Source organism: Arthrobacter sp. 2762 (assembly GCF_040548745.1).
Taxonomy (GTDB): domain Bacteria; phylum Actinomycetota; class Actinomycetes; order Actinomycetales; family Micrococcaceae; genus Arthrobacter.
Genome location: NZ_JBEPSI010000008.1, coordinates 57,473 through 172,815, shown reverse-complemented (window position 1 = coordinate 172,815; position 115,343 = coordinate 57,473). Strand labels below are relative to the sequence as shown.

Here is a 115,343-nt window from a genome sequence, read left to right as displayed (position 1 = left end):
GGGTCGGGGAGACATGCAGTTCCTGCTCAATGCGGCCCCACATCAGCGGGCTGGCGTGCCGGCACTCGCAGCCGCGGAAGCCGTGAAGGTGGAGGCAGTTGTTGATGCCGGGGAAAAGGATGGCGGCTACATCCTGGACAACGGAGTCATCCGCGCTGTCGTGGACAGTGACGGCTTGTTGACCTCACTCATGGACTATTCCACTGGCCGTGAGGCGATGGTGCCCGGTCAGCCCGGCAACCTGCTTGAGCTGTTCAGGGATACCCCGAATGAATGGGACGCCTGGGACATCGAGGAGTTCTACCGGCGCAACGTCACCAAAGTGACCCAGGCGGAAACCATCGATCTTGAGCGCACGGAGGCAGGCGCCGTCGTGGTGGTCAAGCGTACGGTTGGTGCCTCCACCATCACGCAACGGATAACGCTCGACGCCGGTGCGGAGTCGCTTGGGATCTCCACCACAGTGGACTGGCAAGAACGCGAAAAGATGCTCAAGATCGCTTTCCCACTGGATGTCCGGGCGGACCGTTCGGCCTCCGAGACCCAGTTCGGCCATGTGTTCCGGCCGACCCACACGAACACATCATGGGATGCTGCGAAGTTCGAGATCTGCGCCCATCGCTGGATCCACGTTGCAGAGCCAGGTTATGGCGTGGCCGTCAGCAACTCCTCCAGCTATGGGCACGACGTCACCAGGGCTGTTCGCGGAGACGGGGGGACGACCACCACCGTCCGTGTCTCACTGTTGCGCTCCGCCAGGTACCCGGACCCCGAAGCAGACCGCGGCGAGCACACACTTGAACTGTCCGTCAGGCCTGGAGCCGGGATCGGGGATGCCGTGGAGGAGGGCTACCGCACCAACCTGAAGCCCCGCTATGTCACTGGCAGCAAGCCAGTGGAACCCCTGCTGTCCGTGTCCAACCCTGCCTTGGTAGTGGAGGCGGTGAAGCTGGCTGAGGATGGCTCCGGAGACGTCATTGTGCGTCTTTACGAATCCCTCGGACAACGCTCAGCCGGTGTTGTCAGGGCCAATTTTGAAGCTCATGGCGTCCTGGCCACGGACCTGCTGGAACGCCCGGTAGAAGCTCCTGGAGTGGCTGTGGGGCAGGACGCAGCCGAGCTGGTCCTGCGCCCGTTCCAATTGGTCACGTTGCGGTTCGCCCGATAAAGGCTGGCCAGCGCCAAGAGGTCCCGCGCCAAGAGGTTTAGACGTCGTGTTGCAACCGCTTCACGAACAGCTTGGTCCGTTCCTGCCGGGGTGCACGCAGCACCTCGGCAGCAGGGCCGCGCTCCACGACAACGCCGCCGTCCATGAAGATGACCTCGTCCGCCACATGCTGGGCGAAGGCCAACTCGTGGGTCACGATCACCATGGTCCAGCCTTCCTCGGCGAGTTCCTTGATGACGCCCAGAACGTCACCGACGAGCTCGGGATCCAAGGCCGAGGTGGGCTCGTCGAACAACAGCAGTTGAGGCTGGAGCGCCAGGGCGCGGACGATGCCCACGCGCTGCTGCTGTCCGCCTGAGAGCTCGAACGGATAGGCGTCCCGCTTGTCAGCCAGGCCCACCCGCTCCAGCAAACGTTCGGCTTCGGCAATGGCCTCTGCCTTGGGGCGCTTCTGGACTTGGACGGGGCCTTCGATGATGTTCTTCAGGACGGTCATATGGGGGAACAGGTTGTAGTGCTGGAACACCATGGCACTGCGGTCCCGGAGCGCTGCGATCTCCTTTTTGCCCACTTTGGCGCCGAAGTCGATCGAGAGGCCGTCGGAGCCCTGGCTCCCCGAGCCCGATCCGGAGGCCGAGCCCGAGCCCGGGCCCCGGCCGGTGTCGCCAAAGGTGACGGTACCGGCGTCGGGGATTTCAAGGCCGTTAAGCGAGCGCAAAACAGTGGTCTTGCCCGAGCCTGAGGGACCGATGAGGGCCACCACCTGGCCGCGCCGGATGTCGATATCGATGTCGCGGAGCACCACATTGCTGCCGAAGGCTTTCGCGAGGTTCCGGGCCTTCAGTACTGAGGTGACGCGTGGTTCGCGCTGTTGAGGTGCATCAGTGGGCGACATAGCGGTCCAATCTCCTTTCCACAGCGGACTGCGCAGTGGAAAGGACCAGGCAGATGACCCAGTAGACCAGGGCTGCCTGCAGGTACAGGGCCATGAACTCCTGGCTGAACGCAGCAATTTGCTGGGCATTGCGGAAGAGTTCAGTAACCAGGATGAGTGAAGCGAGCGAGGTGTCCTTAACCAGGGAAATGAAGGTGTTGGACAACGGTGGAACGGACACGCGTGCCGCTTGCGGAAGGATGATGCGCACCAGCGTTTGGGGGTGGGACATCCCGATGGTGTGGCCGGCTTCCCACTGACCCTTGGGCACCGAAAGTATCGCAGCCCGGATGATCTCGGCAGCGTAGCCGCCCACGTTCAAGGAGAAGGCGATGATGGCGCTCGGCCAGGGATCCAGCCGGATGCCAATGCTGGGAAGGCCGAAGAAAATCACGAACAGCTGCACCAGCAGGGGAGTACCGCGGATAACCGAGACGTAGAAGCGACCTATGCCGGACAGCAGCCAATTCGAGCTCAGCCGCAACAGCGCCACCACCAAGGCCAGCACCAGGCCAAAGGCAAAGGAGGCCAGGGTAAGGGGGATGGTGCCCGTTACGGCCCCTGTGATGATCGGCCCGAAGGAACTCCAAATGAGGTCCCAGTTCATTTATTTGGTGACATCCGCACCGAAGTACTTTTCGGAGATCTTTGCCAGGGTTCCATCTGCCCGCAGGTCATCCAGCGCCTTGTCTACAGCCTTGGCCAGCTCTGTTGAACCCTTTCGGAACACCAGGGCACTCTCGGTCTTGTCCGGCGCTTCGGCGGCCACCTTCAAACCGGAATCCGGCGTGGTTTTCGCGTAGTCCAGGTAGGTGAGTTTGTCGTTCACCGTTGCGTCCACGCGTCCCTGCTGTACGAGGGTGGCAGACTGGGCCCAGCCTTCAACTGCCTGAACGTTGGCGCCGGCCTCCACCGCCATTTTGTAGAAGTTGCTGGTCAGCGACTGCGCGGTGGTCTTGCCCTTGAGGTCAGCGAAGCTGTTGATGCTGGAATTGTCCTTCTTGGTCACCACAACGCCGGTAGAGACGGTGTAGGGCTTGGAGAACTCGTACTTGGCTTTGCGTTCGTCATTGATGGAGATCTGGTTGGCGATGGTATCGAACCGCTTGGCGTCCAGGCCCGCAAAGATGCCATCAAATTGCGTCTCTTGGAAGCTCGCCTTCACGCCCAGCTTTTCAGCCACGGCTTTGGCGATCTCAACGTCGTAGCCGGTCAATTCACCAGCGCCCTCGGCGTGGAAGCTGAACGGGCGGTAGGTTCCTTCCGTTGCGATGACGAGTTCGCCCTTGGATTTCACATCGGACAAGGATGTATCGCCACCGGACTGGGCTGGAGTGGAACCGCCACCGCAGGCAGAGAGTGCAAGGGCGGCGGCGGCCAGGGTAGCGGCGAAAAGAGAACGGCGGGAGCGAAGGCTGGTCATGGAGCCATCTTAGTCACGGGCCACTGCGGATTCCCGGCAGGGAAGGCTTGGAGGCCTGTAGGAAGGGTGGTTAAAAAGGCTGAGTGGGGGCGGTCCCCAACAGCCCGCCACCACTCATCCCCCCAATTGTGATCACGTGGGCGCCACATTCACCGGAAACCCGTTCTCTGATTCCGGTGCCAGGCTGCAACCGCGTTCACACATTCATGATTGTGCCACGATCTAATGGTTTTGTGAAAGTCTTTACGCTGTGCGTCTTGCTTTGCGCCTGGCAAATGCCTTGGAAAACCAGATCCCAGCGAGCCCAATGGCGGTGGCCAGCACTGCGGAGTAGTTAATCAGGGAACGCAGCCACAGGTGCACCAGCGGGATCAGTGGGAAGAGTTGGGACACCAACAGCAACGCCAGGCCAATAAACAGGAGGGCCGAGGCAGCACGCAGCAACGCGGGGTAGCGGCCTACGATGGTCCGCCAGATCGCGGGCAGCAGACAGGCTGATACGTATCCAGGATAGAAGCGGCCCAGAGCCGCATAGGCCTCCATGGAAGGTCCCCAGGTCAGCCCCGTCATTCCCGCCGTGGAACCGCGTGTGTCCGTGATGACGAAGAAGAACGTGGTCAATGCCACCGTGATTCCCAGGACTGTCAGCCCCCAAGGGCCGCGAATGGCCCGTTCCGCTGACGTGGAAGCGAAACCCATGGCGATCTTGATGCCCATCAGCAGGAACGTACCGTACAGCAGGAACCGCAGGATCAGGTTGGTGACGTTAACTCCGCCGAGCAGGGCATCGATGGCAAGGTAGGGCCCTTCGATGCTGAGGAGGATATCCAGGGTGATCAGCGCGAAAATATAGAAAACCACCCGGTTCTCACCCCTGAGCAGGCTCGGAATCCGCGCGATGGTAATCGCCAGGCACACCAGCAAGGTTGCCCAAGGCAGGACAGCCGTCATCCGAGGTTCTCCCAAATTCGTTCAGTTCGTTCATGGTCTTGTTCTTGGCGGCGCAAGGTCTTGCCCAGCGCCTGAAGCCTCTCACCGGCGAGGGTCACCAGTTCGCCCAAGGTCATCCGGTCCAAGGCCTCCTGCCGTCCATTGGGGGACCAACCGGCCTCGGCCTCGGTGATCAGCCCTCCAGCAACAAGCCCGCCCGCTGGTCCGACGCCGGCAGCCCGCGATGTTGCGATGGCCAGTTCCGGAGGAAGCCTGTTGGCGGTCAGGTGTGCGGAGAAGTTCTGTGGAGCGATGCCGGTGGCTTCGCTGACCCGGTGCCGCAACTCGCCGTCGTCGATTGCATCCACCCAGTTGCGAACCGCGGTGGGGTGCGGTGTTGGCGACAGTGCTGTGACGGAGACGGACCCCGGTTCACTGCGTTCCACTACCGCGCGCAGCAAATCCATGGTGGCAATCTGGCTCACCAGTTCATCAGGCGTGGGCGGGACGGGATCGCCCCGAAGATCTGCGTAGAGGTCAAACGTGGCCAGGGCTTGCATGGGATTGATGTGATAACCCCGGCTGATGCTGACCAGCGTTGACTCTGCCACTTTGCCGCGGACCAACTGTTGGGCCAGCGTTGTCCGTTTAATCCCGGAAATCCTGCAGACGTCCGCTGTGCTGGCGTTGGGGGCAACGCCGTGAAGCCAGCGTTGGAACGCCTTGGACGGTAAGGGCATGGAGGGCTTTCTGGGGTATTTCAAACGGGCAAGTGCGGCCTGGCCCAAAAAGGAGCCGGAGCGAAGGTACGGATTGATTTTACGCCGACGCCACATTGAATTATGCTTGATGCTTGAACCCGTTGGTCCGTACACCCCCCAAGTCCGGACCAGCGGGTTTTTCCATGCCCATGGGAATCGTGGGCAGTGTGGCCGCGTTTCGTAGGTGACCCGCGCTTGTTTTACCGTGCTGGTGATGTAGACGCGAGCGCCTGATGGCGCTGCGAGAGGAATAGAGAATGACTGCAACACTGGTGGCCAAGGATCTTTCCGGTGGTCATGGCCACCGCACGCTCTTTTCAAAGCTTTCCCTCACCGTTGCGCCCGGTGATGTGGTGGGCGTGGTAGGCGCGAACGGCGCTGGCAAATCCACGCTTCTGCGGATCCTCTCAGGCGTGGACCACCCGCAGGAGGGGACCGTCAACCTGGCTCCGTCGGACGCCTTTGTGGGCTGGCTTCCCCAGGAACACGAGCGCACCGCGGGCGAAACCATCGCAGCGTACATTGCGCGCCGCACTGGCTGTGCACAGGCCACTGCCGAGATGGAGGCCACCGCCGAGGCCCTCGGTTCCGGGGCTCCCGGAACGGATGACGCTTACTCTTTGGCCTTTGACCGCTGGATGGCATCCGGTGCTGCAGACCTGGAGGAGCGGATTCCTGCTGTCCTGGCGGATCTTGGCCTTGAGCTTGGCACCGATGCCCTCATGACAGGTCTCTCCGGCGGTCAGGCCGCCCGGGTTGCTTTGGGAACGCTGCTGCTCAGCCGCTTCGATGTTGTCCTTCTTGATGAACCCACCAATGACCTGGACCTTGATGGCCTGGCCCGGTTGGAGGCTTTCGTCCAGGGCCTGCGCGGAGGAGTGGTTCTGGTTTCCCACGACCGTGAGTTCCTGGCGCGCTGCGTTACCACCGTAGTGGAACTGGACCTCGCCCAGAATTCCGTGGCTGTCTACGACGGCGGCTACGAAGCGTTCCTCGAAGAACGCGCCGTCGCCAAGCGCCACGCCCGCGAACGCTACGAAGAGTTTGCCAACACCAAGGCCGATCTTGTGTCCCGCGCACGGACCCAGCGCGAGTGGAGCTCCCAGGGCGTCCGCAATGCGATGAAGAAGAACCCTGACAACGACAAAATCCGCAGGGCGGCAAGCACGGAGTCTTCCGAAAAGCAGGCACAGAAGGTCCGCCAGATGGAGTCGCGGATCGCCCGCCTCACCGAGGTGGAGGAGCCGCGCAAGGAATGGCAACTGCAGTTCAGCATCGGTCAGGCACCCCGCTCAAGTGCCGTGGTCGCTACCCTTCGTGACGTGGTGGTGCGCCAGGGCGATTTCACGCTGGGACCGGTCAACCTGCAACTCAACGGCGGTGAGCGCATCGGCATCACGGGGCCCAACGGCGCCGGCAAGTCCACTCTCCTGCGCTTGCTGCTGGGCACCCGGAAACCGGACGACGGCGAGGCCTCCATGGGCGCGTCTGTCGCCATCGGCGAAATCGACCAGGCCCGCGGGCTGCTGGACGGCGGACGGCAGCTTGGCGACGCCGTCGAAGCCGTGCTGGTGGACTGGAACAGTGCGGACGTCCGCACGCTCCTGGCCAAGTTCGGCCTCAAAGCGGACCACACCTCGCGGACAGTTGACTCTCTGTCCCCGGGGGAGCGTACGCGCGCTGCGCTGGCCCTCCTGCAGGCCCGGGGCGTGAACCTGTTGGTGCTGGACGAACCCACCAACCACCTTGACCTCCCCGCGATCGAGCAACTTGAAGAAGCGCTGGAAAGCTACGAAGGCGCCCTCCTGCTGGTCACCCATGACCGGCGTTTGCTGGAGAACGTTCGGCTCGATTCGCGATGGCACCTGGAAAACGGCCGTGTCCAGGAGCTTCACCACATCCCCGGCCAGGAGAAGTAACCATGAGCATGGATGGCGTTGCCTGGAGCTCGCTGCACAAGATCACGCGTGCCCAGAGCGGCTCGCAACCCTTCTCGAAGGAAACGCTGAAGCGTGTGCTGGGCTTTGCCGCGCCCCACAAGGGCAAGCTCATAGCCTTCGTTATTGCCTCGATCGCGGGCGCCTTCCTCGCCGTGGCTACGCCGGTGCTTGCGGGGCAAGTGGTTGACGCGATCATTGCCAAGGCAGGTGTGGGCACAGTGATCTGGCTGGCCGTTCTCATCGCGATTGTGGCTGTTGGCGAGGCTGGAATCGGACTGGTGACCCGATGGTTGTCCTCCACCATCGGCGAGGGCGTCATTGTGGACCTCCGCACCCGCGTGTTCGACCATGTGCAGCGTATGCCCATCGCTTTCTTCACCCGGACACGGACCGGCGCCCTGGTCAGCCGCCTGAACAACGACGTCATCGGGGCGCAGTCAGCGTTCGCCGGCACCTTGTCCGGCGTGGTCAGCAACGTCGTGGCGCTCGCCTTGACCCTTGTGGTCATGCTCAACACCTCCTGGCTGGTCACTGTCCTGGCCATGGTGTTGCTGCCGATCTTCCTCATACCTGCCCGGCGAATGGGTTCGAAGCTGGCGGACCTCCGACGCGAGGCAGCCGCACACAACGCTGCCATGGGTACGCAGATGACCGAAAGGTTCTCCGCTCCCGGCGCCACATTGGTAAAACTTTTCGGCAGGCCGGACGAGGAATCCCGGGAGTTTGCTGCCCGGGCCGGCCGCGTGCGCGATATCGGCATCCGCACCGCCATGCTGCAGTTCACCTTCGTCACGGCGCTGACTTTGGTCTCGGCCCTGGCCCTGGCCCTCGTTTACGGATTGGGCGGCTGGCTTGCCCTTGGTGGCCAACTGGCGCCAGGCGACGTAGTGGTCCTTGCCCTCCTCCTGACCCGTCTCTACGCTCCGCTTACCGCGCTCTCCAACGCGCGCGTGGAAATCATGAGCGCACTTGTCAGCTTCGAGCGGGTTTTCGAGATCCTGGACCTGCAGCCCCTCATCACGGAAAAGCCGGACGCGATGGCCCTGCCGTCCGGACCCGTCGCCGTGGAATTCCACGACGTCCGCTTTTCGTACCCGTCGGCGGACAAAGTGTCCCTTGCCTCCTTGGAAGACGTGTCCACCCTGGACACGCGTGGCGGCGAGGAAGTGCTGCATGGTGTCAGCTTCCGCGTTGAGCCGGGCCAGACGGTGGCCTTGGTGGGCTCCTCCGGCGCAGGAAAGTCCACGGTGGCCCAGCTGTTGTCGCGCCTGTACGACGTCGACTCCGGAGCGGTGCGCCTTGGTGGGCGCGGACCTGGCACCGGCGTGGACGTTCGGGACCTCCGTTTTGACTCCCTGCGCGACACACTGGGCATGGTGACCCAGGATGGCCATCTGTTCCACGAAACCATTGCATCCAACCTGCGCCTTGCCCGGCCGGATGCCACGGAAGAGGACATGTGGGAGGTGCTCCGGCGGGCACGCCTGGAACCCATGATCCGGTCTCTTCCGGATGGCCTGGAAACAGTCGTTGGCGAGCGCGGGTACCGGCTCTCCGGTGGCGAGCGGCAAAGGCTTACCATCGCCCGTTTGCTCATTAAGCAGCCGCGCGTGGTGATTCTTGATGAGGCTACCGCCGCGCTGGACTCCACCAACGAAGCCGCCGTCCAGGCGGCCTTGGGGGAAGCGCTCGAGGGGCGTACCGCCGTCGTGATTGCCCACAGGTTGTCCACGATCCGTGCTGCGGACGTGATCCTGGTGGTAGAGGACGGCAGGATCGTGGAGCGCGGCACTCACACCGAGCTGCTTGTTGCCGACGGCCGCTACGCGGAGTTGTACCGGACCCAGTTCGCGGAGGCCACGGCCGTGGCCGAGGAAGCTGTTCCGGAGCTGTAGCGCTTCAGGTGAGTAGCGGGATGACGTGATCCGTCAGCAGCGGGGCGAGGTCCTCGGGCAGGGGTGCTGTGAGGTCCAGCCACCGGATCTCGGCGATCTCGGCCGAAGGGTGCGCTTCCCAGGTTCCAGGAGCCGTGAAGACTGTGGCCTCGATGTTGGTTGCGGCCTCGTTGGCAGCCACTGCGAGCCAGGCGCCCAAGGGTTCGAGGCCATCGGGGGCTACCTCGATGCCTACTTCCTCGAACAATTCCCTGGCGGCAGCTTCTGCCGCGGTTTCACCGGCCTCGGGTTTGCCGCCTGGATGCATGAATTTGTCCGTGCCCCGTTTGCGGACGGTCAGCAGCTGGCCCTCCTTGTTGTAAACGCACACGGCGCTCACCACGATCACATCAGTAACGCTCACGCTTGCCTCTCGACGTTCATACGGACCAGATGCGATTCCAACAGCAGATCCTTGGCCGGACCGTGGACGTCCCACGTGAAACTGAACGCATCCGGGCCTTCCCAGGTGTAGTTCACGTAATAGTCGTCGGGATCGCACCAGTGTTTATCCTGGTTGGCCTGCTCCGCAAAGCTCATCACATGGAATGGCCGGCCATCGGGGAAGAAAACGTCCATGGAATCCGGTTCAGGGCCTGGCTTGAGGAGATATTCGCGGAACGCCGGGCCTGTGTGGGTGGGCCAGCGCATGGTTCCGTCTTCGCGGTAGTGAAGGCCATCGCCGTCGGGCTCTTCCGTGTAACGCACGACACCGGTGAAGGTTCCGCGGGTGCCGGAGGCCCGGTCCAGGAGAGTCCGCTCCACATTCCACGTGCCGGCCAAATAGGCACGCAAGTCCTGGATGGGCTGCTGGTGGTTCAAGTGCCCTCGATTGGAATCGAACCAACGACACCGGCTTTAGGAGAGCCGTGCTCTATCCACTGAGCTACGAGGGCCTGCGTGTCCATGGCCCGGAGTACCGTTACGGAGCTCCATGGCCGGACACGACTACAAGCATACAAGCTGCCGGGCCAGTGCCCGAACACGGCTAGGCTGGCGGTCATGAGAGGGCATGCGACAGCACGGGAAACCACCGGCACGTTCCTTCCGGACGTTCGCGCTGCGCGGGCAAACATAGGCGGCTGGGCCCAGTTGAGCGTGGTCCAGTATTTCGTCGCAGAGTCTGCTGTCATCGAGGCTTGGGCCGGTCCGCAACCCTACAGCAGGGCCACCGGGTTCATCAGCGACCTCGGCGCAGTATCGTGCGGCGTCTACGAGGACCGGGCTGTGTGCTCGCCTTTACATGTGCTGATGAACGCCTCTTTTGTTGTCCAGGGCCTGGCATTGATCCTTGGCGCGGTGTTCCTGACCGCAGGGCTTTTGTGCGTGGCAGCGCGTCCGGGTGTGCATGCCCAGCGCTTCCACACCGCCACAGCCGATGAAGAGCCCCGGACCCGGGTGTTGGCCAAGCCATGGATCATTGCTGTGGCCATCCGAATACTCACGGGTGTTTCCGGCACCGGGACCGTAATCGTTGGACTCGTGCCCGAGGATGTCGGCTCCCCATGGCATTTTGCCGGAGCCCTGATGTTCTTCATCGGCGGTGGCTTCGCATTGCTGCTGTTGGGCATCCTCTGGTTCCGGCAGACCCCGATGAGCTGGTTCATCGCCGCCTGCGGGTCCCTCTGTATCGGCGCACTCATCGTTGGCGGGATCACGGGAATGGAGGTGCCCCAGCCCGGAACACTTGAGCGGCTCATGGGCTACCCCGTCACCATTGGCTTGGCAGCTGCCGGCCTGGTCATCGCCCAGCGCGTGCACACGGTACGTAGAGCCGCGAAGGCCCTGCGTTAATTCAGGCATTGGGACGGCAGGAGCGGGACGGGTGCGCCCGCGGGACTCCGGGACTATTCTGGCGCTATGACGACGGCGGGTGGTCCGCTCGGCGGGGACCGGGGACTTCTGCCTGACCTCGCTGGCAGGCGCGAGCTGATTGGGGGTTGGGCCGCGATCACCCTCATCCACTATTTCGTGGTGGAAGCCATTGCGATGGCTGTGTGGCAAGGCAATCCAGGTTATGACCGGCGTGCGCACGTGATCAGTGATCTGGGCGCTGCCCACTGTGGTCCCTTCAACGGTTACGAGGTGTGCTCGCCGCTTAATTGGCTGATGAATGCCTCGTTCGTGCTCCAAGGGGTTGCCATGGTGCTCGGGGCAGTGCTCCTGAGCTCGGCTGTCCTCTCTGTGGCGGCTGAACCGGGTGCCCGGGCTATCCGGCCAAGAATGGCAACAAGCGTCACGTCACCCGACGCCTTTCCTTGGATTGCAGCCGGGGCAGTCAGGGTGCTGATCCTCGTGGCGGGCATCGGCCAGGCAATGGTTGGCCTGATCCCGGAAGACACTGACCTTGCGCTGCATCTGACCGGCGCGGGACTGTACTTCATCGCCGGACCGCTGTCCCTGGTGATACTGGGCCTGGTATGGCGGGGGCACACGCAGATGTGGGGGATGGTGCTCTTGTTCGGGGTTGTTTCACTGGGAGCAACCATCTACGTCCTTGCGGTGCAGTTGCGGGTCGAGGAGCCGGGTGCCATCGAGCGCACAATGGCGTATCCGATCATCCTGGGGTTGTCCTTGGTAGGCCTGGTAGTGGCTCACCGCGTCACAAGGGAACGGAAAGCTGTCAGGGCTGTTTCGCGTTCTTCCGTCCAAGGAACACCGCCGCCAGGCCGCACAGCAGGCTGATAAGGAACAGTACCCACGACGCAATAGTGACGGCGGAAGCCAGGGCAACCGAACCGGCGTCGGGCGTTTCCGTAGCCAGCATCGAATCAATGGCGACGTTGGACCACAAGTGAGCCACAGCAAAAAGCAGGGGAGCGGCCCACATTGCCCAGCGCCACGACTTGCGCGCAACGTTGGTGCCGATCAGCAGGAGCCAACTGAAGCCGAAGATCAGCGGAAAGAGCGTGCCGGCAGTCTTATGGACGTAGTTCAACTGGCCCCGGGCGGGCTCGTCCATCGCGGCGCGAAGCTGGGCGACGTAGTCCTGGGAGAACCCACCGATCAGCGAATCCGGCATGGCCAGGCCGCCTGAAAGCTGCGTCATCTGGTTCAGCGTCAGCAAGTGCAGGTACCAGAACAGGAACAGGCTCGCCACAACGCCTGCGATGACAATCAGCTTGGAGTTGCTCTGCGCCTTCTCAGGGGTCCTCCGTGTGGTGGGATTGATCACGGGTGGGAGGCTGTGATCGGGGACCACCGCCTTGGCTCCGTGCTTCTTGATGCGCTGCGCTGGTGTCTTGGCCATGTCATTCATTATCCCGCCACATAAGCTGGGACCATGACCACCGGCAGGCACACCGCAACTGAACTCGATCCATCGCTTGATGACTACCAATTGGCCAGCGCACTGGTCCGCGAGGCAGGTCAACTGGCCCTGCTCATGCGGATGGGCGGACTGCAGGGCACACGCAAGACGTCAGTGTCGGACGTCGTCACGGCAGCCGATCATGCGGCCGAGGCTTATGTCCTGGAACAGTTGCAACGCTGCCGCCCGGAGGATGGCATCCTGGGCGAAGAAGGCACCTCTGTTGCCGGTAGCAGTGGTCGGACCTGGGTGATCGATCCTGTGGATGGAACATACAACTTTCTGCACGGATCCACGTACTGGTGCTCGGCCATTGCCCTCAAACGCGACGATTCAGATCCCTCAGATCACCGAGTCAATCCGGTTGCGGATCCGGACGTGTTGCTGGGGGCCATCTACCAGCCCGAACTGGACAAGCTCTGGCTAGGCGGCGACGAGCATCCGGCCAGCCTGAACGGCGAACGTATTTCAGGTTCCGGAGACCTCCCCGTTGGCCAAATCTGCGCAGCAACCTACATCCACCCCACCTGGCTGGCGGACCCCCGCACTGCAATGCCCTGGCATGCGGCTGCTGTCTCCGCCGCATCGCTGCGCATGTTCGGTTCAGGCTCGTGCGACCTCGGCCGCGTAGCTGATGGCGAGCTCGGCTGCTGGTTCCAGCACAGCTGCCCTGAGTGGGACTGGCTCCCTGGCAAGGCGATCGTCCGCGCTGCAGGTGGGGACACCGCCGTCGTGCAGGTCAACGGCCTTAACTGGTTTATTGCAGGAGGCCCGACGGCGGTCCGCGAGCTGAGCGGGGCCCTCACCTCTGTTCCCCAGTTTGCGTAGTTTTTGATCGCCTGGGCGGTGCTCTCTTTGGGGTGGCCCTTGAGTGTCAGAGGCACCGCCTAGACTGGTAGTCACCATGGATATGTTGTTCGACCCCTACGCAGACGGCCCCTTCAACGCAGGCTCCAAAGCCGCAACCAAGGCTGCCCCGGAGCTTTCGCACGCGGGCGGCGGCGCTTCCCGCGCCCGGTTCGGTGAGGGCAGTGGTGGGTCCAGGAGCGAAACAAACGACACTCCTGCTTCCGGTGGTTGGGGCAACCAAGGGGCTGGAAGGCTTCCGTCTGCCGACGCCCTCCTCCAGGGCTTGAATCCGCAGCAGGAAGAAGCCGTGAAGCACGCCGGCAGCCCGTTGCTGATCGTTGCGGGTGCAGGCTCAGGCAAGACCCGTGTGTTGAGTAACCGGATCGCCTACCTCATTGCCACCAAGCGTGCCCATCACGGCGAAATCCTGGCCATCACGTTTACCAACAAGGCCGCCGCCGAGATGCGCGAACGTATCGAGGCCCTGGTAGGTGGCCGGGCCAAGAGCATGTGGATCTCCACGTTCCACTCGTCCTGTGTGCGCATCCTGCGACGCGAGGCTGCCAACGTCGGCTTGAACTCGAACTTCTCCATCTACGACTCCGCGGATTCCCTGCGCCTGATCACGCTTGTGTCCAAGAACCTGGATCTGGATCCCAAGAAGTTCCCGCCAAAGGCCATCCAGCACAAGATTTCCGCACTCAAGAACGAGCTGATCGACGCCGACTCCTACGTCTCCTCGGCAAACCACAACGACCCCTTCGAGCAAGCCGTGGCAGAGGTCTTCAAGGGCTACACGCAGCGCCTTCGCCAAGCCAATGCCATGGACTTCGATGACCTCATCGCGGAGACCGTCTACATGTTCCGCGCGTTCCCCGCGCTCGCGGAGTCCTACCGCCGTCGCTTCCGGCACGTGCTGGTGGACGAGTACCAGGACACCAACCATGCCCAGTACGCGCTGGTCAGGGAAATCGTTGGCGTGGGCACTGATACTGACGTCGAGCCCAGCGAACTCACGGTGGTTGGAGATTCCGATCAGTCCATCTACGCCTTCCGGGGTGCGGACATCCGCAACATCGTGGAGTTTGAAGCCGATTACCCCAACGCGCGCACCATCAAGCTTGAGCAGAACTACCGCTCAACGCAGAACATCCTCACCGCCGCCAATTCCGTGATTTCACGGAATCCGAACCGCCAGGAAAAGCGGTTGTGGACGGCAGAGGGAGATGGCGAGAAGATCGTCGGCTACGTCGGGGAGAACGAGCACGACGAAGCCCAGTTCATCGCCAAGGAAATCGACCGGCTTCAGGACGAGGAAGGGCTGCGTCCTGGTGACGTCGCCATTTTCTACCGCACCAACGCCCAGTCGCGGTCCATTGAAGACGTGCTGGTCCGGGTGGGCCTGCCGTACAAAGTTGTGGGCGGCACGAGGTTCTACGAACGCAAGGAAATCAAAGATGCCCTGGCGTACTTGCGCGTTCTGGTAAACCCTGACGACGACGTCAACCTCCGCCGTGTCCTGAACGAACCCAAACGGGGGATTGGCGACCGCGCCGAGGGTGCCGTCGCTGCCTTGGCTGAACGCGAACGGACGTCCTTTATGGCCGCCGCCCGCCGTGCTGACCAGGCGCCCGGCATGGCAACGCGTTCTGTGAACGCCGTCCTGGGCTTTGTGAAGCTACTGGATGACCTTGCTGAGGTGGCTTCCGGATCCGGTGCTGGCGCTGCCCTGGAGGCCGTGCTCGAGCAGACCGGATATCTTGCCGGTCTGCGCGCCAGCAACGATCCGCAGGACGAGTCCCGCGTGGAGAACCTCGCCGAATTGGTGGCCGTAGTCCGCGAGTATGAACGCGACAACCCGGACGGTTCGCTGGGCGAGTTCCTGGAGCAGGTTTCCCTGGTGGCTGACGCTGACCAAATTCCTGATGCTCCCGGCGGGGACATTGACGCCGCGGTGGCCGAAGCCAAGCGCATGGGCGTTGTCACGCTCATGACGTTGCACACTGCCAAGGGCCTGGAGTTCCCGGTGGTCTTTTTGACCGGCATGGAACACGGTATCTTCCCGCATCAGCGCTCCGCCACGGATCCCAAGGAACTGGCCGAAGAACGCCGCCTGGCCTACGTGGGCCTTACCCGTGCACGCAAACGGCTCTACGTCACGCGCTCCGAGGTCCGCAGCATGTGGGGCCAAAGCCAGTACAACCCCGCCAGCCAGTTCCTGGAGGAAATCCCCTCCGAGCTGGTGGACTGGAAACGTGAGGGCATGAGCCGGCAAGCCGCAGGAGGTGGTTGGGGAAGCGCTCCCATCGGCTCCAACCGTTACGGCGGCTCTTTCTGGGGCGCAGGCACGTCACGCGGCGTTGCCGCCAGCCCAACCGCCGGTTTCGACGCCGACGTCCCGGCCGCCGTCGCACGCAACAGGGTGCAGCCGCAAAAGGAAGTCATTTCCGTGGTGGTGGGGGACAAGGTCAACCACACAAGCTTCGGCAACGGCGTTGTGCTCGGAGTGGAAGGCTCTGGTGACAAGACCGTCGCCAAGGTGAAGTTCGACGTCGGTGAGAAGCGCCTGCTGTTGCGGTACGCGCCCCTGACCAAACTGGATGCCTGACGCCTCACGGCATAATTGGTGGCATGCGACGGACTGTATTGGGGATTCTTGCCGCCTTGCTCATGGTGTTGGCCACGGGCTGCTCCTTCGCCACCAAGGACCCTGATTACGTTCCGCCGGCGCCGTTGCCTCCGCTGGAACAGCTCAAACAGGTCCCGGTCACCGAGCAGACCACCCTGGCTGCAGGCGAGGGCGTCACCGCATTTGTGACGCCGGACCGCAACATCGTGTGTGCCATGACCTCGTCCAGAGGCGGCCACCTCAACGTGCCGTACGAGGCGAACTCGTATTCTGACGCGGCCAACAACAAGTTTGCCGTGGTGCCCGTGGTGCACTGCGAATTGGCGAAGTATGCCAAACCTGACCTAACCGACGTCGCGGACGACTGCGCCGGAACGGGCTTGGGTTATCTCGGCGGGACAGTGCTTCTTTCGCCGGACAAGGCCGTCTACGGCTCGTGTCGTTCCGGCGTAACACAAATGGAGTCAGAGTTTGGGCCCAAAGGGAGCCGGAGCGGACCGATCTCCAAGCTTCGCGAGCTGGCCGAGGGGCAGAACATCGAGCGCAACGGCCTTCGGTGCTCGGCCTATAACAACGGCGTTGCCTGCGGAAATGTCTCCGGTGGCGTGGCGTTCTTTGTCAGCAGGGAGGGCTACCAGCTGATTTCCGACGGCGGCAAAACGGTCACGGGGAACCTGGAACCGGCGTCGTGATCGCCGTCGAACAGACGATGAACGGCCAAAAAACCGCGTCATTCTGCGGGTTTTCTACAGCCGATAGAAGTGTAAGGTTACTCACTTAACAGGTAGTGTGTAGCTGGCGGGACTCCTCAAAGGGCTAAAGTTCCGAGAGGACCTTACGCAATGTGACCGGCTTCAATCCTGGTTGTTACCGCGTACTTTCCGCAGCTGGCTATCGCGGTCATCGCGGTTCCCGGCTGAACAGAAAACTACTTCGACGTAGAAGGACACTAAACCGTGGACCTGTTTGAATATCAGGCGCGCGATATGTTCGAAGCGCACGGTGTACCCGTGCTCGCCGGCATCGTGGCGCACACTCCTGAAGAAGCAAAGGCAGCTGCCGAGAAGATCGGCGGCGTTACTGTCGTAAAGGCACAGGTTAAGGTTGGTGGCCGCGGCAAGGCTGGCGGCGTCAAGGTTGCCAAGACTGCCGAAGAGGCGCTTGAGCACTCCACCAACATCCTGGGCATGGATATCAAGGGCCACACCGTTAACAAGGTGATGATCGCCCAGGGTGCGGACATCGCCGAGGAATTCTACTTCTCGGTCCTCCTGGACCGCGCCAACCGCAACTACCTGGCCATGTGCTCGGTTGAAGGCGGAATGGAAATTGAGCAGCTGGCTGTTGAGCGTCCCGAGGCCCTGGCCAAGATCGCCATCGACCCCGCTGTGGGCATTGACCAGGCCAAGGCTGACGAGATCGTCGCAGCCGCAGGCTTCGCTGAAGAACTGCGCGGCAAAGTGGCCGACGTCATTCTGAAGCTCTGGGACGTTTTCAAGAAGGAAGACGCAACCCTGGTTGAGGTCAACCCTCTGGTCCGCACCGGCGCAGGCGACATCATTGCCCTCGACGGCAAGGTCACCCTCGACGAAAACGCCGACTTCCGCCACGTGCACCACGCACTGCTCGAGGACAAGGAGTCAGCTGACCCGCTCGAGGCCAAGGCAAAGGCGCAGGACCTCAACTACGTCAAGCTGGACGGCGAAGTAGGCATCATCGGCAACGGCGCCGGTCTTGTGATGTCCACCCTGGATGTCGTCGCCTACGCTGGTGAAAACCACGGCAACGTCAAGCCCGCCAACTTCCTGGACATCGGTGGTGGAGCTTCCGCCGAGGTTATGGCCAACGGCCTCGACGTCATCCTGGGCGACTCCCAGGTCAAGAGCGTTTTCGTCAACGTCTTCGGTGGCATCACCGCTTGTGACGCTGTGGCAAAGGGCATCGTGGGTGCACTTGCTGAGCTGGGATCCGCGGCGAACAAGCCGCTGGTCGTTCGCCTCGATGGCAACAACGTCGAGGAAGGCCGCCGCATCCTGACCGAGGCCAACCACCCGCTGGTTACCCTGGCCGCCACCATGGACGAGGGCGCCGACAAGGCCGCCGAGCTCGCCAACGCAGCTAAGTAAAGGGACGCGACAATGTCTATCTACCTCAACAAAGACTCCAAGGTCATCGTTCAGGGCATCACCGGCGGCGAAGGCACCAAGCACACCGCACTGATGCTCAAGGCCGGCACCAACATTGTTGGTGGCGTCAACGCCCGCAAGGCCGGCACCACGGTCCTGCACGGCGACAAGGAAATCACCGTCTTCGGCACCGTCAAGGAAGCCATCGCTGAAACCGGCGCCGACGTCTCCATCGTCTTCGTTCCGCCGGCATTCACCAAGGACGCCGTGGTTGAAGCCATCGAAGCCGGCATCGGCCTCGTTGTAGTCATCACTGAAGGCGTTCCGGTTCAGGACTCGGCCGAATTCTGGGCACTCGCCCAGTCCAAGGTTGACGCCGACGGCAACCAGATCACCCGCATCATCGGGCCGAACTGCCCCGGCATCATCACTCCGGGCGAAGCCCTGGTTGGCATCACCCCGGCAAACATCACGGGCAAGGGCCCCATCGGCCTCGTGTCCAAGTCCGGTACCTTGACCTACCAGATGATGTACGAACTCCGCGACCTCGGCTTCTCCACCGCCATCGGTATTGGTGGCGACCCCATCATCGGCACCACGCACATCGACGCCCTGGCTGCGTTCGAAGCTGACCCGGAGACCAAGGCAATCGTCATGATCGGCGAAATCGGTGGTGACGCTGAAGAGCGCGCTGCTGACTTCATCAAGGCCAACGTCACCAAGCCGGTTGTTGGCTACGTTGCAGGCTTCACCGCTCCTGAAGGCAAGACCATGGGCCACGCCGGCGCCATCGTGTCCGGCTCCGCAGGTACCGCGCAGGCCAAGAAGGAAGCTCTCGAAGCTGCAGGCGTGAAGGTCGGCAAGACGCCGTCCGAAACCGCTAAGCTGCTGCGCGAGGTTTACGCAACGCTCTAGTACCAAAGCAACGCGGGGTCACTTATGGCCCATTCCTGAACGTGGAATGGGCTCAAAGTGACCCCGCGTTGCTCTTTAAAGCACGACGGCGGTCCCGCACCTTTCCCACGGAAGGTGCGGGGCCGCCGTAGTGCTTTAACGCGCGTCGTGGGGCCTGTTGTGCGTGGCGCTTCGTGGATTTGGGGCGTAGAACTGGCCCCACAACGGGGAGCCCCTGTATCTTCATGCCCTTGTTTGTTAGTATGTCAGGACAAACTACTTCGAAGGAGCACGCACAATGCCACTGGTAAGAATCGACGTCAATCAGGGCCGGTCGGCGGAGGAATTGGCCGCCATCAGCCGGGCCATCCACGATGCAATCGTCTCTGAGTATGAAATCCCTGAGCGTGACTACTTCCACATCCTCACTGAACATCCGGAGGCGCAAATAGTGGCCCAGGATGCCGGGTTGGGCTTTGAGCGCAGCCTTGACGTGATCATGATCCAGATCTTCACGCAGGGCGGACGAACCCAGATGGCCAAGAGCTCGCTCTTTGAGGCCATCGCCGGAGGGCTCGCCGAGCTTGGCGTCAAGGGCGAGGATGTCTTCATCGGCTACATGGAGAACTCGCCCGGCGACTGGTCTTTCGGCTTCGGGCGGAGTCAATATGTCACCGGAGAATTGGCCGTCCCGCGCAAGTAGATGCAGTCCGTGTCATGTTGTAAATATGTCAGTACAAACCTTTGACAGGACATGAAATCTGGGGCAAAGTAGTCATGTGGCCCCGCTCACTGAGGGGTGGCAAGGCATTGGGGCCCAGCGCTCAAAGGTTCAGAGTTCACAAGAGAAAGGTCAACGATCATCGTGACCCACGAACTGCTTACGATCGGGCGCATCAGCGTTGATATCTACCCGAACGATATTGGGGTGGACCTGGAGGATGTGACGTCCTTCGGCAAGTATTTGGGAGGCTCGCCCTCCAACGTGGCCGTCGCTGCTGCACGCCACGGCCGCCGCGCCGGTGTCATTACCCGCACGGGCGATGATGCGTTCGGAAATTACCTGCACCGGGAACTGCGCAAGTTCAAGGTTGATGATTCGTTCGTCTCCCCGGTGAAGGAGTACCCGACGGCGGTGACTTTCTGCGCGATCAAGCCGCCCGAGGATTTCCCGCTCTACTTCTACGGACGCTTCCCCACGGCCCCGGACCTGCAGATCAAGGCCGAAGAGTTGGATCTGGACGCTATCCGGGACGCGGGCATTTTCTGGTCCACGGTGACCGGCCTCTGCCAGGAACCCAGCCGCGGCGCGCACATCGCCGCCCACGAAGCCCGGCCCCGGACTGGTCTGAAGGAAGGCCAGTTCACCATCCTGGACCTGGACTACCGGCCGATGTTCTGGGATTCGGAAGAGGAAGCCCGCGCGGAGGTTGCCAGGATCCTCCCGCACGTTACGGTCGCGATCGGCAACGATAAGGAATGTGCCGTTGCGGTAGGGGAGGGGACGCCGGATGAACAGGCGGACCGCCTGCTGGCAGCCGGCGTCGAGATCGCTGTTGTGAAGCTTGGCCCGGAAGGCGTGATGGCCAAGACCCGCACTGAGCGTGTTGTCTCGGCCCCTGTGCCGGTGGAAACCGTCAACGGCCTGGGCGCGGGTGATTCCTTCGGCGGGGCTTTCTGCCATGGGCTGCTGTCCGGTTGGCAGTTGTCCGAGGTCCTGGATTACGCCAACGCTTCCGGCGCGATTGTCGCCTCGCGGCTTTCTTGCGCGGATGCGATGCCGACGCCGGATGAGGTCACCTCGTTGCTCGCGGAACGCGGCCGGCGGATCCCGGGAGCTTCCCCTGTTGCGGCCCCTGCGCCGGCAGCACCCACGTTCGCAGAAGGAGCAGTCCGTTGAGCCTGAACGATGACCCCCGCCGGTATGAGCACTTGAGCCGTATCCGGCTGGAGGACCCGGAAGCCGTCGCGCGCGCGGCTGCCACCCGGCGTCGCCACCCGGGCTTGAAGCACGGTGTCCAGAATTTCATCGTTGCGGCGGACCATCCGGCCCGTGGCGCGTTGTCGGTCGGTCCGGAGCCGATGGCGATGGCCGATCGCCGGGATCTGCTGGACCGGTTGCAGATCGCCCTCGCGAACCCGGCCGTGGATGGCATCCTCGCCTCACCTGACATCATGGATGACCTGCTGCTGCTGGGTGCTTTGGACGGCAAACTGATCTTCGGCTCGATGAACCGCGGTGGCCTGGCTGGTCTGGTCAACGAGTTCGATGACCGGTTCACCGGCCACACAGCTGCCGCATTGCAGGCACTGGGCGCAGACGGCGGGAAGATGCTTACGCGGATCTGCCTGGGCGACCCGGACACCGTCGCCACGCTTGAAGCGACCGCCAAAGCCATCGATTCGTTGGCCGAACGCAAGCTCATCGCCATGGTGGAGCCGTTCCTGTCTGTGCGTGACGCACATGGCAAGGTCCGCAACGATCTTCGCGCGGACGCCGTGATCAAGTCCGTGGGCATCGCCGAGGGCCTGGGTTCCACCAGCGCCTACACGTGGATGAAACTGCCGGTGGTGGCCGACATGGAGCGCGTCATGGCCTCCACCACGCTTCCCACGGTGCTGTTGGGTGGTGATCCTGACGGCTCCCAGGACGAGGTCTTCGCCAGTTGGCAGGCCGCCCTCGCGCTGCCGGGCGTCCGCGGCCTCACGGTGGGCCGGACGCTTCTCTACCCGCACGACGGCGATGTGGCAGGTGCCGTAGCGACGGCCGCCTCGCTGCTGAACAGCGCCGGGCCTGCGACTGACCCGGCGACCGGGCCTGCGGCCGCTGCTGCGGGGGAGCCCACCTCGTCTGACCGTATTCCAGTGAAAGTATCGGAGTAGCCCCGCCATGCGGACCTCAACAGGAACAGCAACCCGTCGGATGACCGTGGCCCAGGCCGTGGTCGAGTTCCTTTCCAAGCAGTACACGGTGGATTCCATCGGTGGCCAGGAGTATCGTGAGCGCCTGATCCCGGGCATGTTCGGTATCTTCGGGCACGGCAACGTTGCCGGTGTTGGTCAGGCTTTGAAGCAGTATCAGGCAGCGGACCCGTCCATCATGCCGTACTACCAGGGCCGCAATGAGCAGGCCCAGGCGCACCAGGCTGTTGGCTACGCAAGGCACACACGCCGGCGCCAGACGTTCGCGATCAGCACGTCGATTGGTCCGGGTTCCTCGAACCTGCTGACCGGCGCAGCTTTGGCCACGACGAACCGGTTGCCGGTGTTGTTGCTTCCGAGCGACACGTTCGCCACCCGTGCGGCTGACCCTGTGCTGCAGCAGTTGGAGCTGCCGTATGCGTACGACATCACGGTCAATGATGCGTTCCGTCCGTTGTCGAAGTTCTTTGACCGGGTGTCCCGCCCGGAGCAGTTGTTCTCGGCCTTCCACCACGGCCTGCGTGTCCTGACGGACCCGGCCGAGACCGGCGCGGTGACCATTTCCCTGCCGCAGGACGTCCAGGCCGAGGCCCTGGACGTCCCGGAAGAATTCCTGGCCGAGCGTGACTGGCGGATCCGCCGTCCCGAGGCCGAGGACGAGGACATCCGCCGCGCCGTGGAAGCCATCCGGGCCGCGAAGCGCCCCCTGATCATCGCCGGCGGCGGCGTGCTCTACGCCTACGCCAACGAGGAACTCGCCAAGTTCGCTGAGCTGACCGGCATCCCCGTGGGGAACACGCAGGCCGGCGTCGGTGTCCTGCCGTGGGACCACAAGTATTCCCTGGGTGCCATCGGTTCAACAGGCACGACGGCGGCCAACGCCATCGCAGCCGACGCGGACCTGGTCATCGGGATCGGCACGCGCTACGAAGACTTCACCACCGCGTCCCGCACCGCGTTCCAGAACCCGGACGTGAAGTTCGTGAACATCAACGTCGCCCCGATCGATGCCTACAAGCACGCCACCACCCTCCCGATCGTCGCTGACGCCCGCAAGGCCCTGGTGAAACTGAACCAGGCTCTGGGCGGCTACCGTGTGGGTGCTGACCTTGAAGAGAAGGTCGCGGTGGAGAAGAAACGCTGGAACGCGATCGTGGACGAAGCGTTCGATACCCGGTTCACGCCGTTGCCCGCGCAGAACGAGATCATCGGTGCCACGAACAAGGCCATGGATGACCAGGACGTTGTCATCTGCGCCGCGGGTTCCCTGCCCGGGGACCTGCACAAAATGTGGCGGGTCCGTGACCCGTTCGGCTACCACGTGGAATACGCGTACTCCTGCATGGGCTACGAAATCCCGGGCGGGTTGGGCGTGAAGCGCGCAGCACTGGCCGAAGCAGCTGCTGGCGGTCCCAACCGGGATGTCGTGGTGATGGTGGGGGACGGTTCCTACCTGATGATGCACACCGAACTGGTCACCGCCGTCGCCGAACGCATCAAGCTGATCGTGGTCCTGATCCAGAACCATGGCTACGCTTCCATCGGCTCGCTGTCCGAGTCGCTCGGTTCCCAGCGATTCGGGACGCAATACCGCGTCCTGGACAAGGAAAAGCACAGTTTCGACGCCGGTGAGCACCTGCCGATCGATCTTGCCACCAATGCCGAGTCTCTCGGCGCGAAGGTCATCCGGATCGAACCGGGCGAGAACGTCATCGAGGCCCTCGGCGCCGCAATCAAGGAAGCCAAGGCAGCTCCGGAAACCGGCCCGATCGTCATCCACGTCGAGTCCGATCCTCTGCTGGACGCCCCCAGCTCGGAGTCCTGGTGGGACGTTCCCGTCTCCCAGGTCTCGGACCTCGAATCCACCCAGCAGGCCTACACCAGCTACACGCAGCAGAAGAACCGCCAGCGCAAGCTGCTCGGCTGATTCCCAACACACAGCCCCCCAGCTCTTAAAACCACAGACCAAAGGAAGTCCGCATGTCGACGACGACCACACTGACCACCATTAACCACTTCATCAGCGGCGCCGAAACCGCAGGCGTTGGCGACCGCACCCAGCCCGTCTACAACCCGGCCACCGGCCAGGTCAGCGCCGAGTTGCGCTTGGCGAACGAGGCTGACCTGAACACTGCGGTGGCTGCTGCGAAGAAAGCTGCCCAGTCCTGGGGTGATGTTTCGCTGGCGAAGCGCACGGGCGTGTTGTTCAAGTTCCGTGAGCTCGTCGCAGCGCATGTGGATGAGCTGGCCGGGTTGATCACGGCCGAGCACGGTAAGGTCCTCTCCGACGCGAAGGGTGAGATCGGCCGTGGGCTGGAGGTCATCGAGTTCGCGTGCGGCATCCCGCAGCTGCTCAAGGGTGATTACTCGGATCAGGTTTCCACCGGCATTGATGTGTTCTCCTTCCGCGAGCCCCTGGGCGTCGTCGCGGGCATCACGCCGTTCAACTTCCCGGTGATGGTGCCGTTGTGGATGGCGCCGATGGCGATCGCGACGGGTAACGCGTTCATCCTCAAGCCCTCCGAGCGTGACCCGTCCGCCCCGATGCTCCTGGCGAAGCTGTGGAAGCAGGCCGGGTTGCCTGATGGGGTGTTCCAGGTCCTGCACGGCGGCAAGGAAACTGTCGACGGGCTCCTGACCCACCCGGACGTGGACGGCATCAGCTTTGTTGGGTCGACCCCGATCGCGCAGTACGTGCATGAGACCGCCACGAAGCACGGCAAGCGGGTTCAGGCCCTGGGTGGGGCGAAGAACCACGCGATCGTGATGCCCGACGCGGACCTGGACAACGCCGCGGACCACCTCGCCGCTGCTGCTTTTGGTTCCGCGGGGGAGCGGTGCATGGCGATCTCCGTCGCCGTCGCCGTCGGGGACGCGGCGGATTTGATCGTGAAGAAAGTCCAGGAACGTGCCCTCGCGGTGAAGGTCGCCAACGGCACCCAACCGGATGCGGACATGGGCCCGGTCATCACCCCGGCCTCCAAGGACCGCATCGTCAGGATCGTCACCGAAGCCGAAACCGCCGGCGCGGCCATGGTGGTGGACGGCCGGGACCTGGTGGTCCCCGGCCACGAAGAAGGCTTCTGGGTAGGGCCCACCGTGATCGATCACGTCAGCACCGAAATGACCGCCTACACCGAGGAAATCTTCGGCCCCGTCCTGGTGGTGGTCCGCGTCGCCGACCTCGACGAAGGCATCGCGCTGATCAACGCCAACCCCTACGGCAATGGCACCGCGATCTTCACCTCCTCCGGTGCCGCGGCCCGGACGTTCCAACGCTCCGTGACCGTGGGCATGGTCGGCATCAACGTGCCCCTGCCCGTCCCCGTGGCCTACCACTCCTTCGGAGGCTGGAAGAACTCCCTCTTCGGCGACAAACACATCTACGGCCCCGAAGGCGTCTCCTTCTACACCCGCGGCAAAGTCATCACCTCCCGCTGGCCCGAACCCACCCACGCCTCCGGCGCCTCCTACAACTTCCCCTCCAACTAACCCATCCCCACCGCCACCCTCGCCTCGCAAGCTCGGCCAGGGAACCCTGGCGGCGTGGGCCCTGATAAAGAAAGACACCGCTGTCATGACTGACGTTGAGAACAAGCTCATCATCGGCACCGCCCCGGACTCCTGGGGCGTGTGGTTTGCCGATGACCCCCAGCAGACTCCGTGGGAACGGTTCCTGGATGAGGTTGCTGAATCCGGCTACAAATGGATTGAGCTGGGTCCCTATGGCTACCTGCCGAACGACCCCACCCGCCTGGCAGAAGAGCTCAAGCAGCGCGACCTCAAGGTCACTGCCGGAACGGTGTTCACCGCCTTCCACCGTGGTGCCAAGCAGTACGACGAAGCGTGGGAGCCGGCACGCAAGGTGGCCGAACTGACTGCGGCCATGGGTGGCGAACACATTGTGGTTATCCCCGCGATGTGGCGGGACGACGTCACGGGCGAGGCCGTAGAGAACGGCGAACTGACCGACGAGCAGTGGGCTGATCTCTTCGCAGGCCACAACCGGATGGGCAAGGTCCTGTTGGAGGACTTTGGCCTGCACCAGCAGTTCCACTCCCACGCCGACTCGCACGTTGGCGCTCAGCAGGACATCGAAACCCTTTTGGCGGCAACGGATCCGCAGTACCTGAACCTTTGCCTGGACACGGGCCACGCGGAATACTGTGGGGCTTCCAGCCTGGAGCTCATCAAGAATTACCCGGACCGGATCGGCTACCTGCACCTCAAGCAGATCAACCCGGAGGTCCTGGCGGAGGTCAACGAGAGGAACATGACCTGGGCTGCTGCCAACCTGGCCGGCGTCATGACCGAGCCGCCCAACGGCCTCCCGGACCTGCGCGCCGTTATTGAAGCTGTGGAAGGCCTCAACCGGCCGATCTTCGGCATCGTGGAGCAGGACATGTACCCGGTAGCGTTCGATGTGCCGATGCCCATCGCCAAGCGAACACGCAACTACTTGCTTTCCTGCGGCTCCCGCACGCGGGTCCAGTAACAAGAACGAACCTCACGAAGGATAGAAAAGTGACAAAGATTCTCCGCGTTGCCGTCATCGGCGCAGGCCGCATGGGTGCGGACCACATCAAGCGCCTCAGCACCCGCATCCACGGCGCTGAAGTAGCCGCCGTCGTCGATGTTGACCTTGCCCGCGCGCAGGCTGCCGTTGAAGGAATCGAGGGCGCCGTGGCGCTGTCCAGTGCCGATGAGGCGCTGAACAATGGTGACGTCAACGCCGTCCTGATCGCGACGCCGGGCTTCCTGCACGAGGAAATCCTGTACAAGGCGTTGGAGAAGGACTTCCCGATTCTCTGCGAGAAGCCGCTGACACCGGATGCAGAAAGCGCGTGGAAGGTTGTCCAGGCTGAACTGGCATTGGGCCACAAGCGCATCCAGGTGGGTTTCATGCGCCGCTTTGATGCCGAGTATTCGGCGCTGGGTTCGATCATCCGCAACAGTGAATTGGGGGAGCTGTTGATGTTGCACCACCAGCACCGCAACCCAAGCACGCCTGAAGGCTTCACCAACGAGATGCTGATCAACGACTCCGTGGTTCACGAGTTCGACGCCATCCGTTACTTCACCGGCGAGGAAATCACGTCAGTGCAGGTCCGCTTGGGGAAGCCTACGCGCAACGCCCCGAATGGCCAGCACGACCCCCAGCACGTGCTTCTTGAAACTGAATCCGGTGTGTTGGCCGACGTCGAGATTTACGTCAACGCCAAGTTCGGCTACCAGGTCGCCACTCAGGCGTCCTTCGAGGATGGCATTGTGAGCATCGGCGGGGACACTGGCCCTTACATCCAGTCCGCTGGCAAGTGGGGTGGCAGTGTCACTCCGGGCTTCGAGGAGCGCTTTGGAGCAGCGTACGACGTCGAGGTGCAGGCTTGGGTTGACGCCGCCCTTCGCGGCGAAATCGGCGGTCCCACCGCCTGGGACGGTTATGCCACCGCTGCCTGCTGCGAGGCCGGCGTCGAGGCACAGAAGTCGGGCGAAAAGGTCAAGGTCCAGTTGAACACCAAGCCGGATCTCTACAAGTAGGGACACTGATATGAAGATTGCCCTTGACCCCACTCCGTTCCACCACAGCCATACGCTGCTCGAGTTCCCGCGTGTGGCAGCAGATCTCGGCTATAAGTACTTGCAGATGACCCCTCATGCGGACCTCATCCCGTTCTTCAACCACCCCAAGGCGGATGACGAGCTTGTGGGCAAGCTGAAGGCAGCGTGCAAGGATGCCGGCGTCGAAATCGCCTCCGTCCTGCCCGTCCTGCGGTGGTCCGGACCCGATGAGGACGCCAGGGAAGCTGCGGTCCGCTACTGGAAGCGGGCCATCCAGATCGCCGTCGATCTCGGGGTCCAGACCATGAACACGGAGTTCAGTGGCCGACCGGAGAAGGCCGAGGAGTCCGAACGCGCGTTCTACCGCTCCATGGAGGAACTCCTGCCGATCATCGAGCGAGAAGACATGGATGTGCTCATTGATCCCCACCCGGACGACTTCGTGGAAGACGGACTGGCTGCGCTGCGCGTGATCCGGGGCGTGAACTCCCCGAACATCGGCATGGTCTACGTTGCCTCCCACACCTTCCATATGGGCAACAAGCCGTTGGAGATCATGCGTGCGGCCGGCGGCAAGCTCCGCCTGGTGCATGTCTCTGACACGATGAACCACCACGCCTCGCACGGCCTCAGGTACATCACCAACCCGCCGGGCAACGCTGTCCGCGTCCACCAGCACCTCAAGATCGGTGACGGGGATGTGAACTGGGGCGAGTTCTTCGGTGGCTTGAAGGAGATCGGATTCCTGGACAAGGAGAACACCGTCATGGTTTCTTCGGTGTTCGCAGAGGACGAGAATGCCGAGGACGTTTCGAGGTACCAGCTCAAGACGATGAACGACTACATCGCCGGGACAAAATAGGTAGTTTGCTAACAGCCAAGGCCCCCTGGACGTCATCCAGGGGGCCTTGGCTGTGCGCAGGCTCGGGAGGTTAGGCGCCGAACGGGAGCCGGGCGTCGACGTCCTGGCCGTCCCAGGTCTGGCGGATCCAGCCGTGGTGGGGGTCATCGCTGATGAGCCAGTCGCGCACGCGTCCGGGGCCTGCCATGACGTTCAGGTAGTAGAGGTCATAGCCGGGAGCTGCCATGGCCGGCCCGTGCCAGCCGTAGGGGACCAGGACCACGTCACCGGTGCGGACCTCCGCGGAGACATCGATGGGCCGGTCGTCGGAGGCGTAGACGCGGGCGTAGCCGATGGCGTCTGAGTCCGCGGGGGCAGGGGAGTCCGGGGCGACGCGCGTTTCGAAGTAGTAGATCTCCTCCAGGCTGGTCTCGCCTTCCTTCTCCTCATCGTGCTTGTGGGGAGGGTAGGAGGACCAATTGCCGGCAGGAGTGATGACCTCGCAAACAATGAAGCGATCAGCTTCCAGCGCGGCCGGTGTGCCGAAGTTGTGGACCTGCCGGGAGCAGTTGCCCGCCCCACGCAGCTCTACGGGGGTCTCGGCTGCCGTGATCAGGCGGGTGGGGTACGCGGCCCTGGCGGGTGCGGTCGCAACCGCCACCCTGCCGCCGTCGTGCGAGCTGATGGTGACGGCCTTATTGATACCTGTGTACAGGACGTCACTTGGCCCGTGGAAAACCGATTGCCGGCCCGCGAGGCTGTACGCGTCGTCGTCGACCGTGACGGTAAACGAACCACTCAACGGAACCACAATGCGCTCTTCCGCAGCGGCAGGAAGCTCGACGGCGGCACCAGCCTCAAGTGTCGCAACCTTCAGTCCCGTATGGGCCCAGCCGTCGATCGCGAGGGTGGAATCGGAAGTGCCGAGCGAGATGTCCCATTTGCCGTCGGTGGCTGTTCCCAGCGGGTAGACCCAGTTGGCCATAAGTATGTGTCCTTGCGTTAGCGCTGTACGAGTGTCATTTCAAAGCTGTAGGAATCGGCGCGGTAGACGTGGTGGCCCGTTTCAACCATGCGTCCCGTGTCGTCCACCGCAGTGCGCTCCATGGTCACAAGCGCCGAACCCACTTCGGCTTCGAGGAGGGGAGCCTGGTAGTCATTGGCGATCATGGCGCCGATGCGCTGGGATGCCAATCGGAAATTCACGCCGCCGCGGCGAAGGATGGAATAGAGTCCCTCGCTGGAGAGCTGGGCTTCGTCCATGCTGGTGATGTCGTCACGGACCCAGTTCTCCATGAGCGCCAGGGGCTTGCCGCCGACTTTGCGGAGGCGGGTGAAGTGGTAGACCTTTGACCCGGGCGGCAGCTGAAGCGCGGTGAGTGTGGCGGCGTCGGCCTCCACATGGGAGAAGCTGAGCACATCTGTTGTGGGCTTCTTGCCGTTATTGCTGAGGTCATCGAAAAGGCTGGAGAGTTCCAGGGGACGCCGGACCTGGCTTGAAACAACCTGCGTGCCAACGCCGCGTTTACGGACCAGGAGGCCCGAGCGCACCAGTTCGTCCATGGCCTTCCGCATGGTGGGGCGGGACAGATTGAGCTGTGCAGCAAGGTCGATTTCGTTGTCCAACCGGCTGCCAGGTTCCAGGACGCCGCTGTGAATGGCGGCTTCGATTCCCTGGACCACTTGGTGATAGAGCGGCACCGGGGACGAACGGTCGATGCTGAGGCTGAGTTGGTTCGCCACTGGTTTCTCCTAGCCTGCGGAAGCCCGGCCGGGGGAAGCAGTATCCCGGTCGGATGGATGAGTATGTCCGCTCATGTTCTCTTGATAGGACATACTGCCTTTTTCTGATAATAGCAGCCGGGCTGTGCTGGTCAAGGAGGTGACTCCGGGCCACGTTCTGGTGTCATCTACTCGAGGAGCTTACGTTAAAACATCCTAATGTCAGGACAAAGTATTGACAAAGTGTGAGACGAGTCACCATGATCGAGGTAGCAGGCGATCCGGGCACGAGTCCCCGGACGCCCGAAGCTGACATCAAAGGAGATAACGGTGGCAAAATTCTCGTGGCGCAAAGCGGCGGTCGTCGCAGCAGTGGTTCCATTGGTGGCCCTGAGCGCCTGTTCGAGCCAGGGCGGCAAACCGGCAGATTCCGGGGGAGGTGCAAGCGCCGGACAGGTAGCCAGCACGGCACGTATCAAGGTGGCCCTCATTACCCACGCAGCGGCTGGGGACACCTTCTGGGATATTGTCCGCAAGGGTGCAGAGGAAGCATCGAGCAAGGACAACGTAGAACTCCTGTACACCAGCGATCCCGAAGCCGGGCGCCAGGCTCAGCTTGTTCAGCAGGCCATCGACCAGAAGGTGGACGGCATTGCTGTCACACTGGCAACTCCGGACGCCTTGAAGGATGTGCTGAAAAAGGCCACCGATGCGGGTATTCCCGTTGTGAGCCTCAACGCGGGTGAATCCGTTTCCAGCAAGCTGGGCGCTTTCACCCACTTTGGGTCCAATGAGCAGCTTGCAGGCGAGGCGGTGGGCACCCGGCTCGCTGCAGAAGGCTACAAGCACCCGGTTTGCGTCATCCAGCAGCAGGGCCACGTGGGCCTGGAAGCGCGGTGCGCAGGCGTGAAAGCAAAGGTGCCGGCAACGGAAATCCTCTACGTCGATGGCAAGGACATGACCGCAGTCCAGTCAACGGCCACAGCGAAACTCCAGGCGTCCAAAGATGCTGATGTGATCATCGGTCTCGGCGCCCCCATCACCCTCACCCTGCTCAAGTCCGTTACTGACGCCAGCAGTTCGGCCAAGGTGGCCAGCTTCGACCTCAATGCCGATCTCGCCCAGAAGATCGTAGACGGCCAAGTGATCTTCACCGTTGACCAGCAGCCATGGCTTCAGGGCTACATGTCAGTTGATGCCCTGTGGCAGGCAAAGCGCGGCGGCTTCAAGATCGGCGGCGGCCAGCCAGTCCTGACCGGCCCCACCATCGTGGACAAGGCGAACGCCGCCGACGTCCTCAAGTTCGCCCAGCAGGGCGTCCGCTAGATCCCGGCATCAGGCTGCGCGGCAAGCAACCGCCGCGCAGCCTGAACAACAAGGAGTCATTCCCATGGCAAACACAGCAACCCTGCCGCCGGCGACATCGCCTGGCGACGAACGGATCGGACGCCGTAGTCCGGTCCAAAAGTTCCTGGCGAGGCCCGAGGTCGGTGCACTGGTCGGAGCAGTTGTCCTATTCATCTTCTTCGCGTCGGTTTCCCAGACGTTTACGCAGCCGAACGCGCTCGCCACCGTGCTCTACGGTTCCTCAACCATTGGCATCATGGCGGTGGGGGTTTCCCTGCTGATGATCGGCGGTGAGTTCGACCTCTCCACTGGTGTGGCCGTGATCTCCTCCGCCCTGACCGCCTCGCTCTTCAGCTGGAACTTCTCACTGAATGCCTGGGTTGGTGTTACGTTGGCACTGGTTGTCTCGCTGGGCATTGGATTCATCAACGGCTGGATTCTCGTCAAGACCAAACTTCCGAGCTTCATCGTCACCCTGGCGACCTTCCTCATGCTGACGGGCCTCAATCTGGCACTGACCAGACTTATCGGCGGCAGCGTCTCCTCGCCGTCGATCTCCAAGCTGGACGGGTTCGAATCGGCACGAGCGGTCTTCGCCTCCTCCATCAGCATCGGCGGCGTGGAAGTCAAGATCACGGTGTTCTTCTGGATCATCCTTGTGGCAGTAGCATCCTGGATCCTGTTGCGCACCCGCGTTGGCAACTGGATCTTCGCAGTGGGCGGGGACGCCAATGCTGCACGCGCAGTTGGCGTCCCGGTGACCAAAACCAAGATCGGCCTCTTTATGGCTGTTGGTTTCTGCGGCTGGATCCTGGGCATGCACAACCTCTTTGCCTTCGACGCCGTGCAGTCCGGTGAAGGTGTTGGCAATGAGTTCCTCTACATCATTGCTGCCGTCATCGGTGGGTGCCTCCTGACAGGCGGCTACGGCTCGGCCGTGGGCGGCGCTATCGGTGCCTTCATCTTTGGCATGGCCAACAAGGGCATCGTGTACGCACAATGGAATCCAGACTGGTTCAAGTTCTTCCTGGGCTTGATGCTCCTGCTGGCCACCATCGTGAATCTGATCGTCAAGCGCCGGGCAGAGCTCAAGTAAGGGGCCGGAACAATGAACGCACAACAGATCGACCAGCAGACACTGCTGAAAAACGAGAAGGACCCGTTGACGCACACACCCGTGCACCTGCTTTCGCTCGAGGGAGTAGGCAAGCACTACGGCAACATCATCGCCCTGCGCGATGTAACCATGGCGGTGGACAACGGCCGGGTTACCTGCGTCCTGGGCGACAATGGTGCCGGCAAGTCAACGCTGATTAAGATCATCGCCGGCCTGCACCAACACGACGAAGGCACCCTGCAGGTAATGGGCGATGCCCGGAAGTTCAATTCACCAAGGGACGCCCTCGACGCCGGTATCGCCACCGTGTACCAAGACCTGGCCGTGGTTCCACTGATGCCCATCTGGCGTAACTTCTTCCTTGGCTCGGAACTGATCAGCGGATTCGGTCCGTTCAAGAGCATGGACGTCCAGAAAATGAAGGACATCACGCTGAAGGAGCTGGCCGAGATGGGCATCGACCTCCGCGATGTTGACCAGCCCATCGGTCAGCTCTCCGGCGGCGAGCGCCAGTGCGTCGCCATCGCCCGGGCCGTGTACTTCGGCGCGAAGGTGCTGATCCTGGATGAGCCCACAGCCGCACTTGGCGTGAAGCAGTCCGGCGTGGTGCTTCGGTACATCCTGCAGGCCCGCGACCGCGGCCTCGGCGTAATCTTCATTACCCACAACCCGCACCACGCATTCCCCGTGGGTGACCGCTTCCTGCTGCTCAAGCGCGGCAAGTCGATCGGTTATTACGACAAGAAGGACATCACCTTGGACGAGCTGACGGCCCAAATGGCCGGCGGTGCAGAACTCGCGGAGCTGGCGCATGAGCTGGAGCAGCTCGGCGGGCATTCCGATGCGCTCGAAGAGGTCAAGGCTGAGGTGGCGGGTGTGGCTGACGCTGCACCGGAGGGTGCCACGAAGCGGCACTAGGTTTGTTCGGCGGACTTCTGCCCGGAGCGCCTGATGGCTCCGGGCGGAGTCGTGTCCGGCCTCTCTAGTGAACAGCCGACGTCGTGCCGCGGAGTACCAGCCTCGGCTCGATGAGCTTGCGCTCCGGCTCCAACGCCGGATCGTCGATGCGGGCCAGCAGCCTTCGCGCTGCGTCCACCCCCACAACGTCGCTTCGGTTATCAATGGACGTAAGGTCCAGGAAGCGCGACTTCGCTAACGGGGAGTTGTCGTACCCGATCACCGAAATATCGTTGGGCACGGAAAGTCCGCGGGCTTTGATGGCGGCGAAAGCGCCCAGCGCCATGGTGTCGTTGGCGGCAAAGATCGCTGTAGTGCCGGGATGGTGGTCCAGAAGCCAGCAAGCGGCTCCGTACCCGTCTTCTTCAGACGTTCCTTCAGTCTCACCGATGACAACTTCGACGCCGGCAGCCTCCAGGGCGCTTTGGTAACCGGCGCGCCGGTGTGCTGACGCGCCGTCGGACCCGGAAAGGTGGCCGATCCGGCTGTGGCCCAACCCCAGCAGGTGGTCCGCTGCCATGCTGCCCCCGCGGTCGTCGTCGTTGGTTATCAGGTCCGCACCTGTCGGAACGCCCTTCCGCCATCCGGCAACTACAGTGGGGACCCACGTTCCAGCGAGCATCGGTTCGCTGGGCTCGGCGGCCAGGACCAAGGCGTCCACGTGCATGGCCAGCAGGCCGTCCGTGGCTTCCTTGATGCGGTTCGCGCCAGGCCTGGAGTCCGCGAGCATGACGTGGTAGCCAAGATCCGAAAGGACGGATTCCATACCGCGGAGGAGATCGACGAACCAGAGGTTGCGGTAGTCGTCGATGACCAGGCCGATGCTTTTGGTGCGGTTGCTGGCAAGAGTGGTGGCAGCCCGGCTGGGCCGGTAGCCAAGATCGTGGATGGCCTTTTGGACGGCCTCCCGACGCTTTTCACTGATCCTCCCCGGGTCTTTGAGGAACAACGAAACCAACGACGGCGAGACTCCGGCCTGGGTGGCGACGTCGTAGAGGGTGGGGCGTCGGGTCTGTGCGTTTTTCAACGGAATCGGTGTGCCTTTCGTGTCTGTCCTCGAGGATAGCCGGTTAAGGATTGACAGGACATATAGACATAGCTACGCTCAAACCCAGTGCAAAAATTGTAGCGCTACAAAATGCCGTTCATGCCTCATGGCACGGCGAAATTTTCAAAGGAGAAATCAATGGCTGAAAGTCTCGGCGTCGCCGTCATCGGTGCAGGTATGGCCGGCAAGGCCCACGCCGCCGCGTACCGCACGGCATCTGCCCTCTACAGCCCGGTACTGCCACAGCTCCGCCTCGTCTCGATTGGCGACGTGAATGCAGAATTTGGTTCCCTGGCTGCCCGACGCTTCGGTTACGAGCGCAACGATACGTCCTGGCAGGCAATCGCCGAGGCCGATGACATTGACGTGGTGAGCGTGGTCATCGCCAACTCCCTCCACCGCGAAGTTGTGGAAGGCCTGCTCGCCGCCGGCAAGCACGTGCTGTGCGAGAAGCCGCTCAGCGATACGCTGGCCGATGCCCGCGCCATGGCCGACGCCGCCCGGCAAGCAGAGGCGCGTGGAACACTTGCCCGCATTGGCTTCACCTTCCGCCGGACTCCGGGCATCGCCTACATCCGTGACCTGATCCAAAGCGGCGTTCTCGGGAACGTGCTGCATTTCAGCGGCCGGTACTGGACCGACTACGGCTTCAGCCCCTCGGCTCCCATGAGCTGGCGATACAAAGGCGGGCCCGGCTCCGGTGCGCTGGCCGACGTCGGAAGTCACCTGACGTATGTCTCCGAATTCCTGTGCGGCGATATCAAGTCCATCAGCGGTGGCCGGCTCGCCACAGCGATTGCCAAGCGCCCCCTTCCGCTGAGTGCCGTGATGGGTCACGATCACGTGGCCGTCAGCGACACGTTCGAAGCTGTGGAGAATGACGACTACGCAGCCTTCAATGCGGAGTTCACCAACGGTGCCGGAAGCTTCGAGGTCTCCCGTGTTGCAGCCGGCCATGCCAACAGCCTCCAGTTTGAGGTTTTCTGCGAGAACGGCGCCGCCAAGTTCGATCAGCGCCGCCCGTCGGAAATCCAACTGTTCCTCAACGACGGCTCAGGCAACGAGAACGGCTACCGCCAGGTCATCCTCGGCCCGGGACATCCGTACATCGCCGGGGGCCTCGCCATGGACGCCCCGGAAGTTGGCTTTGGCCAGAACGACGCCTTCGGCTATCAGGCCCGCGCGTTCCTCGAAGAAGTTGCCGGGCTCAGCGCAGAAGCATCCCTGCCTCGCTGCGCCACTTTCGATGAAGGCGTCCGCAATATGGAACTCCTCAATGCCGTCACTGAGTCCAGCCTGAACAACGGAAAGAAGATCACCCTATGAAGCTCGGCGTCTACAACGCGATCCTGCACGACCGGCCGCTTCCCGAAGCGCTGAAGGTCATTGCCGATCTTGGTCTCACTGGGATCGAGATCAACACCGGCGGATTCCTGCCCGCCGTGCACGTGCCCACCTTTGACCAGATTCTGGAAAGCGACGCAGCCCGCGACGACTACCTGGCGATCTTCGAGGGCACCGGCGTTTCCATCGCTGGCCTGAACTGCAACGGCAATCCGCTGCATCCGAAGTGGGAAATCGGTGAGAAGCATGCCGAAGACATCCGCCGTTCCATTCGTCTGGCCCATCGACTTGGGCAGAACCGGGTTGTCACCATGTCCGGCCTGCCGGGCGGCGAGCCTGGAGCGACCACCGTCAACTGGGTAGTCAACGCCTGGAACTCTGCGGCCCTGGACGTGTTGGATTACCAGTGGGATGTGGCTGCTGCGTTCTGGAAGGAAACGGACCGCCTTGCTGCTGATCACGGCGTCAAGGTGGCGCTGGAACTGCACCCGCAGAATATCGTGTTCAACACCGCTGATGTCTACAAACTCATCGAGCTCACCGGTGCCACCCATGTTGGTGTCGAACTGGACGCCTCGCACCTGTTCTGGCAGCAGATGGACCCCGTAGCAGTGGTCCGGGAGCTCGGCCCTTTGGTGTTCCAGGCAGCTGCGAAGGACGTCCGCGTGAACAAGGACAACGCTGCGCTGTACGGCGTATTGGACAACAGCTTCCGACGGCTTTCAGCCCAGGAAAACCGCACCAACCTGGGCGGCGACGAGTGGGCGAACGAATGGCCCAAGAACTCGGCCTGGGACTTTGTGGCCTTGGGCCGTGGACACGATACGGCCTTTTGGACCGAGTTCCTTCGGGCCCTCCACGATGTCGATCCCAACATGCTGGTCAACATCGAACACGAGGACGTTTCCCTTGGCCGCATCGAGGGACTTGAAGTTGCGGCCAAGGTCCTTAAGGACGCCGACGCGGCACTGAACGCTTCTGCCGCTAGCGCTATTTGACAGGACAAACTGACAAGGTTTAGTGTCGCCTCAAGAATCCCTCTTAGGAATCAACTTCTGCTGCACTGACGGAGACAGATAATGATGAAGCAAGTGACCCTCGGCCTGGTGGGTGTTGGCCGGATCGGTGTAATGCACGCCAAGAACATCAACGCGCTCAACCAGGTCCTGAACCCCGAAGGTATTCAGGTCCAACTCAAGCTGACCGACGTGGCGGAGGAACACGCCCGTTCCGTGGCCGCCGAATGTGGAGCGGAATTCGTGGGTTCGGTGGCGGAGCTGATCTCCTCGGGTGTGGACGGACTGGTGATCGCCACCGGCACGGGGACACACCCGGACCTCATCCGCGCCGGCGTGGAGGCTGGGATTCCCGTGTTCTGCGAGAAGCCCGTGGCTGTGAATGTTGCCCAGTCACTGCCCGTCCTGGAGTACATCCGGGAGAAGGGCGGAACCGTGCAGATCGGCCACCAACGCCGATTCGATGCCGGCTACCTGGAAGCCAAGCGCGCCTACGAGGCCGGGGAATTGGGCTGGATCCACTCCGTCCGTGCCCTCACATGCGACATGACCCCGCCGCCGGTCCAGTTCCTGGCAACCTCGGGCGGCCTGTTCCGGGACTGCTCCGTGCACGATTTCGACATCCTTCGCTGGCTCACGGGCAAGGAAATCGTGGAGGTGTATGCCAAGGGCTCCAACAATGGCGACCCCGCAATCGGTGAGGTGGGCGACGTCGATACCGCCCTGGCGGTAGTAACTTTCGACGACGGCACGGTAGGCACGGTCTCAGCCAGCCGTTACAACGGGGCCGGGCATGATGTCCGCCTGGAACTCCAGGGCTCGGATGGCTCCGTGGTGGTTGGCATGGATGAACAGATGGCTGTCCGTTCGGCTGAGCCAGGGGTTGCCTTCCCGTCCGGCATCTCCCATAAGACCTTTGCCGAACGCTTTGACCAGGCCTACCGCTCCGAGATGGCTGCGTTTGTGGAATTGGTCCTCGGGGAACGCAAGAATCCGTGTACCCCCGAGGACGCCGTTGCTGCTTCCAAGGTGGCCGACGCCGCCCAGGAATCCCTCGAAACCGGCGTCCCGGTCCGCGTCGCCCCCTGATCTTCTCTCACATCCTGCGGGTCTTTTCCCGCTCCTCTCTCCCTAGCTTCAGGAAAGCCACGACGCCGGCACTTGACTTGGGTGCCGACGTCGGGAGCTACCGCGCGGGGGAGGTGAGAGAAGATCGGCCGGAAGGGGTCCCGAGGTGAGAGAGGATCGGCCGGAAGGGGTCCCGAGGTGAGAGAGGATCGGCCGAAACGGGTCCGGATGTGAGAGAGGATCGGCCGAAAGGGGCTTCGATGTGAGAGAGGATCGGACGTAGCTGACGCGGGCCGGATGAGTCTGGGGGAAAACTCCGACCCGCGCCAGGTCTATGGGGGCTGATCAGGCGATGACCTTCATGGCCTGCCAACCCGAGCCGAGGCTAACGGGCGGAACGTTGCTGAGCGTTCCGCTTCCCGATCCGGGATAGAGCCACAAAGTGTCTCCGATGCGGCCTACGACGTCGTTCTTACCATCGCCGTCAAGGTCCCGTGGCCCGGCCAGCGCAGTGCGGGTTCCCCAGCCCGTCCCGATCTGCGTCCATTGCAGCCAGCCCCCGGAACCATTGCCCGGATATAGCCATAATGCGCCTGTATCAGTGCGCCGCGCCAGTACATCTGCCTTGCCGTCGCTGTTGAAATCACCAGTGCTGAAGATGGCGTTCATGACGCCCCAACCCCAGCCGACGGTGTAGGGAGTCCGCTGCCCTCCAGCACCATTTCCTTCATACAAACGGAGGTCGCCATTGCTGCGACGTGCCATGAAATCGGGAATACCGTCACCGCTGAAATCCCCTGGTGAGAAGATCTGCGTCATGGTGCTCCAACCGATGCTGACCTGCTTCCGTGCGCCAAAGCTGCCAGCACCGTCACCGGGGTAGAACCACAGGACGTCCCCGGATCGTGCCAGGAGGTCCGGCTTTCCGTCGCTGTTGAAGTCGCCCGGGGTGATGGTGTCCGTGTTGGCTGACCAGGCCGGTGCAGGCAAGGCGAGTTGCCTGGGGGAGAGCCCGCCCGCGCCGTTGCCCGGATACAGGTACAGGTTGCCGGCGGTATCAGCCGCGAGGACGTCAGCGCGGCCGTCGCCGTTGAAGTCATGGGCCGACGGCGGTCCGGCTACGGGAACGGTGTACGTCTGGGTACCGACGGACGACGTGTTGCCCGCCGTGTCCACGCCTATGTATTTGAGTGTCAGGGTGGAACTGCCCATCACGATCGGGCTGGAGTACTTGATGTTGGTAGCAGATTCCGTGGCCGTGGGGGTGCTGCCGTCGGTGGTGTAGTAGATGGCCGCCCCAGGCTCGTTGGCGCTCAGTGTGATCGTGGCGCCGCTGGCCAAGGCCCGTCCGGTGGGATTGGCCGTCACCACAGGAGCCGTCGTGTCCGGCGGAATCGTGTACGTCTGTGTTGCGACGTCGGACGTATTTCCAGCCGTGTCCTTCGCGAAGTACTTCAGGGTCATCGGGCCCGGCCCATTGAACGTAATTGGCGCGGTGTAAACCAGTCCCGCCGTGAGAGGATCGGTGCCGTCCGCCGTGTAACGGATTTCCGCCGGCTCGTTGGCGGACAAGGTGATGGTGGTGCCTGCGGCGTAAGCCCCGCCCGCAGGGTTGGCTGTCACCACGGGCTTGGTGATATCCGGGCCCGTGGAGTACGTCTGGGTGGCCACCGCCGAGGAATTGTTGGCGCCGTCAACGGCGAAGTACTTCAGGGTCATCGGGCCATTCAGCGGGATGGGGCTGGCGTACTTGCTGCTCGCCGTCGTGGGGTTGCTGCCGTCCGTGGTGTAGTAAATCGTGGCTGTCTCATTGGCGGTGAGGGTGATGGACTGACCCACAGCGTACGTTCCACCCGGAGGCGTCGCAGTGACCACGGGGGCAACGTTGTCCGTTCCCAGGTAGGCCTCAAACTCGGCCAAACCGGCGTTGGTGGTGGTGGAGCTGACTGAGGTGATGTTCAAACGCACAGAGCTCACGGTCTTTGCCGGGAAGTTGATGGTGAGTCCGGAGCCGTTATTGGGAAGCGCAGGGACTGTCACCGTGCTTCCATCCGAGAACAGGAGGTTTCCTCCGGTAACCTGGTCCGAGAGGAGCGGCCGGTCGAACAAGGTCACCGAGTTGATGGTCCTTGTGGGGGAGAAGCTGTACTGAATCCAGCTGCCTGCCTTTTCGCCCGCCGTTACCCACTCACGCGTTGCGTCCATGGGGGTGCCCCAAGCGTACCCATCCCTGGCTTTCTCCGGGCTCTGGGCTGTTGCTTTCTGGGATGACGCCGTGACGGTGGTCCCGGCCGATTTAGCGGCGTTGCCCACCCACTCAATGGCTGTGATGTATTGCCGTTTCAGCCACTCATCGTAGGGGGAATCGGGGCATCCTTCGCCAGGACTGCTGCAGATATACATGTCGAAATCCGCGAACCGCACGAAGGTGTCCACTTTCGTGGTGAGTTCGGCACCGGTCACATTTTGGGGGTACTCGTCAATCACGTAGGCGTCGTAGGCCAAGGAGGTGTGGGGGCCGGTGTAGCTGCGCGTAGCAAGCTGGGCGAATTTGGCCGTTGCCCAATGGTCGCTGTGGTCGTAGGGGTTGTTGAAGTTGCCGGTCCAATCCTGTGTACGGAACGTGGTCGGTTGGAAGTTGGCCACCAGCCGGTTCAGCGCGGTCTGGAACTGGGACTTGGTAAAAGTGGCTGCGTTGTCCACGGGCCTGATGGAGGAAAGCCGTCCGTCCCAAAGTTTGAGGATGCTCTGGTCGTTGTACGCTGCGCTGCCGTCGCCATTCGGGAAACCATCGGGAAGGCGCATGAACACCACCGAGATGTTGGGTGCGCCATTGAGCGTTTGCATGGTCAGCGGCCGGTTGGGTACGCCTGCGTCCGAGGTGGTCCACGAATCAGACACCCCGGCCATCTTGGAGTAACTGGCCCTGATGCCGGCTTCCAGGCTCTTCCAATACACCGCACCCTCGCCGGCCTCGCCCGCAGTGGTGAACACCGTCTGGACACAGCGTTTGGCCTGGATGTCCCTCATAAAATCCGGGCTGAGGAACAGGAGGTCATCATCCGTGTGCGCCACGATCTGCATGGCCCCGCCGGTTCCTGCGCATGGCGGTACGGCTGCCGCTGCAGGGGCAGCCGAATATACGACGAGTCCCGCGAAGGCCAGGAGTGGACCAAGAAGAAGGCTTAGGAGTCGCCTGCCGAAAAAATGGGCCTGCCGATTCGGATGACGGACGTATTTTGGACGGTCCACAACCATGCTCCTTTGAGCAGATGTTGGGCCCCCCAGCCGGCAAATTTACGACGCCCGCAGGACGTCATTCCAATGGAGTTATGCGCTGGCCGGACTCTCAGTGGAACGGAAAGCGATGCAGTGAGCGCTACTGTACTCCTCCGGGGCGAGCCTGAATAGGGTTCCGGCACACTTCCACGAACGCCTTAAAGGGGGCCAGCCGCTTGTTATCGGGAAGCTGGGACGCTTCGGGATGCCACTGCACCGAGGCCACCCAGCGGGAAGGGTCTTCAAGCGCTTCCACTGTGCCGTCGTCGGCGATGGCCGTGACCACCAGGCCTTCACCCACCCTGGCCACGGCCTGGTGATGCCCCGAAGCGATCTTGATGGAGGTCCCTTCCGGCGCGCCATAGAGGGCTGCGGTCTTCGATCCCGGTGCGAGCACAACGTCATGCCATGCCCACTCGCCGGCCGCGGGATCGTCGGGATTCAATCCGTTGTGGTTGACGGCAGACGGCGCCATGTCCTGGATCAACGTCCCGCCATAGAGCACGTTCAACAACTGATGGCCGCGGCAGATCCCCAGCAGCGGAAGGCCGGCGTCGATCGTGGCCCGTGCGACGTCAATGTCCAGATGGTCCTGTTCCGGGTTGACGTCATACACCGAATCCTCCGGGTCCTGGCCATAAAGACGCGGTTCCAGGTCCCCGCCACCGGGCAGCAGCACGCCGTCGAGCGTTTTCATGACGGAGGCCAGACGCCCGGCGCTGTCGGCCGAAACGGGGGTCAGCAACACCGGCTGTGCACCGGCTTCACGGAGCAAATCCACAATAAAAGTGAACAGTTGGTTGGCTTCGCCCACGCGGGCGTCGGGATTGTCCGAGCTGCTAAGGCGAATCGGAACTCCGATACGCGGCCGGGCGCCAGCGCCGCCCTCATCTGAAGTCTTCATGCTTCATCATGCAACGGAACACCGCCCTGCGCGTAAACGGGACTCAAGCCGTTGAGCACTACTACGCTGATGCCATGAATCCCTCCGGTGCCTTGAACCCAAGTCCACGGACGCTCGACGTCGAAAGCATCGTCCATTTCGACAAACTGGTTACTTCCGGGGCGGGATCCATGCACGGCTGGCACGCGCAATCGCTGGACCTTCGCGGACGCTCGCGGGAACTGAAAATGATGGACCCGCAGGGCGCGATCTTCCTGGGATGCACTTTCGACGACGGCATCGAGGAAAGCCTTCGAAGCCGCGGCGCGCTCATCTTTCCCAAGATGCGCGGCGTGCCGTTCAACCCGTATCGCGGCACCCTCTACACAGCCAGGGAACTCTACGAGGACATTTCCACTACCGAATATGAAGCCACCCTGGATGCCAGGATTTATGAGTGGAGCATCCTGCCGGGAAAGCGGGCAAGCATTGACGCAACACTCGCCGCCGCCCTCCACGACCACGCGATTGGCGACGCCCTGGATGAATTGCTGCAAGATGGTGACCTGGCAGGTACCAAACTCGTGGGCGTCATGGGTGGACACGCCGCGCAACGCGGAACCAAGGAATTCGCGGACGCCGCGCAGCTGGGCCGCTTGCTCGCGCAAGCCGGGTTCACGGTGGCCACCGGCGGTGGCCCCGGCGCCATGGAAGCGGCCAACATGGGCGCCTACCTCAGCGGACTGCCCGACGCCGATTCCACAGCCGCACTCCAAGCGCTCGCGTCAGTACCGGGGTTCAGGCCCTCGGTGACGGCTTGGGCGCGGCAAGCAGCCGCCGTCGTCGAGCGTTACCCGGAAGGCACCGCGACGCTGGGCATACCCACCTGGTTCTACGGCCACGAACCACCCAACCTGTTCTCCACGCACATCGCCAAGTACTTCGCCAACGCGATCCGCGAAGCGATCCTCCTGGAGCTTTGCAACGGCGGGACAGTGTTCCTGCCCGGTTCGGCCGGAACCGTGCAGGAGATCTTCCAGGACGCTTGCGAAAACTATTATGGCGCCCCCGAAACCATCAGTCCCATGGTCCTGGTGGGCCGCGATCATTGGGAACAGACCTATCCGGCGTGGCCGATGCTGCGCAGCCTCGCGGCGGGGAGGCCCATGGCGGACAGGATCTTCCTGGTGGACACTGTGGAGGATGCGCTCGCAGTGGTGGCCGCGGGCTAGAAGTCCTTGCTGCACGGGCCGGAGCCGAGTTGGGCAAGGCCCGTCTTGTCCCCGGTGGCGTACTCGCGAACCCACGAGGCTTGGTCGTACATCAGCTGGCGCGGGTCATCCACATGGTCCAAACCAAGAACGTGTCCGAGTTCGTGCATGATCACGGCCGTGCCCACTTCCTTGCCTTGGGGCGAGTCCATGATCCCGGCGAACTGGGGTGCATCCAACGATACCGAGCCAGTCACATACGCCTTATAGCCGTTGCTCAGGCCGATGGAAGAGCTTCCGCCCAGGCCCACCGTTTGTCCCGTCAGCCGCGGCACCCGCTCCGGCGTGGTCCAGGCAATGAGCACAGGCGCCCAGCGGTCACCGTACGTGGTGGGCTGGTAGCCGGCCCTGTTGGTGCTGGGGATTTCGGATGTCGGACCGTCATAAATGAACTGCAGCCCGGAAGCGAGGCTGGCCTGCCGGACGGCGTCCTCCACCATGGAATACCAGCTTGTTGGGGCCAGATCCGAGTTCACCACGTAGTGGATCGGCCTGCAAGGGGAGTATGCCAGGGGAGTTCCGTCCTCCTTGACAGCCAGGAATTTGTAGGAAGTGCTGGTCCGCTGCAACGGCGCCGGCGTGCCCAGGGGTGCGTCGGCTTCCTCAAAGCCGGGCAGCGGATCCTGACGTTGGCCAAAGGGAACCAGTCCGGGCCGTGGCGCTTGGCTCTGCGTCGTGGAATCGGACCAGAAACTTTGCAGTTCGCCGCTGAAGTAGGCGCCGGCGCAGACCAAACCGATGACGCCGAACAGGAACAGGATGGCAGCGATGCTGCTGTGTTTGATGGGGGGCCTGGGCGGCGGCTTGGCATGCTGCTGATAAGGCGGCGGGGAATAGGGGTCTGGCCACTCTGGCGACCCATAAGGTTCCATCGAACCCCCTCACGGGACGGCCCAATCGGACGGTGGGGCGCCGCCGTCGGCCGCTTCCGTCAGGATAGAACCCATGGGACCGCGAGTCCATGGCGATTCGTGAGAAGCTGCGCTGCTTCAGATGTCCTTGCGGCAAGGAGCCGAGGCCAGGAGGTGAAGGCCGTTCAGGTCGCCGGAAGCCAATCCGTCAGGGGCGCCGATCTCCGGGTACATCAGCTGAACCGGATCATCAACATGATCCAAACCCATGACGTGCCCCAGCTCGTGCTGCATGACCGCCAGCACGTAGTCCGAACCGCCGTCCTCGGCAAGAAGCTCCGCTACTTGCGGGGTGTCGAGCTCCAGGCTGCCCGTGATGTAGCTCTTGGGACCATTGTTGAGTGAGTACATGGTGCTGCCGCCCGTACCGATGACGGTCTCAGCCAGCGCCGGAGCCGTCTCGGGCGTGGTCCATGAAATCAGCAAGGGTGCCCACCGGTCACCGTACTTGGACGGTTGGTACGGTTCGCGTTTAGCGGCAGGCAACTCATCGGTGCTGCCATCGTTGATGAACTGGATTCCGGACGCTGCGGAAATATTGGCGATTGCGGTGGCTAGCAGTGCATCCGTACCCTCCGGTGCGGTGGCGTCATTTACCACGTAGTGCAAGGGTCGGCACGGCGAGTACCCAACCGGAGTGCCGTCGTCGTTGGTTGCCAGGAACTTGTACGAATCGCTGGCGTTGGCTGGGGGCGGCGGCGATGCGAGCGGGGCGTCCGCCTCGTCGATTCCTGGAGGCGGCGCGTCCAGGGCGCGGGCCGGGGTCTGTTGGATCGGCTCGCTTTTGGGAGAATTGGGCAGGGCCACGCCCGGAAACAGCCCGATGATTCGCGGATCGCCGTGGAGCAAACCGCTGACAAGGACAGCCACGACGGCGGCGACACCGGCCATGAGTACGCCGCGAAGAATTCGGAGGGTTGTGCCCGCACGACGGTGTTTTGGCGCGCGCAACGGCGGCTGCTCCGAATCCACGGTTCTCCATTCCCTACGCCCCGGTCACGCGGGGCCGCGCGGAGGACGAACCAACATTACCGCCTAGACGATCATCGTTCCGAACGCGAGGCCAAGCCCATACGTGGCGGCCGCGGCACCCAGGCCGATCGCCAGCTGCCGGAAGCCACGACTCAGCGGTGAGGTCCCGGACAACAGTCCGACGACGGCGCCAGTCGCCAGGAGCGCGATGCCCACCAGAACACCGGCTACCATCAGTGCCGCCGCACCCGTCATGCCGAAAATGAACGGAAGGATGGGCACGATCGCACCCGAGGCGAAGAAGCAGAAGCTGGACATCGCAGCGCCCCAGGCAGACCCCACGGTTTCGTGGTCGTCAGTGGGTTGCTCCTTCTCGGGTTGCAAGGAGAGGCTGGGATCGCAGTCGCAACTGAACAGTCCCATGCGTTCGGCGGCGCGGTGCTCGGCGGCCTCACGGGTCATGCCGCGGGCCAAATACACCAGCACGAGCTCATTGTGTTCGATGTCCAAAGAAGGGGCGGCTGTGAGGGTAGCCTGCGTGGGCAGCGTGGCGTTGAGCAACTCCCGTTGCGAGCGGACCGAAACGTACTCGCCGGCCCCCATGGACAGGGCGCCGGCCAGCAATCCGGCAACACCGCTCATAAGGACCACTGGGCTGGGAACGCCCGTTGCGGCCATACCCATAACCAGTGAAAGGTTGCTCACCAGGCCGTCGTTGGCACCAAAAACGGCGGCGCGGAAGGTACCGGAGAGCCTGTTGCGTCCACGCGTGGCAAGGCCCCGGACAACTTCTTCGTGGATTTGTTCGTCGGCAACCATGGCCGGGGTCGCGGCAGGTTCGGCGCCGTAAGGGGAGCGGCCTTCCGCGCGCTGAGCCAAGGCGAGCACGAACACAGAGCCGAAGTGCCGGGCCAGGAAGCCCAGTAGCTGGCTACGGGTCGAAGCTCCCTTCGGCATGCCAGCGTGCTCTCCGAGGAGCTTGAGCCAGTGTGCCTCGTGCCTTCCCTCTGCCTCGGCCAGGGCGAGCAGGATCTGGCGTTCTTCGCCGTCACGACGCTGGGCGAGTTCCCGGTAGACGGCGGCTTCGGCCCGCTCGTCGGCCAGGTATTGACGCCAGCGCCTGATGTCCGCGGACGTGGGCGGGACTGGTTGGGGCGGTGTTCCGGATCCGGGGGCGGGGTCCGGAGCGGGGCTCGACGAACCGTGGGATTCCTGGTGCTTCTGCACTTTTTCTCCTGTGCTGGGTGGGGTAGTAGCGGCCCCATTGCACGCCCACTGTACCGCTTATTGGCGCGGATTTTTGGCCGGTATTCCTTAGATGGAATGTTCGGCATGCCTTAATTTTGGGCTCGATCCTGCCTTGCTCCGGGCGTGCCTTGACCCTGTTCAAGCACAGTGCTCAGATGGAAGGACAGGGGCGGGGGCCCTCCCCGCACTCGGTCAGCAGGCTGCTTGCCAGCCCACCAGACGGAGGTTGCAGCATGGACACCACCGAACCGCACGCCAACCACCCGGAACGGGAGACCATCGAGTCAGACCCCGCTTACGACTATAGCGATGACCAGGAAGTCGACGAACCCTGGGTGGAGGAAATCGACGTCCCGGACGACGACGAGCGGGTTGTTCCCCTGGATGAAACCGAAGAATTCCGCGGGGAAGAAGACGAAGAATTCTAGGACCGTTTTCTTCTAGGCAGGGCCCTCTTCACCGAATCTGAAATGCCGCTCCAGTCCCGCCGGACGCCCGAGCGCTGCAACAGTCACCGTCAACGTCCTCGACGAATCACACCACCGCGACGGACGCACAGCCTGGGCAAGGGCCTTTGCTATCAGGTGCGCTTCGTGGTGCCGGAACCGGCTCAGGCCACCGTTCACGAACAGGGTCACCGTCCCAAGGACAAGGTCGACGCCGGGAATCACCGGGACGGTGGGCGCTTCGGATTCGGTGGGGGTGCTGAGGGCTTGGTACGGCAAGGACTGCTCCTTTGGGGGAGTGCTCTTGCCCGCTCGGTTGTCTCTGGTCCGGGACGGGCCGCTTCCTCATCCGAACCACCCGTGAACATGGGGTTGGTGTGTGGCCAGTCGGAGCTTGGCGCCACCTCTCTTGAAGCTGGGACCACTGTACTGGAGGAGTGCTGTCCTGGAGAAGTGTGGTCCTCGGATCCCCTGCGTTGTGGGGCCTGGTGTGCGTGCCAAAGGGTGTGGATGGGGCGCAGAGTGGCCCTCGCAACGCCCGAATCTAGACGGAAAGCGCAACGGCGACGCTGCCCCGGGAAGGGGCGGCGCCGCCGTCGAACATTACTTGGGGCTGGGTCTGCTCAGCTAGCTGGCGTGGTGGCTGCTGACAGGGTGGGCCTCCAGGGGCAATTCGTCAGAGACCGCACCGGCCACGCGCTTGTCCCAAGCGGCCCGAACTTCTGGTTCCGTGGGCGGCGTGAGGAGGGAAATCACGACATAGGCCACGAACGACGCTGCCAGGCCGTAGTAGATGGGTTCGTTGGCGTAAACGCCATCGACGCTCGGAATGGCTCCAGTTGCGAACAGGATCAGCAAGGCCAGAGTCAGAATCGAGCCCATTGCCATGGACCAGGCAGCAGCGATACCGGTTCCGCGCTTCCAGACGAGGCCGCCGAGGATCGCGACGAGGAGGCCGCCTACCAGGATGTCGTAGGCAATGGTGAGGGCAACAACCACGTCCTGCGCGGCCATGGAGATCAGCACCGCAACGATGCCCAGGCCAAGAACCCAGTAACGGTTGGCCTTGACGTCGTGCTCGGGGTTTTCGGTGTCGTCAGTGTTGATGGTCTTGCCGAACCAGCTGGCAACGAACGGAACAACATCTGCGCGAGCCACGGTGGCGGCGGCAATCAGGGCACCTGAAGCAGTGGACATCATGGCTGCAACAGCTGCGGCCATGACCAGGCCGCCGATGCCGATGGGCAGGATGTGCGTTGCCACTTCGGCATACACGACGTCCTTGCCGAGGTTGGCGACATCAATGTTGGGGAGCGCCACCCGGGCGGCCAGGCCGATCAAGGCGCCGGCTACACCGTAGAGGATGCAGTAAACGCCGGCCGTCGCGCCGCCCCAGCGTGCAACCTTGGGAGTCTTGGCCGTGAAGACGCGCTGCCAGATGTCCTGGCCGATAAGGAGTCCAAGGGTGTAAACAACGAAGTACGTGATGATCGTCTGGAGACCGATTCCGTCAATCTGGAAGAAGCTCGCATCGACACGCTGACGGATGCCATCCAGTCCTCCGGCCGCATTCATGACGAACGGGAGCATCAGGAAGAAGATGCCTACGGTCTTGATGATGAACTGGACCTGGTCGGCCAACGTGATGGACCACATGCCACCGATTGTCGAGTAAACAAGCACGATCGCACCGCCGACGGCGATCGCCATCCAGCGTTCCCAGTCGAAGAGGACGACGAAGATCGTGGCGTATGCGCCGGTGGATGTGGCACAGAGCATGAGGGTGTAGGCCAGCATGACGATTCCGGAGGTCTGCGTAGCCTTGCTGCCGTAGCGAAGGCTCAGCATTTGGGAGACCGTGTAGATCTTCAGGCGCTGGATGGTCCCGGCGAAGAGCAAGCTCAGGAGGAGGACGCCGGAGCCGATTGCGACTACCAGCCACATCCCCGAGATGCCGAACTTGTAGCCCAAGCCGACGCCGCCGACGGTGGATGCGCCACCGAGGACAACTGCGGCCATGGTGCCTGTGTAAAGGAAGGGTCCCAGGCGGCGGCCGGCCACCAGGAAGTCGCTGTTGTTCTTGGTGCGGGACTTGCCCCACCAACCGAATGCGAGCATGGCAAGCAGGTACACCACCACAATGGCGATGTTTATGAACGATGAGTCCATGAGTGGCTCCTTGGAGCTGGTGCACGGAGGTTGGGGTTTTCGACGATACTCCTGCGAAGCGCCGAAGTCTCCGTGCTGATGATTGGAGATTGGGTTCGTGTTGTGCCTCACAGACAACACTTGTTGCCTATGAGGATATGTTGTGATCGGAGTAACAGTCAAGGGGCTTTGGTCATCGTTGGGCTGTTTGTGGCTCCCACAGCCCGTGATCCCGCTACTATTGCTGCAATGACAGGGCCCAATGACAGGCCTGAAAGGTTCGTGAATGAAGGCTCTCCCCGTTGAACCAAGCAACGTTCCCGTTGCCATTGGTTCCAGAATCCGCGCAGCCCGCCAGGCGCAGCGCCTCACCATCGAGCAAGTGGCGGACGCCACGGGACTGACCAAGGGCTTCCTCAGCCGCGTCGAGAGGGACCTGACCTCGCCGTCGGTCGCTTCCCTCGTCACCCTTTGCCAGGTCTTGTCCGTGTCGGTAGGGGACTTGTTTGCCGCTCCGGAAACGCACCTGACCAGGCGCGACGACGGTCCCCGCATTTCCTTGGGTGGTGAGGGCATTGTGGAGCGTTTGTTGACGGCCCGCTCGGAGCGGCGCCTGCAGATCCTTCAGGCCACCATCGAACCGCGGGGCCGTGGGGAGAACGAGCTCTACGCCGTGGACTGCGACGTTGACGTCCTTCACGTGGTGAAGGGACGCATCAAACTCATCCTGACCAACGAGGAGTACGACCTCGAAGAAGGGGACACGCTCTCCTTCCCGGGCAGGGAGCCCCATACTTGGGTCAATCCCACGGACGAAACCGTCGAGGTCCTCTGGGTTCTGGTGCCCGCAGCGAGCCGCTAGGCCTTCCAAGCCACGGACCCTGACCTCTTTTGAAGGCTGAAGGGCCGTGATGCAACCAAGATTGGTTGTATCACGGCCCTTTCCCTGTCAAAGAAAGTCAGGAAGCAACGCGGCGCGGTCAGCCCACGTGGACCCAAGGGCGCCGGGTGATGTCGGGCTCAGCTTCACGCAGGACCTCGCGGGTCACCGGCGCGATCTCGCCCTCGCCGAAGAACAGGAACTTGCTGAGGTTGGAGATCGGATTGCCCTCGGTCCAGCGGAAGTAGATGTGCGGCATGAAGCCCGTAACGTCGCGGATGTGAAGCAAGACTGCGGCAAGGGTGTTGGGCACGTTGTTGCTGTGGACTTCCAGGATCTTGAAGCCATGCCGTTTTTTGCCCACGACCTGGAGCTCCTGCTCGAAGTCTGAGCTGTCGTCAACAATGATCTCGATGAACACCGCGTCGCAATCCAGCGGCAGGTGGTTGGCCTGCTGCGCGTGTTGGAGCTTCTCCCGGTACCGCCCGGCGCTGAGGTGTTTTGGTTCATGCGCGATGATCCGGACCGGTCCGTCGACGTTGTTCGCAGTGAATTCGAGTGCAGTCTGGTCCATCTTGATATGCGTGGCTCGGAGCTCGAAGGCACGCCGGATCCGGGAGATGAAGCTCACCACCATGATGCCCAGAATGAACAGTGCGGCGATCTTCAAGCCGTCCGGACGCTCGATCGAGTTGACCACGGTGGTGTAGATGAAGACCAGGGAAACCACTCCGAAGCCGATGAACTGTGCCCGCTGCTTCTTTCGCCGGGCCGACAATGTCACGGCGATGGAGGCGGAGGTGATCAAGACGAGTACACCCGTGGCATAGGCGCCACCCTGCGCGTTGACGTCGGCTTGGAAAATAATCGTCACGATGAAGGCGATGACCGTGAAGACCAGGACGAGTGGACGCAGAGCGCGGACCCAGGCTGGAGCCATGCCGTAGCGCGGCAGGTACCTGGGGACCAGGTTCAAGAGGCCGGCCATGGCCGAAGCTCCGGCGAACCACAGGATAGCGATGGTGCTGGCGTCGTACACCGTGCCGAATCCGTCGCCCAGGAACTTGTGGGCGAGGAAAGCCAGGGCGCGCCCATCAGCCTTGCCGCCGGGTTCGAATTCTGCGGCCGGGATCAGCATGACGGTGGTGAAGCTGGACGTGATGAGGAACGAGCTCATGATGATGGCGGCGGTGGTCAGGAGCTTGTGGGCACCTTTGATCCGGCCGGCTGGCTTCGCTTCAGTGTCGGACGGATGTCCCTTGATCTGTGGCATGACTGCGACGCCGGTCTCGAACCCGGAGAGGCCAAGGGCCAACCGTGGGAACACCAGGAGCGCAAGGGCAATCATCAGGATGGGATCGCCGTGGGATGTGTTAAGCGCAGTCCACCAGTCAGAGATGACCCGGGACTCCGTGAAGACATGGCTGATGGAGACGATGACCACCACGAGGTTCAGCGCCAGGAAGGCGGCGACCAGGACGACGGCCACGTTGATGGCTTCCTTGAATCCGCGCAGGAAGACGATGCCCAGTCCTGCAATCAGGGCCAGGGTGATGACAACCTGTTGGCCTTCGAGGAAGTGCGGAGCAAAGGGGTTCTCAATGAGGTGGGCTGTGGCGTCGGCGGCGGAGAGGGTGATGGTGATCATGAAATCCGTGGCCGCAAAGCCGAGGAGTGCCAGGACGAACAACTTGCCTCCCCATCGAGGAAGCAGGCGCTCGAGCATGGCAATGGAACCCTCGCCCCGAGGGCTTTCCCTGGCAACGCGACGGTATACGGGCAGTGCGCCAGCCAAGGTGACGAAGACCAGGAGCAGCGTGGCCAACGGCGACAGTAATCCTGCCGCAAGGGCCGCGATCGCAGGCTGGTAACCCAGGGTTGAGAAGTAGTCCAGGCCCGTCAGGCACATGACCTTCCACCAGGCCTGCGGTTTGTGGGCCTCCGCAGGCTGTCCGTGGGGACCCTGCCGCTTGCCCGAGGTATCCGGCATTCCTTCCAGCAGCCACGATTTGAGGTGGAATGCCTTTTTGTGCCGGTCGGCAGGGTCGGCCGGCGGCCTCGTCAGGGTGGTCACGTTGTCCTTTCGGGCAGCAGGGTGCTGCTCACGCAAGGAGCGTATGGCCGCCTTCTGCGGCCCGACCCCCGTTTTTATGGAATCTTTACGCCTGATGTGACCGGCATCTCATACGGGCTCGTTCCCAAAGAGAACTTGTAAACAGGTGATGCTTATTAGGAAACTTTGAGTGTATGATGGGTGTCACAGTTACTGATTCATCTCGACCTATCCACTAAGGAGTGGCGCATTTTGGAAGAGCTCCGTATTGAGGCCAACGGGAACCTTGGTCCCATCGATTCGTCCCGCATCCCGCGCTACGCCGGTGCTGCCACCTACGCCCGCCTGCCACGCCTGGACCAGGTATCCAAGGCTGACGTCACCGTTGTTGGCGTGCCCTTTGACTCCGGTGTTTCCTACCGACCCGGCGCCCGCTTCGGCGCGAACCATGTGCGTGAGGCCAGCCGCCTGCTGCGCCCGTACAACCCTGCCTGGGATGTCAGCCCCTTCGAGAACATCCAAGTGGCGGATGCCGGCGACATGGCGGTAAACCCGTTCAACATCAACGAGGCCATCGAGACCATCCAGCAGAACGCGCTGGACCTCACGGCCAACGGCAGCAAGCTGGTCACCCTGGGTGGCGACCACACTATCGCCCTTCCCCTCCTGAGGGCAGCAGCAGAACGTGCCGGTGAGCCGGTGGCCATGCTCCACTTCGATGCACACCTGGACACTTGGGACACCTACTTCGGCGCTGAATATACGCACGGTACGCCGTTCCGCCGCGCAGTGGAAGAAGGCATCCTGGACACGGAGGCCATCAGCCACGTGGGTACCCGCGGTCCGCTGTATGGCAAGAAAGACCTCGACGACGACCACCGCTTTGGCTTCGGAATCGTCACCTCCGCTGATGTCTACTACCAAGGCGTCCTGGAGGTGGTTGCCAAGATCCGCGACCGCATCGGTAGCCGTCCGCTGTACATCTCCGTGGACATCGATGTCCTGGATCCGGCGCACGCACCCGGCACCGGTACACCCGAAGCAGGCGGCATCACCAGCCGCGAACTGCTTGAGATCATTCGCGGATTCCGTGGCATGAACCTCGTCGGTGCGGACATTGTGGAAGTTGCCCCGGCTTATGACCACGCGGAAATCACGGGCGTGGCCGGCAGCCACGTTGCTTATGAGCTGGTAACCCTCATGGCAGACAACGCCGTTGAAGGTGACCGTCACGGCGCACCGAACGGCTATGCCCAGCAGGCCCTGGGTGCACGCATCGCAGAACTCGCGCAGGCAACCGGCACCGCAGGAGAGACGCGATGATCGATTTCGATCCAGGCACCGCGGCGCCAACCCGCGGTACTGATCAGCGCAATGGTGGGGACCTCGTCGTCGAGACCCTCGAAGCGCTGGGTGCGAAGACGGTCTTCGGTATCCCGGGACAGCACGCTTTGGGTCTCTTTGACGCCATGGGCCGCGGCAACCTGCACTTCGTGTCTTCGCGTGTGGAGAACAATTCGGCGTTTGCGGCTGATGGCTACTCCCGCGCCACCGGCGAGGTGGGCGTGCTGTTCCTGTCCACCGGTCCGGGGGCGCTGACCTCCCTTGCTGGTTTGCAGGAGGCTTACGCCACCGGTGTTCCTATGGTGGTTATTGCCAGCCAGATTCCGCTCGAGGGCCTGGGCGCCCGCCGCAAGGGCATGCTGCACCAGTTGGACGACCAGAAGGCTTCGGCCGCGAACGTCACCAAGAGCCAGCGCCTGATCCAGCATGCCTCGGGCATCCCGTCGGCCATCCAGGACGCCTGGACCGAGGCGATTTCCTCGCCGCAGGGTCCGGTGTGGATCGAGATTCCGCAGAACGTCCTGCTGGATCCGATCATGGTCCCGCCGGTGGAGGACGCGCTCGCTGAGGCAGCAGATAACCCGCCGCGCGTCGAGCTGATCCGCGAGGCCGTGAAGTGGCTTTCGACGGCGGAACGTCCGGCGATCATTGCAGGCGGCGGTACGCGCCGTGGCCGGGCTGAGAAGTCGCTTCTCTCCATTGCCGAGCAGCTGCGCGCTCCCGTCATTTGCACCCCTGGCGGCAACGGTGCGTTCCCGTGGAAGCATGAGTTGTCGTTGCAGTCGTGGATCGAGGACCGGTACATGACCGATGTCCTGGAAGATGCCGACGTACTCATCGTCATCGGTTCATCCTTGGGTGAAGTGACCTCCAATTACTTCACGTTCGAACCCCGCGGCCGCATCATCCAGATCGACGCCGAACCCCGCGTTCTTGAATCCAACCGGCCAGGTTTGGGCATCCGTGCCGACGCCGGCCAGGCACTCGCAGCCCTGGACGAAGCCCTCGCAGCAGCCGGTGCTGCCGACGCGGTGACGCGTTCCTGGCGCGGCACCAGCCCCGAAGACGTAGTCAAGGAGTCTTTGGCCAAGGTCAAGGCACGCCTGGAATCACAGGACCTGGCCAAGGAACTGAAGTTCATGGCCGACATCCGCGAAGCCGTCCCCGCGGACATGCAAACCTTCTGGGACATGACCATCTCCGCGTACTGGGGCTGGAGCTGCTGGGACGCCCGTGAAGGTCAGTTCCATTCCGCCCAGGGCGCCGGCGGCCTCGGCTACGGCTTCCCCGCAGCCATCGGCGGCGCCGTGGGACTGGAAACCACAGGCAAACCCAGCAGGGTTCTGGCGGTGTCCGGTGACGGTTCCTCGATGTACTCCATCTCCGAACTTGCCACGGCGAAGCAGCACAACATCCCGGTGACCTGGCTGATCGTGGACGACGGCGGCTACGGCATCCTCCGCGAATACATGGTGGGTGCTTTCGGCAAAGCCACGGCCACTGAGCTCGCACGGCCGGACTTCGTGAAGCTGGCCGAGTCCTTCGGTGTTCCCGCGCGCAGGGTTTCCCCGGAGGGAGTGGGGGACGCGCTCAGGGCGTCCTTCGAAGCGGATGGCCCCAACGTCGTCGTGGTTGAGACGTTGCTGAAGATGTTCGGCCCCACCCACCTGGACCACTAAGTACCCATGATCAAGCCCCCGCACGTTTTCCGTGCGGGGGCTTGATGCTTTTAAGGCCCAAGCTCTTCTTTAGTTTCCCAAAGCAATCAATATAAGTTATAGTTGCTTTAGGCAAACAAAAAGGGGTGTTTTTCCATGTCCGTCGGTTCTGCCACAGCAACCGATCTTGTGCATCAAATATTCGACCTCCAGCGCACCCTGCGCTGCGTGGTGACCGCCCACATGGCCCGCGTTCCCGACGTCGGGATGGCGGTCCAAGGTGTCATGCGCTTTATCGGCGAGGGGGAGACCCGGGCAACAGCACTGGCTGCGCGCCTGGGTGTCAGTGCGCCGGTCCTGAGCAGGCATGTCGCCGAACTCGAGGAACTTGGCTTCGTCGCAAGGCGGCCTGATCCGGCGGATGGCAGGGCCCAGCTCCTTGCCCTGACGGAGGATGGCGCAGCGAAACTGCGCGACTTCGAAGAACAACGCAGCGTGAGGCTGCGGGATTATCTGGCGGATTGGAGCGAGGCTGACGCCCTCGAGGCCTCCCAGGTCATCAACAAACTCACCACGTCCCTTAAGGACTCAATCCGGGCAACGGCGGCCGGCTCCACCACGACGACTCACACAGCTTAGGAGCCACGCATGGCCACACCAGTTCAGAACGCCGCCTCGGGGCAGACCGCCGGGCGCAACCCAGCGGGAATTAACTCAGCGGGAATCACCGCAGCCGCCGCACCCATGACCCACCGGCAAATCATGGAAGCCCTCACAGGTCTCCTCGCTGCCTTCTTCACCGCGATCCTCAGCAGCACAATCGTTGCCAATGCGCTGCCAACCATCATGTCCGAACTCAAGGGCACGCAAACCGATTTCGCCTGGGTCATCACGGCCGCTTTGCTGGCGAACGCAGCCACCACGCCCATTTGGGGAAAGCTCGCGGACCTCTTCGACAAGAAGCTCCTGGTCCAGCTGAGCATCATTATTTTCGTGGCGGGCTCCGTTATGGCCGGCTTGTCCGAGACGATTCCGCTGCTGCTTACTGCGCGTGTCATTCAAGGCATCGCCATGGGTGGCCTCACCGCCCTGGCCCAGGCAATCATCGGTTCCATGATTCCGCCGCGGGATCGTGGCAAGTACTCCGGCTACATGGGTGCCGTGATGGCGGTGGGCACCGCCGGCGGCCCGCTGCTGGGTGGCTTCATTGTGGACAGCCCGCTCGGCTGGCGCTGGACGTTCTTCGTCTGCGTGCCACTGGCTGTGGTTGCGCTCATCCTGCTTCAGGTGACCCTGAAGATCCAGCACATCAAGCGTCCCGCCAAGATCGACTGGCTCGGCTCCATCCTCCTGACTTCGGGCGTGAGCTTGCTCCTGATCTGGGTTTCCTTCGCCGGCAACCCGGACTACTACGACTGGTTCTCTTGGCAGTCAGCCCTCATGGTGGGTGGCGGCGTGGCGCTGCTGGCGCTCCTGGTGCTGGTGGAAACCAAAGTTGCCCAGCCGATCATTCCGCTCAAGATCATCTCCGAGCGCACCACGGCACTTGCCATCATCGCGTCGATCGCGGTCGGTATCGCCATGTTCGGTTCGTCCACCTTCCTGGGCCAGTATTTCCAGGTGGCGCGTGGAGCCACGCCCACTGAAGCTGGCCTGCTGACTCTCCCAATGATCGCCGGCAACCTCATTGGTTCTGTGGCGTCGGGCATCCTGATCAGCCGCTTTGGCAAATGGAAGCGGTTCCTGATCGCCGGCTCCGTGCTCCTGATTGGCGGCCTCGCTTTCGCCGGCACCATGGACCACACCACAGAACTCTGGATCGTAGCCATCTACACCGGTGTGTTCGGCCTCGGCTTGGGCATGCTGATGCAGAACCTGGTGCTCGCTGTGCAAAACACGGTCCAGGCCAAGGACATTGGAACGGCCAGTGCCTCCGTAGCCTTCTTCCGCTCTGTCGGTGGCGCAATCGGCGTGTCCGTCCTTGGCGCCATCATGTCCAACCACGTGAAGGACCTGGCAGTTGAAGGCATGGCCGCCGCCGGTATTCCGGTCCAAGGTGGCGGGTCCGGTGCCAGCATGGACCTGGCCGATATGCCGGCGCCCATCGCTGAGATCATGCGCGCTGCCTACGGCGACGCCACCGCCCAGATCTTCCTGATATCCGCGATCATCAGTGTGGTGGCACTCCTGGCCGTGCTGTTCATCAAGGAACGCCCGCTGCGGCGCACTGTTGACGCGGCACCGGAGAAGGAACTCATTGCGACGGCGTCCGGAGATGCTGGCATGTCCCTGGAAACTACTTCCCTGGATACCGCTGACGACCCAGTCAGTCAGGCGGGAGCGCCCGACGACGGCGAAAGCCGCCTTGATGCCGGGCGTCGCCTTCCAGGTCGCCTCCAAGAGAGCGGTCAGGGTCCCCGCACGGACTCCGCATCCGATCTTGACCTCGAATTCGCGCGGATCCTGACCCAGGAACGCCCTCAGGCAACTGCGGACGTCAAGGAATTGCAGGAACAACTGTCCCGCACCCAGTACGTCCTGGCCGAACAGCAACTGCAGCTGAGCCGGGCCAACGTTGAACTGCAGGCCCGCTTGCGTGAGCAGCAGACGGTCGCGGAGCAGCAGGCGCGAACTGCCAGCGAATTGTCCGCCCTCCGCAAGGAGCTCAAGCGCGAACGCAGGCAGCAGGAGCGAATGGCGCTGCTCCTCCTCCAAGGCGTCCAAGCGCGGCAAGCACGGCCGGACCACGGCAAGCACGCAGGCTAGACATCACAGATCCTGCCCTTGTTCGAAACTCCCGGCGTACTACGCCGTGAGCAGCGAACAAGGGCGGGACCGAAAGCGCCGGCTGGGTGACCAGCCGGCGTTTTTGTTGCGTGCAGCGGCTGATCCGGCCTTCAGCGGCTGTGGTGCCTGCGCCGGCGGGAGCACATCCGACACGGGAAATACTCCGCTGGGATGATCTTTTCCCTAGGTTGTTTCGCCGAGGCAACGGATTTCGTAGAGTAGGGAGGCTAATACTGTCAGCCCCTGCTGCAACACTTCTCTTACTTCATTCACGCACTCTTTCTAAGGACCCGTGGGCATGCTTGTCACCCTTATACGGCGCTACTCCAAGCCGTATTTGCCGCAGATAGTGGCCGTCCTCATATTCCAGTTGGCGTCCACTATTGCCACGCTCTACCTCCCAAGCCTCAATGCCAAAATCATTGACGAGGGAGTCTCCCGCGGCGACACCGATTTCATTTGGCGCACGGGCGCGCTGATGCTCGCCGTCGCACTCGGCCAGGTGCTCACCGCTGTTGCAGCCGTCTACTTCGGTGCACGGACGGCAATGGCGATCGGCCGCGACCTCCGGCGCAGCGTCTACCGTCAAGTAAGCAGCTTTTCCGCACAGGACGTGAACCGTTTTGGTGCTCCTACGCTGATCACCCGCGGCACCAATGATGTCCAGCAGGTTCAGATGCTGGTGCTGATGGGCCTGAACTTCATGGTTTCCACACCCATCATGTGCGTGGGTGGCATCATTATGGCCCTCCGCGAGGACCTCAGCCTGTCCTGGTTGGTCTGGGTTTCCGTGCCCATCCTGGTGGCAGTGGTGGGCTACCTCGTGGTCCGGTTGATGCCGCTGTTCCGTTCAATGCAGACCAAGATCGATGCCATCAACGGTGTGCTGCGTGAGCAAATCATTGGTATCCGGGTTGTCCGTGCCTTTGTGCGCGAACCCTACGAAGCCAAGCGTTTCGGTGACGCCAACCAGGACCTCACTGCCGTCTCCGTCAAGATCGGCAATCTCTTTGTCCTGATGTTCCCGGCCATTGGCATGATCCTGCACCTGTCCACTGCGGCGGTGCTGTGGTTCGGCGGTCAGCGTGTGGACTCCGGTGACATGCAGGTGGGTTCCCTGACGGCTTTCCTGCAGTACCTCCTGCAGATCCTGATGGCAGTGATGATGGGAACCTTCATGGCCATGATGATTCCCCGTGCTTCCGTCTGTGCCGACCGCATCGGCGAGGTGCTGGACGTGGAGCCTTCCATCCACAACCCGACTTCCCCCGTGGTTCCGGCCGAAAAGAAGGGCCACGTGGAGTTCCGCGACGTCACCTTCAAGTACCCCGGAGCCGAGGCGCCGGTGCTGAGCAACATTTCCTTCACCGCTGAGCCGGGCAAGACCCTGGCGATCATCGGTTCCACGGGCGCAGGCAAGACCACCTTGGTATCCCTGCTGCCGCGGCTTTACGATGTCGCCTCAGGTGATGTCCTGCTCGACGGCGTCCCCGTCACCGAACTGGACGCGTCGGAGATCACCAGCCGCGTCTCTGCTGTGCCGCAGAAGCCGTATCTTTTCTCGGGGACCATCGAGCACAATCTGCGCTTTGGCAAGCCCGAGGCTACTGACGAGGAACTCTGGGAGGCGCTGGAGACCGCGCAGGCCAAGGGCTTCGTTGAGGAAAAGTCATCCGGCCTGAACCGGCGGATCGCCCAGGGCGGCACCAATGTGTCCGGCGGCCAGCGCCAGCGCCTTTCCATTGCCAGGGCCTTGGTGACCAAGCCGAATGTCTATCTGTTTGACGATTCCTTCTCCGCGTTGGACGTTGCCACCGATGCCAGGCTCCGGAAAGCCTTGAAAGCCAAGACACGCGACGCCACAGTCATTATCGTCGCCCAGCGCGTCTCCACCATCGCCGATGCGGACGAGATCCTGGTCCTGGATAACGGCCGGATCGTGGATCGCGGAACGCACGATGAACTGCTGGAAACCTCGCCTACGTACCAGGAAATCGTTGAATCCCAGCTGAGTGTAGAGGAAGTCGCATGAGCGAGCAGAACCAGCAGAAGAAGCGTGGCTGGGCTGCCAAGGCAGAGGCCGCGAAGAATGCCCAGGCTACAGACGAGGCGGACGTGGCAACCGAGGCAATTGATGACGACGACTTCGTAGAGGAGGAGTACGTCCCTTCGGAAGCCGATGGCGGTATGTTCGGCGATGTTCCCGCCAAGAAAGCCAAGGAGTTCTGGCCATCAGCCAAGCGACTCATGGGCTTGTTGAAGCCTGAGAGTGTCGGCGTCTACATCGTGATCGGCCTTGTGGTGGTCTCGGTGGTCCTGAATGTGATTGCGCCCAAGATTCTGGGCAGCGCGATGGACGTGATCTTCGGCGGCGTCATGGGAAAGCAGCTGCCGCCCGGCGTCTCCCAGGAACAGTTCGTAGAGCTCATGCGCCAGCAAGGCCAAGAGAACTTTGCGGACATGGTCTCCAAGATGCAACTCACCAACGGGATCGATTTCCCCAAGCTGACGTTCCTCATTTCGATCGTGCTCCTGATGTACTTTGTAGCCAACATCTTCCTGTGGGCGCAGGGCTGGCTGCTCAACAGGATCGTTATGCGCGTCATCAAGCAGCTGCGTAATGACGTTCAGGCAAAGCTGAACAGGCTTCCGCTGAATTACTTCGACACCCGCCAGCGTGGCGACATCCTCTCCCGCGTGACAAACGACGTCGACAACGTCCAGCAGGGATTGCAGCAGGCGTTCGCACAGTTGGTCAGCTCGGTGCTCACCGTCTTGGGCATCACGGTGATGATGTTCATCGTGTCCTGGGAACTGGCACTGATCGCACTGATCGCGCTGCCACTCTCGGGTGTCATGGCCGGCGTCATTGGTGCCAGGAGCCAGAAGCTTTTCGCTGCACAGTGGAAGAACACAGGCTCGCTGAATGGCCAGATCGAGGAATCATTCTCCGGGCATGACCTGGTCAAGGTCTTCGGCCGCGACGCTGACATGCTGGTGCGCTTCGATGAACGCAATGAGGCCCTGTACAAGGCGTCCTTCGGTGCCCAGTTTGTTTCCGGCGTAATTTTCCCGGCCATGAACTTCGTGTCCTACCTGTCCTACGTCGGCATTGCGGTGGTTGGTGGCCTGCGGGTTGCCTCCGGCTCCATGAGCCTTGGCGACGCCACAGCCTTCATCCAGTACTCGCGGGAATTCACCCAGCCGCTCGGCCAGATCGCCGGCATGGCCAACATGCTGCAGTCCGGTGTGGCCTCGGCCGAGCGCGTTTTCGAATTCCTCGACGCCGACGAAGAAGTTGAAGAGACCGGTACGCGCCACCTGCCGGCCAAGACCGATGGCCACGTGGAGTTCGAGCATGTCTCGTTCAGCTATGTGGAGGACAAGCCCCTCATCGAGGACCTGTCCTTCAGCGCCGAGCCTGGCCATACCGTGGCTATCGTCGGACCCACGGGGGCCGGAAAGACCACCTTGGTGAACCTGGTAATGCGCTTCTACGAGCTCAATGCCGGGCGCATCACCTTGGACGGCGTGGATATCAAGGATCTCAGCCGCTCCGAGCTGCGGTCCAAGGTGGGCATGGTTTTGCAGGATGCCTGGCTCTTCGGCGGGACCATCTACGACAACATCAAGTACGGCAACCTGGACGCCACCGAGGAACAAATCATGGAAGCGGCCAAGGCCACCTATGTGGACCGCTTCGTCCGGGCACTGCCGGACGGTTATCAGACGATCATCGATGAAGAAGGCAACAACGTCAGCGCCGGTGAGAAGCAGCTCATCACGATTGCCCGTGCTTTCGTCTCCGATCCTTCACTGCTGATCCTTGATGAAGCTACCAGCTCTGTGGATACCCGTACTGAGCTGCTGCTGCAGAAGGCCATGGCCGCCCTCCGCACGGACCGGACCAGCTTCGTCATCGCCCACCGGTTGTCCACCATCCGCGACGCCGATACCATCCTGGTGATGGAGAACGGGCGGATCGTGGAGCAGGGCAACCACAACCAGCTGCTGGTGCTCCAAGGCGCCTACTACCGCCTCTACATGTCCCAGTTTGCCGGTGAGGAAGAGACCGCCGTGGATGACTCGACGGCGGTGCACAGCTGAGCGCGAATTCCCTGGGTACCGGGTTGCACGACCGGGATTCCGTGGAACCCCAGCGCATCGAGGTACTCGTACCTATGCGCTGGGGTGACATGGATGCGTATGGGCATATCAACAATGTGCAGACCGTACGGATGCTGGAAGAAGCCCGAATTGCGGCTTTCGGACCGCCACGGGGTGCTGGCCTTCCGGGCGCAGAACCACCGGCGGCCCTCTTCAATGATGTTGAAGAGGGCGTCATGACGTTGGTTGTAGAGCACAAAGTCCGGTACGTGCGGACTTTGGAATACCGCAACATCCCGGCAGTGGTGGAGATTTGGGTTGGTGCCATCAAGGGGGCCAGCTTTGATCTTCACTACGTCATCAAGGACCCCGTCACAAAGGAAGACTGCGTCAAAGCCAGTACGCATCTGGCCTTCGTGGCAGAAGCTACCGGCAGGGTCCTCAGGCTCACTCCTGACCAGAAGGAAAAGCTGGAGCGTTACCGCGCGTAGAGTTTCACCATGAAACTTGAAATCGCCGTGGTGAGCGCGACGGGTGCCGGTACGGCCGCATCCGAAGGTGCCGATCGGATTGAGCTCTGCAGCAGCCTGGAACTTGGTGGCATCACGCCAAGCCAGGGACTCATGGAAGCCAGCATTGAACACGTTGCCGGGCGCCTTGAGATCCATCCGCTGGTGCGATGCCGCCCCGGCGATTTCCACTACTCCGCCTCGGACGTGGACACCATGGTGCACGAAGTACGTCACTTGCTGGCTCAGGGCGCCCACGGGGTAGTAGTGGGCGCCCTGACCGCAGAGGGCTACATCGATGTTCACGCTGTCCAACGCCTGGTGGATTCTGCCCGGCAGGCCAACCCTGAAGCGCAGTTGACCTTCCATCGCGCGATTGACCAATCACGGGACCCGTTGGCGGCCCTTGATCAACTGCTGGAACTCGGTTTCACCCGGGTACTAACATCCGGCCACGAGGCCACAGCAGGTGCCGGCCTTGCGAACCTTTCCGAGATGGTGGAGCGGGCCGGGGGAGCCCTGGAGATCATGGCCGGAGGCGGGCTGAGCCTTGGCGATATCCCGGCGATGCACGCGGCCGGCCTTTCAGCCGTTCACATGTCCGCCAAGAGAACTGTCTCTACGCTGGGTCGCCGAACCATATCCCTTGGCGCGCAGGACGGTGCCGACCCCACCGCCTATACCGTCACAGACCGGGAAACGGTCCGTATGGCGAGGGCAGAGATCAATGCGCTGGAACTCGGTGCTCCTCCGGCATAGTTTCCACTGCCGGGGTCAGCCTCCCCACATTGCCTGGTTCAGCGGAGTTACCGTCAGGCTTTCCAGTCGCGCGGCTCCTCCCTCGGAGAAGACCGAGATGTGGGTCGCCCCAGCGCTGGGAAAAACTTGGTCCGTGATGGTGGTCAGGCCGTCCTGGGCGAAGAGCTCCACGGATGCACGGTCCACATACAGGCGCAGGCGAAGCCGGCCATTGATCAACTCCACCCGCGGGTCCTCCACTGAACTGAAGGCTGGATGGAATCCCTCATTGCCCGAGTTGGTCCTGTCGACGGCAAGCCGTTTCGTGGACGGAGCGTAGCCAATACGCGTTGCTTCGGTTCCGTTGTCGAGGACTTTCAGGCCAAACGCCGTCGCCGTTCCGGGCGAGAACTCTGCGTCAACCTGGACCACATCACCTGTGATGGGAAGTGTGGTTGTTCCCGGCGTGATGTCCTGGGCGGGCGCAGTGTATGCGGCCGCCGTATTCTTCAACACCTCGGCCTGGGATACCACCTGCTGCCGCAGCCGCGGACCCGCGGACGTCTGGGTCAGGACCACTTCACGCGGCAACGCCATGGTTCCGCGCCACGTGGTGGTGGGAGTGTCCTGGCCGTAGTCCCAGTTGTTCATCCAGCCCAACATGATCCGCTTGCCGCTTGGAGCATTGTTGAAGGACACCGTGGCGTAGTAGTCCCTGCCCCAGTCCAGCCAATCGTGCTGCTCGAGGTGGGAGGCATCCGAGGAAACGAATTCGTCGGCCAGGATGTGTCCCCAGCCGCCGCGGTTGTTATCCACGATCTTGATGGTTGCCTGGCTGCCTTTGTAGGCGCTCACGTCCCAGGCTTTCCACTCCAGATGTTCGGAGTCGTTGCCGGTGGCGGTACGGACTGTTTGACCATTGACCACAAGGTTCACGGTGGTTTCGGCGCTCCTGGGCTTCGCCGGTTCCGAACCCAACACCATGTTGTCCAGTGTCAGGTGGCCCCATGGCCCGGTTGCATTGTCTACAACCCGGATGCGGGCGATCTGGCCGTACCAGGGGGAAACGTCCCAGTTCTGCCAGTTCAGGTCGCCCGAATTTGTGCCCGTTGAGGTGCGCACCGGCACTCCTCCCACCAGCAGTTCAACCTGGAGTTCCCCGTTGGCGCGGCTGCCGCCGCCCAGAAGGAAGCCGATGTTGGTGTTGGTCAGGTAAAACTCGGGGGACGTGATGGTGCCGACGTTGTTGTCCTGGTACGGGCCGCCTTCGAAAGTGTTGATCCGTTTCCCGATGGCGAATTCACCTCCCGACGTCGAGGGGTTAAGTGCCGCTTGGAAGTCGCCGGTGAGCTGCCAGCCGGCTTGCGTGAGCGTCCTGGGGTAGTCGAAGCCGTCGAACAGCAGGTAGCCCGTAGGGGCTTGGTTTCCGGACTGTTTGCCTGTCTCCTGCGGATGCTTTCCGCCACCGGCGAGGAAGTTGAGGTAGTCCTTGTCCAGGGTGAAAGGTGCTGATTCCATGGTGCCCACGGGTGCATCTCCACCATGGAAGCCGTTAACCAGCCCGGCTCCGAGGGCTCCGGTAACCGCCATTTGTCCTGGAAGACTTCCTGAGGCGGGGGCGCTTCCCCAAGGCCCGGAACTGTTTGACGGATCGTTCTGGACGTTCCAGCCGCTGTAGTTCCCACCGTTGAAGCCGGCAAGAACGTTTCCGGGGGGAAGCTGGCTGGCGGAATCGATATTTTCGGCGGTGAAGGAAGTGCCGTTGAAGGTTCCTACGAAGTATTGTCCGCCGCTGCCGCCGGCGACGGCTCCGGGGTTGATGTTCACCGAGAGGACCCACTTGACGTTGTTTGGGTCTCCGTCAACCGCTAGTGGGAACAGATCAGGGCATTCCCACTGCCCTCCGGTCGCATTTGCCGGACCGAAGTCATCCAGGTAGTTCCATTGCTTCAGGTCGTTGCTCTTATAGAAGAGGACGCGGTGTTCGTCGGCTTCAACGGCCGCCATGACCCAGTAGTCCGGACCGGTGGGGGAGTCGTACCAGAAGACTTTGGGGTCTCGGAAGCTGGAGGTGTTCCTGTTCAGGACCGGGTTGTTGCCGTACTTGGTCCAGGTCTGTCCGTCGTCGGTGCTGAACGCCAGTGACTGTGCTTGTTTACCGGCGAGGGCGGGGTGGGCCGCAGTGTAATTGCTGGTGTAGATGGCAACCAACGGCGGATTTTGGGGACTTCCGAGTCCGCTGCTGTTCTGGGTATCCACCACTACGGATCCCGAGAAGATTTCCTCGATCACTTGGCCGGATCCGTTGAAACCCCGTGGAATGGCGAGTGGTCGTTCCTCCCAGTGGATCAGGTCGGTGGAGGAAGCGTGGCCCCAGCTCATGTCTCCCCAACGTGTTCCGTTGGGGTTGTACTGGTAATACATGTGGTACTTCCCGTTGTGGAACACGAGTCCGTTGGGATCGTTCATCCAGTTCGCTTCCGGCGTGTAGTGCAGGTACGGCCGGTATTGCTGGGTGGCCGGATCCGGGTCGGTGGCCTGGGCGGTGGTGGCAACGGAGAATGAGGCAGCGGTGAGTGCCACGGCCGCCCCGATCGATATTAAGGCTTTGGTGCGTCTTGTCATCGTTGACAGACCTTTCGTCAAGGGCTTGCGTTGCAGGATGACGACGGCGGACCCGCCTTGTGGGGCGACGTCCGCCGTCGTCGTTACTTATGCCGTGCGGTTATGGCGTTGCCCTGAACGCGTAGTTGGACGCGTACCTCACAACCTGGTTGCTATCGCCGCTGTCCAGCACCTTGGACCCGGAAGTCGAAGCATCCAGGACGACCGTGTGCACCGCAATGGCCGAGACGGTGTTGTTGGTGGCGATGTAGTTGTTGTTTCCGGAAGCCACCAGGATGATGGTGGGCGTCTGCCCCGACGGCGTGACCGATCCGGAGGCGACGTCGTAGCTGAAGTGGTTTCCAGTAACCGTGTTGTTGCTGCCTGCTATGTGCACCAGGCCGAAGAGATCGTCCAACCCATTGTTGTATGGCTTGAGGGGATCGAACGGTTCCATCTGGCGCAGGAAGTGATTGGCTCCAACGAGGTTTTCCGTGCAGCTTCCTTCGAAATTCACCATGCCGGGGTAGAAGGCATGGAAGCGGTTGGACGTAATGGAGGAGCGTGTGCAGTCCTTGAAGTGCACGCTGCTCTTGCCCCGGGGGAAGACGTTGTTGCCCGTGACCAGCAAGCCCATGTGCCCCTCGGCGAAGATCGAGAATCCCACGAAGCCGGCACCAATGAGGTTGTCGGTGACTTTCGAGGCCTGGCCAGATCCTGTCAGTTCCACGCATGATCCACATTCAGCAAGGAAGTTGCTGCTGACGCTCAGGGCATCTGTGTCCCTTACAACAAGCCCATGCTCGAGGTACACCATTCCCATACGCTCCACCCGGCAGGAATCGTTGGCAGAATCGAAGCGGATGCCTGTTTTGCCGTTGGTGTAGTCGTTCTCGTTGGAGCCGAACGAGACGCCGTCAAGGCAGAAGTTCTCGAACACTACGGCGCTAATCCGTGGATCACCTGTGCGGTAGACCCGGAACGCGTCCGTGTTCCCGTCGGTGTTTTCAACCCTGACGCGGCTGGCGCCCGGGTTGATCTCGTGCCAGCCCGATGTGTTGCCGGCGTTGTAGCGGATGCTCAACGAGGTGAAGCCATGGCCCGATCCACGGATGGTCAGGAAGCTGATGTCCACATTCACCCGGGTCTTGAGGGAATAGTCTCCCGGCGGGATGTAGATAACGGCACCGGGCTTGGACGCCTGGCTGGTCTGCTGGCTCTTGATGTCAGCGATGATGCTGTTGATGATGAGCCCGATGTCGTTGTACGGGGTGGCGGACGGATTCCCTGGAACGCTCCAGGTGGTGACGTCATAGACGGTTGTCAAAGCTGGTTCTCCTCACATCGTTGGGGGACTGAACTGTGCTGCTTCTCTTCAAGTGCGCCCGGAACCGCCGGCGCCGTGCTCTGCCTGCTCGCTCGTGCCTCACTTAGACGCATGCTGCCGCACGCCTCCGGCGGTTCCGGGTGGTTCTACAGACGGGTGCTCTATGGACGGTTGCTTTACAGGACGCCGATCAGGTGGCGGTGCCCCTGCGGGTGAGTACCGGCGTCGGGCGTTGCGGCCACCTGTCCAGGTGCTGCGGCAGCAGCGCCGCCGGCCGCCGCCATGGTGAAGGCGACAGCTGCCGATGCCGTAAGCGCGCGGAGCACACTTCGTCGGCTGATGTCCGGGACGGGTTTCATACGTTCTCCTTTGAATGGGGTCACCAAACGGGGACGCTGGCGAGGGTGGGAAGGGACCTGACTAAGCGTGGAACACGGCGGATGGGATGCGCCGTCCGCCGGAAGAACAGGCGTGGGCCGAAAGAACAGGCGCGAGCCGGAACAGGCACAAAGGGGTGCCAAAACCTGCAACATCAGCCAAAATATGCCAAAACGGTTTATCTGCCTGCGACGATGACTCTAGGGGTGGGCCATCCGGCTCGTCAAGAGCCCGAACGGGCCAAAATGTGACGCTTGACATAGTTGGGAAATCGGGCCTATGGTGTTGCCAAGTCGTTTTGGCAAAACGATTCTCCATCCCCAAAGATTCTTTCAATCCCGTTCCAAGAGAAAGTCGACAGCGATGTCCACTCGAAAGACCATCTCCAGACTCGTCACACTCGGCGGCCTCTGCACTGCCGTCGCACTCGCAGCTACGGGTTGCGGTGCCGGGGGCCCCGCACCAACATCCGGAAGCGCATCCAGCACCGTCAACGTCCTGGTGGAAGCAGGCGGCCACGCCGAGCTCACCGGCGTTGCCGAGCAATGCAAGAAAGACACCGGCCTCAACGTCAACTTCGTCGAACTGCCCTATGACGGCATGTTCAACCGGCTCTCCAGCGAGTTCTCCTCCGGCAACGTTTCCTTCGACGTCGCGGCATTGGACTCAGTGTGGCTCCCCAGCTTCAAGGATGCAGTCCAGCCAATCGATGAACTGTTCACCGATGAAGCCAAGAAAGACATTTTCCCCGCCCTCGTGAAGGAAGCCAACGTTGACGGCCACTTCATCGGCATGCCTGCCTGGACCAACGCAGAGATCATCCTGTACCGCAAGGATCTCTTCGAGGACGCCAAGAACAAGGCAGACTTCAAGGCAAAGTACGGCTATGAACTGGCAGCCCCCACCACGTGGAAGCAGTACCAGGACATTTCCGAATTCTTCACCAAGGACGGCATGTACGGCACGGACGTGAAGGGCGCCGTGGAAACGGAATGGCTTGCCCACGTCCTGCAGGCCGGCTCGCCGATGGTCCTTGATGCGAACAACAACGTGGTCATCGATAACGCTGCCCACAAGGAAGCCCTCGACTTCTACGTCAGCCTCACCAAGTCCGCCCCTCCGGGTGCTGCACAGGTTGACTGGGCAGCGGCACAGAACCTGTTCAACCAGGGCAAGACCGCCATGACCCGCTTCTGGGCCCACGCCTACCGGCAGATCCCCAAGGACTCTCCCGTAGCAGGCAAGGTGGGAGCTGCAGCGATGATTGGCGGAAGTGCCGGCGTCGCGGGTGTTCCGGGCCCGTGGTACCTGTCCGTACCCAAGGCGACCAAGAACGCTGATGCCGCCAAGAAGTTCATCAAGTGCGCGTACGACCACAACAGCATGGGTGTGGAATCCAGCCTCGGACTCGCCTCCCGCATCTCAGCGTTTGAGAAGTACCAGAACCAGCCGGGCTACGAGAGCTTCAAGCCGCTGATCGAAACGCTCAACGGCAAGGCAACCGCAACACGTCCGGCAACAGCCAAGTGGCAGCAGATTGTGGACACCGTGCTGGTTCCGCTCCTGCAGAAGGCTGTGGCTGGCGGCGACTCCGCCACCCTCCTGGCTGACGCCAAGAAGCAGATCCAGGACCTCCTCAAGTAAAGACTCCGCGGCCGGCACCAGCCGACTCAGCCGGTGCCGGCCGTGGCCCCAACAAACAGAAGAGAAAATCGTGCGTATCTCCGATCGCCGCTTCGCCCTATACCTGATGACCCCAGCGGCGTTGTTCCTGGCCGTGTTTGTGGCGTACCCGCTGTTCCGCCTCGTCGCAGACAGCTTCTTCAAGATCTCGCCCATCGCGGGCGGCCCGCGTGACTTCGTCGGATTCCAAAACTATGCGGCAGCGTTCGCCTCCGAGGCCTTTATGGGTGCCGGCTGGCGGACCCTGGCTTACACCGTGGTGGTGGTGACGCTCGAATTCGCTCTCGGCCTGGGGATGGCCCTCCTGTTCACCACGCTCGGACGCAAGTCCCAGATTTGGCGAACGGTCTTCCTGTACCCGCTGATGATTGCGCCGATCGTGGCCGGCCTGCTCTGGAAGTTCCTGATGATCGATAACTTCGGCCTCATCGGGACCCTCCTGCACCAAGCAGGCATCCTCTCCAACCCCAACCAGATCGGGTGGCTCTCGGACCCGAACATCGTGCTGTTCTCGGTAGCCGTCCCTGATATCTGGCTCACGACGTCCTTCATGTGCCTGGTGCTGTTCGCAGGCCTCCAAAACATCCCCGGCGACCTCATCGAGGCAGCCCGCCTGGACGGCGCCAAGGCACCGGCGCTGCTGTTCCAGATCATCCTTCCGCTCCTCCGCCCGGTGATCGCCGTGGCACTGGTGGTCCGCGGAATCGATGCCGCCCGGGCCTTTGACACCATCCTCATCCAAACCAACGGCGGCCCCCAGTCCGCCTCCGAAACCATGAGCCTGCTGATCTACCGGACCATGATCCGCTTCGGCGATCCCGGCCTGGCCAGCGCCATGGGCACTATCTACCTGCTGGCGATGCTCGCCGTCGCATTCTTCGCGGTGGCCACCATCTGGCGGCCAGGAAAGGACAACTGATGAGCCCCGCAGAAACCTCGCACGACGGCGGGACACCGGCTACCGCTTCTGGCATCGGACCGCGCCGTTCAGCAATGGGCGCCGAGGCCATGGTCGTCCGGCTCACTGCAGCCAGGAACACCCAGACGGCGAAGCAAACACAGGGTGACGCGACAGGCAAAACTGTGCTGCCGCCGTCGAAGGTTACTGAGCCAAGCGCCCCGCGCAGGCGCCGTGGTGTAAACCGCGAAGGCCTGGAGGCTGGACGCCGCAGCACCAGGACCATCCTGTGGATCCTGCTGGCCGCAGCCATGGTGCTGTACGGGTTCCCGTTCCTGTACCTGCTGTTTACGTCCTTCAAGACCCCGATCGACACCATCGCCGTTCCACCCACCATCCTCCCCAAGGAATGGACGCTGGAGAATTACGCGAAGGCCCTGGGCCGCAGCGGTGTGTTGGCTTCATTCATCAACAGCATCCAGACCGCGATCATCAGCACCCTGCTGTCCTTGGTGCTGGCTGTCCCGGCGGCTTATGGCATCACGCGCTACAAGACTCCGAGCGGCCGGGTGTTCATCATGGCCGCACTGGTCACCCGCATGGTGCCGCCGGTAGCAATCGGCATTCCGCTGGCATCCATGATGGCTTCGGCTGGTTTGGCGGATACGCCGATCGCATTGTCCATTGCCCACACCACCATCTCCTTGCCGCTCTCCATCTGGCTGATGTCCAGCTTCTTCGAGGCTGTTCCCCGCGACCTGGAAGAGGCAGCAACCGTGGATGGCTGCAGCAGGCTCGGCGCGCTCTGGCGGGTGGTGATCCCGGTGGTATCCGGAGGTATCGCCGTCACCGCGATCTTCGCCTTCCTCGCATCATGGAACGAGTTCCTCTTCGCACTCCTGATGACCGCCATCCGGTCGCAGACCACTCCAGTGGTCATCGCGAACTTCCAGACCCAGTTCGGCCTGGACTGGGGATCCATGACGGCGCTGGCAGCCGTGTACTCGATCCCGGTCATCCTTCTCACCCTTCTCCTGCAGCGCAAGATCGTCGCAGGCATGACGCTCGGCGCCGTCAAGGGCTAAGAAACCGTCACTGGCTGAGAAACCACACCACAAAAGGGCAGAAGCAATGTCAAGCAACAACTACTACGACGTAACGACGTGGCCGGTCGGCAACCCGTCCGAAGACGTCGGTGAAGTCATCAACAGCATCATCGCCGACGTCAAGCACCGGCAGGCAGCCACCGACGTGAACAACGGAGGAAAGCCGGGAGCGGTGATCTACCTGCCACCCGGGGACTACCACCTCCGTACGCAGGTGCTGATCGACATCAGCTTCCTCAGGATCCAGGGCTCGGGGCACGGCTTTACGTCCTCGAGCATCCGGTTCAACGTTCCCGAGGACCAGTGGCCGGATCTGCATGAGCTGTGGCCTGGCGGAAGCCGCATTATTGTCGATCTTCCGCTCGGTGTTGATGGCGAGGGTGTGGACGAAGCCAAGGGAGCTGCGTTCTACATTGAGCGAACCGGGAGCCCCCGGATCAGCTCGGTGGAGTTCTCCAACTTCTGTATCGACGGCTTGCACTTCACACCGGACGGCTCGGGGCTGCCACCAGAGAACACGTATGTGAATGGCAAGACCGGTATCTATGTGGCGAGCGCCAATGACTCATTCCGTGTCACGGGGATGGGGTTCATCTACCTTGAGAACGCCCTTACGATCCATAACGCTGACGCGCTTTCCATTCACGATAACTTCATTGCTGAATGCGGAAGCTGCATTGAGCTGCGCGGCTGGGGACAGGCGTCAAAGATCACCGACAATCTGATCGGAGCAGGTTTCAAGGGCCACTCGATCTATGCCAAGAACCATGGCGGCCTCCTCATAACCGCGAACAACATCTTCCCCAGGGGTGCCAGCAGCATCCATTTGGACGGCGTCACGCGTTCAAGCGTCACCAACAACCGGCTGCATTCGTTCTACCCCGGGATGGTGGTTCTGGCAGCAAACAGTTCCGAGAACCTGGTGGCAACGAACCACTTCCTGCGTGACCATGAGCCCTGGACTCCGTTCCTGGGAGTCGATAACGGGTTGGACGATCTTTACGGGCTTCTCTGCGTGAGCGGGAGCAACAACTCTGTGGTGGGCAACCACTTCTCCGAGGTCATCGACGCACAGAGCATCCGTCCCGCAGGTGCCACGCCGGTCATCATCCGGTTGTTGGAGGGGGCTGGCAATTTCGTGTCCAACAACCACGTGGTGGCGATGGACGTTCACGCCACGTCCAGTGATTCCTGCTTCTCCGCCCAGGTGGACGCGCTGTTGACCACGGGTGCTTCTGACGGGCTCGCCGTTACGGCCGTCCTGGTCGAGTCCGGATCTGCCCGGAATACGATCCTTGACTCCGGAACTGACGCCCAGGTCATTGCAGATACGGCTGTCAACGCAGTGAGGGCCACACCGACAGTGGGTTTCCAGGCGGCACATGCTGATTCGATCGCAGGATCAGCACCAACATCATGAGGACGTGGGGGACCAATGACCAATAGATCAGTGGGTATCAAGGATGTGGCGGCAGAGGCCGGAGTTTCGGTCACCACCGTCTCCCATGTCCTGAACGATGTTGCCTACGCCCGCGTTGGCGCAAGAACGAGGGAGCGGGTCCAGGAGGCCGCGCATCGCCTGGGATACGGTCCGAACCGCCTGGCCCAGGCCCTGCGGACACAGCGGTCAGGGATGATCGGGTTCATCAGCGAGGAAATCGCCACCACACCGCATGCAGGCAGGATCATCCTGGGCTCAGAGGAAACTGCCAAGCGGCGGGGCTACAACATCATGATCATCAACTCCACCAGCACCAGCTCCCAGGAGTCCAAGGAAAGCCAGGTGGCGGACCTGCTGGACCGCCAAGTGGATGGCATCCTGTACGCCACGATGTATCACCGGAAGCTGGCTGTCCCCAAGAACCTGGCGGGACTGCCTGCAGTCCTGGTGGACTCCGAAGACATCAGCCAAACTGTTTCCTCGGTCATCCCCGACGAAGTGGGCGGGGCAAGGTCCGCAGTGCAGACACTGATCGACGCCGGTCACACCCGGATCGGGATGCTCAACAACACCGACGACGTACCTGCAACCCACTCCCGGTTGAGGGCTTTCAAGGAGACGTTGGCAGACGCCGGGCTGCCGTTCCACGAAGAACTGGTCCAGTCCGAGATCTCGGAGATGCCCGGTGGCTATCAGGCGGCGCTGCGCCTGCTGAAATCCGAGAGCCGGCCAACGGCCGTGTTCTGCTACAACGACCGTATGGCCATGGGCGCGTACCGGGCCGCTGCGGAACTTGGCCTGAGGATTCCGGAGGACATCTCCTTCGTCGGTTTTGACAACCAGGAACTCATTGCCGAAAACCTTTACCCGGCGCTGACAACGGTCGCGCTGCCGCACTACGAAATGGGTGCTTGGGCAACGGAAAACCTGATCGATGCCATTGAAGGAAAAACCGACCTGCAGCTGTTCGCCACCCACCCCACCGTTCTTCCCTGCCCCATGGTTCTTCGCGATTCCGTCGCTTCCCTCCCGAAAGACCTCCGATGACTGAAACAACAACGCACCGTGCCGGTCCCGGCGAAGACGCCGCCTCCACGATGCGCCCGATACTTCACTACACGGCCAAGAACACCTGGCTGAACGATCCCAACGGACTCGTTTGGCATCAGGGCGTTTACCACCTCTTCTACCAAAACAACCCGTTCGACAACGTCTGGGGCAACATGTCCTGGGGGCATGCCACCTCAACTGACCTCCTGCACTGGACTGAACACCCGGTTGCCATCGCCTGTGATGAGGAGGAAGACGTGTTTTCGGGGAGCATCGTGGTGGACCACGGCAACACGTCGGGATTCGGCACAGAGGAAGATCCGGCGTTGGTGGCCATCTACACGAGCGCCTTCAAGGAAGGCTCGGCGCATCAGGGGACACAAGCCCAGTCCCTCGCGTTCTCCACAGATGGCGGCATGACGTGGAGCAAATATGCAGGCAACCCGGTGCTTGGCCGCGGCTCGGCCCATTTCCGGGATCCCAAGGTGTTCCGCTACGAGGGATCTGCCGGGTCCTGCTGGGTGATGGTGGCCGTTGAGGCGCAGCATCAGCAGGTTGTCATGTACCGCTCGGCGAACCTCAAGGACTGGGAATATCTGAGTACGTTCGGCCCTTCGAACTCGTCAGAAGGCGAATGGGAATGCCCGGACTTGTTCCCGCTCCCCGTCGACGGGAATCCGGAGAACGTCAAATGGGTCCTGGTGGTTAACGTCAATCCTGGTGCCGTGGCCGGTGGCTCGGGAGGGCAGTACTTCGTGGGCAACTTCGATGGCGTGCAGTTCACTGCCGATCCTGATTCGCTCGTTTCACCGGATGCAGACGGGACCACCGATCTCAGGAAATGCCTGTGGCTGGACTGGGGGCGTGACTACTACGCCGCAGTCTCCTTCAGCAACGTCCCGGAGAACCGCCGCATCATGATCGGCTGGATGAACAACTGGGACTATGCCAACTCCTTGCCCACGGCCCCGTGGCGCTCGGGGATGTCCCTTGCCCGCGAGGCCGAACTCGCAACCGTAGAGGGTTTGCCGCGCTTGGTGCAGCGGCCTGTGCTTCCGCTGGTGCTGCCCCTGGACTCCGGAAAGCCGGCCAGCACTCTCCAGGATGCCGAACTTCAGGACTCCGCGGTGCAACTGCCCGACGCCATGCCCGGATCAGCCCAACTGATCGAGGCAGAGATCCTGCCAGGCTCGGCCCGGACCATTGCGTTCAGGCTTCTATGTGCCCCGGACGGGAGCGCCGCAACGGTTCTCAGCTTTGATGCGGTGACGAGCCAGCTCACCCTGGACCGCCGTAATTCCGGAAACACTGCCTTCCACGAAAAGTTTGCGTCGGCAGAGTCGGCGCCAGTGAAGCTCGACGACGGCGTGCTGAGGCTGCGTATTATCGTGGACCAATCAGTGGAGGTCTTCGCCCAAGACGGCAGGGTTGTCCTCAGCGATCTTGTCTTCCCCTTGCCCGGGAGCCTCGGCACCGGGCTGCGGGTGGAAGGCGGCACGGCCGTTGTTCAGAAACTGGTGGTCAGTTCCTTGTCCTAACCCGGCCAGATTTCAGCGTCTTCGTCGGCTCTGGCGCTGGCTTCCCGGTCCGTGGAGACTGTGGGTGTGGACGTTGATTCCTCGCGAACGGATACTGACATGGCTGCCACTTCACCTTCCAACCTCACTGTCACCACCATTTCCCTGAAAATGGCAGATATTGGCCCACTCAACCCCTTGCCGGTGGTGGCGGCGGAGCTCGATCAGCCTTATACGGTGGGCGAGGGCGTGCCGGAAGAACTCCAGGCGGCGGCACGCTACGGAGTAGTGCCCAACGTGTTCCCGTACCTCATGCAGGATGGCTATAGCCGGGAGGCGGCACCCAAGGAGCTGCCCGCCGTCGTGCTTGAGAACAGCAAACTCAGGGCGACCGTCATACCGTCCCTGGGCGGCCGTATCTGGGAATTGTTCGACAAAGTGACGGGAAAGCAGCTCCTCCACACGCACGACGCGCCCCAGCTTGCCAACATCGCGCTGCGAAAGGCGTGGTTCGCGGGCGGCCTGGAGTGGAACATTGGCACGCGCGGCCACTCACCCACCAGTTGCGATCCACTGCACACCGCGATCGTCCACACTCTGGACGGCAAGCACATCCTTCGTGTGTGGGAGTTCGAGCGGCTCCGGGAAGTGGTGTTCCAAGTGGACATATGGTTGCCTGCCGAATCTGACGTGCTGTTCGCGGCTGTGCGTATCCGCAACCCCAATGACCACGAGGTTCCCATGTACTGGTGGAGCAACGCGGCCATTCCGGAGACGGAACGCACCCGGGTGATCGCCCCGGCCGACGAAGCTTTTGGCAGCGACTACGCCACCGACATCACCCGTGTCCGGCCCACGGACCACAACGGTTACGACGGCACGTGGTTGGTCAACAGCCCGCATGCCGCGGACTTCTTCTTTGATATTGATCCGTCCGAACGTCGCTGGGTTGTGGCTGCGGACGACGACGGCGATGGGCTGGCGATGCTGTCCACCAGCCGGCTGAGGGGCAAGAAGCTTTTCGTCTGGGGACAAGGCCAGGGCGGCAAACGGTGGCAGCAGTGGTTGAGCCCGGGTGCTGGCCCTTACGCCGAGATCCAAGCGGGGTTGGCGAGAACCCAATTTGAGCATTTGGCCATGCCGGCGGGTGCGGAATGGTCCTGGGTGGAAGCGTACGGGAACGGGCATCTGGACCCGGATACCGCCCACGGATCGGACTGGAATGCGGCCGTAGCCCATGCCGGCCAGCGGCTTGAGGAGCTCCTGGCGCACGAGGACCTGGAGGCGATGCTGCCCGCCGCCATCACCGATGCTGACGTCCCGCCCTCCACCATGGTGCTCCACGGCAGTGGCTGGGGAGTGGTGGAGCGGGCGCGGCGCCGAAGGGCAGGCAAGGGCTGGATTGATGAGAGCGGCACACCCTTCGTCGATGAAAGCATCACGGCGGAGCAGGAACCATGGCTGGACCTTCTGAAGGGAAAAGCGTTCGACGGCGCGCCCAGCTTTGTTGCCGGAGCTGACTGGGAGGAGCTGCTGGAGGGACAGGAAAGTCCTGAGGCGCGCTTCCATGTGGCCACGATGAGGCACGCCAGGCAAGATCTGGAGGGAGCCAAGGAGGCCTACCGCGAGGTGCTTGCTGCCGGCGACGTTCGGCCGCGGACTTTGGCGCTCGCACATCGCGGATTGGGATTGGCGTTACTGGCCGGGGGCGCGGATCGCGAGGGCCTGGATGAACTCGGAAGCGGGCTTCAGGCTGACTCCTCCAACGCGGCATTGCTCACCGAGGCTGTGACACTCAGCATCCGCCATGACCAGCCGGCCCAGGCGCTGGAACTCCTGGAGTCCGCACCCAGGGAGTCCGCACCCAGGGAGGGCGCCGCCGTCGGGCGTTTGAGGTTCCTCAAGGCCCTGGCACTGGCCCGGGTGGGGAAGGCGGGCGAGGCTGCAACCATCCTGCGGGAAGGGGTGGAGATACCGGACCTCCGCGAGGGAGAGGATGCCATCGCGGCGCTCTGGGAAGAAGTCTGTCCGGGCGAAGCTGTGCCGTTCAACTACCAATTTGGAATGCATTAGACCGGTTGGAGCAGGTTTTCGAATCTCACGCTTCGGGCAGCAGGACCACTTCGAAGAAGCCGCGCAGGGCTTTTGCTACATCTATGGCGTCCGGGGCCAACAGCCATTGGGTTTGAAGTCCGTCCCACAGGGCCACCAGGGACGTGGCTGCCCACGCTGGATCCACGCCGGGCCGGAGCTTGCCCTCCTGGGCCAAGGCCAAGAAAGAGCGGGTATAGCTTGCACGTATGCGTTCGAAGCGTTCGGTGAAGTAATCACGGCCGGGATGGGCATTCGTGATCGATTCCGCGCACAGCACTGTGTAGAGCTCGATGACGCCGGGAATTTTCTCGTTGTGGAGCGCCGTGCGAATCACGGCTTCCTCCAACGATTCTTCCCCGGCGGGGGGATTCGCGCTTCCGGTCAGCTCGTCGCGCCACTCCAGGACGCCCATCAGGAGATCGCTTTTGGAAGGGAAGTAGTGCAGGAGGCTGGTCTGGCTCATGCCCGCTTGGTTGGCAACGTCCTGCAGGGAGCCGCCCAAATACCCCTTCGCGGCAAACACGGCGTGGGCGGAGTCGAGGATGAGTCGTCGCTTTTCCGTCGCCTTGGCATAGGGTCCCCGCTTGGCGCTTGCCGTGTCCTTTGTGGTCATGGCAAGCCAGTGTACAGCGGGGCGCAACGCAACCTCTGAAATTAGAGTAACTACTCGAAATTTGTGTTAGCGTGGTCACACCCAACCCTGCAGTGGACGCTTGAAGGAGCCACGTGGAATCGACATCTTCGGCCTTGTTTACCGGCACTTCCTACATCACCGATCGTGGCCCCGGCTCGGGCAATCGGCTGCCGGCCCGTTCCTGGCTGCGGAGTGACGCTCCCACGATCCCGCTCAACGGCTTGTGGAGATTCCGTTTGCTGCCCGGTGCTCCCGGAACGCCAGGTGGCAGGGGAGTGCTGCCCGCAGGCGAGCAGATAGATGGAGTCGCCGACGAAGGCCTGGATGATTCCAGCTGGGATGAGATCCCGGTTCCTTCCCACTGGGTCCTGGAAGGTGAGGGCCGCTATGGCCGCCCCATCTACACCAACGTCCAGTTCCCTTTTCCCACCGAGCCACCCCACGTGCCGGACGAGAATCCAACGGGCGACTACCGGAAGACCTTCAACATTCCTACGGACTGGGCCGCGGCGGAGAGGATCGTCCTGCGCTTTGACGGGGTGGAATCCCGCTACAAAGTGTGGATCAACGGAACAGTAATCGGCGTGGGCACGGGAAGCCGGCTGGCACAGGAGTTCGACGTCACCGAGGCAGTCCGTCCCGGGGAAAACGTCCTGGCTGTCCGCGTCCATCAGTGGTCTGCTTCGAGCTACGTCGAGGACCAGGATCAATGGTGGATGCCGGGCATCTTCCGTGACGTCACGCTGCAGGCCCGTCCTCAAGCCGGTATCAACGACGTCTGGTTGCGGACCCCATTTGAGGGCACCAGCGACTCCGGTTCAGGCATCATCGACGCCGAAATTACTGCTGCTCCCGCTGCCTATCCTGTGCGGCTGCGCGTTCCTGAGCTCGATGTTGATGTCACGTGGGAAACTCCGGCGGACGTCGCGCCGGTGGCGATTGCCGCCGTCGAACCCTGGTCCGCGGAAGTCCCGCGGCTGTACGCGGCGACGATCTCAAGCCAAGGCGAAACGGTCTCATTGAAGACTGGCTTCCGCACTGTGGAGATCAAGGGAGACCAATTCCTCGTGAACGGGCGGCGGGTGGTGTTCCACGGCGTCAACCGGCACGAAACGCACCCGGACCGTGGCCGCGTCTTCGACGAAGATTTTGCCCGCGCCGATCTTGCCATGATGAAGCAGTTCAACGTCAATGCCATCCGCACCAGCCACTACCCTCCGCACCCGCGCCTGCTGGATCTCGCCGATGAAATGGGATTTTGGGTAATCCTGGAATGCGATCTTGAAACACATGGCTTTGAGCGGCATCGCTGGACTGGAAATCCCAGTGATGATCCCGCCTGGCGCGAGGCGTTGGTGGACAGGATGGAGCGCACCGTTGAGCGGGACAAGAACCACCCCTCAATCGTCATGTGGTCCCTGGGTAACGAGGCAGGAACCGGCGCCAACCTCGCAGCCATGTCCGCCTGGACCCACGCGCGAGACTCCAGCCGTCCAGTCCACTACGAGGGCGACTACACCGGCGCGTACACCGACGTCTACTCGCGCATGTACTCCTCGATCCCCGAAACCCAGGCCATCGGCCGCAACGATTCCGGCTCGCTCCTGCTGGGCTGCTCCGCCGCGGAATCGGCGCGCCAGCGCAGCAAACCGTTCATCCTGTGCGAGTACGTGCATGCAATGGGCAACGGTCCCGGTGCGATCGACCAATATGAGGACCTGGTGGACCGCTACCCGCGGTTACATGGAGGGTTCGTGTGGGAATGGCGGGACCATGGGATCCGCACTACCACCGCTGATGGTACAGAGTTCTTCGCCTACGGGGGCGACTTCGGTGAGGTTGTCCACGACGGCAATTTCGTCATGGACGGCATGGTTCTTTCGGACTCGACGCCCAGCCCGGGACTGTTCGAGTACAAACAGATCGTGGCGCCCCTCCGTTTGGGCTTCGAAACAACCGTCACCGACGGCGTCACCCGCCCATTGCTCACAGTCGCCAACCTGCGGCACACGTCCGACGCGTCCGACGTCGTCCTACGCTGGCGCACCGAAACGGACGGCGAGCCCACCGCGTCTGGAACGTTCGACGTCGTGACCTCCGCTGGCGGTCAACTTGCCGCCGGTGACTCCACAGTTATAGAGCTGCCGGAGTTGGCGCTGAGGGCTCTCAGTAAGGTGGAGGCCGGCGAACAGTGGCTCACCGTTGAGGTTGCCCTGCGCAAGGACACCGCGTGGGCTCCTGCCGGACATGTCATCTCCACTGCGCAGCTGGATTTCACTGCGCAACTGGATTTCACTGCGTCTGCTGCCAGGCGTCCATCTAAGGCGCCGCGGCCCCTGGCCTCGGCTGACCGCGAGGAGACCTGGGCCCTATCCCTTGGACCTGCCGAGTTCGAGGATGGGCGGCTTGTTGCCCTGGCTGGACTGCCGGTATCCGGCCCGCGCCTGGAACTGTGGAGGGCACCAACGGACAACGACCAAGGCTCGAATTCCGGCAGCTACGACCTCGCAGACCCGTGGCTCAACAATGGCAACGGGGTTCCGGCTCCGTCCAACCAGGGTGTGTGGCTCAAGGCAGGTCTTGATAGGTTGACGGCCCGCGTCGAGAAAGTGGTGCAGGCCGACGGCGTGTTCGTCACCACCCGCTATGCCGCCGCGGACAACGCACATTCTGTTTCCGTGGATGAGCAGTGGCAGTTCTCCGGGGGAGAGCTGTGGTTGCGCCTGGACATTGCACCCAGCTCGGGTTGGGACATTGTGTGGCCTCGCCTGGGAGTGCGGTTTGACCTGCCCGGATCAGTGGACGGGGCCTCCTGGTTCGGAACAGGACCCCGGGAATCGTATCCGGACAGCATGCGCGCTGCCTTGGTGGGGCGCTACTCTGCGGCAATCGACGAGCTCGGCGTGAACTACGCCCGGCCGCAGGAGACAGGGCACAGGAGCGCCGTCCGATCCCTGGAGCTGCGCAACGGCACGGATCCCTGGGTGACGTTCCATGCGCTTCCCGATTCCAGGGATCGACTCCCTGGCTTCACGTTGTCCCGGCATACGGCGCAGCAGGTCTCGGGCGCGGCCCATCCACACGAATTGCCGCAGAGCCGGAACAGCTTCCTCTACCTTGACGCCGCACAGCACGGGCTGGGCTCCCGGGCCTGCGGACCCGACGTTTGGCCGGATTTCGCCCTCAAACCTGAAGCACGCACCATGGTGTTCAGGATCGCGGCCGCCGGCTAGCAGGAAGGCTGCCGGCCAACAGGAATCCAGTCCGGCCTTCCATCTGCGTGCGGGCTAGGCCGGACACGCTCAGGGACACGCTCAGGGCGTCGGAGTGGGCGTGGCTGTGATGGTTGGAGTCGGCGTGGCCGTGATGGTTGGGGTCGGTGTGGGCTCTGTAGTCGGGGTCGCTGGGATGGTCGCGGTGGGAGCGGCCGTGGCCGTTGGAGTGGGCGACGGTGTGGGTTCGGATGTGGGCGTTGGAGTTGCCGTGGGTTCTTCGGTTGGCGTCGGGCTGGCCGTTGGGGTTGGCGTAGCCGTCACAGTTGGTGTGGGCGTAGTTGTTGGAGATGCCGTGGGCGTTGCAGCTGCCGTGGGTTCGGCCGTTGGGGTCGGGCTGGCAGTTGCAGTCGGCGTCGGCGTAGCGGTCACAGTTGGGGTGGGCTCAGCCGTTGCTGTTGGCGTCGGCGAAGCGGTCGGGGTAGCTGCAGGTGCAGGAGTGCTCGGCGCAGCCGGCTCGGGGGCTGATGTCTCCGGCTCGCCAAGCGCGATGCCGAGCGACCACACCGGAACCTCACCAACCGGCGTCGTTCCTGTTGTTGGTGAGAAGCTCGTTAGTCGGAGGAAAGCAACCGACGACTCTTGACCCAGGGGAATCAGGCTCCACGACGATGGATCCACCAGCACGCCATTCACAATTGTTTCAAAGTGAAGGTGGCATCCCGTCGACGAACCAGTGGAGCCGACCAACCCGATGACGTCCCCGGCTTCGACTACCTGCCCTTTGCGCACAGCGCTCGCCTGCAGGTGGTTGTAGGTAGTGATAAGCCCATTGCCGTGATCGATCTCTATACGGTTGCCACCACCCCAGGCATGCCAGCCCACCTCGCGCACGTAGCCGTCGTCGGCAGAATGAACCGGTGTGCCACAGGCCGCAGCGAAGTCCTGCCCGGTATGAAATTCACCAGGGGTACCCGTGATGGGACTGGTGCGTAGCCCAAAGGGTGAACTGGGGCGCAGATTCAGCAGTGGGGACATCAAAGTTCCTGTTCCTGGCCGTACATGACGGGACACAGGGTTCCCAATTGATGGTTGCCACGAACCGCCGCCGGAACAGGTGAATGGACCCTGGGAACTGAGGAAACCCACGATCTCCTGGGCCAGCTCCCGGTACTTGGTGTAGTGGTCTGAATCCTGGTTCCGCTGTACCTGGTGGATGGCCAAGCTGGAAGGCAGAAGCTGCCAGTCCTTGATGCCCTTCAGGGCCAGGAAGAAGCTGGTTGCACTGACGAACGGATCCATGCGATCGGCATAGGAGCCCCATGCCCCGTTGGCGCGCTGCTGGAACAGCCCGCGCGAGTCCGGACCAGCAGCGTCGCCGAAATCCTTGCTTTCAAGGGAAGATTCGCCAAGCGCGGCTTGTACCCCAAGGATTTGGGCATCGAGTGGCAGCCCCAGTTTTTGGCCCGCCACCATGATGGCCGAAGCATTGCGGAGTTGGACATCTGAGGGGACGCCGCTGGTGGACGCCACTCCAAATCCTGAGACTGTTTGTTGGCAGAGCGTCGACGCCAAGGGGTTTGTAGCCGAAGGCTCAACCGTTCCCGAAGGGTTAGGGCGCTGAACCGGAGTGTCATTCGTGGACCGATTGGCTGTTGAGGGCGCATCACCCGATGAATCTGCCCGGATCTGCTGGATGGCTGGGGGCGCCGTGGTGACCGCTCCAGATTGGAAGCAGCCAAGCATGACCGCCGCCGCGATAACCGCTAACGGAATCCGGGCGTGCCCACGGAGCCGAGCTGGACCTTTGTCAGGAGGTTTGTTGTTCACAAAACCCGCTCCTGACATGGATCCGTGCCCGGCGAAAAGCGTTGGAGGTCCACACCATTGTCTGGATCCGATCACTGCATATTACGGGTACTGCATGTCTATGGGAATGACAGGCTCACGTCAAGCCATGTGCGCGCAAACATCGCTACTCAATCAGACTTCTACCTGTCCTCTGCGCGTCCAAATCCAGATGCTTGGCTAAGTCAAACAAGGTAAGTTGGCATGGTGACCCCCTCCGTGAAGCCTGCCCTTGACCGCGCCCCCGGAATCTCCAAGGAGATCGAGGACGCGGCCTGGTATGTGCTGGGCCCGGCGCTCCAAGGGAGACCGTCGGCGCTGGACGGATGCACGCTGACGTGGACGGCAGACGCCGCCGGGGAGCTGCTTGAACGCCTTGAGCGCGGAGTGGCCGACTCCAAGGCGCCGATGATGACCAATCTCCGGCAAAACCTCGAAGGTGCGTCCCGAGAAGCCAAGCTGCTGGCAGTGGAGTTGCTGTTCCTGCAGTCGTTGCCGCTGGCCCATGAGGTCAAGTCCCTCAGGGTGAAGCGCGCTCGGGTTGCCGAGGCTGGCTCATGGGTGGAGCCGCCTATCGAGTTGCCGGAACAGCTCTACGAGGGCATGACTGACCACGGTGTGATCCGCGACCGTACCGCCGAGTTCAACTGGACCATTTGGGACCACCTGAAATGGCTGTGCCGCTTTGTTGCGCACGTTGACAGCCAGAGCACGGAAACCATCAACCAGGCGCTCGCCGATCCTTTGAAGTTCCACGAGCTTGCGGTCGGAACGCCAGAGGACCAGCCAGCCCTGCGCCGCAGTATTGAGTATTTGGTGTGGCCCAGCTACTTCGAGCCTGTGGTGGCTGACGTGGAGCGCCGGGAGATTCGCGACGCTTTCGCCTCACTCGTTGGTGGCGCCGGGGGCGATACCGAGGAGGACGTGACTGCGGACATCCATCGGATCCGGCTGCACCTGGACGAACAGGCCGGCCAGCGCATCGATTGGTACGCCCGGCAGTTGGTCAGCCAGTGGCGCAAGGTGGGGGACCCCGGCCGCCGATCCTGGTTGCTGCGTACCCATCACGACAACGCTGACCTGCTGGCCGCCTGGGTTGCTGAAGAGAAAGCCACCTTGGACGTTGAGCACCTCCGCTCGCTCACTGCCGGAGTCACTGCCGGCGTGGTCCAGCACGCCGTGGATGAGGATTACAAGCACCTGGGCTATGTAGAGCGCGAGGACACCAAGACGGCGGTCTTCGCCTTCCTCACGGTGATGAAACCGGGCGACCTTACCCTCTACCAGCACGCCGGACGCGTTCGCGTGGGAGTCGTTCTTGGCGAGCCCGAACACCACGAGGACAACCGGCGCATCCGCCGCAAGGTCCGCTGGTTCGATGACAGCTACGCCATCACCGAACTTCCGCGCCATGCACAGCGGCAACTATCCACGCCCGGAATCATCGTGGATGTCACCAGGGTCATTCAGGCGTTGCAGGAACTCCTGCCGGTAGAAGCCGAAACCGACGGCGAGGACGAAGCGCCGCCCACCGCCGTCGTCGAGGTTGTCCAGCAGGGTTTCCGGCCGTTAACGGAAGAGTTCGCAGCTTCCCTTCACATGGACCTCGAGCCCCTGAAGGAGATCGCGGAACTGCTCGAAGAGAACCGCCAACTGGTTCTTTACGGTCCGCCCGGCACCGGCAAAACGTACCTGGCCAAGCACCTCGCTGCCGAGCTTGCCGGCGACAGCACCGATGAACGCGTGAAGCTGGTGCAGTTCCATCCGTCGTACGCGTACGAGGATTTCTTTGAGGGTTACCGGCCGGACAAGACCGACGACGGCCAGGTATCCTTCAAGCTCGTGGCCGGGCCGTTGCGTCGGCTCGCGGAGGAAGCTGCCAAGCCGGAGAACGCGCACAAGCCGTATTTCCTGATCATCGATGAGATGAACCGTGCCAACCTGGCCAAGGTCTTCGGCGAACTGTACTTCCTCCTTGAGTACCGTGACGACCGCATTTACCTGCAGTACAGCCCCAACGAGCCCTTCAGCCTGCCGGACAACCTGTACATCATCGGCACCATGAACACCGCTGACCGCTCCATCGCCATGATGGACGCCGCCATCCGTCGTCGTTTCGCCTTCATCGAACTCCATCCCAAGGTGGAACCGGTCAGGGGCTCGCTGCGACGCTTCCTTCAAGCCCGCGGCCTGGACACCCTGAATGCGGATCTCCTGGATGCCCTCAACGACGCCATCGATGACTGGGACCGTGACCTGATGATCGGGCCGTCCTACTTCATGAAGAACGCTGCCCAAAACCCCACAGGTTTGCGCCGCATCTGGAAGTACGAGCTCATGCCGTTGCTGGAGGAGCACTACCACGGGCAGTTGAACCGTGCCCAGTTGGAGGAGCGCTTCGGCCTGGACCAGTTGCTGGGACGACTTGCTGCCCGCTAAGGCCGCCCCGCCACGCCCATGCCGTCCACCCGCAAGTGCCGGTACAGCGCGGACGGCTGCCGGGATCCGGCATATCGTCATGGACGAGCTTTCACGCGGAGTGGTTGACAAGCTTGACCCCCCAACGGCTGCGTTCGTCAACGCCAGTGGGCTGGCGAAGGCGTCACCGATTGGCATGGGCCTCTACAGGATCGAACCGGTCGGCAAAGTCGGCTCCGTAAGGACTTCCACTGTCCAGCTTGAGGTCCGCCCGAAGGACCGGCTTGGCCTGAGTCGCTTGCTCTTCCTCCTCAGCTACGCCGGCGATCAAGGCTTCCGCGATCACTCCGTGGAAGCAACTGAGCACCCGGATCTCTGGAGCGCCCTGGCCGAGTCACTGGCCCAGCTGGCTGACCGCGCGCTCAGCCGTGGCGTCCTTCAGGGCTACCTCACCATCGATGAATCGCTGCGAACTGTCAAAGGCCGCATCCGCATCTCGGACCAGATCTCCCGCAGACCCGGCATGATGGTGCCCTTGGAAGTGTCCTACGACGAATTCACCGAGGATATCGCTGAAAACCGCATCCTCCGCGCCGCCTTGGAACGGATGGGGAAGGTGCCAGGCGTCCGGGCCGACGTCCTGAGCCGCTTGCGCCAGCTTAAGGGAAAGCTCGACGCCGTCACCCGCCTTCAGTCCGGAGCCCCGCTGCCGCCGTGGCGGGCCAACCGCATGAATCTCAGGTACCACGCCGTTCTGCGGCTCTCGGAGGTTATCCTGCGCAATGCCTCCGCCGAGGCTGGAGAAGGGAAGCAGCAGACGGCGTCCTTTGTGGTGGATATGGCACAGGTTTTCGAGGAGTTCGTGGGCACGGCTTTGCGGCATGCGATGAGTGCCTATCCTGGGGAAATGCGCCTGCAATACGGGGCGCTGCTCAATGAGGCTGTCCGGGACACGGATCGCCTGACAGTCCGCCCCGACGCCGTGCACTTCCTCGGTGGGAGGCCGGTGGTGGTGTACGACTCCAAGTACACAGCGGCAGGAGATGCCGGTGCTTCACTGAACGCGGACCATTACCAATTGCTGGCGTACTGCACCGCACTCCGGGTCCCGACGGCATGGCTTGTCTACGCTGGACCGGGGGAGATGAAGCTTCGCAGGATCCTGAACACGGACATCGACATCGTGGAGTATCCGCTGGACCTGTCCCTGCCGCCGTCGGAGATCCTGGCCGCAGTGGCGGACCTTGCGGAACAATCGTGGGGCGAGGTAGTGCGTCAGGCTGTGGCGGGACGAACAGCGTCGGACTAGCCTGATAACTAAATCTTCACGGATGGAGGCATCATGGCTCGCAGGAAATCGTGGCGCGATATGAGCAAGGGCCAGCGGATCATGCTCATCGTCAGCGGAGCCATAAATATGGCCCTGCTGGGTGCAGCGCAACGCAGTATCGGCAAGACCCCCGACTCCAGGATCAGGGGAAAGAAGGCGGTGTGGCGCGCTGTTTCGTTCATCAACTTCTTCGGACCTGTGAGCTACTTCCTCTTTGGCCGCCGTCGTGATGCCGCAGTAGCGGGCACAGCAGTCACGGGCACGGCGGGCACAGCGCGCTAACGCTTAGGCGGGCATCTTCACGAGGAAGGTTGTACCCCGGCCGGGTTCACTTTCCAGCGTGATGGTTCCGCCATGCGCTTCAACGATCGCCTTGCTGATGGGCAGTCCAAGCCCGACGCCGGGAATGGTGCTGTTGCGTACGCCGCCGGCACGGAAGAACTTGGTGAACGCCTCGGACTGCTCTTCCTCGGTCATGCCCATGCCGGTATCGGAGACGCGGCAGAACACAAAGTCCTGTTCCTCCCACGCGGCAACTTCCACGTCCGCGCCTTTGGGGGAGTACTTGATGGCGTTTGATACCAGGTTGTCCAGAACCTGGGCTATACGCGAGGAATCCACGTGGGCCTCCAGGGATTCCGGGACATCCATGGACAACCGGATGCCCGCTTTGGCTGCCCGGGGACCGGCGGAGCTCACGCTTCCCCGCACCAGCTCAGCCACGTCCACGGCGTGTGGCTGAATGACCATTTGGCCCGACCGTACTGCCAACAAGTCGGACACCAGGGTAAGCAACCGTTCGGCGTTCCGGCGAACGATATCGAGTTGCCTGCGGGAGGACGGATCCAGGGAACGGGGATCATCCAGCAGAAGCTCCACGTAACCAAGGATGGACGTCAGCGGCGTTCGGAATTCGTGGGAGACGTTGGCGACGAAGTCGTCCTTGGCGGCCAGGGCATTGACCAGGTCTGTCACGTCGCTGAAGACAACAACCGAGCCGGCGAAGTTCCCGTCGTCCTCAACCATGGGGCGGGCGCTTGTGGTGAACGCACGCTGCTCAGCTCCGGAACCAAGCCACACGAGTTGGTCCGTGAACCTTTCACCCAGGACAGCACGCCGGACAGGACGGCGGTCCGCGGGCAGCGGCGTGGTCCTGTCCTGGTCGAAGACGAGCAGTTCGGATTCGTTCGGATCGTCATTGCCTGGAGGAGTTGCCAGGGAGTGGGTGTGCCGCTGTCGGCGGTTCATGAGGATGTCATGACCTTCGCCATCCACCGCCACCACACCCAGCGGCAAGGCTTCCATGACAGTGTTCAGGAGCCGTTCCTGCTTGGTGCTGACGTCGAGGGCTTTGTTTAGCTCCTCGTCCTTTTGCTCCAATGCGCGCTGCTGGCGCACCATGCTCAGTGTCAGTACGCTCACGGAGACGCCGATGCCAAGGATCAGGATTGGGAAGAGCAAGGGCTTGGTGAGGTCCTGTTCCGTCAACGATCCCTTGACGAACAAGGGAGCCCAAACGATGCAGAGCGGACCCATGAATGACAAGGCAATCGCCAATCTTGGGTACAGGCCGGACGCACACAACCAGATGACGGGCAGGACCACCAGAACACTGAGCCCCGTGAGCGCTTCCTGCCCTCCTTCCCTGCCGAAGGAAATCGAGACCATGTCCAGGATCGGTATCACCAGGAAGCTGGGGAACGGCAGCCGGTGCCACGGCACAATGACGCACACCGCCAGCAGGAATGCCTGGCTCAGGAGGAACAGGAGGAACAGGGGATTTTCAAGCGTGGCCGGGAAAAACAGCCACACCAGAATCGCCGAAATGCACACGCAGACGGACAGCGGCAATTGGCTGAGAACCACCCTCATTCGCAGGGTGTGTTCGTGGAATGAGCGCCGGAAAACCAGGAGTTTTTTCTTCTCGCCAAGATCCCAGGTGGTTGGGCGGGTCACGGCGCAACCACCGGGAATGCAGAAGAAAGTCGGTTCATGAGATCAGCCTAACCATAATGGTTATACTTCGAAGGGTTATCGAAGGGGCTGAGGGGCAGCGATGAGTGAAGTACGTGTGGGGCTGGTCATTGAAGATGACCAGGATATTCGCGAATTGGTGCGTGTGGTCCTTTCCCAAGCGGGATTTGACGTCCATGTTGCATCCACTGGATCCGCGGGCGTTACATCAGCCCGCGAACTGAATCCAGACGTCATAACGCTGGACCTTGGCCTGCCCGACATCGATGGTTTCGAGGTGGCCCGCCAGATCCGGAAATCCTCGGACGCCTACATCATCATGCTCACCGCCCGGGCGGAGGAACTGGACACCCTCATGGGCCTTGAGGCCGGCGGTGACGATTACCTCACCAAGCCGTTCCGGCCGCGGGAACTTCGTGCACGCGTCGAAGCCATGATGCGAAGGCCCCGCGCGTCGTCGGAGTCCAAAGCCGCCGTGGAAGAAACCGACCCGGAAATGACCCACAACGGCCTAGCCGTTTCGGCCGGCTCCCGGACGGCAGTCCTGAACGGCAAGGAGCTAAGGCTGACACGCACCGAATTCGACCTCCTGCTTGCCCTCCTCGAGACCGGCAGGATCGTGCGGACCAAGGCAGATCTGGCGCGGCGCCTTCGCAATGAACCCTACGACGTCGGCAGTTACGTCAGCGACGCGGACGAACGTGCCGTTGAGGTGCATATGGGCAATTTGCGCAAGAAACTTGGGGACAGCATCCAGAACCCGCGTTGGCTCGAGACCGTGCGCGGCGTCGGGTACCGGCTGGCGCCGCTGGCTCAGGCCGACTGACCCTGCGCTGGCCCATCTAAGTAGCACTTGATGCCGTTTTGAGGGGGCACAGTACGGCATCAACTGCGACTCAGTTGGGTCAGCCCACCACGAGTACGGGCTTCGCGATCACCGCAGGATGATCGCGGCCCACGTCCTCGAAGAACTCCGCGTTCGCCCTGACGTAGTGAAAGTGTTCGCCGAGATGACGGTACTGGGGTATGTAGCCTCGTCCAACCCTCCGGCCCCGACTCCCGGCCCCCATAACGCAGGGCCTGCTGGTCTATCTGGCGGAATGCTGACAAGGCCTGAGCGACTGGTGGGGTCATGGGGTCGAATCACGTTAGAGATGGGAGACGAATGGCTTTGGCACGGCCCTCGTCCAGTGGTACTCAGCCGTTGTTCTCGGCGTTGTACAGGATGATGGCCCGTTCGGCGACACGGAATGACTCCAAGGCGGCTGGAGCCCCGCAGTAGACCATTGCCTGAATCAACACTTCTTGTATCTCCTTTTCGGTGACACCGTTGTTGAGTGCTCCACGGACGTGCCCGGCGAGTTCATGGTTTCGGTTCAGAGCAGTCAACATGGCGAGATTCAGCATGCTGCGGGTTCGCAGATCCAGACCCGTTCTGGTCCAGATCCTTCCCCAAGCGAAATCTGTAACGAGTTCCTGAATGGCTCGCGAGAAGTCACTTGCTTCCTCAAGAGACCTTTGGACATGTTCTTTCCCCATCACTTTTTCTCTCATGGCGAGGCCGGATGTGGCAGCGATGTTGTTTGCGTGGAGGTTCGTCAATTTTGTGTCCTTACTCTGTCGTCGTGGTGCAGGCGCCGGCGACTCGTAACTGGTCCTGAAGAGGAACTGCTCCTATGCAGGAGTCGCCCCTGCAAGGGCATTGAAGAGTGGCGCCCAAGCGTCATCCAAGGGCTGGGATATCAACCCGGTTGATCGTGACGCTTCGTTGACTCCCGAGTCTGGCGCCGGAACGCCGCGTCCAAGGGGTGCAGGAGCTGATGCCGGCGCTGTTGTCTGCTGATAACTCTCACGAAACTCTCCGGGTGTCATCGCAAACTCGTGCTTGAATATCCGGCTCAAGTGACTAGCGTCGAAGAATCCCCAGCGGTGGGCAATTGTGGCCACCGGTTGGTCGGATGTGAGCAAGTCGCGCCTGACCGCCGCGAGTCGATGAGCGCGAACAACTGACCGGACGCTGTCACCTGTTGAAGCAAAGGCTCGCTGTACCGTTCGCGGAGAGACATTATGTGCTGTGGCGATGTCCTCTACCCGGAGGGTCCTGCATTGAAGATGCTCGCTAATCCATTGCTCAAGACGCGGCCGAAGCATTGGCAGGAAGTCGCTGCCGCCAACGTTGGCCTTATTACCGAGGACCAGTCCGGCGATGAGCGAAAGCATCGCGTTACGGGCACCCTCGAGTTCCGACTGCGACATTCGGGTGTATTGACGGTCGATCCCGTGCAGTAGGTCTTGGAGGATCTGTGCCAGGGGGCTGTCTGCTGTCCGGAGTACCAAGGAGTCCGGAATACTTGTTTTGGCAAGGAAGGGGATGAGGGCGGACGAAGGTATCCTGACACTCTTCTTGCGCACGAAATGCGGAATGACAAACTTGCCAGGCCCGCGGGTGTCGGACAGAAGCACGGTCCCGGGCTGGAGGACCGCGCTTCCATAGGCCGTGTCTATGACTTGTTTGCCCGCAGAGGCCGTGAAGAGCAGCAATGCCTCCTCGCCTCCACGTCCGTTCTTCGCGCTGCGCACTCCCTCGATCGGCGGAGAATCCCAGTCCGTGATCAGGATGTCCCCAAGGTCGCGTTTCAGGAACTTCCCTGGACGTTCGGTTGCTCCAATCGACTTTAGATCCATCCTTGCGATGCGCTCATTTGCTTCGATTCTCCAATGAGCATCGAACTCCGAGTTGGTACTGAGAGTATTTCGCAGGTTTGACAAAATCGCCCTTTCCACATTTCACTTCGCCCCGGGTTCTTTGTCTGTGACCGCTGGGCGGGACGTTCCAAGGCATGCAGGATAGTCTCGAACCCGAAGGATGAACCTTCAGTCTTCCATCTCGGTTCCGACATCACCATAAGCTGAATGGGTATGTTAGGAAAGAGTTAATACGGCCTTACTTCCGAACGCCTGGAGAAGAACAGTAACTAGTTCACTTCTGTCCCAGTGCCTACGAGGAGTTCGCCGGAATCGCGGAGTGCTATCGCACTCTGGGCAGAGAACTGAAGTGTCCACAGGTTTCCGTGATGCGGATACTTGGCCACCATAACGCGGGTGAGTTCTTCGGCATCCTTGGCATTTTGATAAGCGGCAGCGAAATCCTTAATGTAGGCCCGGGTGGTGGCGATCATGTCAGTGACGGCATGGTCATCACCGTCTGGCCGTCGGTGGCCACTGACGATCATCCGGGGATTGAGGCCCTCCACAAGGTCCACTGTTTCCAGCCAGTCCTCCCATTCTGCAGGCGTGGACAGTCCCAGCATTGGATGGATTTCGTTGTAAATTGAATCGCCTGCCACTACCAGGCCGATGTCGGGCACGTGGACCACGGTGGTTGGATTGATGTCAGCCTGCTTCACCTCAATGATCTCCACCAGTGTCCCGTCGACATGCAGTGTGTGGCCTTCCAGAGGCTCCGGGAGAGGCCCCGGCGTCACGCAGGCATCGCCGAACAACAGATCCCAGTCAACCCGTTGTTGCTCCATTGTTTCTTTGATGGCCTCCACCACGTGGGGAAGCGCCACGGCTCTGGCTTCGGGGAAGCGCTCCAGGAGCGGTCCAAAGCCCAGATAGTGATCGGCATGCGCATGGGTCAGGTAAATCGTGGTGAGTTTCTTTCCAGAGCGCTCGATCAGGTCCCCGAGATCCTGAACGTCCTCTTTGAGGAATAGCGCGTCAACGAGGATTGCCTCCGTAGGGCCGCTGATAAGAGTCGCCGTGGTGGGAGAGAAAGTACCAGTTGGGATGCCGGGAAACTCGCGGGCCGGGATCTCGGGCCAACGGCCAGCGTAGACCGTCGCACGGACCGGCGGGCTTGGCTTCGAGGAACGGGTGTTGCTGCTCATTATGACCTCCAGTGTGGCTGGCGACTCCGAACGAGGCGCCACATTTGCCACGCTACGGATGAACAAAGCGGTCCCTATAGGAAAATCGCGTCCCTCAGTCGCATATGTGCGCCAGGGTCAGGGGCAGGGGCAGTTCGATTCAACGAGGCGCAGTTGTACATCACCTTGACGCGCTGGTCCCAATGCGGCGGTCACGAGCGGCTCTACGGTGATGAAGATCACGATTGCAGGGCTGCTAATCCTGCAAAGCGATCCGTGGTCACCATGCAACACCTACAAAGGAGAAGGAGGAGCCTGGATGCCATTCAACAGGACTGCAACTGACCACCAACTGCCGACGAGTTAGATCAGGAAACACTTGTGAAAAATAGTGAAGCATTCGTAAGAAGAGATATTGAATTCAAGACCGAGGACGGAACCGTTCTTCGTGGCTACCTGCACGCAGAACCGAACGTGGCCGCACCATGCATCGTCATGGCCCATGGATTCGGCGGGATAAAAGAGCACATCGACCACTTTGCGGCGGCCTTCGCGGCATCCGGTTTCACCGTGATTGTCTACGACCACCGAGGCTTTGGCACCTCAGGGGGCAAGCTCCGTCATGAGGTTGACCCCTATGTGCAGATGGCGGACTGGCGAGACGTGATCACACAAGCTACAGAACTTCCCGAAGTTGACGCCGCTGCCGGAGTTGGCCTCTGGGGATCCAGCTTTGCAGGAGGGCTGGCCATGGTGATCGGCGCCAACGACGCCAGGGTCCGATGTGTCGTGGCCCAGATTCCACAGGTGAGTGGGCACTTGAACAGCCGGCAGATGTTCAGCGTTGAGCAGCGAGCCGAACTCGAACGGCGCCTCGCGGCCGATCGCCGCGGCCGCATCGCCGGAGAAGCGCCTGAAATGATTCCGGTCTTCTCGTCGGACCCCAACACGCTCTGTGCCCTTCCTCCGATCGTCGAGCAGGACTTCATCGACTTCGCTCTCCGGGATTCGCCGTCATGGAGCAACGAGGTGACGCTACGATCGGTTGCCCACTTGCTGGAGTTCGAACCAGCCGGATGGATTCCTCACGTGGCACCGAAGCCCTTGCTGATGATCGTCGGCCGGGCTGATACCTGCACCTTCCCGGAAGTCCAGCTGGCAGCATTCGAGTCCGCCCGTCATCCGAAGCAGGTTCTCGTCCATGAAGGCGGCCACTTTGACACCTACACGGACCACTTCGAGCAATCCAGCGAAGCCGCAATTTCCTGGTTCTTGGAGCACCTGCGTGATGGCGAAGAGTTCCCCTCAATGGCTGCTGTTCCAACAGCGGTGGCGCTGGATAGGCATTAATAAATCACTCAGCCACCACGTTAAACCACGCAACTGGACTTGGCCGGAGCGCGCCTGAATCGCGCACTGTCCAACGAGGCGCAGTTGTACATCACCTTGACGCGCTGGTCCCAATCCGGCAGTCACGAGCGGCTATACGGTGATGAAGATCACGATTGCAGCGCTGCTAAGCCTGCGACGGGATCCACGGTCACCCATGCAACACCTACAAAGGAGAAGGAGGAGCCTGGAATGCCATTCTGGGAGATTTACACACCCAAGGACGCTTTTACCGATGAGGATAAGGAGGCGTTGACTCAAGGAATAACGTCGATCTACTACGACTTGGTCGATCTGCCGAAGTTTTACGTCGTCGTCGTCTTTCACGAGATGCCCCGCAACAGCATCTACGTCGGAGGCGAAGCGGCGAACAATTTCATACGTATCCGCCTAGACCACATCGCCCGTAAAACAGTTGACTACATCGAGCACCACGCGAACAAGAAAACGATGGTGAACGGAATCGCCCTCGGAAGCTTGACCTCGGAACAGATCCGGGCAGACTTCCACGAGAGGGTAGAGGAGGTCCTTGTGCCCTTCGTGAAAGAGCGCGGCTACGACTGGGAGATCCACGTCGACGAAACTCCCGAGGACCTTTGGCGTGTTCAGGGCCTGATTCCGCCACCTGGATGGTCCGAGTACGAAGAGCTCTGGCGCAAGGAGAACCGTCCCGTTCCCTATTACTGAGCAACCCGATTTCCAAGCAGGTTCTGGCAGCATCGCTGAGGCTCGGGAATCACTAACAGTTCGGGCAAAATGCTCGGCCGGGTATGTTCCGGTCGAGCATTTTTGCTTCCGGCAGGGAAGGACCAGATAGGTGCGATATTGCGGACGTCGCTCATGGAGCGGTGCTGATCATGCCACGGCTTGCGGCAGGACACCGTAGCAATAGGCAAACCATTGTTACTTATGTCACTCTCTGATAGGTTCAGCTGCTGTGGAAACGATGATGTTTAACCTCGGTAGCAATGTTCAACTCGAGATTCTCGCGTCCGGCCCTCCGGGCGGGATCCGACCCCGTTCTGCTTTTCTCTTTGTGCATGGCCTCGGCCATGACGCCACGTGCTGGCGCAACTGGATGCACGCGGCTTCTGAGGATGGCTATGCGGCGTACGCGGTCTCGCTCAGGGGTCACGGCGGCAGTGGAGGACGCCTGCGTTCCGCGCGGCTGAAGGATTATGTTGAAGACGTCCTTCGCGCGGTCGAGGCTGTCGATGCCGATGAGCTCGTCTTGGTTGGACACTCACTCGGTGGCCTGGTGGTGCAGCGGGTGTTGGCGCTGCAGCCGGCGAAGGTGAGCGCGGGCGTGCTTGTTGGCTCCATTACTTCCGGTCCGGCCTTCGGAATGGTCTTTTCGGTGCTGAGAAGCCATCCGTGGCAGGCGATGCGGTTTCTCGCGGGTCGAAGCCTTCGGCTGCCGCCGGACATGCTGTTCGAGCGGATGGGCACTGAGGAGGCGGCGGAGATCTCCCGATCCCTTTGCGGCGAGTCGCCCTGGGTCCAGTACCAGCTGCTTTTCCACTTGCCGTCGAGGGTGAAGTCCGAATATCCACTCTGTCCGTCTACAGCAAGCATGACCGAATGGTGCCAGCGCGGTCAGCGCGCGCAACCGCACGACGCTACGGCGCCGATGTGCGGGAACTCGCCGGGATGGGACATGACATGATGCTCGACGGCGGCTGGGAGGAGTCCTGGAACGTGATCAGCGACTGGTGGAAGGCGATGCGGGTCGAGGCCATCTCCCGGACGGCAAGGCCAGCGGATTGAGTGCCGAAAAACCATTGCTTGAAAGAGCTGTATAGCCTAAGCTTCTTTCAATCGCAGAGTTCACCTTGTGTCCCCGATCACACTTGAGGATTCGGTTGCCATGAGCAAGGCGCAAGGGAACAACCTAGACGGCAATCGCTCACGGAAGACTGCGTGCCCCGATCCACGAGCACTACGAGCTTCGCATCAGCTCACGCACGCCAACGACGGCGTGCATTCGAAAGGCAAATAACATGGCAATTGCCAACGAGGCGTCAAAGACGACCGGCCTCCGGACCCCGGGATCCTCCCGCTTGACCGTTCAGGAAATACTCAATCAAGCGCCGCTTGGCAACAGGAGGCGCGTGATCATCCTTCTCGGGTTCCTGACCATGACCCTGGAAGGAGTTGAAATCGGCCTGTGGGGATTCATTTACCCACAAGTAGTCACCCAGTGGGGTACCTCGCTGGCAACAGTCACCACCATGGTGACGCTGGGAGTTGTGGGCCTCACCGTCGGTTCAATGGTTGCCGGCCCGCTGTCGGACCAGATCGGCCGAAGGCTCCCGATCATCGTAGGCACAGCAGGATTCGGGCTGGCCACCTTGGGCGGCGCGCTGGCACAAAACGACCTTACGTTGGGAATCTTCCGGGTGGTGGCATGCCTGTTCCTCGGAGCTGTGATGCCCCTGGTCATCACACTCGTTGCCGAGTTCGCGCCTGAAAAGCGTAAGGCCGCCATTGTGGCCATCACGTTCACCGGTTTCCCGTTGGGGACAGTCATCACCGGCTTCCTGGCATCCACCATTCTTCCCACCCTGGGCTGGCAGTGGCTGCTCGGAACCGGAACAGCGCTGGCATTGATTCTCCTGCCCGCACTGGTGTGGGGCCTTCCGGAATCAACGGTGTTCATGATTCGAAGGGGAGGCCGGACAGAAAACGTCACGAAGGTACTGAGTGCCATCATCCCCGGCTTTGACATGAACACAGTGGATCTGACGGGCGCACCGCAGGCTGGCGCCGCCAAGCCGGTTGGAGGTGTCAGGGCGGTACTGTCCAAGAAACTTGTGGTGGTATCGCTGCTCATCTGGCTTTGCTACTTCATCTGCGCCGCAGTGGTTTATATGTTCCTGAACTACCTGCCGCTGATCGTCAAGCAACTCCATATCGACGCCGCGGGCACAGGCAATGTGGTCTCGATGTTCGGCATCGGCGGTGTGATCGGAGCCTTGGCTATCGGGTTTGCCATGGAGAAGCTGGGCAAATATGTATCCCTCGGTGCGGCCTTCACGCTGGCCGCCGCAGCGGCCTGGATCCTTGCATCAGTCAATCTGACCTTGCCCCTGCTGCTGGTTCTGGGCTTCACCATCGGCGTTGTGCTGGTGGGTGCCAACAGCGGTATGAACGCACTGAGCACATCGGTTTTCCCCACTGAAGCCCGCGCAACCGGCGTGTCATGGATGCACAGCTTCGGCAAGGCCGGCTCCATCGTCAGCGGTCTGCTGGGCGGCGTGATGCTGGGTGCAGGATGGGGCGTGGACCAGATCTTCGTCGCCCTGGCCATTCCACTCCTGGCGGGAGCTGCAGCCGTGGGTGCAGTCAGGGCGATGACCACACGCCGTTCACGTTCCGACGCATAAGGCGGCCCTCAACTGCGGACCCTGATCGCCACAGGGTTACCTCGTCACAGGGTCACCGGACGTCAGTGATAAAGAGTCCCAATCCGAGCCACCTTGCTCCTGCTCCGGAGCAAGGTGGCTCCGCTGTGTGTCGAATCAGCCGGAGGGAGGGTTCGGTGACTTCCGGACGGGGTGCTGTCGCACCTCCAGGCCTAGTTCGTGGGCGCCGCCTCCGGCAGGTGGCGACTGGAGAAGCAATTGGCATCCCGCACCGAGATGCTCAGGGCTCCATGATCCCGTTGGGGTCATGCCCCACTGATGAGTGCCCGGAACACGGAAAAGACCTCCGGGTGGAGCTGGACTCTCTACAAGTCCCGCTCCACCCGGAGGTCTTTCCTTGTCACCCCTGCACGCCGCAACCGATTCCCACAACTCAAGCGCCCGACGTCGAACATCCAGTTTGGCGCCCCCGCGCGGACTTGCTGTGGTCACGCCTGCGCGGAAGCGTCAGCGCGGCTTCTGGGCTGGCGAACCGTGAATGAGTGTCCGTATTCCGGTGCCAAGAACAAAAGCCGTGGCAAGGCCCAAGAGGGCCCAGGAGATGAGTTCCGAGCCGGCGACGTCGACGGTCCTGAGCCACCGGATGCCGTAGTTCGCCGACGTTGACACCGGGAAGGTGAAGATCCAGAACGTCAGCGAAAACGGCAGTCTGGCGTACTGGGGAATCAGGGCAACCTGCATCAGAATCATCATGAGGAGGATTCCCGTGAGTCCTGTCTGGATGATTCCGGAACCCGCCGGGCGGATGACTATCCAGGCAACGCAGGCCGTTGCGGGGGCGGCCACATACGCGGCCAAGACGGGCTTCAACTCGTCCGGCATCTTAATCCCCGCCATGAAGCGCACCGTCACCACCGTTCCGATCATCAGCCAGAAAAAAGCGCCGGTTCCCCACGCGGCGATCGCCGCTTGGGGCCAACCCATGGTGGAGAAGCCGATGCTGGCGATGAAGGGACCTGCGGCAACGGGAAGCAGGTAACCCGGGTGGACCCATTCCAGAGTCACTCCTCCGGTCACCCAGTGGGCCAGAAGACTTGCTCCGAGCAGCGTGAGAGCGATGACGAAGCACAGGCACAGCACGGACCAGAAGACCTTGTTGTATTCGATGTAGTGACTGCTCAGGAGGATGCCCACCAGGGGAATGAACGACGCTGACGGGCCGTTTCCGGGGTGCCTTAGTTCTTTGTCGAAGTGTCCCTTGGAAGCGTAGGGGAAACTTTTTGCCAGGTACCGGATAAGCAGGACGGACCAGATACAGGCACTGATCCCGTAAAGGACCTCCGCTGGCCACGCCGGGGCATGAACTGTCAGGCGGGCCGCCTGCCAGGCGCCTCCCAGCCCCGCGATGCCCAGGGGAATGGCGAACAGGTTGAAGGGGTGCGAAGGAGGCTTTGGCGGTGGTTCAGTGACGAGATCGGGCGGCCGCGCTTCCGAAGCCGTCGCAACGCGCCCTATGGTGGGCGCCTCTCTGCTGGTCAACTGAGCAGTTTCATGGCCGCACCCCACAACGCTCCCGGGTTTATGCGGTCAGGATGAAGCGCAAGCATTGCGGAGAAGAACTCCTCCGGCGTTGGTTGCTCAGCCAGGAGCTTTGATGCGTCCAAAAGGTACTTCCGGGTCTCCTCGATCTGACCGGGCAGATCGGGCAATGCGGGATTCTTGTGCCCGGCCACAACGAACTTCGGCTCGAGGCTCTCCGCGATGTCAATCGCCCGCAGCCAGGCTTCGAGACCCCCGTCCTGGGACTCAGTCAGGTAGGGGTGGACCCCGTTATAGACGGCGTCCCCGGCTACCAGCAGCCCGATGGAGGGAACGAAGAGCATGGTGGTGTTGTCGGTGTCGGTATGGCCCACTTCAATGATCTGCAGTTCCTGACCCTCAAGTTCAAACGACCCATTTTCCACTGGCTGGGTCACTGTTGTGGTGGGCGGAATCTGGTCCGGGAAGATCGAGTCCCAGAAGGAGGAACGGAACTCCGGGGAGCCGTGCATGGCCATTTCCTGGAGTGTGCCCGGGGTTGCCAGTACTGTAACCCCCGGAAACCGCTCGACCAGGGGACCTGCGCCGAACCAGTGGTCGCCGTGGCCGTGGGTGATGTAGATGTGGCTAAGTGTCTTCCCCGATGCTTCAATCCAGTCCCCGACCTTCGTTGTCTGGTCAACCGTCATGGGCGGATCAACCAACACCGCGTTCTCCTGTCCGGAGATCAGCGTGGAGGACAGCGGGGACCAGATGCGGGGGTCACCGTTGGGAAGTGTCCCTCGTCCTGTTTGAGGCAGGGTGCCGGAGACAAATACGTCGTAAACCAGATCGGTTGTGGGTGCCATAATATGCGTCACTTTCCCTGAAGATTGTGGTGGTTTAGAGGTGCAGCAAGAACCAGTCGAGGGCAGCAGAGCTTGATTCTTCGAAGTTTTCTACGTACGGCTCGAAGTGGCCCCCCGGAAGCATCACGAGCGATTTAGGCTCCTGGGCCTGCTCGTAGGCCTCGAGGGCCAGGTCCGTGCCGGTCAGTTCATCGTCAGCGGCCACGATGAAGAGCAGCGGCTTCGGGGACACCCTTGAGGCCCAGACTCCCGGTTCGTAGAGGCGCGCTGCCCGCGTGGATTGCAACGTGACGGTGTTGTCCCAGCCGTATTCTTCCGGGCCGGGTTGCGTGTAGAAACGCAGGGCGGAGGGAAGCCGGTACGCGGCAGGCTGGTTCGGATCACTGCTTACCACTGCGATCATCTTTGGCGCCTCGCCGGCGGCCTGGCCTCGTTCGTCGTCGACGAAGGACTGTTCCAGCGCAATCCGGGCGTCACCTACTGCGCGGCGGGAACCGGCCACATGGCCGTTGATGGCGGGCACCTGAGATACAACAGCTTTGAGCCGCTCTTCCGTAGCTCCCAAAACCAGGGCGTGCCCGCCGGAGTAGCTTGACCCCCACAGGCCTATGCGTGAAGGGTCCACTTCAGGCCTTCCTTCGAGGTAGGTCACAGCCCGGCGCCAGTCCTTGATCTGCTGCCAGGGGTTGATGTCATGGCGGAGGTCCCCATCACTCGCGCCGAAATTACGGTGGTCGTGGACCAGCACTACGAATCCGTTGTCGGCAAAGCGGGAGGCGTAAGCGGCGAGGCCGTGAGCGCGGGTTCCCGCATAGCCGTGTGCCATGGTGATGGCCGGATGAGGTCCTGGCCCATCCGGGATGTAGAGCCAAGCGCGGAGCGTGATGCCCCCGTCGGCCATGAATTCAACATCCAGTCGTTCTGCCATGAGTTTCTCTCTTCTTTCAAGCGCCCCTGGACGGGCAGGGTGAAGCCGCGGGAGCAACGCCGCGCGCCGCGGGGAATTTTTGACGTGTGGGTGAAGGGCGTAAAGATGTGAAACAAGCGTACAGCTTTAGGCTCTGTCCTGCAATGAATTTTTGGCGTATGCTCCTTTCACGGCCGCGAGCCGGCTACCCATTCCAGATTTCCTTCCCCGATGCACGACGAAAGGCAGAAGCATGGCAAGCAGCTTCATCTACGACGGGATCCGTACCCCCTTCGGAAAATTCGGTAAGTCATTGGCCGGCGTTCGTCCTGACGATTTGGCCTCCCATGTGGTCCGCGAAGTGGTGGGCAGGCAGCCAGGGCTGGAACCGGACAGGATTGACGAGGTGATCTTGGGCAACGCCAATGGTGCTGGGGAGGATAACCGCAATGTGGCACGCATGGCTGCGCTGCTCGCCGGGCTTCCGACGTCGGTACCTGGCGTCACGGTCAATCGACTGTGCGGCTCTGGACTTGAGGCTGCCATCCAGGCAAGCCGTGCTGTGGAAATCGGGGATGCGGAGCTGATTGTTGCCGGGGGCGTTGAGTCGATGAGCAGGGCGCCCTGGATCCTGGCAAAACCCGAGCGGGCGTATCCGGCCGGCCCTGAAACCCTGCACAGTTCGACGCTGGGCTGGCGTATGGTCAACCCCCGGATGAACGAGGCCTGGACTATCTCCAATGGCGAGACGGCTGAGATCCTGGCTGACAAGTTTGGCATATCAAGGACCGAGCAAGACCAGTTTGCCGTGAGAAGCCACACCTTGGCTGCCAAGGCCTGGTCCGAGGGCATCTACAGCGACGAAGTCGTGCCCCATCCGGATTCGGCGCTCCTCACCGACGAGGGCGTGCGACCCAGCACTTCCGAGGTGGCCCTGGCTGGCCTGGAGCCGGCGTTCCGCGACGGTGGCTCGGTAACGGCGGGTAATTCCTCTCCGCTCAATGATGGGGCGGCGGCCATGCTCATCGGGCGTGAAGGTGCCCTGGAAACGGAACCTCTGGCTCGCATCGTTTCACGCGGGGTGGCTGGCAACGATCCAAATATTTTCGGCATTGCACCCGTAGAGGCTGCCAACCAGGCCTTGGCGCGGGCAGGGAAAACCTGGGCAGACGTGGACGTCGTGGAGCTTAACGAGGCGTTCGCCGCCCAAAGCCTGGCGTGCATGCGACTTTGGCCCGACCTGGACCGGGAGAAAGTGAATATCCATGGTGGAGCGTTGGCGCTGGGCCACCCGCTGGGGGCGTCCGGCTCCCGCATTCTCATACACCTGGCGCGCGAGCTGAAGCGCCGTGGAGGCGGTGTTGGAGTAGCTGCCATTTGCATCGGCGTCGGACAGGGCCTTGCTGTCGTTCTGGAGCGATAGCTGCCGCCCCCCGCCCCTGCACGGTTGCGGCACCCAAGGCGTTTTCAAATTCTGAATCAACACTCTTGTCTGAAATAGGTAAAACGGATACGCTTACTTCAGCTGACTTTCACTAGGCTCCAAAACTTCCCACCACCGCAGGCCGCGCCGATGCAGCCTCAGGTCGCGTTTCTTCCACAGGAACGCCCCCACACTGACAAGGAAAGATACAGGCTCTCCATGATCATCAATAGTGCGGACCTCGACGCCGTCGACTCCTACAAACTCCTCATCGGAAGCATCATTCCTAGGGCCATCGCGTGGGTGAGCACCGTCTCGCCCGATGGGGTGGCCAATCTTGCGCCCATTTCCTTCTTCACGGCGGTAGGGAGAAAGCCGCCCATGGTGTCTATCTCGCTGCAGCCGCGCTCAGACGGGAAGACCCTCAAGGACACGTTCGTCAACATTCGCGAAACGGGAAACTTTGTGGTCAACGTGGCGACGCTTCCACAGGCGCACGCCCTGCACTCCTCGGCCTTCGAATTTCCCTCGGGTATCGACGAGTTTGAGGCCGTGGGTCTTGAAAAAGAGGCTTCACAAGCCGTGTCTGCGCCCAGGATCAAAGACGCCCCCATCGCAATGGAATGCATCGTTAACCGCATCATCCCTGTGGGCGAGATGAACGATCACGTGGTCTGGGGCGAAGTTGTCCGTTTCCACGTCAAAGACGAGCTTTACCTGGAACGAGGCCGGATTGATACGGCAGCAGTTACTGCCGTCGGGCGCTTGGCGGCTGAGTACACACTGGTTGAAAACGTGTTCACCACGCCGCTTGAGGATGAACTCCTGAAGTCCAAGCACAATCAGCGCATGGCACGGCTGGACGGTCAGCCGAATGACTGGTCACCCATCAATACAGCAGCCTGGTCCCCATCCGGCTCGACCCTCACCAAGGAGCAGTAGATGAGCACTGTAATGGAGCAGTTGCAGAAGCAGGACCCCTCGTTGACAACCACTGGCAGCGGCGATGTGGCCGTACTTTTCATCCACGGATTCCTGGATGACCAGAGTGTCTGGGACGACGTCGTCTCCGAACTCGCCACCGCGAACGCCCAGTTTCTGAGGCTGGACCTGGCAGGGATGGGGGACCGGAGCGGGGACGAAGGCCCGTACAGCCTGGAGCGATACGCCGACGACGTCGCTCGCGTCGTGGCGGGTCTGGACAGGCCCGTCGTGGTCGTCGCGCAGAGCATGGCAACGCTCGTAGCCGAACTAGTTGGGGTCCGCCATCCAGACAAAGTGGTGGGTGCTGTATTTGTTACCCCGGTGCCTTTAGCGGGGACACACCTTCCTGAGGAAGCTGTTGGTCCTTTCCGGCATCTGGGTGGAGATGCAGCAGCCCAACGAGGGATCCGGCAGTACCTCGGCGGCGGGTTGAACGAGTTCGGGTTGGACAAGCTCACCTACATAGGGGGCCGCATCCGTCCGGAAGTCGTGACCCACCTCGTGGATTGCTGGAACGAAGGGATTCCGAACGCCCCTGCGGAGAGCGAATTTAGCTCACCAGTGTTAATAATCCGCGGTGAAGCAGACCCGTTCGCGACCGCCGAGCTGATCTCTTCAGCTGTCGCCCCGCGATTCCGGCACGTCAAGGAGGAAGTACTCAGCGGGGCGGGCCACTGGCCTCACGTCGAGCAGCCTCGGAACGTGGCCGGTTTCATCGGCCGATTCCTCAAAGAAGTTTCTGAAGCATCTGCCACTACGTCTGGCGGAGGAGACGCCCAAGGCTGGATCAACGCTTTTGCCAGCAAATCCGCTGACGACTTTGGCGAGGCCTTCCACCGCGACGTTGTGCTTGAGGCTTCCGTTATCCGATCGCCCATCACCGGCCGGGAGAACGTGAAAGCGGTAATGAGCGCAGCCAGCTCCATTTACGAATCCCTGGAGTTCACCCATCAAACGGTCAATGGGCCGCGCACCTACCTTGAGTGGCAGGCCACCGCGTTCAGCGGTCTCAAAATCTACGGTGTCACTATCCTCACCAAGGACGAAGCAGGCCAGATCGTCTCGGCCGCCATCCACCATCGCCCGCTTGACGCAGCGCTCCGGTTTTCGGCTGAACTGGGGAAACGCCTCGGGAAGTCCGTGGGCGATGAATCCCGTTTCTACTCCGCCGACTGATTCCTTCGGATTCAGCTGGTTCGCAACTACTTTTCAGCGAAAGGGCTTATGCCAATGACCCACCTTACGTTCACGGTCCAGGACCAGATTGCCACCATCATCCTGGACAATCCGCCCCAGAACCGTATCGACCTTCAGATGGCCGACGAGCTTTCCGAAGCTATAACCGCGATAGGCAGTAGCGACGCCCGTGTGGTTATTATTCGGGCTGAAGGCGCGGACTTCAGCTTCGGAGGCGACATCATGACGTGGCCGGGCGCGGAAACGCGGGAGTTGCGCGCCTTGTTTGAGCGCTACATGTCAGTCTTCAACCAGTTGGAGTTGCTGCCGATGCCGGTGATTGCCGAAGTCCAGGGCCTTTGCTTTGGAGGAGGGTTTGAACTCGCCCTGCGGGCCGACCTCATTTTCGCAGCAGAATCAGCGGAGTTCGGGCATCCGGAGCAAACTCTTGGCATCGTCACCCTCTTGGGTGGCATCTATCGCGTTGCCGAAAGGGCAGGCAAGACCCGGGCAGCAGAATGGGCGATGACTTCGGAGAAAGTGTCCGCTTCTGAAATGAACCGTGCAGGAGTGGTGAACCGCGTCGTTTCCGATGACAAGCTCCGGGAGGAAGTCTTGGCGTTTGCCCAGCGGATCGCCACTGGAGCTACACAGGCATACGCTGCGCATAAGGCGCTCCTGAGAACCTGGTCGTTGGGCGGCGTGGCTGCGGCAGACCAAGCGATGTTCGATATCGCCATGCCGTTGTTTGAACGCGAAGACACCCAGGCCGGGCTGAAATCGGCCGTGGAGGCACTGGAAGCGGGGCGGCCGCGCCCGGTGTTGGAATTTCAAGGCCGCTAATCGCACTTAACATGGTGGATGGCCAAGGGTGCCCTGGAAGTTGGCGAGAGGGGATGCAGTGAGCGACTGGAACGCGACGCAACGCTATGACATGGAAAGTGCTCCTGGAGGGCTGGGTTTTGTCCATGACCTGCTCAACACGAAATCCGCTGGAAAGCCGCGAAGGACCGATTTGTTGCTTGATCTCGGGCTTGCCCAGGATTGGCTGGATGCTGGTCTGAAACAGTGGGCACTGGCCACCGGGCGGCGTTATGTCGAAGTCAAACTTACGGAACGCGACCTTGAACACCTGCGGTACTTTCGGGATGAACTTGCAGGCACGCTAAACGCCGGAGGCGACCCTGACGCCGTCGTTGGTTCCGACATTGACGCTTTGCCCACAGTCTGGACGACCGCTACCTCCTTGAGGCTCAAGTCCAATGGCGAGATCCAAGCCGAACCGCAGGGAGCCGGAGCCGGGCACATTGAATCCCTGGCTATGACGGAGATCTTCCAGGCCCAACTCGCAGGGACCTGGCACCGGCTCAAACTGTGCCGCAGCGAAAAATGCAGGGTTGCGTTCTTTGATCGCTCGCGCAACAACAGCGGCGTGTGGCATGACGTAAGAATTTGTGGAAACCCGGCGAATCTTCGGGCGCACCGGGCACGAAAACTTGAATCAAAGCTCGTGAATTGACTCCCATTTCTGTTCGTTCATAAACAATGGGAAGAAGGGTCTTTTCGCACACCGGGCTATTAACCCCACTAAGGACCCCAATGCAAGCTTTACCTCCCGACAATTCCGCCCGAATCACCGAGTACGCGCATCCTGACAGGCTGGTCACCGCCGAATGGCTTGTACGGCACATGGCTGATGACAGACTGGTCATCGTGGAGTCTGACGAGGACCCGCTGCTTTATGAAGTGGGCCATATTCCGTCGGCCGTCAAAATTGATTGGCACACAGATCTGAACGATCCTGTTATACGCGACTATTTGACGGGGCGGGAATTCGCCAATCTTATGACGTCCAGAGGTATTTCGAGGGACAGCACCGTTGTCATTTATGGTGACAAGCACAACTGGTGGGCTGCCTATACCCTCTGGGTGTTCCGTCTCTTTGGCCATCCTGACGTCCGCTTGCTCGACGGCGGCCGGGAAACGTGGATCTCCGAAGGGCGTCCCCTCGAGACTTCGCTGCCGCCGGCAAGGAGCGCAACATCCTATCCGGTAGTCACGCGCGATGACTCGTCCATCCGGGCGTTCAAGGATGACGTCCAGGAACACCTCGGCTTATCCCTCATCGACATCCGCAGCCCTGAGGAGTACACCGGTGAGCGGACTTCCATTCCCGATTACCCGCAGGAGGGCGTCCTCCGTGGCGGGCATATCCCTGGGGCACGCAATGTCCCGTGGGCGCGGGCTGTTTCGGATAATGGAACGTTCAGGCCGCGAAGGGAACTGGAGGAGATCTACTTCCAGGAAGTAGGCCTGAAAGTGGACGATGAAGTTATCACCTACTGCCGGATTGGTGAGCGTTCAAGCCATTCCTGGTTTGCCCTGACTTTCCTGCTGGGCATGGACAGGGTGAGGAACTACGACGGTTCCTGGACCGAATGGGGCAATGCAGTCCGGGCTCCCATAGCGGTAGGTAGTTGAAGTCTTTCTTTGGGTGAGTAGTCCGGCCACTGTCTCACCGGAGCCATGGATGGCCATCAGCGAAGCCTGTTGCCCTACTTCCCGGGAGGCCGTGGGGAGTCTCAGGATGATGGTGCGACGTCGATGAGCACCTTCCCGATGGTGCCCTGCTCCACGGCGTCATGTGCCGCGGCGGTATCTTCGAGTGGGAAGCGGGTCAGCGGCAGGCCGTGCTCTTCGCCGACGCGCAACGCACCGGCCTTCAGCGCCTCAGAGACGGCGGCCACGGCGTGCTGTTTCTGCTCGTCCGTCACCGTGTAAGTGAGGATGAACTGGTATCGGACGTTCTTCGTGATGCTTTCACGGAGGGGAACCGTCACTGGTTCCCCGGGATTCGCCGCATAGATGGCTATGGTTCCGCTTGGCTTGAGCACCTGCACGTCGGAATCGATGTTGGCTGGAGCGTTTACGTCAACGATGGTGTCGACCCCGCCGGGGGCGGAGCGACGGACGGCAGCCACGACGTCGTCGGTGCGGTAGTTCACGATGATATGGGCTCCGGCGAGGCGTGCGAGTTCAGCGCCCGATGCGCTGTCAGGGCGGGGATGCCGATGGACGCCCCGGTGTCGAAGGATTCAGCGTCCGGAAGCGCCACTGCTTTGGCCGCTGGTACAACCGCATACTCCTGTGCTGTGCCCTCATGGCTGACCCAGGCGACGTCCCAGAGCCAGACGCGGTCGCCGATGCTGCGTCCTGTCACTCCGCAGCCGATCTTGTCGATCACGCCGGCGCCGTCCTGGTTAGGAACCTTCGGTGCTTCCAGCGGGATGTTTCCTCCTCCGCCTGCCCGGGCCTTCCAGTCGGTGGGGTTCACCCCGGAGACGACCATGCGAACCCGAACGTAACCCGCGCCGGGGTCAGTCAGCGGCTTGTCCTGAAACTTCAGCACTGAGGACGAACCTGTCTCCTCGTACACAATCGCTTTCACGTCTTCTCCAATGAATCGGGTACGCGTGGCAGACTGTACCGAACCAACCCATCGAAGGAACACGGCGGCCAACTTCCCGTGTCAATGGGCTGTCAAAAAGCTCGTCGATTGGCGGTCCGCAATGAAGTGTCCCTCGGGGGAGGCAGTGCTCAGCCTTCAACCCGGACGGACAGAGCGGCATGGTCGACTTCGTCGCCCTCGCCGGTGTGCTCAATAATCAGCGGATGCTGGCCAAGAGTCTATCCGGGCGGGACAAAGGCCGTCATGCTGTCCCAGCGCCCGGTTGGTGGGGGAATATGAGCAGCGTGCTCGTGGCGGTGGCGAGGAGTTCTCCGTCGGCGGTGCTGAGGCGGCCTTCGGTGAAGATTACGCGCGAGCCGGTTTTTACGACTGACCCCTCTGCACGCAGAGTACCCTTCTGAAGCGTGATGGGTCGCAGATACTTCACCGCCAGGTCGATAGAGGTGTAGCCGATCCCTGCGTCCAAGGTAGTGTGTGCCGCGCAGCCGAGCACCGTGTCCAGGAGTGTGCAGGCCAAGCCGCCGTGCACCATTCCGAGGGGGTTGTAGTGGGCTTCTCCCGGCAGGCACTGGAACTCGACGTGTCCGTACCTCGCATCGACGAGATCGAAATTCATGAGGGCAGAGATCGGCGGCGGCGCAATGCTGCCGTCGCGGAGGCCGGAAAAGTAGTCCAGACCCGACAGCCGTGGCAGCTGTTCGAGCGCGACTGCCGGATCAATCCAGGTGAAGGTTTCCGAGCGTTGCGCTGAGGGGTTGGTCGACACCGGGGTTGCCTCCTTAGGGCTCTGTAGGTTTTCAGGGTTTGTGGCGGTCATGCCGGGATGTTGGCTGCCAGTACAGGGTACAGATCCGAGATCGAGCCAGAGAGACCGCGCTTCACTCCGGCGCTGATCTCATCCACGATGACCTCGTAATCACCTTGTTCGAGCCCATCGAACGACTTCCGCGCGACTTCCTCGGGGGAGGTCTTCGGGGCATTCACGTCCTTGGCCATGGCTGTGTCGATGTAGCCGACGTGAACACCCGTGACCTGCGTGCCTTGGGGGGCCAATTCCACGCGGAAGGAGTTGGTCGCCGACCACAGCCCGGCCTTTGATGCACTGTAGGCGCCGGTGAGTGCGATCCAGCTGAGCGCCGAGTGGATGTTGAGGACCGCTGATGTCCCACTGGCGGCGAGCACCGGGGCGAATGCCCTGGTCAAGGCGACCGGTCCGAAGAAGTTGGTCTCCATGACCTCACGGATCTTCTCGTCGGGGAGGGCCAAGAACGTGTCCGATTCGACGCTCATGCCGGCGTTGTTGATCAGAACGGTGACGTCCTGGGCCTGGGTAACGGCGGCCCGGATCGAGTCAGGGTTGGTGACATCGAGCGCGAGGGGGACCACCCGGGAGTCGTTCCACTCTTGCGGGCGGCGGGCCGTCGCGTACACCTTCGAAGCACCCCGGGCCAGAGCCTGTTCCACTAGCTCGCGGCCCAGACCTCCATTTGCACCGGTAACGAGGACGACGGCGCCAGATAGCAGTGGCATGGATTCTCCTGATCTCAGAAGGCGGCGACGCGGTTGTCGTGACCTCAGAGCATCAGAGTAGCGGAGTGAGTTTGATTTTCCAACTGACTTGTATACTGGAGGCAAGCAGCGAAAGCAGGTGAACGATGAACCGGCCGACCGACAAAGCGGCAGATGCGCCCAGGGCGTGTTTCATCGCGGCGGGGCTCGACGTGCTCGGGGAGCGGTGGGCGCTGCTGGCGCTTCGCGAGATGTCCTTGGGCGTTCACCGCTTCGATCAGATCGCGCGTAATACCGGCGCGTCCCGCGACATCCTGACGGGCCGCCTGCGCACACTCGAAAGCCAAGGCGTGATCGAGCGTGTCCAGTACTCCGAGCGCCCCCCACGCTACGAGTACCACCTCACAACTTCCGGGTCCGAAGTCGCGCCCATCCTCATTTCACTCGCAGCGTGGAGCAGTACATGGATGCGCGACGAGACACCCCGCGCCTCCTACCGGCACAGCTGCGGGGCCGACCTGAAACCGGTGGTGTCATGTGGGGAATGCGGTGAAGAGTTCAGCCCAGGAAGTCTGATGCTGGGACCGCTTGTGTCAGCGGCCGGCGCGGATCCGGCGTCTGCCCAGTAGCAACAATAACCGGCAAGTTGACCTCGGATTCCACGAGACATTTCCGTCAGTAGGGCGGGTGCGGAGCTGGGCCAGGTTTCAGTCTTGGCAGTCAGGCCAGATTTCGGATCCGCCATCGTGAATGCGGTCACCGGAGGTCCATGTTTTCGCAACGCTCGATGGGGTACACCACACCGTGGCCGGGCAGCTGATGCCGCTGGACACGCGAACGTCAGTGCCTTCGCAGGAGGGGCGGCAGACGGGTTGGCACGCTGCTATCCGTTTCATTTCAGCCAGCCACCCTGACCGGACGCTAAGGCGGATGCCTTTTTCAAGCGTGCTGTCTGATTCATGGCTCTTCCTGCTCCCGGAGTCTTGCTGATTGCCTGCCGCGTCAGCGGCTCGGGTTCCTTGGATTGCCGCTGGATTAACCATGACTCCTGTGGATCAAGAGCAGCCGTGGTTTTCCATAGCCTTGGCGCAGTTTTTGGGCAGGAATAAGAAACTGTCGGGAGGTGGTCCTGGCCCGGTCCGTCCCCGGCAACGCAGGAACCAGTTGCTCAGTCTCGTCGATCCCTAGACCACACCCAGAGGTTGCCCTAAGGTTGGGGCATCAACGGTCGTTGGCCGGTGGAGCTCCATCGCGGAGGTGCATCATGGGTATTATTGCTTCCGGTTTCCGTGGACGGCGGTCCGAGAATGCTGCGTTACCTCCGGGCCAGCATGAAACACACGACTTTCCCGTCCTGACCGCTGGACCCGCTCCCCTCATTCCCGCCGATCAATGGGAGTTCTTCATTACTGCGGAGAACGGCCAGCGGCTCGCGTGGTCCTGGGATGAGTTCATGGCCTTGCCGCAGGAGGAGATCACCGAAGACATTCACTGCGTGACCAGTTGGTCAAAATTGAAAACAGTGTGGCGTGGAGTTTCGGTGGACACGCTTTTCGAAAACGTGGAGACCACCCGCGACTTCGCCACCGCCCATTCATTCGGCGGTTACACAACCAATGTTCCGCTGTGGGACCTCCTGGGCGGGAAGGCTTGGGTGGCCTGGGAGTTCGATCACGAACCTCTTGAACGGGCGCATGGCGGTCCGGCGCGGCTCTTGGTGCCGCATTTGTATTTCTGGAAAAGCGCCAAGTGGATTCATGGTTTGGAACTGACAGAGGACGACGTTCCTGGTTTCTGGGAATCGAATGGATATCATCTTCACGGCAATCCGTGGCGCGAGGAGCGGTACTCGTGAGGCCTTTGCCGTGAGTTCTGTATGGCGCGTCGCTGAAGTGGTGGGCGGGGAACTGGAAAACGCCACAGCCCGGACCATTAGGCTGCGCGTGGATGGTTTGATGGGATATCTGGCTGGGCAACACATTGATATACGCCTCACCGCAGAGGACGGGTATACAGCCATCCGGTCTTACTCGGTGGCATCCGCAAGTGCGGATGAGCATCTGGAAATCACCGTTGACGAACTGCCCGACGGCGAAGTGTCGCCTTACCTTGTCCGGGACCTGGCCGTGGGGGACCAGCTGGAAATCCGGGGACCGGTGGGCGGCTGGTTTGTCTGGCGGCCAGCCAATTCGAACCCGGTGCAGCTGATCGGAGGAGGGTCAGGTGTGGTGCCGCTGATGTCGATGATCCGCGCCCATCAGGCGTCCAACAGGGCAGCCCCTTTCAGGTTGCTCTATTCCCTTAAGGCTCCGGAAGCTGTGCTTTACCGTGACGAACTGCACCGTTTGGACCGGGAATCAGCCAAGCTGATGGTCGATTACGTCTACACGCGTTCGACGCCGGAGGGCTGGCCGGCAGCGCCAGGTCGCCTTACCTCCGAGAGCCTTTTGGGCAAGATCTTCCCAACAGAGGAGAACCCGGATGTTTTCGTTTGCGGCCAGACGGTGTTTGTGGAGACCGTTTCGGACTGGCTTGTAATGGCCGGCTATCGGCCGGAGTCGATAAAGACCGAGCGGTTTGGCGGGACGGGAGGTATCCGGTGAACAGCACCGACGACTTCGCTGTCCCCGAGTCCGAAGACCAGGACATTGCAGCCGGACCCCATGACCCGATTTCGCATGTAGACGGGAACGCCGCGGCTGGCGCCCTGTCCGAAGTCTTCCGAATCGACATCATCGCGGCGCTGGGACGTTGCAGGCACTGCGGTTCCGTCAGGGCTTTTGGCGAAGCCATGGTCTTCACGGATGCGCCCGGAATTGTGGTCCGGTGCCGCGACTGCCAGGGCGTGCTGCTGCGATTGGTCCAAACACCGACCCAATATTGGCTGGATTTGAGCGGCCTCAGCTACTTGGAGATCGACCGCGAAGAGTAGACGCCAATCTCGCTGGCACCGGGAGCGGCGCCGCCTCACCCGTCGATGGGAACGGGCGCTGCCTACACGCCCGGCCTCGACGTTAGCCGATTAGCCGGCGCCGTTATCGCTTTGATGAGTCCTGGCGACAAAGTGCTCAACCCGGCGGTCCGGCACCAGCCAGATCAGCGCCACGACCGTGAAGATAGCGATCCCGAAAAGGGGCTCGAGCGGGGTGACGGCGATGCCGACAGCATAGATCACGGGGGACGCTTTGCCTTTCCAGTCCCGGCCGAGAGCCCTGGCCAGGGCCCCGTCCCTGCCTTGGGCGGCGATCAGCCGACGTTCCAGGATGTAGTACGCGATCGCTGCACACAGCAGGTTGATTCCGTACAGCAGGACGGGGACCTGCACGAAGCCGGACTCATCCATCCACCGGGTCGTGAAGGGGAAGAGCGACAGCCAGAACAGCAGGTGTAAATTGGCCCAGAGGATACCGCCGTTCACTCGACCGGCCAGGTGGATCATGTGGTGGTGGTTGTTCCAGTAGATCCCGACATACACGAAGCTCAGAAGGTAGCTGAAGAGGGTCGGCAGAACTGCGGACACGCCCTCCCACGTTGGCGCTTCCGGGGTGTGCAGCTCCAGGACCATGATGGTGATGATGATGGCCAGTACGCCGTCACTGAACGCCTCGAGCCGGTTCTTGTTCACCGGCCCCGGTCCCGTCGCACGTGGCACTGCTTTCGGGTCACCCTGTCATCAGCCATAGTCGGCTCCTCTCAAGGCCTGCGCTGTACGGGCGACACTCACCCGGTGGATAGAGTACACCCGTCTCTTCGGCGGGACGCGAACCTACGGACGCACGTGGATGATCGTCTTCCCATTCCGGCGTGCGGCAGGGTTAAGGGCATTGACCGCATCGTCGAATTCGCCGATGTTTCCGATGTTTGTCCGCAGTCGTCCGTCTCGGATTCGCTGAACGATCTCACCCAGCTGCGCACGATCCGACTCGACAACGAAATCCACTGCCAGACCATCCCTGGGGCGGGCTTCAACTGGCCCGGTGATGCTTACCAGCGTTCCGCCGGGCCGGATCAGCGCCGCTGACTGCTTCTGGATGTCGCCCCCGATCACATCGAATACCAGGTCAACTCCGGTGATATCTTGCAAGGTGTCATTGGCGAGATCGACGAACTCGTGCGCTCCGAAGTCAAGTGCCTTCTGCCGATCGGCAGTGCGTCCGGTGCCGATGACGTAGGCGCCTGCTTCACGTGCCAGCTGAGTCACCATCGTTCCGACGGCGCCAGCGGCGCCGTGCGCCAGAAGACTCTGTCCCGGCTGGATGCGGCCATGTATAAACAACCCCTGCCATGCTGTCAGGCCAGAGATGGGCAGACTCGCGCCAACTGTGAAGGCGACGTCGCCCGGCAGCGGCGCAAGGTTACGTGCTTCCATCGCCACATACTCCGCCAAGGTGCCGTCTCGGTGCCAGTCCGCAAGGCCAAATACGCGTTGACCCACAGTTAGCCCTGTCGTGCCATAGCCGAGCGAGGTTACGACGCCGGCCACCTCGTGCCCAATGATGGAGGGTGTCCGATCCCGGCCGGCTCGATCAGTCCAGGTCGACGGCCACTGGACCTCAGTCGGGACGAATCCCGAGGCATGGATCTCAACAATGACATCGTTTATGGATGCCGACGGCTGCGGCCGTTCGGCCATCATCAGCCCGGCCATTCCGGCGGACTGATCTGTCACAACAATTGCTTTCATCAAGAAGCTCCCTCTACTCGATCCTGGCCTGCACGACGGTTTTACTTTTGTAGTTTTAGCCCACCCGCAAAGGCTCCGCGATCACCACAGGATGATCGCGTCTCACGTCCCCGAAGAACCCGCCCTCGAAGAACTCCGCGTTCGCCCCGACGTAGTCTGCCCATTCGTCAGGGACATCGTCCGCGTAGTAGATCGCCTCTACGGGGCACACGGGATCGCATGCCCCGCAGTCAACGCACTCGGACGGGTGGATGTAGAGCGAGCGTTCGCCCTCGTAGATGCAATCCACCGGGCATTCGTCAATGCACGCCTTGTCCTTAACATCCACGCAGGGCTGTGCGATCACGTAGCTCATGGCGCACTAAACACCGGTGTAGACGGTCTTGCCCCAGGTGTAGAAGTCCAGGGCGGACCTGCCTTGCTCGCGGAAGGTGTTGGTGGAGGAATCCTTCACTCCGCCGAAGGGGACGTTCAGGTCCAGCCCGGCAGTGGGCCGGTTGATCTTCACGACGCCTGCCTGTGCCCTGGCAGCGAAGTCCGTGGCGAGGGCAAGCGAGTCCGTGCAGATGCCGGCGGTGAGCCCGTAGCGGGAATCATTGATGGCGGCGAGGCCAGCTTCGTAGTCGGCCACTTCGAGAATCGCCACCACTGGACCGAAGATCTCTTCCGTCACGGCTGCGTCGTCGAAGGGCAATCCGGTGAGAATCGCCGCCGGGAAGAACAGCGCGCCGCTGGGGTCGCCGTCGTACTGTCCGTGCAGAAGTGTGGCACCGCGTTCGACGGCGGTACGCACCGCTGCCTGGTCCTGCTCGAATTGCTGCCTGCTCACCACAGCGCCCATCCGGGCGTCGCCATCAAGTCCGTCGCCGGTGGTGTAGGCGGCGGCCTCCTGAACCAAGGCATCGAGGAAGGCGGCCCGGATGCCGGGCGTCACGTAGACGCGGGACGTCGCTGTGCACGCCTGGCCCGTCAGGCCGAATGCGCCAGCCGCTACTACCTGCGCAGCTTTGCGGGGGTCGGCGTCATCCAGCACCAGCACGCCATTTTTGCCGCCCATTTCGAGCTGGACGCGGGCGCGCCGGGCGTTGAGGATCTCCTGCAAACCAAGGCCAACATTGGTGGAACCCGTGAACGACAAACCGGCGATGCGGTGGTCCCGCGCCAGCGCGTCGCCCACCACGCGGCCCTTGCCGTGCACCACGTTGAACACGCCGGGGGGCAGTCCGGCGTCCTGCAGGGCACGCGCCAAGTGCGTCGTGGACAACGGAGTGAGCTCGGCCGGTTTGATCACCACGGCGTTGCCGCTGATCAGGGCAGGCGCGGTTTTCCATGCAGGAATGGCGATGGGGAAGTTCCACGGGGTAATGAGTCCCACCACGCCCAACGGTTCGCGACGCGTCGTGATGGTGGTATCTGGCAGGCCGCTGGGCAGGACTTCGCCGGTTGCCGCCCAGCCCAGCGAGCCGAAGAAGCGCAGCACGTCCGAGGCACGCTTGACCTCACCCTTTGCCTCCGCGAGTGTCTTTCCTTCCTCACGGACAAGGTCCTCAGCGATGGCGTGCCGGCGCTCGTTGAGCAGGTTTCCGGCCGC

98 protein-coding genes, 1 tRNA gene, 1 pseudogene and 1 riboswitch (2 of these 101 running past the window's edge) are annotated in these 115,343 nt (G+C 62.0%); of the genes and pseudogenes, 61 read left to right on the top strand and 39 right to left on the bottom strand.

Annotated features, from left to right (window positions below; all coding sequences use genetic code 11):
- Positions 1–1,168 carry the 3' portion of an alpha-mannosidase gene (locus ABIE18_RS15940; RefSeq protein ID WP_499723638.1) on the top strand. The gene continues 1,859 nt to the left of window position 1, outside the view, so only the last 1,168 of its 3,027 coding nucleotides appear in the window; the start codon falls outside the window, past its left edge; it ends in the stop codon at positions 1,166–1,168.
- A gap of 37 nt (positions 1,169–1,205) precedes the next feature.
- Here the strand turns inward: ABIE18_RS15940 and ABIE18_RS15935 are convergent, their stop codons facing one another.
- The 5 genes from ABIE18_RS15935 to ABIE18_RS15915 form a co-directional block, all read right to left on the bottom strand.
- Positions 1,206–2,063: an amino acid ABC transporter ATP-binding protein gene (locus ABIE18_RS15935; protein ID WP_499723637.1), complete on the bottom strand. Its 858-nt coding sequence runs from the start codon at positions 2,061–2,063 to the stop codon at positions 1,206–1,208.
- Positions 2,050–2,709, bottom strand: a complete 660-nt coding sequence (locus ABIE18_RS15930) for an amino acid ABC transporter permease (RefSeq protein WP_431118589.1) — start codon at positions 2,707–2,709, stop codon at positions 2,050–2,052. The genes ABIE18_RS15935 and ABIE18_RS15930 overlap by 14 nt, the downstream gene beginning before the upstream one ends.
- Positions 2,710–3,525, bottom strand: coding sequence for an amino acid ABC transporter substrate-binding protein (locus tag ABIE18_RS15925; protein WP_499723636.1), 816 nt, complete (start codon positions 3,523–3,525; stop codon positions 2,710–2,712).
- 243 nt (positions 3,526–3,768) lie between these two features.
- Positions 3,769–4,476 (bottom strand): hypothetical protein, encoded by a 708-nt coding sequence (locus ABIE18_RS15920; protein ID WP_431118593.1) that lies wholly within the window; start codon positions 4,474–4,476, stop codon positions 3,769–3,771.
- Positions 4,473–5,195: a hypothetical protein gene (locus ABIE18_RS15915; protein ID WP_499723635.1), complete on the bottom strand. Its 723-nt coding sequence runs from the start codon at positions 5,193–5,195 to the stop codon at positions 4,473–4,475. The genes ABIE18_RS15920 and ABIE18_RS15915 overlap by 4 nt, the downstream gene beginning before the upstream one ends.
- 278 nt (positions 5,196–5,473) lie before the next feature.
- Between ABIE18_RS15915 and ABIE18_RS15910 the strand changes: the two genes are divergently transcribed.
- Positions 5,474–7,135 carry an ABC-F family ATP-binding cassette domain-containing protein gene (locus ABIE18_RS15910; RefSeq protein WP_499723634.1) on the top strand — a complete coding sequence of 554 codons (1,662 nt, stop codon included), beginning with the start codon at positions 5,474–5,476 and terminating at the stop codon, positions 7,133–7,135.
- Positions 7,136–7,137: 2 nt separating this feature from the next.
- Positions 7,138–9,051: an ABC transporter ATP-binding protein gene (locus ABIE18_RS15905; protein WP_499723633.1), complete on the top strand. Its 1,914-nt coding sequence runs from the start codon at positions 7,138–7,140 to the stop codon at positions 9,049–9,051.
- Between the two features lie 4 nt (positions 9,052–9,055).
- On the opposite strand, the gene ABIE18_RS15900 is transcribed toward ABIE18_RS15905, so the two are convergent.
- The 3 genes from ABIE18_RS15900 to ABIE18_RS15890 form a co-directional block, all read right to left on the bottom strand.
- Positions 9,056–9,454, bottom strand: a complete 399-nt coding sequence (locus ABIE18_RS15900) for an NUDIX hydrolase (protein ID WP_499723632.1) — start codon at positions 9,452–9,454, stop codon at positions 9,056–9,058.
- Positions 9,451–9,912: a DUF6314 family protein gene (locus ABIE18_RS15895; RefSeq protein WP_499723631.1), complete on the bottom strand. Its 462-nt coding sequence runs from the start codon at positions 9,910–9,912 to the stop codon at positions 9,451–9,453. The genes ABIE18_RS15900 and ABIE18_RS15895 overlap by 4 nt, the downstream gene beginning before the upstream one ends.
- A 1-nt stretch (position 9,913) precedes the next feature.
- Positions 9,914–9,986, bottom strand: a tRNA-Arg gene (locus ABIE18_RS15890).
- 106 nt (positions 9,987–10,092) lie between these two features.
- Between ABIE18_RS15890 and ABIE18_RS15885 the strand changes: the two genes are divergently transcribed.
- Positions 10,093–10,884, top strand: coding sequence for a DUF998 domain-containing protein (locus ABIE18_RS15885; RefSeq protein ID WP_499723630.1), 792 nt, complete (start codon positions 10,093–10,095; stop codon positions 10,882–10,884).
- 66 nt (positions 10,885–10,950) lie between these two features.
- Positions 10,951–11,775, top strand: coding sequence for a DUF998 domain-containing protein (locus ABIE18_RS15880; RefSeq protein ID WP_499723629.1), 825 nt, complete (start codon positions 10,951–10,953; stop codon positions 11,773–11,775).
- Here the strand turns inward: ABIE18_RS15880 and ABIE18_RS15875 are convergent.
- Complete coding sequence (locus ABIE18_RS15875; RefSeq protein WP_499723628.1) at positions 11,714–12,340, bottom strand: hypothetical protein; 627 nt, start codon at positions 12,338–12,340, stop codon at positions 11,714–11,716. The two genes, ABIE18_RS15880 and ABIE18_RS15875, sit on opposite strands and share 62 nt — an antisense overlap.
- A 33-nt stretch (positions 12,341–12,373) precedes the next feature.
- Between ABIE18_RS15875 and ABIE18_RS15870 the strand changes: the two genes are divergently transcribed.
- From ABIE18_RS15870 to ABIE18_RS15810, 13 genes are all read left to right on the top strand, one after another.
- Positions 12,374–13,228, top strand: coding sequence for an inositol monophosphatase family protein (locus tag ABIE18_RS15870; protein WP_499723627.1), 855 nt, complete (start codon positions 12,374–12,376; stop codon positions 13,226–13,228).
- A gap of 76 nt (positions 13,229–13,304) precedes the next feature.
- Positions 13,305–15,857, top strand: a complete 2,553-nt coding sequence (pcrA, locus tag ABIE18_RS15865; protein ID WP_499723626.1) for a DNA helicase PcrA — start codon at positions 13,305–13,307, stop codon at positions 15,855–15,857.
- Positions 15,858–15,880: 23 nt separating this feature from the next.
- Positions 15,881–16,570 carry a hypothetical protein gene (locus ABIE18_RS15860; RefSeq protein ID WP_499723625.1) on the top strand — a complete coding sequence of 230 codons (690 nt, stop codon included), beginning with the start codon at positions 15,881–15,883 and terminating at the stop codon, positions 16,568–16,570.
- Positions 16,571–16,834: 264 nt separating this feature from the next.
- Entirely contained in the window at positions 16,835–18,004 is a 1,170-nt protein-coding gene (sucC, locus tag ABIE18_RS15855; RefSeq protein ID WP_224093741.1) for an ADP-forming succinate--CoA ligase subunit beta, read from the top strand.
- 12 nt (positions 18,005–18,016) lie between these two features.
- Positions 18,017–18,919, top strand: coding sequence for a succinate--CoA ligase subunit alpha (gene sucD, locus ABIE18_RS15850; RefSeq protein WP_498696280.1), 903 nt, complete (start codon positions 18,017–18,019; stop codon positions 18,917–18,919).
- Positions 18,920–19,196: 277 nt separating this feature from the next.
- Complete coding sequence (locus tag ABIE18_RS15845; RefSeq protein ID WP_499723624.1) at positions 19,197–19,601, top strand: tautomerase family protein; 405 nt, start codon at positions 19,197–19,199, stop codon at positions 19,599–19,601.
- A gap of 162 nt (positions 19,602–19,763) precedes the next feature.
- Complete coding sequence (iolC, locus tag ABIE18_RS15840) at positions 19,764–20,798, top strand: 5-dehydro-2-deoxygluconokinase (RefSeq protein ID WP_499723623.1); 1,035 nt, start codon at positions 19,764–19,766, stop codon at positions 20,796–20,798.
- On the top strand, positions 20,795–21,781 hold the full coding sequence (locus ABIE18_RS15835; protein WP_499723622.1) for a Cgl0159 family (beta/alpha)8-fold protein: 987 nt from the start codon (positions 20,795–20,797) through the stop codon (positions 21,779–21,781). The genes iolC and ABIE18_RS15835 overlap by 4 nt, the downstream gene beginning before the upstream one ends.
- Before the next feature lie 40 nt (positions 21,782–21,821).
- Positions 21,822–23,747, top strand: coding sequence for a 3D-(3,5/4)-trihydroxycyclohexane-1,2-dione acylhydrolase (decyclizing) (iolD, locus tag ABIE18_RS15830; RefSeq protein ID WP_499723707.1), 1,926 nt, complete (start codon positions 21,822–21,824; stop codon positions 23,745–23,747).
- A 53-nt stretch (positions 23,748–23,800) separates the two neighbouring features.
- Complete coding sequence (locus ABIE18_RS15825) at positions 23,801–25,312, top strand: CoA-acylating methylmalonate-semialdehyde dehydrogenase (RefSeq protein WP_499723621.1); 1,512 nt, start codon at positions 23,801–23,803, stop codon at positions 25,310–25,312.
- Between the two features lie 85 nt (positions 25,313–25,397).
- Positions 25,398–26,315 carry a sugar phosphate isomerase/epimerase family protein gene (locus ABIE18_RS15820; protein ID WP_499723620.1) on the top strand — a complete coding sequence of 306 codons (918 nt, stop codon included), beginning with the start codon at positions 25,398–25,400 and terminating at the stop codon, positions 26,313–26,315.
- A gap of 29 nt (positions 26,316–26,344) precedes the next feature.
- A complete protein-coding gene (locus ABIE18_RS15815; protein ID WP_499723619.1) occupies positions 26,345–27,358 on the top strand; it encodes a Gfo/Idh/MocA family protein in 1,014 nt (337 codons plus the stop codon).
- A gap of 10 nt (positions 27,359–27,368) precedes the next feature.
- Positions 27,369–28,241, top strand: coding sequence for a sugar phosphate isomerase/epimerase family protein (locus ABIE18_RS15810; RefSeq protein WP_499723618.1), 873 nt, complete (start codon positions 27,369–27,371; stop codon positions 28,239–28,241).
- Between the two features lie 70 nt (positions 28,242–28,311).
- On the opposite strand, the gene iolB is transcribed toward ABIE18_RS15810, so the two are convergent.
- Together iolB and ABIE18_RS15800 are read right to left on the bottom strand one after the other, a co-directional pair.
- Entirely contained in the window at positions 28,312–29,205 is an 894-nt protein-coding gene (iolB, locus tag ABIE18_RS15805) for a 5-deoxy-glucuronate isomerase (protein WP_499723617.1), read from the bottom strand.
- 17 nt (positions 29,206–29,222) lie between these two features.
- Positions 29,223–29,963, bottom strand: coding sequence for a GntR family transcriptional regulator (locus ABIE18_RS15800; protein ID WP_224093760.1), 741 nt, complete (start codon positions 29,961–29,963; stop codon positions 29,223–29,225).
- 309 nt (positions 29,964–30,272) lie between these two features.
- Between ABIE18_RS15800 and ABIE18_RS15795 the strand changes: the two genes are divergently transcribed.
- The 3 genes from ABIE18_RS15795 (at position 30,273) to ABIE18_RS15785 (ending at position 33,324) form a co-directional block, all read left to right on the top strand.
- Positions 30,273–31,268 carry a substrate-binding domain-containing protein gene (locus ABIE18_RS15795; RefSeq protein ID WP_499723616.1) on the top strand — a complete coding sequence of 332 codons (996 nt, stop codon included), beginning with the start codon at positions 30,273–30,275 and terminating at the stop codon, positions 31,266–31,268.
- A 64-nt stretch (positions 31,269–31,332) separates the two neighbouring features.
- Positions 31,333–32,385, top strand: coding sequence for an ABC transporter permease (locus ABIE18_RS15790; RefSeq protein WP_499723615.1), 1,053 nt, complete (start codon positions 31,333–31,335; stop codon positions 32,383–32,385).
- 12 nt (positions 32,386–32,397) lie between these two features.
- Positions 32,398–33,324, top strand: coding sequence for an ATP-binding cassette domain-containing protein (locus tag ABIE18_RS15785; protein WP_431118631.1), 927 nt, complete (start codon positions 32,398–32,400; stop codon positions 33,322–33,324).
- A 64-nt stretch (positions 33,325–33,388) separates the two neighbouring features.
- Here ABIE18_RS15785 and ABIE18_RS15780 read toward each other — a convergent pair whose 3' ends face one another.
- Positions 33,389–34,390: a LacI family DNA-binding transcriptional regulator gene (locus ABIE18_RS15780; protein WP_499723614.1), complete on the bottom strand. Its 1,002-nt coding sequence runs from the start codon at positions 34,388–34,390 to the stop codon at positions 33,389–33,391.
- 159 nt (positions 34,391–34,549) lie between these two features.
- On the opposite strand from ABIE18_RS15780, the gene ABIE18_RS15775 reads away from it, so the two are divergent.
- The 3 genes from ABIE18_RS15775 (at position 34,550) to ABIE18_RS15765 (ending at position 37,860) form a co-directional block, all read left to right on the top strand.
- Positions 34,550–35,737 (top strand): Gfo/Idh/MocA family protein, encoded by a 1,188-nt coding sequence (locus tag ABIE18_RS15775; RefSeq protein ID WP_499723613.1) that lies wholly within the window; start codon positions 34,550–34,552, stop codon positions 35,735–35,737.
- Positions 35,734–36,753: a sugar phosphate isomerase/epimerase family protein gene (locus ABIE18_RS15770; RefSeq protein ID WP_499723612.1), complete on the top strand. Its 1,020-nt coding sequence runs from the start codon at positions 35,734–35,736 to the stop codon at positions 36,751–36,753. Before ABIE18_RS15775 ends, ABIE18_RS15770 begins: the two co-directional genes overlap by 4 nt.
- Positions 36,754–36,837: 84 nt before the next feature.
- Positions 36,838–37,860, top strand: coding sequence for a Gfo/Idh/MocA family oxidoreductase (locus ABIE18_RS15765; RefSeq protein ID WP_499723706.1), 1,023 nt, complete (start codon positions 36,838–36,840; stop codon positions 37,858–37,860).
- Between the two features lie 324 nt (positions 37,861–38,184).
- Here the strand turns inward: ABIE18_RS15765 and ABIE18_RS15760 are convergent, their stop codons facing one another.
- Together ABIE18_RS15760 and ABIE18_RS15755 are read right to left on the bottom strand one after the other, a co-directional pair.
- On the bottom strand, positions 38,185–41,097 hold the full coding sequence (locus tag ABIE18_RS15760; protein ID WP_499723611.1) for a chitobiase/beta-hexosaminidase C-terminal domain-containing protein: 2,913 nt from the start codon (positions 41,095–41,097) through the stop codon (positions 38,185–38,187).
- Between the two features lie 121 nt (positions 41,098–41,218).
- Positions 41,219–42,022 carry a gamma-glutamyl-gamma-aminobutyrate hydrolase family protein gene (locus ABIE18_RS15755; protein WP_499723610.1) on the bottom strand — a complete coding sequence of 268 codons (804 nt, stop codon included), beginning with the start codon at positions 42,020–42,022 and terminating at the stop codon, positions 41,219–41,221.
- Positions 42,023–42,096: 74 nt separating this feature from the next.
- Between ABIE18_RS15755 and ABIE18_RS15750 the strand changes: the two genes are divergently transcribed.
- Positions 42,097–43,233: an LOG family protein gene (locus tag ABIE18_RS15750; RefSeq protein ID WP_499723705.1), complete on the top strand. Its 1,137-nt coding sequence runs from the start codon at positions 42,097–42,099 to the stop codon at positions 43,231–43,233.
- On the opposite strand, the gene ABIE18_RS15745 is transcribed toward ABIE18_RS15750, so the two are convergent.
- From ABIE18_RS15745 to ABIE18_RS15735, 3 genes are all read right to left on the bottom strand, one after another.
- Complete coding sequence (locus tag ABIE18_RS15745) at positions 43,230–44,144, bottom strand: matrixin family metalloprotease (protein WP_499723609.1); 915 nt, start codon at positions 44,142–44,144, stop codon at positions 43,230–43,232. The two genes, ABIE18_RS15750 and ABIE18_RS15745, sit on opposite strands and share 4 nt — an antisense overlap.
- A 117-nt stretch (positions 44,145–44,261) precedes the next feature.
- Positions 44,262–45,074, bottom strand: coding sequence for a matrixin family metalloprotease (locus ABIE18_RS15740; RefSeq protein ID WP_499723704.1), 813 nt, complete (start codon positions 45,072–45,074; stop codon positions 44,262–44,264).
- Between the two features lie 144 nt (positions 45,075–45,218).
- Positions 45,219–46,382 (bottom strand): VIT1/CCC1 transporter family protein, encoded by a 1,164-nt coding sequence (locus tag ABIE18_RS15735; RefSeq protein WP_499723608.1) that lies wholly within the window; start codon positions 46,380–46,382, stop codon positions 45,219–45,221.
- 254 nt (positions 46,383–46,636) lie between these two features.
- Between ABIE18_RS15735 and ABIE18_RS15730 the strand changes: the two genes are divergently transcribed.
- Positions 46,637–46,831, top strand: a complete 195-nt coding sequence (locus ABIE18_RS15730) for a hypothetical protein (protein WP_224093790.1) — start codon at positions 46,637–46,639, stop codon at positions 46,829–46,831.
- A 12-nt stretch (positions 46,832–46,843) separates the two neighbouring features.
- On the opposite strand, the gene ABIE18_RS15725 is transcribed toward ABIE18_RS15730, so the two are convergent.
- Positions 46,844–47,128 carry a hypothetical protein gene (locus tag ABIE18_RS15725; RefSeq protein WP_499723607.1) on the bottom strand — a complete coding sequence of 95 codons (285 nt, stop codon included), beginning with the start codon at positions 47,126–47,128 and terminating at the stop codon, positions 46,844–46,846.
- Positions 47,129–47,144: 16 nt separating this feature from the next.
- Positions 47,145–47,264: riboswitch (SAM riboswitch) on the bottom strand.
- Positions 47,265–47,476: 212 nt separating this feature from the next.
- The gene (locus ABIE18_RS15720; protein WP_499723606.1) at positions 47,477–49,018 is read right to left on the bottom strand and encodes a sodium:solute symporter family protein; all 1,542 of its coding nucleotides are present in this window, start codon (positions 49,016–49,018) and stop codon (positions 47,477–47,479) included.
- A gap of 265 nt (positions 49,019–49,283) precedes the next feature.
- Here ABIE18_RS15720 and ABIE18_RS15715 point away from each other — a divergent pair, with 265 nt between their 5' ends.
- A complete protein-coding gene (locus ABIE18_RS15715; RefSeq protein WP_499723605.1) occupies positions 49,284–49,859 on the top strand; it encodes a helix-turn-helix domain-containing protein in 576 nt (191 codons plus the stop codon).
- A gap of 118 nt (positions 49,860–49,977) precedes the next feature.
- On the opposite strand, the gene ABIE18_RS15710 is transcribed toward ABIE18_RS15715, so the two are convergent.
- The gene (locus tag ABIE18_RS15710; protein WP_499723604.1) at positions 49,978–51,951 is read right to left on the bottom strand and encodes an APC family permease; all 1,974 of its coding nucleotides are present in this window, start codon (positions 51,949–51,951) and stop codon (positions 49,978–49,980) included.
- Positions 51,952–52,182: 231 nt separating this feature from the next.
- On the opposite strand from ABIE18_RS15710, the gene speB reads away from it, so the two are divergent.
- The 8 genes from speB (at position 52,183) to ABIE18_RS15670 (ending at position 63,094) form a co-directional block, all read left to right on the top strand.
- Positions 52,183–53,253 (top strand): agmatinase, encoded by a 1,071-nt coding sequence (speB, locus tag ABIE18_RS15705; RefSeq protein WP_499723603.1) that lies wholly within the window; start codon positions 52,183–52,185, stop codon positions 53,251–53,253.
- On the top strand, positions 53,250–54,953 hold the full coding sequence (locus tag ABIE18_RS15700) for a thiamine pyrophosphate-binding protein (RefSeq protein ID WP_499723602.1): 1,704 nt from the start codon (positions 53,250–53,252) through the stop codon (positions 54,951–54,953). The genes speB and ABIE18_RS15700 overlap by 4 nt, the downstream gene beginning before the upstream one ends.
- A gap of 135 nt (positions 54,954–55,088) precedes the next feature.
- On the top strand, positions 55,089–55,571 hold the full coding sequence (locus tag ABIE18_RS15695) for a MarR family winged helix-turn-helix transcriptional regulator (RefSeq protein ID WP_442005847.1): 483 nt from the start codon (positions 55,089–55,091) through the stop codon (positions 55,569–55,571).
- Between the two features lie 9 nt (positions 55,572–55,580).
- The gene (locus ABIE18_RS15690) at positions 55,581–57,698 is read left to right on the top strand and encodes an MDR family MFS transporter (RefSeq protein WP_499723601.1); all 2,118 of its coding nucleotides are present in this window, start codon (positions 55,581–55,583) and stop codon (positions 57,696–57,698) included.
- Positions 57,699–58,017: 319 nt separating this feature from the next.
- A complete protein-coding gene (locus ABIE18_RS15685; protein ID WP_499723600.1) occupies positions 58,018–59,751 on the top strand; it encodes an ABC transporter ATP-binding protein in 1,734 nt (577 codons plus the stop codon).
- Positions 59,748–61,826 carry an ABC transporter ATP-binding protein gene (locus ABIE18_RS15680; RefSeq protein WP_499723599.1) on the top strand — a complete coding sequence of 693 codons (2,079 nt, stop codon included), beginning with the start codon at positions 59,748–59,750 and terminating at the stop codon, positions 61,824–61,826. Before ABIE18_RS15685 ends, ABIE18_RS15680 begins: the two co-directional genes overlap by 4 nt.
- 74 nt (positions 61,827–61,900) lie before the next feature.
- A complete protein-coding gene (locus tag ABIE18_RS15675) occupies positions 61,901–62,317 on the top strand; it encodes an acyl-CoA thioesterase (RefSeq protein ID WP_499723703.1) in 417 nt (138 codons plus the stop codon).
- A gap of 9 nt (positions 62,318–62,326) precedes the next feature.
- On the top strand, positions 62,327–63,094 hold the full coding sequence (locus tag ABIE18_RS15670) for a copper homeostasis protein CutC (RefSeq protein ID WP_499723598.1): 768 nt from the start codon (positions 62,327–62,329) through the stop codon (positions 63,092–63,094).
- A 15-nt stretch (positions 63,095–63,109) separates the two neighbouring features.
- On the opposite strand, the gene ABIE18_RS15665 is transcribed toward ABIE18_RS15670, so the two are convergent.
- From ABIE18_RS15665 to ABIE18_RS15655, 3 genes are all read right to left on the bottom strand, one after another.
- On the bottom strand, positions 63,110–65,698 hold the full coding sequence (locus tag ABIE18_RS15665; protein WP_499723597.1) for a GH32 C-terminal domain-containing protein: 2,589 nt from the start codon (positions 65,696–65,698) through the stop codon (positions 63,110–63,112).
- A gap of 100 nt (positions 65,699–65,798) precedes the next feature.
- A complete protein-coding gene (locus ABIE18_RS15660; RefSeq protein ID WP_499723596.1) occupies positions 65,799–67,004 on the bottom strand; it encodes a NosD domain-containing protein in 1,206 nt (401 codons plus the stop codon).
- A 176-nt stretch (positions 67,005–67,180) separates the two neighbouring features.
- Positions 67,181–67,363, bottom strand: coding sequence for a hypothetical protein (locus ABIE18_RS15655; RefSeq protein ID WP_499723595.1), 183 nt, complete (start codon positions 67,361–67,363; stop codon positions 67,181–67,183).
- A 382-nt stretch (positions 67,364–67,745) separates the two neighbouring features.
- Here ABIE18_RS15655 and ABIE18_RS15650 point away from each other — a divergent pair, with 382 nt between their 5' ends.
- The 7 genes from ABIE18_RS15650 to ABIE18_RS15620 all read left to right on the top strand — a co-directional run bounded on the left by ABIE18_RS15650 (position 67,746) and on the right by ABIE18_RS15620 (position 77,150).
- Positions 67,746–69,026, top strand: a complete 1,281-nt coding sequence (locus ABIE18_RS15650; RefSeq protein WP_224091232.1) for an ABC transporter substrate-binding protein — start codon at positions 67,746–67,748, stop codon at positions 69,024–69,026.
- A 70-nt stretch (positions 69,027–69,096) separates the two neighbouring features.
- Positions 69,097–69,984, top strand: a complete 888-nt coding sequence (locus ABIE18_RS15645) for a carbohydrate ABC transporter permease (protein WP_431118672.1) — start codon at positions 69,097–69,099, stop codon at positions 69,982–69,984.
- Positions 69,984–71,048, top strand: coding sequence for a carbohydrate ABC transporter permease (locus tag ABIE18_RS15640; RefSeq protein ID WP_499723594.1), 1,065 nt, complete (start codon positions 69,984–69,986; stop codon positions 71,046–71,048). Before ABIE18_RS15645 ends, ABIE18_RS15640 begins: the two co-directional genes overlap by 1 nt.
- Before the next feature lie 46 nt (positions 71,049–71,094).
- Entirely contained in the window at positions 71,095–72,489 is a 1,395-nt protein-coding gene (locus ABIE18_RS15635) for a right-handed parallel beta-helix repeat-containing protein (protein ID WP_499723593.1), read from the top strand.
- A 15-nt stretch (positions 72,490–72,504) separates the two neighbouring features.
- Positions 72,505–73,557 (top strand): LacI family DNA-binding transcriptional regulator, encoded by a 1,053-nt coding sequence (locus tag ABIE18_RS15630; protein WP_499723592.1) that lies wholly within the window; start codon positions 72,505–72,507, stop codon positions 73,555–73,557.
- Entirely contained in the window at positions 73,554–75,098 is a 1,545-nt protein-coding gene (locus ABIE18_RS15625) for a glycoside hydrolase family 32 protein (protein ID WP_499723591.1), read from the top strand. Before ABIE18_RS15630 ends, ABIE18_RS15625 begins: the two co-directional genes overlap by 4 nt.
- 99 nt (positions 75,099–75,197) lie before the next feature.
- On the top strand, positions 75,198–77,150 hold the full coding sequence (locus ABIE18_RS15620; RefSeq protein WP_499723590.1) for a DUF5107 domain-containing protein: 1,953 nt from the start codon (positions 75,198–75,200) through the stop codon (positions 77,148–77,150).
- Between the two features lie 25 nt (positions 77,151–77,175).
- Here the strand turns inward: ABIE18_RS15620 and ABIE18_RS15615 are convergent, their stop codons facing one another.
- The gene (locus tag ABIE18_RS15615) at positions 77,176–77,784 is read right to left on the bottom strand and encodes a TetR/AcrR family transcriptional regulator (protein ID WP_499723589.1); all 609 of its coding nucleotides are present in this window, start codon (positions 77,782–77,784) and stop codon (positions 77,176–77,178) included.
- A 113-nt stretch (positions 77,785–77,897) separates the two neighbouring features.
- Here ABIE18_RS15615 and ABIE18_RS15610 point away from each other — a divergent pair, with 113 nt between their 5' ends.
- Positions 77,898–81,038, top strand: a complete 3,141-nt coding sequence (locus ABIE18_RS15610) for a glycoside hydrolase family 2 TIM barrel-domain containing protein (RefSeq protein ID WP_499723588.1) — start codon at positions 77,898–77,900, stop codon at positions 81,036–81,038.
- A gap of 81 nt (positions 81,039–81,119) precedes the next feature.
- Here ABIE18_RS15610 and ABIE18_RS15605 read toward each other — a convergent pair whose 3' ends face one another.
- Positions 81,120–82,550, bottom strand: coding sequence for a M23 family metallopeptidase (locus tag ABIE18_RS15605; RefSeq protein ID WP_499723587.1), 1,431 nt, complete (start codon positions 82,548–82,550; stop codon positions 81,120–81,122).
- Between the two features lie 519 nt (positions 82,551–83,069).
- Here ABIE18_RS15605 and ABIE18_RS15600 point away from each other — a divergent pair.
- The 3 genes from ABIE18_RS15600 (at position 83,070) to ABIE18_RS15590 (ending at position 86,895) form a co-directional block, all read left to right on the top strand.
- Positions 83,070–85,304: an McrB family protein gene (locus ABIE18_RS15600; protein WP_499723586.1), complete on the top strand. Its 2,235-nt coding sequence runs from the start codon at positions 83,070–83,072 to the stop codon at positions 85,302–85,304.
- Between the two features lie 79 nt (positions 85,305–85,383).
- Positions 85,384–86,592, top strand: coding sequence for a 5-methylcytosine restriction system specificity protein McrC (locus ABIE18_RS15595; RefSeq protein ID WP_499723585.1), 1,209 nt, complete (start codon positions 85,384–85,386; stop codon positions 86,590–86,592).
- Between the two features lie 33 nt (positions 86,593–86,625).
- Positions 86,626–86,895 (top strand): PLDc N-terminal domain-containing protein, encoded by a 270-nt coding sequence (locus tag ABIE18_RS15590; RefSeq protein ID WP_499723584.1) that lies wholly within the window; start codon positions 86,626–86,628, stop codon positions 86,893–86,895.
- Between the two features lie 3 nt (positions 86,896–86,898).
- Here the strand turns inward: ABIE18_RS15590 and ABIE18_RS15585 are convergent, their stop codons facing one another.
- Positions 86,899–88,569 carry a sensor histidine kinase gene (locus ABIE18_RS15585; RefSeq protein WP_499723583.1) on the bottom strand — a complete coding sequence of 557 codons (1,671 nt, stop codon included), beginning with the start codon at positions 88,567–88,569 and terminating at the stop codon, positions 86,899–86,901.
- A 100-nt stretch (positions 88,570–88,669) separates the two neighbouring features.
- Here ABIE18_RS15585 and ABIE18_RS15580 point away from each other — a divergent pair, with 100 nt between their 5' ends.
- Positions 88,670–89,413 (top strand): response regulator transcription factor, encoded by a 744-nt coding sequence (locus ABIE18_RS15580; RefSeq protein WP_499723582.1) that lies wholly within the window; start codon positions 88,670–88,672, stop codon positions 89,411–89,413.
- 371 nt (positions 89,414–89,784) lie between these two features.
- Here the strand turns inward: ABIE18_RS15580 and ABIE18_RS15575 are convergent, their stop codons facing one another.
- The 3 genes from ABIE18_RS15575 to ABIE18_RS15565 all read right to left on the bottom strand — a co-directional run bounded on the left by ABIE18_RS15575 (position 89,785) and on the right by ABIE18_RS15565 (position 92,480).
- Positions 89,785–90,189 carry a carboxymuconolactone decarboxylase family protein gene (locus ABIE18_RS15575; RefSeq protein ID WP_499723581.1) on the bottom strand — a complete coding sequence of 135 codons (405 nt, stop codon included), beginning with the start codon at positions 90,187–90,189 and terminating at the stop codon, positions 89,785–89,787.
- A gap of 72 nt (positions 90,190–90,261) precedes the next feature.
- On the bottom strand, positions 90,262–91,272 hold the full coding sequence (locus tag ABIE18_RS15570; protein WP_499723580.1) for a helix-turn-helix domain-containing protein: 1,011 nt from the start codon (positions 91,270–91,272) through the stop codon (positions 90,262–90,264).
- A 290-nt stretch (positions 91,273–91,562) separates the two neighbouring features.
- Entirely contained in the window at positions 91,563–92,480 is a 918-nt protein-coding gene (locus ABIE18_RS15565; protein WP_499723579.1) for an MBL fold metallo-hydrolase, read from the bottom strand.
- A gap of 360 nt (positions 92,481–92,840) precedes the next feature.
- On the opposite strand from ABIE18_RS15565, the gene ABIE18_RS15560 reads away from it, so the two are divergent.
- The 4 genes from ABIE18_RS15560 (at position 92,841) to ABIE18_RS15545 (ending at position 97,234) form a co-directional block, all read left to right on the top strand.
- Positions 92,841–93,809 carry an alpha/beta hydrolase gene (locus ABIE18_RS15560; protein ID WP_499723578.1) on the top strand — a complete coding sequence of 323 codons (969 nt, stop codon included), beginning with the start codon at positions 92,841–92,843 and terminating at the stop codon, positions 93,807–93,809.
- A gap of 231 nt (positions 93,810–94,040) precedes the next feature.
- A complete protein-coding gene (locus ABIE18_RS15555) occupies positions 94,041–94,535 on the top strand; it encodes a tautomerase family protein (RefSeq protein ID WP_499723577.1) in 495 nt (164 codons plus the stop codon).
- A 259-nt stretch (positions 94,536–94,794) separates the two neighbouring features.
- Positions 94,795–95,514: an alpha/beta hydrolase gene (locus ABIE18_RS15550; RefSeq protein WP_499723702.1), complete on the top strand. Its 720-nt coding sequence runs from the start codon at positions 94,795–94,797 to the stop codon at positions 95,512–95,514.
- A 334-nt stretch (positions 95,515–95,848) separates the two neighbouring features.
- Positions 95,849–97,234 (top strand): MFS transporter, encoded by a 1,386-nt coding sequence (locus ABIE18_RS15545; RefSeq protein WP_499723576.1) that lies wholly within the window; start codon positions 95,849–95,851, stop codon positions 97,232–97,234.
- A gap of 486 nt (positions 97,235–97,720) precedes the next feature.
- Here ABIE18_RS15545 and ABIE18_RS15540 read toward each other — a convergent pair whose 3' ends face one another.
- From ABIE18_RS15540 to ABIE18_RS15530, 3 genes are read right to left on the bottom strand one after another with little or no spacing between them, the layout of a single operon-like run.
- Positions 97,721–98,752, bottom strand: a complete 1,032-nt coding sequence (locus tag ABIE18_RS15540; protein WP_499723575.1) for an SLAC1 family transporter — start codon at positions 98,750–98,752, stop codon at positions 97,721–97,723.
- Positions 98,749–99,600 carry an MBL fold metallo-hydrolase gene (locus ABIE18_RS15535; RefSeq protein WP_499723574.1) on the bottom strand — a complete coding sequence of 284 codons (852 nt, stop codon included), beginning with the start codon at positions 99,598–99,600 and terminating at the stop codon, positions 98,749–98,751. The genes ABIE18_RS15540 and ABIE18_RS15535 overlap by 4 nt, the downstream gene beginning before the upstream one ends.
- Before the next feature lie 34 nt (positions 99,601–99,634).
- Positions 99,635–100,528, bottom strand: a complete 894-nt coding sequence (locus tag ABIE18_RS15530) for an alpha/beta hydrolase (protein ID WP_499723573.1) — start codon at positions 100,526–100,528, stop codon at positions 99,635–99,637.
- 232 nt (positions 100,529–100,760) lie between these two features.
- On the opposite strand from ABIE18_RS15530, the gene ABIE18_RS15525 reads away from it, so the two are divergent.
- The 6 genes from ABIE18_RS15525 (at position 100,761) to ABIE18_RS15500 (ending at position 106,571) form a co-directional block, all read left to right on the top strand.
- Positions 100,761–101,930, top strand: a complete 1,170-nt coding sequence (locus ABIE18_RS15525; protein WP_499723572.1) for a thiolase family protein — start codon at positions 100,761–100,763, stop codon at positions 101,928–101,930.
- A 219-nt stretch (positions 101,931–102,149) separates the two neighbouring features.
- Complete coding sequence (locus ABIE18_RS15520; RefSeq protein ID WP_499723571.1) at positions 102,150–102,872, top strand: flavin reductase family protein; 723 nt, start codon at positions 102,150–102,152, stop codon at positions 102,870–102,872.
- Positions 102,873–104,090, top strand: coding sequence for an alpha/beta fold hydrolase (locus ABIE18_RS15515; protein WP_499723570.1), 1,218 nt, complete (start codon positions 102,873–102,875; stop codon positions 104,088–104,090). It abuts the gene before it with no gap.
- Positions 104,091–104,144: 54 nt separating this feature from the next.
- Positions 104,145–104,933: an enoyl-CoA hydratase/isomerase family protein gene (locus ABIE18_RS15510; RefSeq protein WP_499723569.1), complete on the top strand. Its 789-nt coding sequence runs from the start codon at positions 104,145–104,147 to the stop codon at positions 104,931–104,933.
- A 58-nt stretch (positions 104,934–104,991) separates the two neighbouring features.
- Positions 104,992–105,609 carry a CGNR zinc finger domain-containing protein gene (locus ABIE18_RS15505; RefSeq protein ID WP_442003630.1) on the top strand — a complete coding sequence of 206 codons (618 nt, stop codon included), beginning with the start codon at positions 104,992–104,994 and terminating at the stop codon, positions 105,607–105,609.
- A gap of 80 nt (positions 105,610–105,689) precedes the next feature.
- The gene (locus ABIE18_RS15500) at positions 105,690–106,571 is read left to right on the top strand and encodes a sulfurtransferase (RefSeq protein ID WP_499723568.1); all 882 of its coding nucleotides are present in this window, start codon (positions 105,690–105,692) and stop codon (positions 106,569–106,571) included.
- Between the two features lie 101 nt (positions 106,572–106,672).
- Here ABIE18_RS15500 and ABIE18_RS15495 read toward each other — a convergent pair.
- The 3 genes and pseudogenes from ABIE18_RS15495 to ABIE18_RS15485 all read right to left on the bottom strand — a co-directional run bounded on the left by ABIE18_RS15495 (position 106,673) and on the right by ABIE18_RS15485 (position 109,089).
- Positions 106,673–107,538 (bottom strand): annotated as a pseudogene (locus ABIE18_RS15495) (NADPH:quinone reductase).
- Between the two features lie 262 nt (positions 107,539–107,800).
- Positions 107,801–108,376 carry a PaaI family thioesterase gene (locus tag ABIE18_RS15490; protein ID WP_499723567.1) on the bottom strand — a complete coding sequence of 192 codons (576 nt, stop codon included), beginning with the start codon at positions 108,374–108,376 and terminating at the stop codon, positions 107,801–107,803.
- The gene (locus ABIE18_RS15485) at positions 108,373–109,089 is read right to left on the bottom strand and encodes an SDR family oxidoreductase (protein ID WP_499723566.1); all 717 of its coding nucleotides are present in this window, start codon (positions 109,087–109,089) and stop codon (positions 108,373–108,375) included. Before ABIE18_RS15485 ends, ABIE18_RS15490 begins: the two co-directional genes overlap by 4 nt.
- Before the next feature lie 125 nt (positions 109,090–109,214).
- On the opposite strand from ABIE18_RS15485, the gene ABIE18_RS15480 reads away from it, so the two are divergent.
- The 4 genes from ABIE18_RS15480 to ABIE18_RS15465 all read left to right on the top strand — a co-directional run bounded on the left by ABIE18_RS15480 (position 109,215) and on the right by ABIE18_RS15465 (position 112,000).
- On the top strand, positions 109,215–109,697 hold the full coding sequence (locus ABIE18_RS15480) for a winged helix-turn-helix transcriptional regulator (protein WP_499723565.1): 483 nt from the start codon (positions 109,215–109,217) through the stop codon (positions 109,695–109,697).
- Between the two features lie 635 nt (positions 109,698–110,332).
- Positions 110,333–110,923: a molybdopterin-dependent oxidoreductase gene (locus tag ABIE18_RS15475; RefSeq protein WP_499723564.1), complete on the top strand. Its 591-nt coding sequence runs from the start codon at positions 110,333–110,335 to the stop codon at positions 110,921–110,923.
- A complete protein-coding gene (locus tag ABIE18_RS15470) occupies positions 110,874–111,671 on the top strand; it encodes a ferredoxin reductase (protein WP_499723563.1) in 798 nt (265 codons plus the stop codon). The genes ABIE18_RS15475 and ABIE18_RS15470 overlap by 50 nt, the downstream gene beginning before the upstream one ends.
- A complete protein-coding gene (locus ABIE18_RS15465; RefSeq protein WP_499723562.1) occupies positions 111,668–112,000 on the top strand; it encodes a DUF6510 family protein in 333 nt (110 codons plus the stop codon). The genes ABIE18_RS15470 and ABIE18_RS15465 overlap by 4 nt, the downstream gene beginning before the upstream one ends.
- A 90-nt stretch (positions 112,001–112,090) precedes the next feature.
- On the opposite strand, the gene ABIE18_RS15460 is transcribed toward ABIE18_RS15465, so the two are convergent.
- The 4 genes from ABIE18_RS15460 to ABIE18_RS15445 form a co-directional block, all read right to left on the bottom strand.
- Positions 112,091–112,693, bottom strand: coding sequence for a TMEM175 family protein (locus ABIE18_RS15460; RefSeq protein WP_499723561.1), 603 nt, complete (start codon positions 112,691–112,693; stop codon positions 112,091–112,093).
- A 141-nt stretch (positions 112,694–112,834) separates the two neighbouring features.
- A complete protein-coding gene (locus tag ABIE18_RS15455; RefSeq protein ID WP_499723560.1) occupies positions 112,835–113,752 on the bottom strand; it encodes an NADP-dependent oxidoreductase in 918 nt (305 codons plus the stop codon).
- A 55-nt stretch (positions 113,753–113,807) separates the two neighbouring features.
- On the bottom strand, positions 113,808–114,107 hold the full coding sequence (gene fdxA, locus ABIE18_RS15450) for a ferredoxin (protein ID WP_499723559.1): 300 nt from the start codon (positions 114,105–114,107) through the stop codon (positions 113,808–113,810).
- A gap of 6 nt (positions 114,108–114,113) precedes the next feature.
- Positions 114,114–115,343, bottom strand: the 3' portion of a protein-coding gene (locus ABIE18_RS15445; protein ID WP_499723558.1) for an aldehyde dehydrogenase family protein. 249 nt of this gene lie beyond the right edge of the window; 1,230 of the gene's 1,479 nt are visible here — the last part of the coding sequence; the start codon falls outside the window, past its right edge; the stop codon is at positions 114,114–114,116.

Coding starts and splice junctions, on each gene's coding strand:
- ABIE18_RS15620 (WP_499723590.1), top strand. CDS start 75,198: ATGGCTGCCACTTCACCTTCCAACCTCACTGTCACCACCATTTCCCTG.
- ABIE18_RS15635 (WP_499723593.1), top strand. CDS start 71,095: ATGTCAAGCAACAACTACTACGACGTAACGACGTGGCCGGTCGGCAAC.
- ABIE18_RS15475 (WP_499723564.1), top strand. CDS start 110,333: ATGGGTATTATTGCTTCCGGTTTCCGTGGACGGCGGTCCGAGAATGCT.
- ABIE18_RS15550 (WP_499723702.1), top strand. CDS start 94,795: ATGATGTTTAACCTCGGTAGCAATGTTCAACTCGAGATTCTCGCGTCC.
- ABIE18_RS15640 (WP_499723594.1), top strand. CDS start 69,984: ATGAGCCCCGCAGAAACCTCGCACGACGGCGGGACACCGGCTACCGCT.
- ABIE18_RS15885 (WP_499723630.1), top strand. CDS start 10,093: ATGAGAGGGCATGCGACAGCACGGGAAACCACCGGCACGTTCCTTCCG.
- ABIE18_RS15650 (WP_224091232.1), top strand. CDS start 67,746: ATGTCCACTCGAAAGACCATCTCCAGACTCGTCACACTCGGCGGCCTC.
- ABIE18_RS15845 (WP_499723624.1), top strand. CDS start 19,197: ATGCCACTGGTAAGAATCGACGTCAATCAGGGCCGGTCGGCGGAGGAA.
- ABIE18_RS15925 (WP_499723636.1), bottom strand. CDS start 3,525: ATGACCAGCCTTCGCTCCCGCCGTTCTCTTTTCGCCGCTACCCTGGCC.
- ABIE18_RS15670 (WP_499723598.1), top strand. CDS start 62,327: ATGAAACTTGAAATCGCCGTGGTGAGCGCGACGGGTGCCGGTACGGCC.
- ABIE18_RS15485 (WP_499723566.1), bottom strand. CDS start 109,089: ATGCCACTGCTATCTGGCGCCGTCGTCCTCGTTACCGGTGCAAATGGA.
- ABIE18_RS15720 (WP_499723606.1), bottom strand. CDS start 49,018: ATGGACTCATCGTTCATAAACATCGCCATTGTGGTGGTGTACCTGCTT.
- ABIE18_RS15530 (WP_499723573.1), bottom strand. CDS start 100,528: ATGGCAGAACGACTGGATGTTGAATTCATGGCCGACGGGGGCATCACG.
- ABIE18_RS15755 (WP_499723610.1), bottom strand. CDS start 42,022: ATGAAGACTTCAGATGAGGGCGGCGCTGGCGCCCGGCCGCGTATCGGA.
- ABIE18_RS15590 (WP_499723584.1), top strand. CDS start 86,626: ATGGCTCGCAGGAAATCGTGGCGCGATATGAGCAAGGGCCAGCGGATC.
- ABIE18_RS15665 (WP_499723597.1), bottom strand. CDS start 65,698: ATGACAAGACGCACCAAAGCCTTAATATCGATCGGGGCGGCCGTGGCA.
- ABIE18_RS15515 (WP_499723570.1), top strand. CDS start 102,873: ATGAGCACTGTAATGGAGCAGTTGCAGAAGCAGGACCCCTCGTTGACA.
- ABIE18_RS15820 (WP_499723620.1), top strand. CDS start 25,398: ATGACTGACGTTGAGAACAAGCTCATCATCGGCACCGCCCCGGACTCC.
- ABIE18_RS15545 (WP_499723576.1), top strand. CDS start 95,849: ATGGCAATTGCCAACGAGGCGTCAAAGACGACCGGCCTCCGGACCCCG.
- ABIE18_RS15490 (WP_499723567.1), bottom strand. CDS start 108,376: ATGACCGCCACAAACCCTGAAAACCTACAGAGCCCTAAGGAGGCAACC.
- ABIE18_RS15905 (WP_499723633.1), top strand. CDS start 7,138: ATGAGCATGGATGGCGTTGCCTGGAGCTCGCTGCACAAGATCACGCGT.
- ABIE18_RS15520 (WP_499723571.1), top strand. CDS start 102,150: ATGATCATCAATAGTGCGGACCTCGACGCCGTCGACTCCTACAAACTC.
- ABIE18_RS15750 (WP_499723705.1), top strand. CDS start 42,097: ATGAATCCCTCCGGTGCCTTGAACCCAAGTCCACGGACGCTCGACGTC.
- ABIE18_RS15745 (WP_499723609.1), bottom strand. CDS start 44,144: ATGGAACCTTATGGGTCGCCAGAGTGGCCAGACCCCTATTCCCCGCCG.
- ABIE18_RS15915 (WP_499723635.1), bottom strand. CDS start 5,195: ATGCCCTTACCGTCCAAGGCGTTCCAACGCTGGCTTCACGGCGTTGCC.
- ABIE18_RS15825 (WP_499723621.1), top strand. CDS start 23,801: ATGTCGACGACGACCACACTGACCACCATTAACCACTTCATCAGCGGC.
- ABIE18_RS15480 (WP_499723565.1), top strand. CDS start 109,215: ATGAACCGGCCGACCGACAAAGCGGCAGATGCGCCCAGGGCGTGTTTC.
- ABIE18_RS15860 (WP_499723625.1), top strand. CDS start 15,881: ATGCGACGGACTGTATTGGGGATTCTTGCCGCCTTGCTCATGGTGTTG.
- ABIE18_RS15730 (WP_224093790.1), top strand. CDS start 46,637: ATGGACACCACCGAACCGCACGCCAACCACCCGGAACGGGAGACCATC.
- ABIE18_RS15875 (WP_499723628.1), bottom strand. CDS start 12,340: ATGGCCAAGACACCAGCGCAGCGCATCAAGAAGCACGGAGCCAAGGCG.
- ABIE18_RS15700 (WP_499723602.1), top strand. CDS start 53,250: ATGATCGATTTCGATCCAGGCACCGCGGCGCCAACCCGCGGTACTGAT.
- ABIE18_RS15930 (WP_431118589.1), bottom strand. CDS start 2,709: ATGAACTGGGACCTCATTTGGAGTTCCTTCGGGCCGATCATCACAGGG.
- ABIE18_RS15770 (WP_499723612.1), top strand. CDS start 35,734: ATGAAGCTCGGCGTCTACAACGCGATCCTGCACGACCGGCCGCTTCCC.
- ABIE18_RS15920 (WP_431118593.1), bottom strand. CDS start 4,476: ATGACGGCTGTCCTGCCTTGGGCAACCTTGCTGGTGTGCCTGGCGATT.
- iolB (WP_499723617.1), bottom strand. CDS start 29,205: ATGGCCAACTGGGTCTACCCGCTGGGAACAGCCACCGACGGCAAATGG.
- ABIE18_RS15790 (WP_499723615.1), top strand. CDS start 31,333: ATGGCAAACACAGCAACCCTGCCGCCGGCGACATCGCCTGGCGACGAA.
- ABIE18_RS15625 (WP_499723591.1), top strand. CDS start 73,554: ATGACTGAAACAACAACGCACCGTGCCGGTCCCGGCGAAGACGCCGCC.
- ABIE18_RS15695 (WP_442005847.1), top strand. CDS start 55,089: ATGTCCGTCGGTTCTGCCACAGCAACCGATCTTGTGCATCAAATATTC.
- ABIE18_RS15580 (WP_499723582.1), top strand. CDS start 88,670: ATGAGTGAAGTACGTGTGGGGCTGGTCATTGAAGATGACCAGGATATT.
- ABIE18_RS15615 (WP_499723589.1), bottom strand. CDS start 77,784: ATGACCACAAAGGACACGGCAAGCGCCAAGCGGGGACCCTATGCCAAG.
- ABIE18_RS15775 (WP_499723613.1), top strand. CDS start 34,550: ATGGCTGAAAGTCTCGGCGTCGCCGTCATCGGTGCAGGTATGGCCGGC.
- ABIE18_RS15675 (WP_499723703.1), top strand. CDS start 61,901: ATGCGCTGGGGTGACATGGATGCGTATGGGCATATCAACAATGTGCAG.
- sucD (WP_498696280.1), top strand. CDS start 18,017: ATGTCTATCTACCTCAACAAAGACTCCAAGGTCATCGTTCAGGGCATC.
- ABIE18_RS15595 (WP_499723585.1), top strand. CDS start 85,384: ATGGACGAGCTTTCACGCGGAGTGGTTGACAAGCTTGACCCCCCAACG.
- ABIE18_RS15870 (WP_499723627.1), top strand. CDS start 12,374: ATGACCACCGGCAGGCACACCGCAACTGAACTCGATCCATCGCTTGAT.
- ABIE18_RS15535 (WP_499723574.1), bottom strand. CDS start 99,600: ATGGCACCCACAACCGATCTGGTTTACGACGTATTTGTCTCCGGCACC.
- ABIE18_RS15935 (WP_499723637.1), bottom strand. CDS start 2,063: ATGTCGCCCACTGATGCACCTCAACAGCGCGAACCACGCGTCACCTCA.
- ABIE18_RS15500 (WP_499723568.1), top strand. CDS start 105,690: ATGCAAGCTTTACCTCCCGACAATTCCGCCCGAATCACCGAGTACGCG.
- ABIE18_RS15715 (WP_499723605.1), top strand. CDS start 49,284: ATGAAGGCTCTCCCCGTTGAACCAAGCAACGTTCCCGTTGCCATTGGT.
- iolD (WP_499723707.1), top strand. CDS start 21,822: ATGACCGTGGCCCAGGCCGTGGTCGAGTTCCTTTCCAAGCAGTACACG.
- ABIE18_RS15470 (WP_499723563.1), top strand. CDS start 110,874: ATGGATATCATCTTCACGGCAATCCGTGGCGCGAGGAGCGGTACTCGT.
- ABIE18_RS15785 (WP_431118631.1), top strand. CDS start 32,398: ATGAACGCACAACAGATCGACCAGCAGACACTGCTGAAAAACGAGAAG.
- ABIE18_RS15765 (WP_499723706.1), top strand. CDS start 36,838: ATGAAGCAAGTGACCCTCGGCCTGGTGGGTGTTGGCCGGATCGGTGTA.
- ABIE18_RS15455 (WP_499723560.1), bottom strand. CDS start 113,752: ATGAAAGCAATTGTTGTGACAGATCAGTCCGCCGGAATGGCCGGGCTG.
- ABIE18_RS15880 (WP_499723629.1), top strand. CDS start 10,951: ATGACGACGGCGGGTGGTCCGCTCGGCGGGGACCGGGGACTTCTGCCT.
- ABIE18_RS15680 (WP_499723599.1), top strand. CDS start 59,748: ATGAGCGAGCAGAACCAGCAGAAGAAGCGTGGCTGGGCTGCCAAGGCA.
- ABIE18_RS15760 (WP_499723611.1), bottom strand. CDS start 41,097: ATGGTTGTGGACCGTCCAAAATACGTCCGTCATCCGAATCGGCAGGCC.
- ABIE18_RS15570 (WP_499723580.1), bottom strand. CDS start 91,272: ATGGATCTAAAGTCGATTGGAGCAACCGAACGTCCAGGGAAGTTCCTG.
- ABIE18_RS15525 (WP_499723572.1), top strand. CDS start 100,761: ATGGCAAGCAGCTTCATCTACGACGGGATCCGTACCCCCTTCGGAAAA.
- ABIE18_RS15630 (WP_499723592.1), top strand. CDS start 72,505: ATGACCAATAGATCAGTGGGTATCAAGGATGTGGCGGCAGAGGCCGGA.
- ABIE18_RS15600 (WP_499723586.1), top strand. CDS start 83,070: ATGGTGACCCCCTCCGTGAAGCCTGCCCTTGACCGCGCCCCCGGAATC.
- ABIE18_RS15685 (WP_499723600.1), top strand. CDS start 58,018: ATGCTTGTCACCCTTATACGGCGCTACTCCAAGCCGTATTTGCCGCAG.
- fdxA (WP_499723559.1), bottom strand. CDS start 114,107: ATGAGCTACGTGATCGCACAGCCCTGCGTGGATGTTAAGGACAAGGCG.
- ABIE18_RS15910 (WP_499723634.1), top strand. CDS start 5,474: ATGACTGCAACACTGGTGGCCAAGGATCTTTCCGGTGGTCATGGCCAC.
- ABIE18_RS15690 (WP_499723601.1), top strand. CDS start 55,581: ATGGCCACACCAGTTCAGAACGCCGCCTCGGGGCAGACCGCCGGGCGC.
- ABIE18_RS15655 (WP_499723595.1), bottom strand. CDS start 67,363: ATGAAACCCGTCCCGGACATCAGCCGACGAAGTGTGCTCCGCGCGCTT.
- ABIE18_RS15510 (WP_499723569.1), top strand. CDS start 104,145: ATGACCCACCTTACGTTCACGGTCCAGGACCAGATTGCCACCATCATC.
- pcrA (WP_499723626.1), top strand. CDS start 13,305: ATGGATATGTTGTTCGACCCCTACGCAGACGGCCCCTTCAACGCAGGC.
- ABIE18_RS15740 (WP_499723704.1), bottom strand. CDS start 45,074: ATGGCCGGTGTCGCCGCCGTCGTGGCTGTCCTTGTCAGCGGTTTGCTC.
- ABIE18_RS15810 (WP_499723618.1), top strand. CDS start 27,369: ATGAAGATTGCCCTTGACCCCACTCCGTTCCACCACAGCCATACGCTG.
- ABIE18_RS15565 (WP_499723579.1), bottom strand. CDS start 92,480: ATGAGCAGCAACACCCGTTCCTCGAAGCCAAGCCCGCCGGTCCGTGCG.
- ABIE18_RS15555 (WP_499723577.1), top strand. CDS start 94,041: ATGCCATTCTGGGAGATTTACACACCCAAGGACGCTTTTACCGATGAG.